The following is a 115,343-nucleotide window of genomic DNA, read 5'->3' as shown; positions in this document are numbered from 1 at the left end:
GTGGAGATGCCGTCGAGGAAGCGGACGTCCTCGTCGTTCAGATAGACGTTCACGAAGCGGCGCAGCTGGTCGCCGTCGACAATGCGCTCCCGGATTCCGTTGTGCCGGATCTCGAGGTCGGCGAAGAGCTCGGCGAGAGTGTCCCCGCTCCCCTCGACGGCCTTCGCGCCGTCGGTGTACGTACGGAGGATGGTCGGGATGCGGACCTCGATGGCCATGACGTGGGCTCCTGTCGGGAGTGTGGCGGGGGTGGCACAAGGGGCGCGCGGCTCTGGCCCCCGCGCGAGGGGGTGGTGCGGTGCAGTGCGCTCGGGCCGTGAGGCCGTGGTTCACAACCGGCCGGAACGGTCAGGACGCAGCGCGGGTCGTACACATCGCGCTGGCGAGGCGGCACAGGTCGACGTGCAGCCGCGCCACGAGCAGCAGGGCGCTCGGCGTCTTGTCGCTCACGTCATGGGGAACCATGCGGTCATCGTAACGATTCCCCGTCCGGGTTCCGGAATGTGATCTCGCATGATGGACGAACTCTGCTCAGCATGCGGTCTGTGGGAGGTGCCGCGGCCTGAAGGTCGCGCTCAGTACGCCTCTACGACCTTGACCTCTTCCTCGGTGATCTCGCCCTCGACGATGCGGAAGGAGCGGAACTGAAAGGAGCCCGCGTCGTCGGTGTCGGCCGTGGAGACCAGGACATAGTGGGCGCCCGGCTCGTTGGCGTACGAAATGTCCGTACGGGACGGGTACGCCTCGGTCGCCGTGTGCGAGTGATAGATGATCACCGGCTCTTCGTCACGGTCGTCCAGCTCCCGGTAGAGCTTCAGCAGGTCCGCCGAGTCGAACTCGTAGAACGTGGGCGAGCGGGCGGCATTCAGCATCGGGATGAAGCGCTCGGGGCGGCCGCTGCCCTCGGGGCCCGCGACCACGCCACAGGCCTCGTCGGGGTGGTCGGCGCGGGCGTGCGCCACGATCTGGTCGAACAGAGACTGGGTGAGGGTCAGCATGAGCGACAGGATAAGCAGAAGGGCCGGCCCGTACCGAAGGGTGGTACGGACCGGCCCGAATGACGGACGTCGGCGCTGGGGTCAGCGCAGCGGTCGGCGCCGGGGCCCGCGCTGCGGTGAGCGCTTGGCGAAGGCCGCGCCCTCGGGGTTGCGCTTCTTCAGGACCAGGTACGAGACGCCGAGGAGCAGCGCCCACAGCGGCGCGCAGTACAGCGAGATCCGCGCGTCCTTGTCGATGCCCATCATCACGATGACCATGCAGATGAAGAGCAGCGCGAACCAGCTGGTGTACGGGGCGCCGGGCGCCTTGAAGGTCGACTGCGGCAGCTCACCGCGGTCCGCCTTGGCCCGGTAGCGGATCTGGCTGACCAGGATCATGATCCAGGCCCACATGCCGGAGATGGTCGCGAAGGAGACGACGTAGTTGAACGCCTCGCCCGGAGCCTTGTAGTTGATCCAGACGCCGACCAGCATCAGCGCGGCGGAGAAGGTCGTGCCGATCAGCGGCAGGCCGTTCTCCGTCAGCTTGGTGAAGGCCTTCGGGCCCTGCCCGTTGAGCGCCAGGTCCCGCAGCATGCGGCCGGTGGAGTACATACCGGAGTTGCAGGAGGAGAGTGCGGCCGTCAGCACGACGAAGTTGACGATCGCGGCGCCGATGCCGAGGCCCATCTTCTCGAAGGCGGCGACGAACGGCGAGATGCCCGGCTGGAAGTGGGTCCAGGGCACCACCGACAGGATCATGATCAGCGCGCCGACGTAGAAGACGGCGATACGCCACGGCACGGTGTTGATGGCCTTGGGGAGGGTCTTCTCCGGGTCCTTGGACTCGCCGGCGGTGACGCCGACCAGTTCGACCGCGAGGAAGGCGAACATCACGAGCTGCAGGGTCATCAGCGTGCCGCCGAGACCCTTGGGGAAGAAGCCGCCGTCGGACCACAGGTGGGTGACGGACGCGGTGTCACCGGCGTCGGAGAAGCCGATCGTGAGCACACCGGCGCAGATCAGGATCATGCCGATGATGGCCGTCACCTTGACCATCGAGAACCAGAACTCCAGCTCACCGAAGAGCTTCACGGAGATGAGGTTCGCGGCGTAGAGGATGACGGTGAAGACCAGCGCGGAGAGCCATTGCGGAATGTCCCACCAGTACGTCATGTACGTGGCGGCCGCAGTGACTTCGGTGATGCCGGTGACGACCCAGAAGAGCCAGTACGTCCATCCGGTGACGAAGCCCGCGAAAGGACCGACGAATTCACGCCCGTACTCGGCGAAGGATCCCGAGACGGGGCGGTACATGAGCAGTTCGCCCAGCGCCCGCATGATGAAGAAGATGACCAGGCCCGCAATGGCGTAGGCCAGGATGAGGCTGGGGCCGGCCTTGGAGATGCCCTTGCCCGCGCCGAGGAAGAGGCCGGTGCCGATGGCCCCGCCGATCGCGATCATCTGGATCTGACGAGCACCCAGTCCGCGCTGGTAGCCCTCGTCCGCGCCTGCCGCGGACCCCGCGGCCTCATTGCCGTCGTGCTTGTCGACCTGCAGTGAGGTCATGGTGATGCGCCCTTTCTCCATGCTGGTCCGCGTCCGCTGCATCTGCCGCGCACTGCGGATCAGGTCCTGATCCCCCCGGAAATGGATGGAGTGCTACCGGCGATCAGCCGGCCCAAGCGCCCCTGGGGACATGGGTGGCGTCCCGCAGGCGGTCGTGAAGATTTATCACGTCGGCAACATTGATTCACCCAGGAGACGTGGCACACGCCACACGAAGAAGAGGACAAACGCCCCCCGGACACCGCAATCCAAGGCGCGGCGGTGACGGGATCGTTATCCGGATTTGAGTGTCCGTTGAGCGAACGCCTGATGGCGTCCGAATAGACATCTCAGGACATCAGGGATCAGGACATCAGGGTCTCGACGAGCGTCTCCTGGAGCGCGCCGAGCCAGAGATACGCCATCACCATCGGCTTGCGCGGATCGGAGTCGGGCAGCCTGTACAGCTCGCCGTTCTCGTCCTCGTCGCTGACCTCCAGGCGGGTCCCGATGGTCAGCCGCAGGTCGTTGAGCGCGCCGAGCCAGTGCAGGCAGTCATCGGCGGTCAGCTTCAGGACGACACCGCCCTCGCCGGCCGAGGCCAGTGAGTCGAGGGTGCGGACGACCGCGAGCGCGTCGTCGCGCTTGCGGGAGCGCAGGTCGTTCTCGGTGAAGCGCCTGAATTCCGAAGACGCGGCGAGCAGTTCCTCGTCCTCTACGTCGGCGCCGGGACCTGCGTACGCCTCCGGGAAAAGGCGGGCCAGCGCCGGGTCGGTCGGCGGCTCGCTCGGCCCCTCCGAGAACAGTGCGGCCAGCGGGTCCTCGCCCTCCACCGGCTCGTCGCCGGGCCCGATCAGCTCAAGCAGCTGAACGGCCAGCGAGCGCAGGATGGAGATCTCGACCTCGTCGAGCGCGACGGCGGCGCCGCCGCCGGGAATCGACTCGAAGTGCCCGGCCATCAGAAGCGGTCCTGGGACAGCGTCGCCCACAGCCCGTAACCGTGCATCGCCTGCACATCACGCTCCATCTCCTCGCGGCTGCCGCTGGAGACGATGGCGCGTCCCTTGTGATGGACGTCGAGCATCAGCTTGTGCGCCTTGTCCTTGGAGTAGCCGAAATAGGCCTGGAAGACATAGGTGACATAGCTCATCAGGTTGACCGGGTCGTTGTGGACGAGCGTCACCCACGGCACGTCGGGCTCGGGCACGGCGAAGGTCTCCTCCGCCGACTCAGGGCGTTCGATCTCTGTGGGAGCAACACTCACCTGGTCCATGCTGCCACCCAAGGGGGCTCATCGCACAAACGACCCGCACATCTCGTCACTCTGACGAGATGTGCGATAGCATCCGGCGTATGAACCCTGCGGACCTTGGGCTGCCGGTGGACGTTCCGTCGACGGCGCTCTTCACGGACCAGTACGAGCTCACGATGCTCCAGGCGGCACTGAAGTCCGGCACCGCCGACCGCCGATCCGTCTTCGAGATCTTCACCCGCAGGCTCCCCGAGGGCCGGCGGTACGGCGTCGTGGCGGGCACCGGCCGGCTGCTCGACGCCGTCGAGAACCTCCGCTTCGACGCGGGCGTGCTGGGCTTTCTGAGGGAGCGAAAGATTGTCGACGAGCCGACGCTGCGGTGGCTCGCCTCGTACCGCTTCAGCGGCGACATCTGGGGCTATCCGGAGGGCGAGGTCTACTTCCCGGGCTCGCCGATACTGCGGGTCGAGGGCACCTTCGCCGAGTGTGTGCTGCTCGAGACCGTCGCCCTGTCGATCCTCAACCACGACTCGGCGATCGCGGCCGCGGCCTCCCGGATGTCGACGGCGGCGGGCGGGCGCGGGCTGATCGAGATGGGCGCACGGCGTACGCACGAACTCGCCGCGGTCGCGTCGGCCCGCGCTGCGTACGTCGGCGGCTTCAATTCCACCTCCGACCTGGCGGCGGGTTTCCGCTACGCCATTCCGACGGTGGGCACCAGCGCGCACGCCTTCACCCTGCTGCACGACAGCGAGCGCGACGCCTTCCAGGCTCAGGTCGACTCGCTCGGGCGGGGCACGACGCTGCTGGTCGACACCTACGACGTGGCCGAGGCCGTCCGCACGGCCGTGGACATCGCCGGTCCCGGGCTCGGTGCCGTACGCATCGACTCCGGGGACCTGCTGCTGGTCGCCCACCGGGTGCGGCAGCAGCTGGACGAGCTCGGCGCGACCGGCACCAAGATCGTGGTCACCTCGGACCTGGACGAGTACGCCATCGCGTCGCTGGCCGCGGCGCCGGTGGACGCGTACGGCGTGGGAACACAGCTGGTCACCGGCAGCGGGCACCCCACCTGCTCGATGGTCTACAAGCTGGTCGCCAGGTCCGAGTCCGCCGACCCCAGGGCTCCGCTGCTGCCGGTCGCGAAGAAATCCTTGGGCGGCAAGACCTCCATCGGCGGCCGCAAGTGGGCCGCGCGCCGACTGGACGAGGACGGGGTCGCAGAGGCGGAGGTGATCTGTGTCGACACGGTGCCGTCGGACCTGGTGGACCGGCAGCTGCTGGTGGAACTGGTCAAGGGCGGCGAGGTCGTCGCCCGCGAGCCGCTGGACGCGGTGCGCGAGCGGCACATAGCGGCGCGGGCAGGGCTGCCGTTGTCGGCGATGCAGCTGTCCAGGGGCGAGCCGGTCCTGCCCACGGAGTACATATGAGTTCAGTCCGCGTGAACGGCGTCTGAAGCCCTCTCCCGCAAGGCGGCCGAAGTCTCTAGGCTCAATACATCCGTTCGCAGCCCGCAGGACTCTCCGCCGAACCCCCCATCGAAGGACACCCGCCATGCACCGCGCCTTGATCGTCGTGGACGTTCAGAACGACTTCTGTGAGGGCGGCAGCCTCGCGGTGGCGGGGGGTGCCGAAGTCGCTGCCGCCATCACGGACCTGGTGGGCCAGGCCCAGCCGGGTTACCGCCATGTCGTCGCCACCCGCGACCACCACATCGAGCCGGGCGACCACTTCTCGGAGCACCCGGACTACGTCAGGTCGTGGCCGCCCCACTGCGTCGCCGGCACGGAGGGTGTGGGCTTCCACCCGAACTTCGCACCGGCGGTCGCGTCGGGCGCGATCGACGCGGTCTTCGACAAGGGCGCGTACGCGGCTGCGTACAGCGGCTTCGAGGGCGCGGACGAGAACGGCACGACGCTGGCGGCGTGGCTGCGGGCGCGTGAGGTCTCCGAGGTCGACGTGGTCGGCATCGCGACGGACCACTGTGTACGGGCGACGGCGCTGGACGCGGCGCGGGAGGGCTTCACGACGCATGTGCTGCTCGACCTGACGGCGGGGGTCGCGGAGGAGACGACGGAGAGGGCGCTGGAGGAGTTGCGGGCGGCGGGCGTGGAGCTGTCCGGCAAGCCGGTGGTCTGACCCGGGGGCTCCGCCCCCGGACCCCCGCGCCTCAAGCTCCCCCAGACTTCGTCCGGGGGGACCCCCACGAGGCTGTTTTCGGGGCTCCGCCCCGGACCCCGCTCCTCAATCGCCGGAGAGGCTTGATCTCGCCCGGCGGAAATCAAGCCCGTCCGGCGATTGAGGACACTTCTCCTACGCCCGGAGGGCGCAGGGGAAGTACCGGGGTCTGGGGGCTGGCCCCCGGTTCGCGTCGGGTGCCCGCTGCCGGGCTGAACAACGCCCGTATCGGGTGCCACAGCTCCTCGTGGTCCTCCGGCGTCGCGCGCCACAGCAGGCCGTCCGGGTGGTGCAGCACCGCCGTGACCTCGTCCGGGGTCGGCGGTTCCGCGTTGCCCCGCAGATACACCGCCCGCAGGCCCAGATTCCGCAGCCGCGTCAGCGCCCTCGCGCGGTTCGCCGAGTGGACCAGAAAGCGGACCGGGCTGCCGTCGCCCACTGGGCTCGGCAGGCTGAGCGCGACCACCACGCTGCCGTTCGGCAGCTTGCAAAAACCTCCGCCGGGCATGCGGAACCACTCCCCCGTGAGATGGCATGTCAATAAGGACCTGGCAAGACGCACCTAAACACGATCGGCCGTCGCCCGCTAGAGGGCGACGGCCGATCATGCTCTGACCTGGTAAAACGCGAACTAATTGGTCGACGGACCAACCTTGACCGTGATCGTTTGGCCGTTCCACGGCTCGCTCACGACCGAGATCTTGGTGTTGGTGTCAGTTACCTGAACGCCCGCCGTCGGGTTCTCGGCGAACCAGTACACACCCTTGCGGTCGTCGAAGACCGGGTTGCCCGCCTGCGGCTTGATCCGGAGCCCCACATCCGCCTTGTGCAGCGTGAAGCCGTCGGTCGGCCGCAGGCTGAAGGGCGAGTCGAACGTCTGGATCTTGTTCCGCATCAGCGTGCCGTCCGCCCACTTGAGGGCCTTCGGGTGCGCGTCCACCGGCAGGACCAGGCCGCGGCCCGGGTGCTGGCTGGTGTTGTTGTCCTTCTGCGAGGTGTCCCAGAGCCAGATCAGCAGGCCGTTCTGGTACGGGTAGTGCTCGACCCAGGAGTCCTTCGGTGCCTTGAAGCCGAAGTTGTACGGGCCGACCTTCAGCGTCTTGTCGTACGAGACGTACTGACGGTTCTCGGCCAGGTAGTACTGCTCGTACTCCTTGGTGAAGGACTCACCGATGCGCGAGAAGCCCTTCGAGGTCCAGCCCGCGTCGTCGCCCTCGGCGTTGTCGGTGAACAGCGCCGTGCCGTCCGCGACCACGCTCAGCGCGTCCGCCGCGAAGCCCTTGCCGCCCGCGCCGCCGTCCGTCTGGTAGCGGAAGCGGACGTCGACCTTCTTGCCCGCGTACGCGTCCAGCGAGTACGCCAGCTTCTTGTACGCGCCCGACGCGCCGGTCAGCGCCGGCTTGTCGCCCGCGTCGCGGCTGATCGGCTTGCCGTCCGCCGTGCCGTCCACCGGCGTCCAGTTGGCGCCGCCGTCCGTCGACACCTCGGCGTACAGGTAGTCGTAGCCCTCCTCGATGTCCCACCAGCCCGAGAGCTCAAGGGACGCCTTGGACTTGCCGGTGAGGTCGACCGGACGGGACAGGGTGTTCTTGAGGTCGTCACCCATGTCGCTCCACCACTGCTTGGAGCCCTCGGAGGGCTTCACGACAGTCGTGGTGACCGGCTTCTTCGGCAGCTCGACGACGAGCGCCTGCGGGTTCTTGGTGTTGTACTCCGCCACACCCAGCCTGTGCGCGGACTTCGTCCCCGCCTTGCCCTTGGTGTAGTTGAGCCAGCCCAGCTGCAGCTTGTCCCAGGCGTTCATGTCGCCCGGCAGGTCGCCGATGGAGTCCTTGCCGGTGCCGAGCCAGGAGCCGGCCGACATCAGGGTCCAGAAGCCGGTCGAGTTCTCGCCCTTGCCCGAGGTGTCGTAGTGGTCGGGCAGACCGAGGTCGTGACCGTACTCGTGGGCGAAGACACCGAGGCCGCCGTTCTCGGGCTGCATGGTGTAGTCGCCGACCCAGATGCCGGTGGAGCCGATCTGGGTGCCGCCGGCCTTGTTGTTCGACGGGCCGGTCCTGCCGGCGTCGGTGCCGTAGGCGTACCAGCGGTGGGCCCACAGGGCGTCGCCGCCCTGGGCGCCGCCGCCGGCGGACTCGTCCTCGCCCGCGTGGACGATCTGGAAGTGGTCGATGTAGCCGTCGGTCTCGTTGAAGTTGCCGTCGTTGTCGAAGTCGTAGCGGTCCCACTGGTCGTACTTGGCCAGGTCCGCCTTGATCTGCGCGTCGGTACGGCCCTTGGCCTTCTGGTCGGCGGCCCAGGCGGTGACACCGTCCTTGACCGTGTCCCAGACGTTGGCGCAGTTGCTGTCGCCGCAGTAGTTGGAGCCGTAGCGGGCCTCGTTGTAGTCGACCTTGACCCAGTCGGAGACCTCGCCGTCGACCGAGTAACGGCCCGAGGAGGTCTTCTCGTAGTAGGTCTTCAGGGAGTGCTTCGGCTGACCGGTCTTGTCCTTGCCGGTGCCGAAGTACAGGTCCTGGAAGTGCTTCTGGTTGTAATCCGCCTGCCAGGCCGTGGAGTTGTCGGTCTTACGGTCCGGCTTGGCGATCTTGTTGTGCAGCGGTCCCGGCGTGCCGCCGTACTTCTTGACCGGTGCCTCGGGGCCCTCCGGGCCGTCCGGGTCGAACATCGTGGTGTCGTCGACCTTGTCGCCGAACTCCACCAGGATCGTGAAGATCTTGTCCGTCTTCTCCCGGCCGAGCTCGACGTACTTCTTGTCGCCGAGCTTCACGACATTGGACGCGCCGCGCTTCTGCACGGTCGCGTCGCCGGCTATGACCTGCTCCAGCGCAGCCTCGCGCTGCTGCTCCTGCTGCTTGCTGAACGGGCCCTCCAGGTCGTGCTCGACCTGGCCCTTCTGCGGCGCCGGGTCATGGCGCTCGATGCCTGCCGGGCCCGACGACGGCTGGTTGTCGGCCTGCGCACTGCTGAACGCCGAGGCCGACGCGGTTGTCGCGGCCAGAGCCACGAGCACCGCGGACGCTCTGATCGTCCGTCGCTTGGTGGTCACTTGATACTGTCCTCCCCCGCGGTCCGTCGCAACGGACCGGATGTGGGGTCGTCCGCGCGCGGTGTCGCGTCACAAGTGACGACATTCGACCGGAGTTGCCGAAGAAAAGACAGTCCTTGACTTGAGCAGACCAACTGCACTATGCGCGAGACGGGTTCCGGTATCCGGACGACGAGCCACCGAACAACGGGCGCATTGGATTGAACAGTTGGGCGAACGAATGACTCAGTGCGCCCCCCATGCACCGGCACCGTGGGTTAGGTCACGCTTACCGCCGGTTCCTCCCGGGCATCCACCGTCGTAGAGTCACTTGACCGTGCGACCGCGTTGAGAGACACCCCCTGACCATGTCCCGAGTCCCGAGGACGGATACCGTCATGCCGCGTCCGACTGCCGCACAGCTTGCCTACGGTTCGGCCACAGTCGTGTTCTCGACCCTCGCCCTGCTGCTGCTCACCCGTACCACCAACGGCATCGCTGTCGCCGCCATAGGCGTCGCATCGATGGCGCTCGGTCTGGTGGTCGCGGTCGCCCTGCCGATGGGCAGGACCGCACAGGGAACGAGGACGGCGAGGGCGGCGCACACGGTCCGTACGAACCATGCCGCCGCCTCCGGCGTTTCCGCCTCGGCCGCCTCCGCCGACGGTCTCACCACCCGGGTGCCGGCATCCCACGCACACGCGGGCGCGGAGACAAGGGTGAGCGAGCCCTCACTACGCCGCTGACACCACGACCGTCTTGCCCGCCTTGTCGTGCAGACCCTGTCTGTACGGCTTGTCGGCCAGGATCGTAACCATGATGACGAGCCACCAGATGCAGAAGCAGCAGACCAGCGCGGGCACCCAGAGCACGATGGCGCGCATCAGCGAGGAGCTGGTGTCCGGCACGCTGCCGTCGTTGAGCATGGCGACCCGGATCTTCATCAGGCGCTTGCCGACGGTCTGACCGTGCCCCTTGGTGGTCATCACGGTGTCGTAGCCGACGTACGCGACCAGGGAGACCAGCGACCAGATCCACTGCCTGCCGGTGTTCACCTGGTCGGTGATGTCGTCCCAGCTGTCGCCGTTGCCCGTCCCGACGCCCCAGCCTCCGAAGGCCAGAGAAATCAGGAAGAGCGGCACGAAGACGATCAGCGCGTCGATCACGCGGGCCAGGAACCGCCTGCCGAAGTCCGCGAGCGGCGGCATCCCGGCGAGCGGGTCCGCGCCACCGTACGCGCCTCCGTAGGGATCGCGCGGCGGGGGCTGGCCGCCACCACCGCCGTCGTACGGACCGGCGCCACCCGGTGGAGTGCCGTACGGCCCTCCCGGCGGCGGCGGCCCCCCTGGAGGCGGGGGCTCCTGAGGACCGCCCGCCGACGGCGGGGTGGGTTCCTGTGGCTTCTTGAAGGGGTCGTCCTCGGGCGGCTGGCCGGGCGGCGGATGGTTGTTGCTCATGGGGGCAGTGCACCGCGCCCCGATGGCCCCCGCAACGGCTCGCACGCCGTTCGGGGGAACGCGGTCAGCCGGTCACGAAGGTGTGCGCCGCCTTGTCGTGCCAGCACTGCCGCCACGGGCGGTCGAACAGACACCACAGCACATTGAGCACGCCGAGGGCGATCACGCCGAGCACGCTGTAGACGAGCCAGCGGCGCAGCGCGGCCCCGAAGGACGGGGGTTCGTGGGACTCGATGTCCCAGACCGTGAGTCCGCAGAGCTTCTTGCCGAGGGTGCGGCCCCACTTCGCCGTCGGCAGCGCCTCGTACAGCACACCGAGGACCAGCAGCGCGCCGAGGATGATGCCGAGGTGGCCCACGGTGGTGGAGTCGACCAGCCAGACGGTGACCGTCTCGCCCGACTGCTTCGCCGCCTCGATCTTGTCGTCGACATGGGCGCGCGCCTGGGACACGACGGGTACGGCGACGGCGCCCACGAGCGCTCCGAGCAGCAGGGCGTCGATCAGCCGGGCGGCGAGCCGCTTTCCGAGCGAGGCGGGACGGGCCGCAGCCTGGGCCTGGGCGGCCTGCAGGAACGGGTCGCTGACCGGCGGCTTCCAGGGCACCACGGGCTGCTCGGCCTCGGCGGCGGACGCGGGTCCGGGCTGGGCGAGCCGGTGGACCTGCTGCGCCCAGGATGCGGAGCCGCCGCCGGGGCCGTTGGTGACGGGCGCCTGGGCCTGCGCGGGCACCTGCGGCTGGGGCTGCGGCTGCGGCTGCACCGGCGCCTGAGGCTGCGGGCGGCGCTGGGCCGGAGCCTGGGGCTGGGACCGGGACTGGGGCTGTGCGGGCGCGGTCGGGGCCGCGGCCCCGGATGCGCCCGGGGTCATCGACCGGACGGACAACGGTCCATCGGCCTGCCCGGCGGACGCACCGCCGCCGGCGCGCAGCGCGCGGATGGCGACAGTCCCGTCGACGGGCGGCTGCGGCTGGGGGCGGCGGACGGACGGGTCGCCGGTGGGCGCTGCCGCCGTGGGGTCCGCGGTGCCCGAACTCCCGGCTGCGGGCGAGCCCTTGCCCGGGCGCAGGGCGCGGATCGCGACCGTACCGTCCGCAGGGGGCTCGCCCCCGGCGGCCGGGCCCAGCGAGCGTTGGCCGGGCAGGGCGCCGCCCGTCGGGTCCGCGGGCGCGCTCGACGAGGCGGGCAGGCGCGGGTCGGCGGGCGCGCCTCCCCGGTCTGAGGTGCGCGGGTCCTGGCCGCCGCCCCACGCGACGCGGTTGTCGCGCTCGCCGCCGAAGCCGGTCTGACGCGCGGCGTCGGCCTGCCAGGCGGTGGCCGGCTCCGGGCGTGACGGTTCGTCGTCCGGCTCCTCGTCGAAGAAGACCGGACCGGTCTCCTCCACCGACGCCGGGGCCTGGGGCTGGGGCTGGGCCGCAGGCGCGGCGTCGGCCGCGGTTGCCGCAGGGCCGGGCGCGGCAGGCATCGCCTCGCCCGTCTTGGGCGCGGGCCGGCTCGTGCCGGGAACCCAGGCGGCACCGTTCCAGTACCGGACATATCCAGGAATGGATGGATCCGGGTAGTAGCCGGGCGTGGGGCTGCCGTCGCCGGTGGCCGGGGTGGGGGCGCTCATCACCGTGGTCCCGTATCTCCTCGAGAGCCTCAATTCAAGGCTCCACATCTATCAGACCCTTGCGCATCGCCGGGCGGGTCCTGCCGTAACGACCACTTTCCAGTCACCGAGCCATCACAGAAAGTTGTTGCCGAAAGGCGCGTCATAGCCGCGCAGGAGCGCGCTCCCTCCCTGCAAGGCCCACTCACAGGGCCTCGTAGCGGAGGGAAGGGCACTGTCATGCACACCGTGGTGGAACGTGAGCTGGAGCTCCAACTGGTGCTGTCGTCCGAGCTCAGTATCCCCGTCCTGGCCCGGCTGACCTACCGCACGGACGACCCGTACGCCGTGCACATCGCCTTTCACATCGGCTCCGACAACCCCGTCAAGTGGGCCTTCGCCCGCGAGCTGCTGGTCAAGGGGGTGTTCAGGCCCTGCGGCCAGGGAGACGTCCGGATCTGGCCGACCAAGGTCGAGGACCACGGCGTGGTGCTGATGGCCCTGACCTCCCCCGACGGCAACGCGCTGCTCGAAGCGCCCGCCGCCGTGGTGTCCAGCTGGCTGGAGCGGACCCTGCGGGTGATTCCTCCGGGCTCCGAGTCCGAGCACCTCGATATCGACGACGGCCTCGCCAAGCTGCTCGCGCCCACCGCGGCCGACGATCTGTGGCTGCCGAACGCCTGGCCTTCGGACGAGTCGTCGCAGAGTGACAGCTAGGGCGTGTTTTAGAAGTAGCGCCGTCCGCCCGAAGGGCGGGCCCTGCGGCGTCTGGTGCGTGCAATCGCAAGGCGGAGGATCGTCCTCGTACTGGACGTACTTGGGCGACTCCGACAACATCGCGAGTGTGCGTGCCAGGCGTCGCGGGGTGGGGGCACCTCCCAGGCGAAGCTCTGGGGGAGGGACTTCTAAAACACGCCCTAGTCGCGGTCAGTCGGTGACGTACGTATGCGTGATGAATTCGATGGAGTGGCCGTCGGGGTCGTCGATGTACACCCCGCGGCCGCCGAAGAGATGGTTGATCTGCTGCGGCTTGTCGTGTGCGGGGTCGGCCCAGTACGGCAGTTCACGGTCGGTGATCCGGCCGAAAATCTCGTCGAACTCGTCCTCCGAGACCAGGAAGGCCAGATGCTGGGAGGTTATGCGGCCCCGCTCATCGAAATAGTCGAGAGTGACGCCGCCGTCCAGCGGCAGGCTGGCGAACGGGCCGAAGGGTTTGGGCTCCGGCTCCCCGATCAGCTCGGCGAGAAAGCGGGCGCCGGCGAACCGGTCGCGGCTGTGAACGATGGTGTGGTCAAGGCGTGCGGGCACGGCTCCTCCTCTGCGGTGTGAGGCGGTTTGACCTCTCCCTTCACGCTATGCGCAGAGCGGTGTACGGACCATCGGGCATGGGTCGTAGGGCTGCGGACTCAGAAGATTTTGCCGGGGTTGAGGATGCCGAGCGGGTCGAAGGTCTGCTTGATGCCACGCTGCATCTCCACGCCCACCGGGCCGAGTTCGCGTGCCAGCCACTCCTTCTTCAGTACGCCGACGCCGTGTTCGCCGGTGATGGTGCCGCCGAGTTCCAGGCCGAGAGCCATGATCTCGTCGAAGGACTCGCGGGCGCGCCGGGATTCGTCCGCGTCGGTGTGGTCGAAGCAGACGACGGGGTGGGTGTTGCCGTCGCCCGCGTGCGCGCAGACGCCGATGGTGAGGTCGTACTTCTCGGCGATGGCGGCCGTGCCCTCGATCATCGCGCCGAGCTTCGAGCGCGGCACGCAGACATCGTCGATCATCGTGGCCGATTTGACGGTCTCCAGGGCGGTGAGCGACAACCTCCTTGCCTGGAGGAGGAGTTCGGACTCGGCGACGGTGTCGGCCGGGACGACCTCAGTGGCGCCCGCCGCGCTGCACAGCACGCCGACGGCGGCCAGGTCGGCGGCGGGGTCCGGGGTGTCGAAGGCGGCGAGGAGGAGTGCCTCCGTGGAGTCGGGCAGGCCCATGTTCGCCATGGCGTTGACGGCGTGGACGGTCGTACGGTCCATGAGCTCGAGCAGCGAGGGGGTGTGGCCGCGCTCCATGATCGCGCAGACGGCCTCGCAGGCGGCGGCAGCGGAGTCGAACTCAGCGGCGAGCACGAGCTGAGCGGGCGGCTGCGGGCGGAGCGCGAGGACGGCTTTGACAACGATGCCGAGGCTGCCTTCGGAGCCGACGAAGAGGCGGGTCAGGTCGTAGCCGGCGACGCCCTTGGCGGTGCGGCGGCCGGTGGTCATCAGGCGGCCGTCGGCGAGGACTACATCCAGGCCGAGTACGTACTCGGCGGTTACTCCGTACTTGACGCAGCACAGGCCGCCGGACGCGGTGCCGATGTTGCCGCCGATGGTGCACATCTCCCAGCTGGAGGGGTCCGGCGGGTAGTACAGGCCGTGTTCGCCCACCGCGCGGGACAGCACGGCGTTGACGACGCCCGGCTCGACGACCGCGATCCGGTCGACCGGGCTGATCTCCATGATCCGGTCCATCTTGGTCAGGGACAGCACGATGCACCCGTCGGAGGCGTTGGCGCCGCCGGACAGGCCGGTGCGTGCGCCCTGCGGGACGACGGGGACGCGCAGCGCGGTCGCGGTGCGCATGACGTGCTGGACCTGCTCGACGGTGCGCGGCAGGACGACGACGGCGGGGGTGCCCGCCGCGCAGAAGCTCGCCATGTCGTTGGCGTACGAGACCGTGACGTCGGGGTCGGTGATCAGGGCTTCGGCAGGCAGACCGGTACGCAGCCGTTCGAGAAGATCGTCCATGGTGCAAGCCTCGCACCGGGGGGCCATCGGTGTGAACCCGTCGGCCTTCAGCCTCGCGGGGCGGGGTGTGTTCTTCGTATTGACTGCGCGCTGGCGCACAGTGAGCGCCATGAAGAGCGAACACGTGAAGAACGCCGCGATCAGCACGCTGGTCGGGGCGACGCTGGTTGTCGGGGTGATCACGCTCGCGCCCGGGTGGGGCAACGAAGGGCCGCGGCCCACGCCGGGCGCCGCCGGGCGGGCGATGGCGGCGGTGGGCGCGGGGGCGCCCGCCAGTCTGCTGGATCTGACCGCTCTGATCGAGGACCGGGAGCGGTGGGTACGGGCCCACCCGCGGGACGAGGAGTCGTGGGCGGTGCTGGGGTCGGCGTATGTGGAGCGGGGCTCCCGGCTGGCGGAGCCGGCGTACTACACGCAGGCGGAGGAGGCACTGCAGCGCTCGCTGGACGTGCTGCCGGGCGAAGAGGGGAACGTCGACGCGCTGGTGGGGCTCGCGTCGCTGGCCAACGCCCGGCACGACTTCGCCAAGGCGCGCACGCTGGGCGAGAGCGCGGCGGAGCAGAAGCCGAAGCGGTGGACGGCGTATCAGGTGCTGATCGACGCGTACAGCGGGCTCGGGGACTACAAGGCCGTGAACAAGGCGATGGACAAGCTCACGAAGCTGCACCCGGGCCCGCAGACGCTCGGCCGGATGGCCGAGGTCTACCGCGAGCGCGGCTGGCGCGAGGACGCGGCGGCGAAGGCGTACGACGCGGTGGGCAGCGCTGAGTCGCCCGCGGAGAAGGCGGTCGCGCTGCACCGGCTGGGTGACCTGGCATGGGAGCGGGGCGAGCCGGAGGAGGCGATCGAGGAGTACGACATGGCGCTGAAGCTGGCGCCGGACCACCATCCGTCGCTGGCGTCACGAGGGCGTGCGCTGGCGGCGCTGGGCCGCACGGATGAGGCTTTCCGCGACTACCAGTCGGCGCTCGACCGTGCCCAACTGCCCGAATACGCCCTGGAGGCAGGCGAGTTGTACCAATCGCTGGGGCTGGACGGGGATGCGTCGTCTCAGTACGAGAAGCTGCGGAAGAGGGCGGTGCGGGCGGGGATCGACGGGGTGAACGAGGAGCTCGTGCTCGGCCTCTACGAGGCGGACCACGGCGATCCGCAGACGGCGGTCCAACGCCTGCAGGCCGAGTGGGACCGGGGGCACCGGAGCATGTACGTGGCGGACGCGCTGGGCTGGGCGCTGTACCGCACGGGCAGGGCGACGGATGCGCTGCCCTACGCGAAGACGGCGACGGACCAGGGGCTGCGGAGCCCGCTCTTCGCGTACCACCGCGGCGAGATCGAACGCGCCCTGGACCTGCCAGGCCCGGCCCGCCGCCACCTCGGCGAGGCGCTGCGGATCAACCCGTACTTCTCGCCTCTGCTGGCCCCGGCGGCGAGGGAGGCGCTGGACGTGCTGGGGGAGCCGCCGCCGGGCGGCCCGGAGGACGTGCTGGGCTACGACCCCGAGGAGATGGAGATGGAGACGGAGGCGGGTCCGGACTCGGCATCGCCGTCGGCATCGGCATCGGCATCGGCATCGGCATCGGGTGAAGGTGCGACTTCGGCGGACCAGGAGGCGTCGCCACCCTCGGACGGCAGGCCGTCGGACGCGGCTTCGGAGAGCGAGGAGGCTTCGCCGCCCTCGGACGGCAGGCCCTCGGACGCCGCCCCGGTGACGCAGTCGTCGCCGGAGCAGAGCGTGGAGACGGCAGAGCCTTCCGCGAGCCCGACGCCGTCGCGGGAGAGCGAGTGAGGGGACCCGGCCCCAACCAGCCGGTCCGCGGCGGCGGTTTCGCACCGCGGACCGGCGTCAGCGCAGGGTGGCGTAGACGATGAGGTTGTCCACCGGGTGGCCCTGGTCGTCGAAGTCCCCGGAGCAGGTGATGAGACGCAGCGCGCGTTCGCCGGTCGCGCCGTAGACCTTCTCGGTCGGGAACGCACTCTTGCTGACCGTCTCGGTGCCGGTGACCGTGAAGTGGGCCGTCGTCCCCCGAGTCGACCGTACGGCGATGTCCGCTCCCTTGGTGATCTTCTTGAGGTCGTGGAAGACCGCCTTGCCGAAGCGGGTGTCGTTGTGGCCGATGATCACCGCGGCCCCGCGTTCGCCGGGGACGGCCCCGCCGGTGTACCAGCCCGCGGTCATGCCCTTGTCCGCCGGCGGGACCTGGACCGTGCCGTCCTTGTTGCGGCCGAGCCGCATCAGGGAACTCGCCACGCCTATCGACGGGATGGCCACCCGGGCAGGCTCGCCGGGGGCTGTGGAGGCGGACGCAGTACGTGAGGGGGCGCGGGAGGCCGAGTCGACCGCCGTCTCCACGGCGCCGGGCGAACAGCCCGCCAGCGCGATGCAGGCAAGCGCGACCAGCGCGCCGGTCCACCGCGCCCGGTGGTGCGTACGGGACATGAACTCTCCAGGGACGGGGCGGCGAAGGGGGCGGCGAACGGGGACGAACGGAGCGGCGCCGCCCGAGGGCGGCGCCGCTGCGGGAGTCAGCCGGCGCGGCGGGCGGCCGCGCGCCGGCGCACCACGACGGTGCCCGCGCCCGCGACCAGGGCGAGCGCGGCGGCCGATCCGGCGAGGGCGGCAGTGGTGCCGGACTCGTTCCCGGCAGGCTGCTCACCGGCGTTCACGCCGCCCCGGGGCGCGGCTGAGCGCCGCTCCGAGACCTGATCCGGGGCCGGTGCGGGGGTGCCCCTGTCCCCGGCGGCCACGCCGCCGCGCGGCGCGGCCGAAGGCCCGCGGTCCCGAGGGGCCGTGACGGTGTCGCCGCCCTCGGAGGGCGCCGGCGTCCGCTCGGTCGCCCGCGGCGAGGGCGTGGTGTCGGCGAAGGCCGTCGTGGACGGGACGATCAGCGCGCCGGCCACGGCGGTGGCGAGGGCGAGGGCACGCAGGGACAGACGGTGGGACATGGGACAGCTCCAATTCCAGCTCGGCCTTGGTGGTGATGGCGACAGGCTGGCGCGAAGTTATGAAGAAGCTGTCAGAACGCTGTGGTCATGGCATCAGCGTCGTCATCGCATCGGGGTCGTCACCGCATCCGGGTCATCACCGCATCCGGGCTATCACCGCGTCGAAGTCGTCATCCCATTTCCCGTCAGGGCCCCACCAGGGCCCGCGGCCGGTATCCGCAGCGTGAAGACCGAGCCCTGCCCCTCCGTGCTCTCCACGTGTGCCGTGCCGCCGTGCGCCTCCGCGAGTTTGCGGACGATCGCGAGCCCCAAACCGCTGCCGCCGGTGCGCCGGCTGCGGGATTTCTCGGCCCGCCAGAAGCGGTCGAAGACGTACGCAAGGTCCTCGGCCGGTATGCCACTGCCCGTGTCGGCGACGTCGACGACCACCTCACAACCGGCCGCTGAGCCATACGCGCGAAGGGTGACGCCGCCGCCGGGCGGGGTGTGGCGTACCGCGTTGGAGACCAGGTTGCCGACGGCCTGCCGCAGCCGGACCGGATCGGCTCTCAGCGCGGGGGCGGGGACCTGGCCCTCTGGCGGCCCCGCCGGCGCCGTCAGCGTGACGCCCGCGGTCTCGGCGAGGTTCTGGTGGGCCGCGGCGACCTGTCCGAGGAGCTCCTCGATCCGGACCGGCTCGGGGTGCAGACGCAGCGCGCCCGCGTCCGCCTGGGCCAGGTCCTGGAGGTCGCCGATGATGTGCTGCAACTGCATCGCCTCCTCCAGCAGGGAGGAGACGAAGGCGGGGTCCGGGTCGGCGAGGCCGTCCTGCGCCGCCTCCAGCCAGCCGCGGATATTGCTGAGCGGGGTGCGCAGTTCATGGGCGACGTCGCTGACCATCGCCTTGCGCTGTTCCTCCAGGCGCGCCCGGTGCGCCGACATGTCGTTGAAGGCAGCGGCCAGCCGTCCGATCTCGTTGTCCGCGGTGACCGGGACCGGGGAGGACTCCTGGCCGTCCTTCATCCGCTGGGCCGCGCCGGTGAGCGCGTGCAGCGGCCGGACGAGCCGGGTGGCGGCGAGCACGGACGCGCCCACCGTGAGGGCCAGTACGAGCGCCGCCGCGCCCGCGATCCGGGCGGTGTTGGCCGGGGACAGGTCGAAGCCGGGGACGGTCGCACTGTCGGCATCGCCGATGAACAGCAGCGCGGGCGAGGCGACATGGGAGCTGAGCTGTTCGCGGCGCGCGGCCGATACGCAGGAGGCGACGGCCCGGTCGTTGTCACTGGGGCCGCGGACGGTCGGCGCGCTCTGCGCGCTCGGCGCGGGCTTCGTCGTCCAGGACAGGTCCGGATTCAGCTGTACGTGCGCGAGTTCCTGGCGGTCCAGGCAGGCGTTCGCCAGCTGATTGAGGGCGGTGAGCGCCTTCTTCTCGGTGGCGGTCGGCGCGTCCAGGGCGTCGGTCGCGCACCTGGTGCCCTCGATGCGCCCGACTCCGTTGCCCACGATCTGGATGCGCGGACGTCCGCTGGGGCTTACGACGACGTCCGAGGCGATGCCGTACTGGCGCAGGCACTCCACGCCGCGGTCCGCGCTCTCGCGCAATCGGTCCCGCTCCGCCGCCGGCAGCCGGAACGGCCCGACGGCGCGCGGGTCGATGCGGTCCGCCGCGGCACCGGAACTCTGCTGACCCGCCGACGCGAGAGCGGTGTCCGCGGAGAGCGGGTCGACGATCGCCGAGGCCTGGGGCGGCAGCGCGGGCGGTGAGGACTGGGTGGCGGAGTCGGCGAGGAGCTGCCGCTGCGGGGTGGTCAGAGCGATCCGCCGGCCGGTCTGCCTCGCCAGGTCGCGTACGGTCCCGTCGACGCCGTCCCACCGCAGGTGGGTCGCCGCATGGCCGAGCAGGGTCTGGTAGATCCGGGCGTCGTCGGCGAGGTTCTGCCCTTGCTCCTGTTTGATCGCACCGGAGGTGGTCTGCACGGCCAGCCACGCGGTGGCGGCCACCGAGCAGGCGGCGACCAGCGCGGACACGGCGAGCAGTCGGCCGAGCAGGCTCTTGCGCAGCGGCAGCCGCTTGCCCTGCCTAAGACGAGGCACGGGTCGTGCTCCTCGCGGGATCGGTCAGTTTGTAGCCGACGCCGAAGACCGTGAGCAGGCGGGCCGGGCTCCGGGGGGCCTGCTCGATCTTCTTGCGCAGGTTCATGATGTGGACGTCGACGGTGCGGTTGCTGATGTACCGGTCGAAGCCGTGCAACTCCTCCAGCAGCCGCTGCCGGGTGAAGACCCGGTCCGGCTCGGCGGCCATCGCGGCGAGGATGCGGAACTCACCGGGCGTGCAGTCGATGTGGCCGCCGTCGACGGTCACCTCGTGCCGGTCCGGGTCGACGACGAGCGTGCCCACCGACAGGGCGGCGACGGCGGCCGGGCCCACGCCGCCGGAGAGGCGGGTGCGGCGCAGCAGCGTGCGGACCCGGGCCATCAACTCCCGTGGGCTGTACGGCTTGGTCATGTAGTCGTCCGCGCCGAGGTCCAGGCCCAGCAGCAGATCGTCCTCCGTGCTGCGGGCCGTCAGCATCAGCACCGGCAGCTCCCGGGCCTCGGCCCGCAGCACGCGCAGCACATCCAGGCCGTCGGCCCGCGGCATCATCACATCGAGGACGAGCAGGTCGGGCGCTTTGTGCCGGACGGATTCAATGGCGGCGCGGCCGTCCGGTACGAGCGTGACGGCATGGCCCTCCCGTTCCAGATAACGGCGGACCAGTTCGGCCTGCTTCTCGTCGTCCTCCGCGACCATGACGTATGCGCACACGCGGCCGATCGTAAGCAGTTCTGCGGCCCCACGGGTCAGGATCCGTGGGGCCGCAGGTACTGGCAGGCCAACCGCTACAGGTTTCCGCGCTTCTCCTGCTCACGCTCGATCGCTTCGAAGAGCGCCTTGAAGTTGCCCTTGCCGAAGCCCATCGAACCGTGCCGCTCGATCATCTCGAAGAAGACCGTCGGCCGGTCCTGCACGGGCTTGGTGAAGATCTGCAGCAGATAGCCGTCCTCGTCGCGGTCGACGAGGATCTTCAGCTCGCGCAGCGTCTCGACGGGCACGCGGGTCTCGCCCGCCCACTCGCCGAGCGTGTCGTAGTACGAGTCGGGCGTGTCCAGGAACTGAACTCCCGCCGCGCGCATGAACCGTACCGTCGCGACGATGTCGTTGGTGGCGAGCGCGATGTGCTGGACACCGGCCCCGCCGTAGAACTCCAGGTACTCGTCGATCTGCGACTTCTTCTTCGCGATCGCCGGCTCGTTGATCGGGAACTTCACCTTCAGCGTGCCGTCGGCGACGACCTTCGACATCAGTGCGGAGTACTCGGTGGCGATGTCGTCGCCCACGAACTCCTTCATGTTGGTGAAGCCCATGACCTTGTTGTAGAAGGCCACCCACTCGTTCATCCTGCCGAGTTCGACATTGCCGACGCAGTGGTCGATAGCCTGGAAGGTGCGCTTGGCGGGCGGCTCGACGATCGGGGCGGCGGCGGCGAAGCCCGGCAGGTACGGACCGTCGTAGCCGGAGCGGTCGACCAGCGTGTGCCGGGTCTTGCCGTACGTCGCGATCGCGGCCAGCACCACAGTGCCGTGCTCGTCCTTGATCTCGTACGGCTCGGTGATGCCGCGGGCGCCGTGCTCGGTGGCGTACGCGTACGCGGCCCGCGCGTCCGGCACCTCGATGGCCAGGTCGACGACGCCGTCACCGTGCTCGGCGACATGCTCGGCGAGGAAGCGGCCCCAGTCGGTGGACTGCTTGATGACGGAGGTGAAGACGAAGCGCGCGGCGCCGTTGGTCAGCACGTAACTCGCGGTCTCGCGGCTGCCGTTCTCCGGTCCGGCGTACGCGACCAGCTTCATGCCGAAGGCAGTGGAGTAGTAGTGCGCGGCCTGCTTGGCGTTGCCGACGGCGAAGACGACCGCGTCCATTCCCTTCACCGGGAAGGGGTCTGCCTTGCGCGCGGTGTCCGGGGTGTGATCGATGGTCTCAGTCATGACCGCAGACTCCCTCCGATCCACAAGGTGCGCAATAGTTTGAGTTTCCCCTGGGCAATCTGCCTAGCGTATGAGCACTATGAAGGGGCTATCTGTACAGGATGACCATTCGGGAGACATCCATGGCGATCGATCATCTGGACGGCCGGCTCATCGTTCTGCTGGCGCGCGAGCCGCGGATAGGGGTGCTCGAGGCGTCCCGCCGCCTCGGTGTGGCCCGCGGCACCGTGCAGGCCCGTCTGGACCGCCTTCAGTCAAATGGCGTCATCCGCGGTTTCGGCCCGGACGTCGATCCGGCGGCGCTCGGCTACCCCGTCACCGCCTTCGCGACGCTGGAGATCAAGCAGGGACAAGGCCCGGACGTACGCGCCCATTTGGACGGCGTCCCCGAGGTGCTGGAGCTGCACACCACCACCGGTCACGGTGACATGCTCTGCCGGCTCGTCGCCCGTTCCAACGCCGATCTTCAACGTGTGATCGACCGGGTTGTCGGTTTTGATGGCATCGTGCGGGCGTCCACGGCGATCGTCATGGAGAATCCGGTCCCCCTGCGGATCATTCCGCTGGTGGAGCAGGCTGCGGAGGACGACGAAGTCTGAGGTGAAGCGGCGTGAGCTTCTGGGACTATCTCGCGGGTCACCACCAACAGCTGCTCACCGACGCCTTCCAGCAGGCCAGCGCCGTCTTCCAGTGCATGGTCATCGCCACCCTGCTGGGCATCCTGATCGCGCTGCTCACCTACCGCAGCACCTGGGGCGGGAATCTGGCCATCACCTCCACGGCGGCCTTCCTCACCATCCCCTCCCTCGCCCTGATCGGTCTGCTGATCCCGATGGTGGGCCTGGGCGTGCCGCCCACGGTGATCGCCCTGACGCTGTACGGGCTGCTGCCCATCGTCCGTAACGCCATCGTGGGGCTGCGCGGCGTGGACCCCTCCCTGGTGGATGCCGCCAAGGGCATCGGGATGTCCCGGACCGCCCGACTGGCCGAAGCCGTGGATCGAGGCAGCGGACCTCAGCGACTGGACCCTGCGGCTGACTCCGGAGCTCACCGATGAGCTGAACGAGAAGATGCACCAACTCATCGAGAGCTACCGGGAGTTGGAAGTGGAAACCGGCACACAGGACTCCGCCCAGGTCCGCTTCCATCTGCACGCCTTCCCGCGCGCCACCGACTGAGGGGATCACCGCACATGCACTCCGACATACATCTCCAGCTGCATGCGCTGCGGGCCGCGGAACTGCGGGCCGAGGCCGCCATGTACCGCCGGCCGCGGAAGGACCTCCGTACGCAACTGGGCTGGACGCTCATCGAGTTGGGCCTGCGCCTGGTGCGACAGCAGCCGCCCGCACGGACCGCGCGCATCGCATGAGCGCGGCGGGCTCGTCGCCGGAGCGGACGTGCCTGCCGCGGGACGGTTCGCCGGGACGTGCCTGCCGCGGGACGGTTCGCCGGGACGTGCCTGCCCGGGGCCCGCCTCGCCGGCGCGGACGCCAGACGTGGGCTCCGTCAGCAGCTCGGGACCTTGCCGCCCTTCTCCAGCGCCCGAAGGGACGCCACCGCGTCCTTCAGGGCCGTGACCGGGATCAGCCGCAACCCTTTGGGGAGTTCGGCCTGCGCGTCGGAGCACTCGCCCTCGGGCACGAGGAAGACGCTCGCGCCGTCCCGCTTCGCCGCCTGGGTCTTCAGGGACACTCCGCCGACCGCGCCCACCTTGCCGTCGGCGCTGATCGTTCCCGTACCGGCGACACTGCGGCCGCCGGTGAGATCCCCGCCCGCCCCGTCCCCGTCGAGCTTGTCGACGATGCCGAGCGAGAAGAGCAGCCCGGCGCTGGGCCCGCCGACGTCGGCGAGGTGCAGGGTGACCTTCACCTTCGCCGGGTCCTTGCCGAGGTAGGAGAGCGCGGCGTGGGTGGCGAAGGCCTGCGACTGCTGCATGTCCTTGAGGTTGTGCCGGGCGACTTCCTCGTCGGACTTGCCGGCTGGATAGACGGAGTCGCGCGGGAGCACCGCACGGTCCGTCCTGAACCACGCGCCGGCCACATCCCCGAGGTCGACGTCGGCGGACGGCCCGGTCGCGACGATGGTCGTCATCAGCAGCTCACCCTTGGTTGTGCGGGTGGGCGCGCCGGTGATCGTGATGACGGGTGTGCCCTTGTCATCGCCCAGGACGTTCGCGGTCGAGCCGGGCTGCGCCACGGCGTACGGCAGCGGCGCGAGCCCGGCGACGGCGAAGAGCGCGACGACGGGGAGGGCGCAGAGGGTGATGGCGCGGGGGCGCGTGAGACTGGAGAGCACGGTGTCAATCTATCGGGCGGGGGTGCTCGCCCCACGGGGCGCCGGGCGCCCCGCGGCACTCCGGACGGACACCGCGCTCCGGCCCCGGCACTCCGGACGGACACCGGCCCCGCGTCAGCGCAGCGCGTCCGCCACCTCGCGGGCCGCGTCGACCACCCGAGGCCCCACCCTCTCCGGGACCGAGTCCGCGAGCATCACCACGCCCACGCTCCCCTCTATCCCCGTCACCCCGACCAACGCCGCGGCCGCGCCACTCGCGCCCGCCTCGAGTTCGCCGTGGGTGAGCGTGTACCCGGGCTCGTTCGACTTGCTCTGGCGGGCCGCGAGGATCGCCTTGCCCGCCGCGCCCCGGTCCAGCGGGTGCCGGAAGCCCGCCCGGTACGCGACGTGGTAGTCCGTCCAGGTCGGCTCGACGACCGCGACCGCGAGGGCCTCCGCGCCGTCGACCAGGGTGAGATGGGCCGTAGCCCCTATGTCCTCCGCGAGCGAGCGCAACGCCGGCATCGCGGCTTCCCGCACCAGCGGGTGCACCTGCCGGCCGAGGCGGAGTACGCCGAGGCCCACCCTGGCGCGGCCGCCGAGGTCGCGGCGGACGAGAGCGTGCTGCTCGAGGGTGGCGAGCAGACGGTAGACGACGGTGCGGTTGACACCGAGTTTGTTGGACAACTCGGTAACGGTCAGCCCGTGGTCCGTGTCGGCGAGCAGCTTGAGGACACGTAGTCCCCGGTCGAGCGTCTGGGAGGTCTCCGCGGTCACGTCGCCCTCTCCTTCGGAGTGAGTGACGGCGGTCCTCTCACGGAAGTTGCGACACCGGTCCCGGTGGCGACGCACCCAGAGGCCGCCGGCAGGCCATGCGCACCGGCTGCGCTCCGCGGCGGCGCTGCCACGGGGCGTGTGCAATGCGGGGACAGTAGCGACCTGGTTCGCTCAGCGGAAGACCTCGTCCAGAATCCGGGCGCGGCAGGGACTCAGGTCCGGACACCGAGGGACTTTAGGTGACAAAAAGCCCTTTAACTACCCATTGCCGCCAGAATCGTTCGATGGGTGTCCGTGGTTGGCGGTCATCTGTACGAGCGGAGCTCACCGCATCCGGGTCGCCCACTCCTGGACCTTCTTGATCCGCTCCCGGATCTGCCCGGCCGTCGCCTCCGCGCTCGGCGGCCCGCCGCACACCCGTCGCAGTTCGGTGTGGATGACCCCATGCGGCTTGCCGCTCTGGTGGACGTACGCCCCGACCATCGTGTTCAGCTGCTTGCGCAGCTCCAGCAGCTCCTTGTGGGAGACCACGGGCCGCCGCTCGGCGGGCAGCTCCAACAGGTCCGCCTCGTCGTCCGGCTTCTTGCGGCTGTGCGCGATCTGCCGTGCCTGCCGCTTCTGCAGCAGCAGTTGCACCTGATCGGGTTCGAGGAGCCCGGGGATGCCGAGGTAGTCCTGCTCCTCCTCGCTGCCGGGGTGCGCCTGCATGCCGAACTCGGCGCCGTCGTACAGCACCCGGTCGAAGACCGCGTCGGATTCGAGGGCTTCGAAGGGCAGCATGTCCTGCTCGCCCGTGTCCTCGTCCTGCTGCTTCTCCGCCTCCGCGAGCTCCCTCTCGGACTCGGCGTACGGGTCTTCGTCCCCGTCCTTCTTCGGCTTGTCGAGTACGTGGTCGCGCTCGACCTCCATCTCGCTTGCAAAGCCGAGGAGGTTGGGGATGGTCGGGAGGAAGACGGACGCGGTCTCGCCGCGGCGCCGGGACCGTACGAAACGGCCCACCGCCTGCGCGAAGAAGAGGGGCGTCGAGATGGTCGTGGCGTACACACCGACCGCGAGGCGCGGCACGTCGACGCCCTCGGAGACCATGCGGACCGCGACCATCCAGCGGTCCTCGTTCTCGCTGAACTCCTCGATCCGCTTGGAGGCGGCGGTCTCGTCGGAGAGCACGACGGTCGCCTTGGTGCCGGTGATCTCGCGGATGAGTTTGGCGTACGCACGGGCGGAGTCCTGGTCGGACGCGATGACGAGACCGCCGGCGTCCGGGATGCCTTTCCTGACCTCGGTCAGCCGTTTGTCGGCGGCGCGCAGCACGTTCGGCATCCAGTCGCCGCGCGGGTCGAGCGCGGTGCGCCAGGCCTGCGAGATGGCGTCCTTGGTCATCGGCTCGCCGAGGCGGGCGGCGATCTCGTCGCCCGCCTTGGTGCGCCAGCGCATGTTGCCGCTGTAGCTGAGGAAAATCACCGGGCGGACGACCCCGTCGCCCAGCGCATTTCCGTATCCGTACGTGTAGTCGGCGGCGGACCGTCGGATCCCGTCGTTGCCCTCCTCGTACTGGACGAAGGGGATCGGGTTGGTGTCGGACCGGAAGGGCGTACCGGTGAGCGCGAGGCGGCGGGTCGCCGGGTCGAAGGCCTCCAGGCAGGCCTCGCCCCAGGACTTGGAGTCACCGGCGTGGTGGATCTCGTCGAGGATGACGAGGGTCTTGCGCTGCTCGCAGCGATTGCGGTGCAGCATGGGCCGTACGCCGACGCCCGCGTAGGTGACGGCGACGCCGTGGTACTCCTTGCTCAGCGGCCCGGCGCTGTACTCCGGATCGAGCTTGATCCCAATCCGCGCGGCCGCGGCGGCCCACTGCTTCTTGAGGTGCTCGGTGGGCGCGACGACGGTGACCTGCTGGACGACGTGATGGTGCAGCAGCCAGGAGGCGAGGGTGAGCGCGAAGGTGGTCTTGCCGGCACCGGGGGTGGCGACGGCGAGGAAGTCGCGTGGCTGCTCCTGGAGATACCGCTCCATGGCGCCTTGCTGCCAGGCACGAAGCTTGTTGGCGGTACCCCAGGGGGCGCGCCCGGGGAAGGCGGGTGAGAGGTGGTGGGAGGCGGTAGTAGTCACGGTCTCCGGTTCACGGGCTCGGGTACACGTCGGTCGGTACGACAACCGGGCCACCCTACCGGTGGGACAGTCGCACCCCACGGCAGACGAGGCGAGGCGGGCCTCGTTGAGACCCGCCTCACAGTGCGCGTCGTTGAGACCCGCCTCACAGGGCGCGGGTCTTGGGCGCACCTCACCCTCACCCCGCCCGACCTCACCGCGTCCGCAGCCTCGTCCCCACCCACGCCCCCACCAGCGCCACCCCCGCCATCGGCAGGAACACCGCGGCGAACGCCCCCGGGTGCGAGCCCGACGCCCCCGACGCGACGTGCGCCGCCCCCACCGCTCCCCCGCCCAGCGCCGCGAACGCCGCACCACCCGCGGCCAGCAGCAGCACGTTCGACAGCCCGTCCGAGATCTGCAGTGCCGCCGAATTCGCGCCCGCCTCCTCCGGCGCCGACAGCTTCAGCAGCAGCACGCTCGTCGACGCGATCACCATCCCCATGCCGAAGCAGCCCACGCCCCACGCGACCCCCACGATCCACACCGGAACCCACGCGATGAGCACGCTCGGCGCCGTCGCGATCGCCGCCGCGACCAGCACCATCCCCAGCGCCATCAGCCGTTCCCGGTACGGCTCGACCCGCGGCCGGGACTGTACGTACGAGCCCAGCGTCCACGTCGCCCCGCCCACCGCCAGCGAAAGCCCGGCCATCGTCGGCGACAGCCCGCGCTGGGTGACCAGCATCAGCGGTACGAACGACTCCGCCGCGATGAAGGATCCGGCCGCGATGCCCCGTAGCAGTACGACGGAAGGCAGCCCCCGCACCGCCCGGTACGTCCCCCGCGGCAGCAGCCCGAGCACGGCCGGCACCAGCAGCGCCGCGCCCGCCGCCGCCGGGACCAGCGAGAGCCAGTTCAGGTCCTGCCCCGCGCGTACTGCAGCAGACCCGCGCCCAGCGAGATGCCCAGCGCCAGCCGGATCCGGCGCCCGTCGAACGGCTGCGGCGGCGCGCCGGGATCCGCGGGCCCGGACGCCATCCGCCGGATCGCCGGCAGCGCGAGCGCGAGCGGGAAGACGACCAGCGCCGGGATGCCGATGAACACCCAGCGCCAGCCGAGGTGTTCGGTGACCGTCCCGGACGCGAGCGGCCCCACGACCGACGGGATCACCCAGCTCGCGGCGAAGGCCGCCATGATCGCGGGCCGCAGCCGCTCCGAGTACGCGCGGCTGACGACCACGTACAGCGCCACGATCACCAGCCCGCCGCCGAGCCCCTGGACGGCCCGCCCGATGATGAAGAGCCACATCGTGCCCGCGGTCCCGGACATCAGCAGCCCCGCGCCGAAGGCCGAAATCCCGGTGGCGAGCGGTCGGAGCGGCCCGTCCCGGTCGGCCCACTGCCCGGAGAGCACCATCGCGAAGAGGCTGGTGGTGAAGTACGCGGAGAAGGCGAAGGCGTACAGCTCAATGCCGTGCAGCTCGCGCGCGGCGACCGGCATCGCGGTGCCGACGGCGGTCGCCTCGAAGGCGATCAGCACGACGACGGAGACGATGCCGACACTGAGCGCGCGATGCGTCCTGCCGAGGACGCCCTGGCCATCGGGCACCGCGTCTGTGTCATCGGTCGGCGGCGTGACCTCGGCGTCACGGGGTTCGAGGGCGGTCATGAGCCTCAGAGTAAGGGGCGTGACCCTGGATGGACCCTGTCTCTGGGCCGGGCCCCCCTGGTCCCTTGGTCGTACGACCGTGAACCGTGAACGCCGTATGGCAGTCGCATTGCGTCCCGAGCGGAACCCTTGAGCGGTGCCCCGGCCCCGCCTACGGTCGAGGCATTGGATGCACACGGCCGTGTGCCCGAGTGGTTGAGGGACTCGCCTGCAAAGCGAGTTACGCCGGTTCGATTCCGGTCACGGCCTCTGCGTACGTACGGCAACGGCCGCCCCCATGGCGTGGGGGCGGCCGCTGCCGTACCCGGCTCCAGCGTTCCGGGTCCGCCCGCGCCGCAGGCCCAGGGCGCCGCACACGCGCGTACTCGCCCGTCATGCACGTACTCGCCGGTTATGCGCGTGCTCCCTGAAAGTCCGTGTCCCACGTGGTGACGAGATCGTGCACACCCGGTCTGTCGCCGTCGACCGGGGTGCAGTTCACGTACTGCCTCACGGAGAGGCTCTTGGCCGTGGGCCACCAGGAGAGATTGAGCGAGTCCTCGGTCTCCGGATCCTTGAACCGCACGTTCACCCTTGCGACACCGTCCTTGCTGCCCGGCTTGTCGTAGACAACCTCCCAGCCGTCCGCGCGCATCCGCTCCCGCATCCGCCGGGCCGCGGACCTGGCGTCGGCCTCGGGGACATCCTTGATCTGCCACCGGTGCTCCATGCCGAGACCGTTCAGCTCCTCCTTGAGACTCCAGGTCGTGGTGTAACAGCCGGTGGACTGGATGTCGTTGACCTGGACTTCGCCCGCCAGGCCCAGTCCGTCGTACACACTCTGCGAACGCGCATCGAGCCGCTGCCTGGCCTCCGAGAGAGAGACCGCGGGATCCCGGTCGGAACCTGCTCCGCCCCCCAGCACCTGGCACCCACTGAGCGCCCACACGCCCAGAAGTGCCCCCACCAGCGCCAGCGCCTTGCGTCCGACCATCGCCATCATGGCTGCGACGCTACGGAGCCGGGGAATCCCGGGCGAGAGAGCTCCCACTCAACCTTCCGCGCGGGGATGCTCTTGCGTACGCCGTCCAGCCCCTGCTAGGCCGCGTTTGCTGGTTGTGATTGATGCGGGTGTGGTGTGCGGGCCGTCCGTTACCCGTCGTACCCGACCGGACCGGGCACAGGATGTCGGGTCCGGCAGGGTGCGTCCTTCCTAACGTGAGTGATCGAAAGGGAAGGAGGCCGGGGTGCTGGAGCGGCTGAACCAGGCCATGGAGCACATCGAGTGCCACCTTGATCAGCGGATCGAGGTGTCCGACCTGGCGCGGATCGTGGTGACGTCGGAGTACCACTTCCGGCGGCTGTTCTCCGCGCTGGCAGGGATTCCGCTGTCGGAGTACATCCGGCGCAGGCGGCTGACGGTCGCGGGTGCCGAGGTGCTGGCCGGACAGCGGACGCTGCTGGAGGTCGCGGTGCGTTACGGCTACACCTCGGGGGAGGCGTTCGCGCGTGCGTTCCGCGTCATGCACGGCGTCGGTCCCGGCGAGGCCAGGAGGGCCGGTGCGAGTCTGCAGTCCCAGCCACGGATGTCCTTCCGCCTCATCGTCGAAGGGAGCAGCAGCATGCGGTACAGGGTCGTGGAGAAGGAGGAGTTCCGTGTGGTCGGCAGGAAGGCGCGCGTCCCCCTCGTGCACGAGGGGGTGAACCCGGCCATCGCCGCCTTCATCCGGGACATCGGCCAGGAGACGCTGCAGCGCATCCAGAGCCTGTCCGATCAGGTGCCGGAGGGGATCGTCTCGGTGAGTGACAATCTGGACGACAGCCGCGCCGAGGGAACCGAACTCGACTACTACCACGGCGTGGTGACCCGCGCCGCCGTGCCCGAGGACATGGACGCGCTCACCGTCCCGGCCGGGACGTGGGCCGTCTTCGAGAGCTCCGGGCCGTTTCCGCAGGCGCTCCAGTACCTGTGGCGGGATGTGTTCACGCAGTGGTTCCCCTCCAATCCGTACTGGAGCCGGCCGGGGCCCGAGATCCTGCGCACCCGGCTGTCGCAGGACGCGGCACAGGCGGACGCGGAGCTGTGGATCCCCGTGGAGCGGACTGCGGTCTGAGCGGCAGCGCGCCGCGGCCCCGTGCCGCCGCGCGCTGGGCTTCGAGGCCGGCGAGCCCTTGCCGGCCGTAGGCCGGAATGACGGTGTCCGGCTGATCTCCGACGCCCTCAGTCCTAGCTCTCCGGCCAGTCGCCGTAGCGAGTGAACGTCTCGGAACCGGTCTTGCCCTTGAACCACTTGACGGTGACGGTGTCCCCGCCGCCGTACGTGAGGTCCCCGCCACGGTCCTCTTCCTTGACCGGCTTGCCACCCCGCTCACAGAGCATCGCGATCCTGTACTTCCTCTCGGGCTCTTCGACCTTCCGGATTCCCCGGCACTCGAGTCCGCCGGAAACGAAGATGACCGAGATCTTGTTCGGCTCGTCGGTGTCCGCGCTCTCCTTCAGCCCGAGAACCCCACCGCCGGAGTCCGACCTCCACATACCCGCCATGCCGGTCCCAGTGGGCTCTGTGCCGATGCCGCCGGACCCCGCCTCGCTCGGAGTTGCGCTGGACCCGGCCGTCGGCTGCTCGCTCTCGGGCACGCTTATGGACGGGCTCACGCTGACCTGTGAACTCCTCCCGGCAGAAGCCTTGTTGTCATCGTCATCGCCGCCCGACGTGGCGAACCAGACGGCACCACCGATGACTGCGACCGCCGCGACTGCCGCAGCGATGATCAAAGGGGTCTTACGGCCACCGGAGGGTGCCGGCGGAGGAGGCGGATAAGTCCCGTACGGCGAAGGCTGCTGGCCGTACGACCCGTAGGGCGTGCCGTACCGCGGATACTGGTTCGGCAGGGGCTGGTTCGGCGGCGCCTGGTTCGGCGGATACTGCGGAGTCTGAGGCGGCTGCGCCGGCGGCGGAGGCGGAACCGGTGGCACCCCGGGCCGCGCATCCTGCGGTCCTGGCTGACCGTACTGCCCCGGCCAGTCCTGAGGACCCTGATACGGCGGCTGAGTCATCGGTGCGCACCTCGTTCCGCGGGCATGCCACCCGCACGTGGGGGATGTCGTACGAACCCTGCCGGTTCAGGCGCGGGCCCGGATGAGTATGGATCACTAACTGCCCCGAGCACCCGCACTCATTCAGGTCCTCGGCAGCACCACCCAGCCATCGCCCCTGTTTCCGTACGCAATTGAGTACATCTGCCCTCACTGCCGAGCCCGCCGGGGCAGGAAGGTGACCCACAACTCCTTCCGGGAGGCAGGCAACCCGGCCAAACGTCTGTCGAGCCGCTGAGTAAGCTCCTGATGCTGTTGGGGACACCAAGGGGAATTCGCACATGGAACGAGCGCGCCTTGACGCTCCGCGCGGATCGGCTCGTACTACCTGATCACGCGCCTCGATCCAACCGGCCACGGCTCCCCTCCCGCCCCCGAGCGGCGCTTCATCGCGCGCAGCGCGGACGGCGATCGTACGGTCCTGGTGAGCGCTCCCCTTGAAGGCGTCGACCCCGCGCGCTTCCTCGTCGAGGCCGACGCGGCCCGCCGTCTGCTGGGCCCCTGGGTCTCCCCCGTCTCCGAAGTCGCGCCCCCGTCCACGGCACCCTGGTACGCCTCCCCCTACCTCCCCGCGCTGCCACTCCCCGTAGCCCTGGCCGTCCACGGCGGCCCGCTGCCCGAGCGCATGGTGCGGGCTCTGGGCGCGGCCCTGGCCGAGACGCTTGCGGGCGCACACGCCACTGGGATCACGCATGCGGGCCTGTCCCCCGCGGCCGTGCTCCTGGCCGGGGACGGCCCGCGCCTGACGTGCTTCGGCACGGTACGCGCGGCGGCCCCGGACGGCGAACAGCGCACCGGCCTCCCGGGCCTCGAGCCGGGCAGCCTTGCCCCGGAACAAGCCTCGGGCGGCCGCCCACGCCCGCCGGGCGACATCTACGCACTGGGCGCGGTCCTCGCGTACGCCTCCACCGGCCACACGGTCCCGGAACGCTCCGAACTCCCGGACTCGCTGCGGGGGTTGATTTCGGCCTGCCTGACCAGGGACCCGGCGGACCGCCCCACGGCACCCGAGGTCCTGCACGCCCTCCCGCCGTCGTCGCCCGCCCCCACCGGGACGGTGCTGGACTCCACGGCGTCACTGCTCACCCCCGGCTGGCTGCCGGGCCGGGTGGTGGCGGCGGTTGCCCGTCAGTCGGCTGAAGTACTCGCCGCGGAGCTCCGCGTCCCTCACTCCCCCAGGATCTGACGGGTGCTTTCTCCTCTGACGTACGACGACCCTGTCCAGCTGGGCGCATACCGCCTGACCGCGCGCCTAGGCAGCGGCGGCATGGGCACGGTGTATCTGGCCCGTTCCGCCGGCGGCCGTACGGTCGCGCTCAAGACGATGCATGCGGGCATCGCCGCAGACGCCGACTTCCGCTCCCGTTTCCGCCTGGAGATCGACGCGGCCCGCATCATCGGTGGCCACCACGGGGCCACGGTCGTCGACGCGGACCCGCTCGGCGAAACCCCCTGGCTGGCAACGGAGTACGTCCTCGGCCCGCCCCTAGACGACGCGGTCACCCTCTCCGGCCCGCTGCCTGAGCCGTCGGTCCGGGCGCTGGGCGCGGCCCTCGCCGGGGCTCTCGCCCAGCTACACGCTTCGGACGTCGTCCGCCGCGACCTGAAGCCCTCTAACGTCATGATCACGGCGTACGGCCCCAAGATCATCGACTTCGGCATCGCGCGAGCGGCGGGCGACGACCGCCTCACTCGCACGGGAGCGGCGGCGGGCACCCCAGCTTTCATGTCGCCCGAGCAGGCCACGGGCCAGGAACACACACCGGCGGGCGACGTCTTCGCACTGGCAGGGGTCCTGACCTACGCGGCAACGGGCCACGGTGCCTTCGGCACGGGCCAGCCGGCGGACCTGCTGTACCGCGTCCGCTACGCAGATCCTGATCTGACCGGTGTCCCCGACAACCTGGTCCCGATCCTGACCCGCTGCCTGTCCAAGGATCCCGGCCGGCGGCTCACCACGTTGGAACTCGCCGCCCAACTCCACGACGGTCAGGGTCAATTCGCCGACCACCTCCCCGACACCCTCCTCGCAGGGATCGCCCGCCGCGCCTCGGACGTCTGGCGTGTCGCGCCCAACCGCCTCCCGACTCCGCCGGACCACGCCCTCGCCGAGGGCATCCAGAACGGCAGCCCACCCGCCATGTCGCGCCGCAAACTCTTGGCCGTGGGTGGCAGTTCCGTACTCGGCCTGGCCGCAGTCGGGACAGGAGCCTGGTCATGGCTCAGGCAGGACAGCACCGATCCAAAGGCAGCACCCACCGCCCCGAGCAGTCCCAAATGGGACTTGATCTGGCAGAGGAAGACCGACTACGGAATCAGCCCTCGAATTCCGTCTGCCCCGCTCCTCCTGGACAACGTGGTCGCTGTGGCGGAGAGCGCCAGCTCCCTGCAGGCCCTGGATCCCAACACAGGCAAGACGAAGTGGTCGGACCCGGCACGACCAGAACCTCGGGCAACGATTCGTCCGCGAAGCCCAGATGGCCCAGGCTGTCACCAGCGAGGGCGTGGCCCGCGTCCTTGACGTTCAGACCGAGAGCGGGCGCCCTTGGATCGCCACCGAGTTCCTGGCCGGCCCGACCCTCGACGATGCCGTCCGCTCACACGGGCCGCTCGACGAGCCGTTGGTACGAGCCCTCGCGGCGGCGCTGGCCCACGCACTCCAGGACATCCACACCGTCGGCCTCGTCCACCGCGACCTGAAGCCCGCCAACATCGTGCTCACCGCAGCAGGTCCCCGCATCATCGACTTCGGCATCGCCCGCCCCGAGCACGGTCTCACGCTCACCACCACCGGCCAGGTCCCGGTGACACCCGGCTATGGCGCCCCCGAGCAGGTACTCGGCCAACGCGTAGGACCGCCCGCCGATGTCTTCCCTTTGGGTGCTGTACTGGTTTATGCGGCGAGTGGACAACGTGCGTATGAGGGTTCACACGTCGCTGCCGTGCAGTACGAGGTCGTCCACAGTGAGCCGGGCCTGGACCGCGTACCGCCCACGCTTCAACCGTTGATCGGTCCGTGCCTCGCCAAAGACCCCTGGTTGCGGCCTACCCCGGACCAAATAGCCCAGTTCTTCGCCCCGCCCCGAGGCTCCGAACGTGCCTGGCTGCGGGGCTCACTCGCACAGGACATCACCACGCGCGAGCGCAGCCTCCACCGGATGACCACGTTGCCAGAGTCGAGCGCACCGCGTTCCGTGTCACGACGCCGTCTGTTGACGACCCTCGCGCTCGGCGGTTCCGTGGTTGCCGCCGGCGGCGGCACGGCCGCATGGTGGAGCTGGAAGGCGGACGGTACCGGGCGGGATCTTTTCGACATCCCTCCGGCCGCGAAGACCCCGAAAGCCCACGTCCTGTCCGCGAAGAAGGGTGACTACGTCCTGGGCGAGACTCCCGATCCGCTCTGGAGCCTCACATCGGTTCTCGGCGATGACTCGCCTGCGCCCCTGCCCGTGCGCGACGTCATTATCGTCGGGTCCCCAAAAGGCGGCATCGCAGCGCGCAGCGTCGTCGACGGCAAACTCCGGTGGTCTGCGCCCGAGGCTGTGGCCGCTCTCCGATACCTGTCACTCTCCGATGAGCTGGTAGCAGCCATCGATCAGAGCGGCACCCTCCTGACCTTCGTCGCGTCGACGGGCGAGCCCAAGTGGACGGCTCCCGCAGACGCCTCCTCCATCCTCGCCGCGGACGACGAAGCGGTGTATGTAGTCACCAAGGACAGTCGTCTGCGCAGCATCGGCCGGTCCGATGCCAAGATCCGCTGGACAGTCCGGGTCGAGGCCGATCTCGGCACGAAGGCCACGTCACGTGGCATCGCAGCACATGGTCGCCTGGTCATCACCACGGCGGACGGAGACATCGTCACCGTCGACACCAGCAGCGGTCGCAAAGTATGGGACCTACGCGAACAATCCGACCACCGAGTAGGCGTTGCCACCTCTGGTCGCTCCCTGTTCGTGACCGGAAAGCGCCTCTACTCTCTCGACATCACTGATGGAAAGGAGCGCTGGGCCGCCGAGAACCCACGTCCACCGGGCGGCGTCCCGGTCTCCTGGGGCCCTCCGACCATCCATGGCACGTACCTGTACGCAGCCGTGCTCGGACTTCCTCTGCGCTTCGGCATCCGCGACGGGAGCCGGGGTGGCTGGGGGTTTGAAGGCCTGTTTGAATGCGACCCCCCCAGCCCACTTGTCGTTCAAGGCCATGGGTTCTGGACAGTTACCGTCAATAAAACAGGAGGGGGAATAAACGTCCTCGACCAGACCAACGAACTCAACCTCTCCTCCTGGGTGTTCCCCATCATCAAGAACACCGACGCCTATTGGCTCGTGGCCGACGCCAATCGCGTCTTCCTCCTGGACGGCAACTCGCTCTCCGCGCTCCCGGTCTTCTGAAGCGGCCGGCCGAGGCCTCGCCGCCGAAGAACCCTCGCACCCCTCCCTAAGGTGCAAGAGAGATCACACCGAGATAGACCGCAGGATCCGGGTCGGAACCTCCTCCGGCCCCAACACCTGGCACCCGCTGAGCGCCCACACGCCCTCTCCCGATCATCGCGTAGACCGAGTTGTCGACGACGGTCGGCGAGGCCCAGGTTTCGAGCGTGCCGTCGTAGCCCTTGTGGGGCTTGACCGCCCAGATTTCCTTGCCGTCGAAGAGGGGGCGCGAGGTCAGGTTCTTGCCGCCGATGTAGACCCGGTCGCCGTGGATGATAGGCGCGGAGACGACCTTGGCGCCGGAGGGGTCCTGCCACACCTTGCGGCCGTCCACCACTTCACGGTCCTGCTGTCCTCGACCCGCAGAGGCGCTCGCCTCGCCCGACGTCTGGCAGTGCAGCAACTGAGCGACTGCGGGAGGCCATTCGAAGCGGCCGACCAGATCGTCGCCGAGCTCGCAGCACGCCGCCCTGCATGGCCGCGTATCCGGTCGGGACTTCCGCCTCAGCCTTACTTCAGCGATTTCGAGACGGTACGTATCGAGGTCACCGACACCCGTGCAGACAGACTGCCCCGGACTCCCGAACCCTCGGAGCCCGAGGCCGAGTCGGGGCGCGGACCTGCACATGCAATGCGCGTCACACTGTTACGAGTTGGGGACTGCCACCGCCGCCTGAGGCCTGATCGGCAGCCGGTTGATCGGGCGGCCCGTTGCCGCCCGCACCGCCGACGCGACCGCCGCCGGGGAAGTGACCACCGGGGCCGCGCTCGCCGGCTTTGCTCCGAAGGGGGCCACCACGTCGCGTTCCTCGACCAGTTTGACGATGCGAATGTCCGGGGCGTCCAAGGATGTCGGGAGTGCGTAGCCCGTCAGGTCCGGGTGGCGGACCAGGCCGCGGGCCGTGCGGAGGTTTTCGGTGAGGGCCGTTCCCACGCCCTGGGTGACGCCGGCCTCGATGCGGGCGGTCAGTTGGGCCGGGTTCAGGACGCGGCCGACGTCCTGGGCCACCGCCATTTCGACCACGCGGATCGAACCCAACTCGATGTCTACGTCGACCACCGCGCGGATCGCGCAGAAGGCCAGGCCCACGAAAGCGTCGCCCTGGCCGGACTCGTCGAGGGGCTCCGTGGGGTGGGGGCGGCACTGGGCCGTTGCCCAGAGTTCCTTGCCGTCCATCGCCTCCGTCACCGTCGTCGACAGCACGCCGTCGTACGACGTGATCTTGCCGTCGGTGATCTGGAGGAGTTCGGTGGACATGCCGAACTTGTGGGCCAGGGGCTGGAGCAGTTGCGTACGGACCATCTTCGAGGCGCGTTCGACCGCGCCGCCCGAGACCCAGGTGTGGCGACCGTGGGCCGCCGGGCCCGCCGGGGGCTGGTCCGTGTCGACCGAGGCCACGTGGACCTCTTCGATGCCCAGCGTCTCCTGGACGATCTGGCGGGCCAGGGTCGAGAAGCCCTGGCCGGTCTCCACCGCCGCGCAGATCACCGTCGCGATGCCGTCGTGGACCTTGACCGTTGCCGTGGAGACTTCGTCGGCGCCTTCCGCCCCCAGCATGTGGACCATGCCCAGCGCATAGCCGACTCCGCGGCGGATGGCGCCGGGTTCGCCCGCGCCCTCCGGGCCGCCGGGGAGCAGCCAGTCGTTCTCGGGGCTGTCCTTGGGGAGGGACGGGAGCGGGAAGTCCCGTACCGAGCGGAGGAGTTCCGCGACAGGCGCGGGGCAGGTGACTGTCTGGCCCGTGGGGAGGATGTCACCGGTCGCGAGCACGTTGCGCAGCCGCAGTTCGGTGGGGTCGACACCCAACTTCGCGGACAGCTTGTCCATTTGGGCTTCGTAGGCCGCGCACACCTGCATCGCTCCCTCGCCTCGCACATGGCCCGAGGGAGGGTTGTTCGTACGGACCGCCCAGCCCTCGATGAAGGCGTGCGGGACGACGTACGGACCGCAGGCGAACGCGACCGCGGCCGCGAGCGACTCGGAGGACGCGTCGGCGTACGCGCCCGCGTCAAGCAGCAGTTGGGCCTCGACCTTGATCAGGTGGCCCTCGGTGTCCGCGTGGTGGCGGTAGCGCAGCAGCGTCGGATGGCGGTGTGCGTGGCCGAGGAAGGACTCCTCGCGGGTCGCCGTCAGCTTGACCGGGCAGCCGGTCTTCAACGCCAGTAGGCCGAGCGGGAGTTGGAAGCCGGGGTCCTCGCGGTCGCCCGTCGCGCCCGGGACGCCCGTGACCACGACCTTCACCCGGTCCGGCTCCAGGCCGAAGCACGCGGCGGCCAGGTCGCGGTCGGTGTGCGGGTCGGTGGAGGCGACGTACAGCTCCACGCCGCCGTCGGGGCGCGGGACGGCCAGGCCGGCCTCGGCGCCGATCGGGGCCGGGTCCTGGCGGCCGATGCGGTAGAGGCCCTCGACGATCACCTCGCCCGTCACATCCGGGTCGCCGTAGCGCAGCGGGATGTGGCGGATCAGATTGCCGTCGGGGTGCAGGGGCTCGGCGGCGAATGCCTTCTCGGGGTCGGTGACCGGGTCGAGCACGTCGTACTCGACGGCGATCGCCGCCGCCGCGAGGCGGGCCGTGTCGGGGTGGTCCGCGGCGACCGCCGCGATCGCCTCGCCGTGGTGGCGTACGAGTTCGGAGGCGAAGACGGGGCGGTCGGCGATCCGCCTGCCGTACGACGAATCGCCCGGAATGTCCTCATGGGTGACCACGGCTCGTACGCCGGGCATCTCCAGCGCCGCCGAGGTGTCGATCGAGCCGATACGCGCGTGCGGGTGCGGGGAGCGCAGGATCGCCGCCCACAGCAGGCCCTCGGCCCACAGATCGGAGGCGTACGGAAATGTGCCCTCGGTCTTGGCGCGGGCGTCGGCCGGCGGGAGGGACGCGCCGAGGCCGAGGGCGGGAGGCTCCGTCTGGGGGCCGTCGACCGTCCTGGGCGTCGTCGTGGTGGCCGCGTCGTTGCTCACGCCATGCCTCCGTCGTGCGGGTGGAGCTGCACACTACCCGCGCCGGGGGGCGCCTGGTGCGGAATGCGCGCTTCCTCACTCGCTTCGGCGGCGGTCGCGGTACTCGCCGCGCGCTCGGCGACCACTTCGCGTACGGCGTCGAGGACGCCTCGGTAGCCGGAGCAGCGGCAGAGGTTGCCGCAGAGCGCCTGGCGGGTCTCGAGCTCGGTGGGGGCGTGATTGCCCTCGAGCAGGTCGTGGAGGGTCATGGCCATGCCGGGGATACAGAAGCCGCACTGGACCGCGCCACAGCCCGCCAGGGCTCGCTGGACGTCCGAGGGTTCGCCGTCGGTGGCGAGGCCCTCGACCGTACGGACCTCGGAGCCGGCGGCGGTCGCCGCCGGGACCAGGCAGGAGGCGACGAGACGACCGTCGACCTGGACGTTGCACGCGCCGCACTCGCCCTGCGAGCAGCCGTCCTTGGCACCGGCGAGGCCGAGGCGCTCGCGCAGTACGTAGAGGAGGGACTCGCCGATCCAGGCGTCGGTGACGGGGCGGTCGGTGCCGTTGACGCGCAGGACGTAGGAGGTCGGCGGGTGTTCGTCGCTGCCCGTGGAGGAGGTGGGGGCGGGCGCCTCAGCAGCGGCGGCGGCCTCGTCGGGGCTCGCCACCGCCTCGGCCTCGACCGCTTCCGGCTCCGGTACGGGCCCCCGCTCCGGTACGGGCCCCGACTGCGCGGGTTCCGGCTCCTCGGCCACCGCGGCGGGCTCCGGCTCCGGAGACGGAGCCGTCGCCCAGGGCGCGGCCGCTCCGCCCGGCAGCGTCGCCGGGGGCTCCTGCCCGGTCGCCCACGGGGCCGTCGCCCCGCCCGGCAGAGTCGCGGGCGGGGTCGTCGTACCCCAGTGGGACGCCAGCGAAGACGTCGTGAACTCGCCGGACTCGTCGGGCAGATCGCCGTCCGCCACCGGAATCGTCCACTGGCCGGTCAACTCGGAGGCGGGCGCGGGCGCGACCGGCGCCCCGGCCGGCTCGGCGCCCGTGAAGGTCCACTGTCCCGTGGCATGCGGGTCGACATGCTGCTCGGTGCCCGCGGGCTCCGGCCACCGCACCGCCGGCTCCCCCGTCGCCTGCTGCGCGGCCCAGCCGCCCGTCGCCGGATCGGCCGCGGAGGCCGGGGTCAGGGGCGTGATCGTCGGCGGTACGTAGCCGTGTCCGGGCGCTTCGAGCGGCGCCGCGTCCGCGCCCTCGGACGGCAGCTGCAGAAACGCGGTGGCCTCGGCGTCGTACTCACCGCCCTGAGGCGTGGGCTGCCAGCCCCCCTGCTCCGGCGGGCGTCCCTGCGGGTTCTCCTCGTTGCTCACGACAGCGCCCTCCCCAGTGCACGTCGGGCCAGCGCGGCGACGGTCCGCCGCACATGCAGTACGGCGGGCGGCAGCACGGCCTGTTCCTCGCCCTGCGCGGCCGGGGCCGGATCCGGGATGCACGCCGCCGCGACGTACTCACCGAAGGCCGCCAGCGCCTCGCTGGCGAGGCCGCGCTCGCCGTCCCAGTCGATCAGTGACGCGATCCACCGCTCCGCCTCCAGCGGCCGCAGCGGCATCGGCGCGATCGCGCCCACCGCGCAGCGCACGCCGCGTCGCGCCGGGTCGAGGACGACGGCGACGGATGCGGTGGCGCGGCCGGGTCCGGTGCGGCCGGTGGCCTTCAGGAAGACCTGTGGGGCGTGCAGGAGGGGTACTCGTACGAAGCCGATGAGCTCGGCGGGGGCGAGCATCTCCCGGCCTGCCAGGAGGTGCGAGACGGGAATCTCGCGGCGCGTGCCGCCGGGTCCCGCGATCACCAGGTCCGCCTCCAGGGCAGCCAGCACAGGCAGGGTGTCGCCGGTCGGGGCGGCCGTGGCGATGTTGCCGCCGAGGGTGCCCGCGTTTCGGATCTGGGGCGGGCCCGCGGCGCGCGCGGACGCGGCCAGCGCGGGGATGAGGGCCGCGAAGTCGGGCCGTCCCATCCGGGCGTGGGTGAGTCCGGCGCCGAGCAGCGCGTGTCCGTCCTGGTAGCGCCAGCCGCGGATTTCGCTGATGCGGCCGAGGCCGACGAGGCCGGCCGGGCGGAGTTGACCCTTGTTGACGGCGGCCATGAGGTCCGTGCCGCCCGCGACGGGCACGGCGGCGGGCATGGCGGTCAGCGCCGCCACGGCCTCGTCGAGCGAAGCCGGCAGCGTCACCGACTGCCCCGTCTGCGGTGCGTGCGTGGTCACCCAGCTGCCCCTTCCCGGTGTCCCGGCTGTCCCGCCTGTGTTGCCGTACCGTACGTGCTCACAGCCCGGACGTGGCAACTCTGGCACATCTTCCGAGCCGACCGGCGAGAGGGTCCGCGAAGGGCAGATCCGTACCGGATATACCGGCTCGCGACGTTGGTCCGGTTTGCAACATCCTCGCCGCCACATGCGGATTGCCACTTTTCGGCGATCCTTGTGCGGCTTATTCCTTGCGGCTTTACACGGTCCCAGGGTCACGGTCGCGGGAGATACGTCTTTGAGCCGGGCTCACACGTTTGGGGGCGCACCCTCGATCGGGCGTCCGATCACACCCGGTCGCTTCTGCCACGGCAACGGGCCGCCGGGCGGCCGGTAGTCGACACCGAGCGCGTCAAGGCGCTTGTAGTGGGCGGTCATTCGCCGCTCGAAATCCGCGAAGTCGCGCTCGGCGGGGGCGGGCAGGGCGGACCAGGCGACCTCGGCGAAGGCGGCGAGCCGCGGGAAGACCTGGTAGTCGACGCGGGAACGGTCCTGCATCACCTCGGTCCAGACATTGGCCTGGGTGCCGAGGATGTGCGCGGCGGCCTCGGGCGAGAGGGCCGGGGGCACGGGCTCGAAGCGGTAGACGTCCTCGAGGGTGCGTACGTATCCGATGGGCATCGGCTCCTGGGCGCCGCCGTGCTGGCGGTGGTCCAAGTACACGTGCTGCTCGGGGCACATGACGACGTCGTGACCGGCCTCGGCGGCGGCGATGCCGCCGGCGTATCCACGCCAGGAGGAGACAGCGGCGCCGGGGGCCAGGCCGCCCTCCAGGATCTCGTCCCAGCCGATGAGGCGGCGGCCGCGGTCGGCGAGCCAGGTGTCGAAGTGGCGGATGAACCAGGACTGGAGCTCGTCCTCGTCGGCCAGGCCGAGTTCCTTGATACGCGCCTGGGCGGCCGGGGACGCCTTCCACTGGTCCTTGAGGCACTCGTCGCCGCCGACGTGGATGAACGGTGAGACGGCGGCGGGGAAAAGGCCCAGGAGCTCCTCGAAGACGCCCTCGTAGAAGCGGAGGGTGTTGTCAGTGGGGGCGAGTACGTTCGGGTTGATGCCCCAGTTGTCCCAGACGGAGAGGGTTGTTGTGTCGATGACGTCGGTGTTGCCCAGTTCCGGATACGCGGCGATGGCGGCCTGCGAGTGGCCGGGGATGTCGATCTCGGGGACGACGCTGATATGCCGCTCGGTGGCGTACGCGACGATCTCGCGGATGTCGTCCTGGGTGTAGTAGCCGCCGTGCGGCCTCTCGTCCCAGAGCTCGGAGGCGCGGTGGCCGTATTTGGTGCGTGCCCGCCACGCGCCGATGTCCGTGAGCTTGGGGTAGCGCTTGATCTCGATGCGCCAGCCCTGGTCGTCGGTGAGGTGGAAGTGGAAGACGTTGAGCTTGTGGGCGGCGAGGAGGTCCAGATAGCGCAGGACGTCGTCCTTGGGCAGGAAGTGCCGTGATACGTCGAACATCAGGCCGCGCCAGGGGAAGCGGGGTCCGTCCTCGATGACCTGGTGCGCAATGCCCCGCCAGGCTTCCGGATCGACGCAGGCCCGGCGGTACGCATCGGGGCCGAGGAGCTGACGGAGCGTCTGTGCTCCCCAGAACACCCCGGCCGCGGTGCCGCCCACGATCTCGACACCGGATGCGACCGACAGCCGGTACGCCTCGGGCTCCAGGGACGGATCGATCCGCAGCGTGATGGTGTGCGCGGCTCCCGCCACCCCCGGTGGGAGTTCGCGTCCCAGAGCGCTGCCGAGGGTCGTACGCAGCCAGCGGGCGACGCCCTCGGTGCCGGTCGCCGCCGCGAGTGCGGTACCGGTACCGAGCACGAAGGGGGTGCGGTACGGGCCCTCGACGGCGCGCGGCGCGGGGATCAGATCCGTAAGGCTCGTTGCCGTAAGGCTCATGGGCGTAAGGCTCATTGCGTCAGTCCTTCACCGCGCCGCCCAGGCCGGAGACCAGGCGTCGCTGTACGAGTACGAAGAAGACGAGCACTGGCACGGTCATCACGGTAGACGCCGCCATGATGCCGCCCCAGTCGTTCTCGTCCGGCTTGAAGAAGACCAGCAGCGCCATCGGCAGCGTCGACTGTGAGGTGTCGCTGATGATGAAGGACTTGGCGAACAGGAAGTCGTTCCACGTCGAGATGAACGAGAACACGCTCGTCGCCACGAGCCCCGGGAAGACGAGCGGGAACAGGATCTGCCACAGGAAGCGGGTCCGGCTCGCGCCGTCGATGTACGCCGCCTCTTCCAGGGCTTCCGGGACCGCCTTCACAAAGCCCCGCAGCATCCAGATCGCGAACGGCAACGAGAAGGCGATGTGCGGCAGGATCAGCGAGCCGAGGGTGTTCAGCTGGCCGAAGTCCCGCATCAGGAAGAACAGCGGGATGGTCAGCGCCTCGATCGGCACCATCTGGGCGACCAGGAACATGATCAGCAGGGTCGTCCTGAACTTGAAGCGGAACCGCGTCACCGCGGTCGCCGCCAGGAAGGCGATCAGCGCGGAAGCGATCACTACCGTGCCTGCCACGAACAGGCTGTTGAGGAAATACCGGCCGAATTCCTGCTGTTCGAAGACGCGGCGGAAGGAGTCGAGCGAGGGGGAAAGCGTCCAGGGGCGTGCCTCGGTGGACTGGATCTCGCCCGCCGGTTTGAACGCGGAGAGCACCATCCAGTACAGCGGGAAGGCCACAACGACCGCGATGACGAGTGCCGATGCCTCGGCGGCGAGCCGCCAGGGGCGGCGAATGCTGAGCAGGCTCACAGTTCTTCTCCCTGGCGTCGCAGCAGCCGCAGATACACGAGGGTGACCGCCAGCAGAATCAGCAGCATCACGACGCCGATGGCCGAGCCCAGGCTGTACTGGGAGGACGCGAAGGCCTTCTGATAGGCGTACACATTGAGCACGAGATTCTGGCCGGCGATGCCGCCGCCGTTCGTCATCACGTAAATCTGGGTGAAGACCTTGAAGTCCCAGATGATCGACTGAATGATCACGACGACGAGAATGGGGCGGAGCATCGGGGCGGTGACGGAGCGCCAGATCCGCCATTGGGACGCGCCGTCCAGTGAGGCCGCCTCCAGGATTTCCGAGGGGATCGCTTTGATGCCCGCGTACACCGTCACCATCACGAACGGGAACGAGCACCAGACGACTTCGAGGAGTACGAGCGCGAAGGCGCTGTAGCGCCCGTACGTCCAGGAGAAGTCGCCGAGGCCGAGGAGACGGTTGACCGGTCCGTAGTCCGGGTCGAAGAGGAAGACCCAAACGGTGGAGCCGGTGATGGCGGGGGTCGCCCAGGCGCCGAGGGCGGCGAGCATGAGGGCGAGGCTCGGGAGGGCGCGTACGCGCGTCAGCAGGACGGCGAGGGCGCAGCCGACGGTGAGGGTGGCGAGCACACAGGCGGCGGCGAAGACGACGGTGGCCAGCAGGACCTGCCAGAACTGGCTGTCGGCGAGGAGCGTGCGGTAGTTGCCGAGACCTTGGAAGGTGGTCGGCTCGCCGCCGCTGACCTGGGCCTGGGTGTACTCGAGGAAGGAGATCAGGCCGAGCTGGTAGATCGGGTAGACGAGGAGCCCACCGAGGACGAGGAGCGCGGGCGCGAGGTACAGCCACGGGGTCCAGGAGCCGGCGCGCCGCCGGCCGCGCCGCGCCGCGCGCCCGTCGCCGGGGGAACCCCCGGGCGCCTTCCGGGCGTTGGGCACGCGCGCGGGCCGCCTCTCGGACCGCCGGGCGGTGCCGACGACCGCGGAGCCACCGACCGACGCACCGGGCCCGCCGGAGGCCGTAACCGCCTCGCCGGGCGCGCCCGCGCCACGGGCAGCCGCCGAAGCGTCGGCCGACGGTCCCACACCACCGGCGGACACAGCAGTCCCGCCGGACGGCCCCGCCTCGGCACCGCCCGACGCGACCGCATCACCGGCAGGCGCATAAGCCTCAGCCGCCGGCGCACCGCCCGACGTGTCCGCACCGTCCGGCGACCGTGTCTCCGGCTGCGGAACCGTGGTCTCGCGCGTGCCCGGGCTGTCCGGGGCGTTCGGCCCCGGCTCCGTACCGTTTGTCATCGCACTCAGCCCGCGGCTGCGAACGCCGCGTCCATCTTCTTCGCCGCGTCACCCGACGCCGCCGCCACGTCCTTCTTGCCGCTGACGATCTCCTGGAACATCGTCGGCAGCACCAGCGACGCGTCGATCTGGCCCCAGCCCGACGAAGCCGGCACGAACTTCGCGCCCGCGCCCAGCGTCCGTACGAACGGCTCGACGAACGGCTCCTTCTTCGCGACCGCCGCCCGTACATCCGTGTACGTCGGCAGGAACCCCATCGCGTCGAAGAGCTTGCGCTGTGTCTCCTTGCCGGTGAACTGCTTCATCAGGTCCACCGCCAGCGTGCGGTGCGAACTGCTCTTCAGTACGCCGACGTTGTTGCCGCCCGCGAAGGCCGGCGCGATCGAGCCCGTCTCCCTGCCCGGCAGCGGCACCACCGCGTACCTGCCCTTCACCGCGCCCGCCTCCACCGCCTGGTGGCTGAAGTCGCCGCCGATCGCCATCGCCGCCTTGCCGGAGGCGAAGGCCGTCACCGTCGCGTTGCCGCCCATCGACGCGCACTTCGCCGCCGGGCAGTTGTCGTCGCCGAAGAGCGAGGTGTACGCCGTGATGCCCTTCTGCGCGGCCGGGCTGTTGATGGCCGCCTTGTACGAACCGCCGCTCTCCTGCGCCAGTTCGCCGCCCTGCGCCCAGATGAAGGGCATCGCGCCATAGGTGTACGCGCCGCCGACCGCGAGCCCGTACAGCTCCGGCTTCGCCTTGTGGATCTTCTTGGCGGTGGCGATCAGCTCGTCCTGGGTCTTGGGGGCCGCGATCCCCAGCTCCTTGAAGACGTCGGTGCGGTAGTACAGCGCGCGTACGCCGACGAAGAGCGGGGCGCCGTAGATCTTGCCGTCGACCGTGACCGACTGCTTGGCCGTCGGGTCGGTGTCCTTGGCCTCGTCCCAGGCGGTGAACTCCTCACCGACGTCGGCGAGTCCGCCGTCCTTGACGTAGCCGGCGGTGTCGGTGTTGCCGTACTCGATCAGATCCGGCGCGCTCTTCGGGTCGTTGAAGGCGGCCTTGATCCGCTGGGCGCGGGTCTCGACCGGTATGTACTCGACCTCGACCTCGGCACCCTTGTGCGCCTTGCGGAACGCGGCGACGGCGGCGTCGACGACCTGCTCCTTGGGCTTGTTGTTGACCTCCTGGAAGAGCCAGACGCGCAGGGTGCCGCTCTTGTCGTCCTTCTTGGCGCTGTTGTCGGAGGTCTGGGGGGCGCAGGCGGTGGCGGTGAGGCCTGCCAGCACAAGTGCCGCGGACGGGGCGGCAATTCGGGCGATGAGCTTCATGCGTGGTTCCCCTACGAGTAGGCGTTGCACTCTGCGCAACGAACGTTTCGTTCTGCACAACACGCAGGAGGCTAAGGGCACGCCAATAGCCGGACAAGAGGTCTCAACCACTCTGTGACCAGCAGACGCACCCCGTGCAACGCGAACGGCCCCCGGGGCGCGCGTGAATGCGCGTCCCGGGGGCCGTCCCCGGCGGAAGGACTACTTCTTGTCCTTGCCGCCCTTGTCCTTGTCGCCGCCGACGGACATGGACTCGTAGATCTCCTTGCACATCGGACAGACCGGGTACTTCTTGGGGTCACGCCCCGGTACCCAGACCTTCCCGCACAGTGCCACTACGGGAGTGCCGTCGAGTGCACTCGCCATGATCTTGTCCTTCTGGACGTAATGGGCGAAGCGCTCGTGGTCGCCGTCGCCGTGCGACGTCTGTGGCGTCGGCTCTACGAGGGTCCCGGTGCCTGTCCCGCGCTCGGGCTCAAGAGTGCTCATAACTGCCAAGGGTACTGAAGGCCACGCCACTCAGTTCAGCGAAGGGTCGTCCGGGTACGTCGCGAACATGGCGAGCTCGTTGCGCTGCCGTCGCAGCACCGCCCGCCACAGGCTCTCCGGCCGCGGCGACGACACATCGCCCGGCTCCGACTCGACGACGTACCACGCGCCGTCGTTCAGTTCGTCCTCCAGCTGGCCGGGGCCCCATCCGGCGTACCCCGCGAAGATCCGCAGCGATCCCAGCGCCGCGCCGAGCAGCTCCGGCGGGGCCTCCAGGTCGACCAGACCGATCGCGCCGTACACCCGCCGCCACCCGAGTGGCCCCTCGTCGCCCGGTATGACGGCGACGCCCAGCGCCGAGTCGAGGGAGACCGGGCCGCCCTGGAACACCACGCCCGGCTCGCCCGTGAGCGCGGCCCAGGACTCCAGGATGTCGCCGACGACCACCGGGGTGGGCCGGTTGAGGACAACGCCGAGCGAGCCCTCGTCGTCGTGGTCGAGCAGCAGAACCACCGCCCGGTCGAAGTTCGGGTCCGCAAGGGCGGGTGTGGCGACGAGCAGCCGCCCTGTGAGCGAGGACACCTCGGTCATGCGAGACATGATCCCGCATCTTCGCCCTCCGCGGGGAGCGGGCGGCTGAGTGTGAGCCAGCGCAGCTCAGGACGCGACCGGAGGGGGCGGCACGCGAACCCGGGGCCGTTACGCTCCGCAAGATGGCGGCGACCCAGCGTGTTGTGCCCAATTCATTACGCTCACGGAGCGCCCTTGGCCTTACGGGACAGGGGTAGACGCCCCTTACCCTTTTCACTGGCCCCCTGCCCGACATCCCCCTCGCTCCACTGGGGGACCCCCTCCGGAACGCGAGATTCATGACCGGCACAGACGATGTACTGCTTGTCCACGGCGGAACCCCGCTGGAGGGTGAGATCCGCGTCCGCGGCGCGAAGAACCTCGTGCCCAAAGCGATGGTCGCCGCTCTTCTGGGCAGCGAGCCGAGCCGACTGCGCAATGTGCCCGACATCCGTGATGTGCGCGTCGTACGCGGACTGCTGCAGCTGCACGGAGTGACGGTCCGGCCCGGTGACGAGCCGGGTGAGCTGGTACTCGACCCGTCCCACGTCGAGAGCGCGAACGTCGCGGACATCGATGCGCACGCGGGCTCTTCGCGCATCCCGATCCTCTTCTGCGGCCCGCTGCTGCACCGGCTCGGCCACGCCTTCATTCCGGGTCTGGGCGGCTGCGACATCGGCGGCCGGCCCATCGACTTCCACTTCGAGGTGCTGCGCCAGTTCGGCGCGACGATCGAGAAGCGGGCGGACGGCCAGTATCTGGAGGCCCCGCAGCGGCTGCGCGGCTGCAAGATCCGGCTGCCGTACCCGTCGGTCGGCTCGACCGAGCAGGTGCTGCTGACGGCGGTGCTGGCGGAGGGCGTCACCGAGCTGTCCAACGCGGCGGTGGAGCCGGAGATCGAGGACCTCATCTGCGTACTGCAGAAGATGGGCGCGATCATCTCCATGGACACCGACCGGACGATCCGGATCACCGGTGTCGACAAGCTCGGCGGCTACACCCACCGGGCGATCCCGGACCGCCTGGAGGCGGCGTCCTGGGCGTCGGCGGCGCTGGCGACCGAGGGCAACATCTATGTCCGCGGAGCGCAGCAGCGCTCGATGATGACGTTCCTGAACACCTACCGGAGGGTGGGTGGCGCCTTCGAGATCGACGACGAGGGCATCCGCTTCTGGCACCCGGGCGGCGCGCTGAAGGCGATCGCGCTGGAGACGGACGTGCACCCCGGTTTCCAGACCGACTGGCAGCAGCCGCTGGTGGTGGCCCTGACCCAGGCGGCGGGCCTGTCCATCGTCCACGAGACGGTGTACGAGTCGCGGCTCGGCTTCACCTCCGCGCTCAACCAGATGGGTGCGCACATCCAGCTGTACCGCGAGTGCCTGGGCGGCTCGGACTGCCGCTTCGGCCAGCGCAACTTCCTGCACTCGGCAGTCGTGTCGGGCCCGACGAAGCTCCAGGGCGCGGACCTGGTCATCCCGGACCTGCGCGGCGGCTTCTCGTACCTGATCGCGGCGCTCGCGGCGCAGGGGACGTCCCGGGTCCACGGCATCGACCTGATCAACCGCGGCTACGAGAACTTCATGGAGAAGCTCGAGAAGCTGGGCGCCAAAGTGGAGCTGCCGGGCGGCAGGCTCGTCTGACCGCGGGGGCTCCGCCCCCGGACCCCCGGGCTCATCAAGCCCCCCAGACTTCGTCCGGGGGGACCCCCAAGAGGCTTGATTACACGCGAATGGGCGGCCACCCCCGGCAGGGGTGGCCGCCCATTGGCTTGCCTAGGCGGATTACTTGCCCTTGGCGGCTTCCTTGAGCTTGGAGCCCGCGGAGACCTTCACGCTGTAGCCGGCCGGGATCTGGATCGGGTCGCCGGTCTGCGGGTTACGAGCGGTGCGAGCGGCACGGTGGGTGCGCTCGAAGGTCAGGAAGCCGGGGATCGTGACCTTCTCGTCGCCCTTGGCGACGACCTCGCCGACGGTCTCGGCGAGCGCGGCCAGCACGGCGTCGGCGTCCTTGCGGGTCACCTCGGCGCGGTCGGCCAGCGCGGCCACCAGCTCACTGCGGTTCATGTTGTTACTCCCGTGTTCTTCTTGCCTGTGAGGCGTGAGATCGAAGCCGATGCTGCCAGGGCCCTCGGACAGTCCCCGGACCCGGGTCTGCTGTCAGACCCTCGCGCCCGAATACGCATCCTGCCCCCACCAGCGGCGGGAAAGCCAATCCGGCACCCTCCGGAGTCACACGAAAAGCGCCACGGCCTCGTCGTGGTGACGTTCCGTCCACTCGGTGGAGACTCCTTGGAGCCGCGAGCCGCGGGGCTCATGGTCCGCCACCCTAGAGCGGCAGTCGCGGACCCGCGACTCGCGACGCGCCGGGCGTCACGCCGACGTGTGGCCCGTCACAGCCGCTCCGGCCGCCTTCGCGGCGTTGCGGACGGCTCCCGCGACCGCTCCGGCGACCTTGTCGTTGAAGACGGACGGGATGATGTAGTTCGGGTTGAGTTCGTCCTCGGTGACGACGTCCGCAAGCGCGGCCGCCGCCGCGAGCATCATCTCCGTGCTGACCGTCCGGGACTGCGCGTCCAGCAGGCCGCGGAAGACGCCCGGGAAGACCAGCACATTGTTGATCTGGTTGGGGAAGTCGGAGCGGCCCGTGGCCACAACTGCCGCCGTCTGGCGGGCGATTGCCGGGTCGACTTCCGGGTCGGGGTTCGCGAGCGCGAACACGATTGCGCCGTCGGCCATCGCCGCGACGTCCGCCGCCCCCAGCACGTTCGGGGCGGACACTCCGATGAATACATCCGCGCCGGCGACCGCTTCCTTGAGCGTGCCGGTGACGCCCTCGGGGTTGGTGTTGTCGGCGATCCAGCGCAGCGGCGACTCGGGCTCCGCGTCCACCAGGTCTTCGCGGACGGCGTGCACCACGCCGTGGATGTCGGCCACGACGGCGTGCTTGACACCCGCTGCGATCAGCAGTTTCAGGATGGCCGTACCGGCGGCGCCCGCGCCGGACATGACTACCCGTACGTCACCGATCGCCTTGCCGACCACACGCAGCGCGTTGGTCAGCGAGGCGAGGACGACGATCGCGGTGCCGTGCTGGTCGTCGTGGAAGACCGGGATGTCAAGCGCCTCGCGCAGCCGCGCCTCGATCTCGAAGCAGCGGGGCGCCGAGATGTCCTCGAGGTTGATGCCCGCGAAGCCGGGGGCGATCGCCTTGACGATCGCGACGATCTCGTCGGTGTCCTGGGTGTCCAGGCACAGCGGCCAGGCGTCGATGCCGGCGAACCGCTTGAAGAGGGCCGCCTTGCCCTCCATCACCGGGAGCGCGGCCATGGGGCCGATGTTGCCGAGGCCGAGTACCGCGGAGCCGTCGGTCACCACCGCAACGGAGTTGCGCTTGATGGTGAGGCGGCGGGCGTCCTCGGGGTTCTCGGCGATGGCCATGCAGACCCGGGCCACACCCGGGGTGTAGATCATCGAGAGGTCGTCACGGTTGCGGATGGGGTGCTTGGACTGCATCTCGATCTTGCCGCCGAGGTGCATCAGGAACGTACGGTCGGAGACCTTGCCGAGGACGACGCCCTCGATTTTGCGCAGTTCCTCGACGATCTCGTCGGCGTGCGTGGTGGAGCTCGCTGCGATCGTGACGTCGATCCGCAGCTTCTCGTGGCCGGAAGCGGTCACGTCCAGGCCGATCACAGAGCCGCCGGAGGACTCCACGGCCGTGGTGAGCTGGGAGACCGCGGTACCGCTCGCGGGGACCTCCAGCCGGACCGTCATCGAGTACGAGACGCTGGGCGCCGTTGCCATGACCGGGTTCCTCTGCTTTCGCTAGCTTCATTGCCATGCGGCCGCGGCTGGTGCCCGGCGACGCTTTCCGATGGTCGCACCTACCTGCGAGTAGCAGGTAATAGCGTTCGTTTTGTTTTCGGAAACTGTTTTCCACCATACGAGATGCGATCGTTCGGGCGGAAGCCACCAATGAAACAGGTCCGCGTCACCTCGCGGTGACGCGGACCTGTCTCTTGTACGAATAGGTGGCACCGACCCGCCATGCTCGCCTCGCGGCAAGTGGTCGCTCGTAGCGACGAAGGTTGGGCCCGGGGGCTTGGATCGAGCCGGTGCCACAACCAGGCTAACACTGTGCTTTTCCCTAGGGACGCCCCCGGACCCTCAACCCCGGTAAGTGATTCCCGCATCGCGGGTTGACTCTCCATCAGTCCCGCAGCAGGTCCGGCACACCGTTCGCGTCCGGCTCGTCGCGCCGGCCCGAGACCACCGTCAGCTGCTGGGTCGCCCGGGTCAGCGCCACGTACAGGACCCGCAGCCCGGCCGGGGACTCGTCCGCGATCTCCGCGGGCGAGACGACGACCGTCGCGTCGTACTCCAGGCCCTTCGCCTCGAGCGAGCCGAGCGCGACCACGCGTTCGCCGAGCCCGGCCAGCCAACGCGCCGCCTGCTCGCGCCGGTTCATCGCGACCACCACGCCGACCGTGCCGTCGACACGGTCCAGCAGGCGCTGCGCCTGGGCCCGTACGGTCTGGGCCAGATTCCCGTCCCGTACGACCGCGAAGCCCGGCTGCACGCCCGTGGAGCGGACCGCGGACGGGGACTCCATGCCGGGCATGGCGAGCGCCAGCACCTTGGCCGCGAGCTCGGCGATCTCAGCCGGGTTGCGGTAGTTGACGGTGAGCTGGAAACGGCGCCGCGGGCGGGAGCCGAGCGCCTCGTCGCGGGCCTCGGCCGCCTCGTCCGGGGACGACCAGGACGACTGCGCCGGGTCGCCGACGACCGTCCAGGTGGCGTGCCGGCCGCGGCGGCCGACCATCCGCCACTGCATGGGGGTCAGGTCCTGCGCCTCGTCCACGATGACATGCGCGTACTCGGTACGTTCCTGAGCCAGCCGCTCGGCCCGTTCGTACTGGGTCTCCTCGCGCTGCGGCATCAGCTCCTCCAGACCGGTGAGCTGGTCCAGCGGATCGAGTTCGCGTCTGCGTCTGGGGCGGGCCGGGGTGCCGAGCAGCGTCTGCAGCTCGTCGAGGAGCGCCACGTCGTGTACGGACAGGGCCTCGCGGCGCAGCGAGCGGGCGAGGCGGCGCACCTCGCCCGGGTTGAGGATCCGGCGTGCCCAGCGGCCGAGCAGCTTCTCGTCGGCCATCGCGGTGAGCACCCGGCGCGGGGTGAGCTCGGGCCACCAGGCGTCCAGGAAGCCGATGAAGGCGTCCTCGGTGGCCACGTCCTCGTCGAAGGAGGACCGCAGCTCGGCGGCGAGCTCCGGGTCGGTGTGACGGGTCGCGGCGCCCGACTTGGCGTACAGGGCGTCGAGCAGCAGCCTGCGGGCGCGCGGGCGCAGCAGATTGACCGGGGCGGTGCCGCCCAGCACCGCCTGGCGGATGCGATGGAGCTCGTCGGCCTCCAGCTCGACTCGGCGCCCGAAGGCGACGACGCGCAGCCGGTCCGGGCCGTCCCCCAGCTCCAGCGCGCCCCGGGCGGCCTTGCGGAGCACCTTCAGCATCCGCGAGGAGCCCTTGACGCGGGCCACGGCAGGTTCGTCGTACGCCGTGGCCTCCACGCCGTCCACCAGATTGCCGACCGCGCGGATCGCGACCTGCCCCTCCTCGCCCAGCGAGGGCAGCACGCCCTCGGTGTACGCGACGAGCAGCGGGGTCGGCGAGACGATCAGGATGCCGCCCGCGTACCGCCGGCGGTCCTGGTAGAGCAGATACGCCGCCCGGTGCAGGGCCACCGCGGTCTTGCCGGTGCCGGGCCCGCCCTCCACATAGGTGACGGACGCGGCGGGGGCCCGGATCACCAGATCCTGCTCCGCCTGGATGGAGGCGACGATGTCCCGCATGGTGTGGCTGCGGGCCTGCCCGAGCGCCGCCATCAGCGCGCCGTCCCCGACGACCGGGAGCTGTTCCCCATCCAGCGTGGCGATCAGCTCCGGGCGCATCAGGTCGTCCTCGACGCCGAGGACCTTGCGGCCCTTGGAGCGGATGACCCGGCGGCGTACCACCCGGCCAGGATCGACCGGGGTCGAGCGGTAGAAGGGAGCGGCGGCCGGGGCGCGCCAGTCGATGACCAGCGGCGCGTAGTCGGAGTCGAGGACTCCGATACGGCCGATGTGCAGGGTCTCCCCGATGTCGGCCGTGTTGTCCACCCGTACGGCGTCGTCCGCGGGCTCGACCGAGGTGTACGCGCCGTCCGGGCCCTTCTTGCCGTCCTTGCCGTGCAGCAGGTCGATCCGCCCGAACAGGAAGTCCTCGAACTCGTTGTTCAGCCGGTTGAGGTGCACTCCCGCCCGGAAGACCTGGGCGTCCCGCTCGGCGAGTGCTCCCGGCGTGCCGACCTGCCCGCGTTTGGCGGCATCGTGCATGAGGAACTCCGCCTCGTGGATCTTCTCCTCGAGGCGGCGGTACACCTGATTCAGATGTTCCTGCTCGATACCGATCTCGCGGTCTCGTACGGAATCGACACCGGGATCAGCGGTTTCGACAGCGGCATCCTGCGCGGCCACCGAGGCCCCCTTCTGACGTGCACTGGGCAGCCGTCAACCGTACGCGAAGGGGGCGAATCTGTCAGGCTTCGACCTCCACCAGTCGCTTGCCATCGAAGGTGCGGACCTCGAAGTGGTCGATGTCGTTCCGGTCCATCGCCGCTCCGCCGTGGATGTAGAGCGGGTTCTTGCCCAACTTGTTCGGGCTGTCCTCGATGCCGTAACCCCACTTCGGGACGGCCCAGGAGGTCACGACCTCTTCCTCGCCGCTCTTGGAGACGGCGATCAGATTGCACTTGAGCGGGCCCTTGACGTTCTTCAGTTCGAGAACGGTGTGGGTGCCCCAGCCCTTCTCCTCCAGGCCGACGGTCGCGCTGACCTTGGTGGTCGCGTCCGTGGCCTGCACCTTCTCGTTCATGTGGTTGAAGAAGGCGTCCTCGGCGGGACTGGTGGGGTGCGGATCGGTGCGCGCCTGGTTGTTGCTGCCGGTGTCGTCCGCCGTGACCACGACCGCGACGGTGGGACCACCGATGATCAGGGCCGCGGCGGCCGCGACCAGATACATGCCGCGCCGGCGCTTGGCCGCGCGCTTGGCGGCGACCTCGTCGAGCAGTCCGCCGAGCAGCTGCGGGCTGGGCGCGGTGGGCACCACGGGGACCGGTCGCGGCGGCGGGACGTCGGGCGTGAACCGCATGCCGGGCATGTTCAGCACATTCGGCTGCTGCACCGGCATCGGGGCCTCCGCCAGCATGGCCAGCATCGGCTCCATCCCGGAGAACTCCTCGAGGTGGGCGGCGCAGATGTCGCAGCCCGCCAGATGCGCCTCGAAGGCGGAGGCGTCTGCGTCGTCCAGAATGCCGAGCACATACGCGCCGACAGCATCGTGTACGGATTCCTGCTCATACATGGTCATGCCGTGACCCCCCTCTCCTCCAGAGCGAGCTTCATGGAACGGAGTGCGTAGAACACCCGGGAGCGCACCGTCCCACTGGGTATGCCGAGCGTCTCGGCCGCCTCATTGACCGTCCGCCCCTTGAAATACGTCTCGACAAGAACTTCCCTGTGGGCGGGCGTCAAATCATCGAGCGCATCTGAGAGCGTCATCAGCCACAACGCCTTGTCGATCTCGTCCTCCGCGGGCATGACCTCCAGCGGCGACGGATCGACCTCCTGCGGCCGGGCCTGCCGGCTGCGGTGACCGTCGATGACGATGCGGCGTGCGACCGTCACCAGCCAGGGTCGGACAGAGCCGGTGGCTCGGTTGAGCTGACCGGCGTTCTTCCAGGCACGGATGAGCGTCTCCTGCACCACGTCCTCGGCTCGCTGGCGGTCGCCGGCGACGAGACGGAGTACATAGGCGAGCAAAGGTCCCGCATGTTCGCGATACAGCGCGCGCATGAGCTCCTCGTCAGGTACTGAGGAGTCGTTGCGTGGCTTCTCGCTGCGATGGCGGGCCCTTTGCGGACGGTCATCGGCCACGGCGGCATCCTTGCGCACCTGAACCTCCTGGTCGAGACCCTGATTTTGGCTGACTGCCTCTCCCCCATCACTACGGGGGCCGCAGACGCATCACTCAACGTCCCGCCAAAAAAGTTTCAAGATCTTTTGAGGAAGGGTCCGAGCCGGTCTCAGGCCCTCGCCACGGCGACCCTGCGCCGGTGCCTGGCGACCCGCTCGCGGTTCCCGCACACCTCGCTGGAGCACCAGCGCCGCCGCCGTCCGCGGGAGGTGTCCAGATAGACGCGGCGGCAGTTGTCACCCTCGCACTGCCGCAGCCTCGCCCGGGCCGGCGGGTCGGTCAGCAGCTCCACGGCGTCGCGGGCGACAGCGGCGAGCAGCGCCCCGCACTCGGGCGCGGCGCTCAGTGCCCGTACGAGCGAGCCCTGCGCGTCGCGTACGGCCCGGATGCCGGGCGGCGCTCCCGCGGCGAGGGCGTTGACCCGCTCCAGCGCCGACTCGGCGCCGCGGCCTTCGATCTGAGCCCGCACCAACTGGCCCACGCAGTCCCGCAGTTCGACGAAGCGCCCCACCCACTGGCCCTCGACGGCCGCCAGCTGCGTGCCCGCGGGCACCAGACCGGCGCCGACCAGCCACCGGCCGAGCCGCCCGGGCCCGTCCAGCGGCTCACGCCCGCCGGTGGCCGCCTCCGCGGTCGCCACCAGGTCGAGGCAGATCCGCCCGGAGTCGAACCTCCAGTCGTACGCGGCCGCACCCGTCGCGCCTGCCGCCATGCGCCTGTCACCACCTCGGGTCACTTCCGGGTATCCCCACCAGAGTGCCCGTCCGGGCGTGCGGCCGGAACCCCTCCTCGCGCCCGGTCCGGCCGCACACCGCACGATCTGGTCGCGGGCGGTGTCCGGAGCGATGTCCTCGTACTGCGGGGAGGCTCGTCCGGGCGCTCCGTCAGGTTGCGTGCCAGGGGTGAACTTCCGCCGCTCTTCAGGGAGTCGGCGGGTCGTCGTGCAGGATCCGCTGGAAGAGGCGGTGGTCGCGCCAGGCGCCGTCGATGTGCAGATAGCGCGGTGCCGTGCCGATCGGCTCGAAGGAGCACTTGGCGAGGACGCGCTGGGAGGCGGCGTTGGCGATGAGGGTGCCCGCCTGGACGCGGTGCAGGCCCAAGTCCTCGCGGGCGGCACGGCAGACCTCCTCGACCGCGCGGGTGGCGAGCCCGCGGCCGGTGTACTCGGCGTCGATCCAGTAGCCGAGATTCCCGCTGCGAAACGGTCCCAGCGCGATGCCGGAGAGGGTGATCCCGCCGATGACGCGCGTGCCTTCGGTGAAGTGCCACCGCCTGGTGGCCGGATGAGGGGCGAGCCGGGCGGCCTGCCCTTCGGGGGTGTAGTACGCCTCGGGGCGGTTGGGCTCCCAGGGACGCATGTGGTCGCGATTGCGGACCAGGGCCCGGGCGACTTCCTCGGCGAGGCGGGCGGCGGCGTCCGGCCCGTCGGGCTCCAGGCGTACGGGATCAGTGCTCATCCTGCGTACCGTAGACGCCCGGACAGGCTCTTGCGCGACCGTTTTCGTACGTCACATGTCCGCGTACTTGGTGTCGGCGGCCGGGTCCAGCGCCAGCCGGTAGCCCCGCTTGACGACCGTCTGGATCAGCTTGGGCGCGCCGAGTGCCGTGCGCAGCCGGGCCATCGCCGTCTCGACGGCGTGCTCGTCGCGGCCCGCGCCCGGCAGCGTCCGCAGCAGGTCGGAGCGGGAGACGACCCAGCCGGGACGCCGGGACAGCGCGCGCAGCAGGGCCATTCCGGCGGGCGGCACGGGCCGCAAGTCGTCGTCGACCAGGACCGCGTGGCCGCGGATCTCGACGCGGCGGCCCGCGACCGGGAGTGTACGGGCCCGGGACGGCAGCTCAAGGCCGATCAGCTGCACCAGCGGGCCGAGCCGGAAGCGCTCCGGCTGCACCGTGGAAATGCCGTGGGCCTGCAGCGGCAGCGCGGTGACAGGCCCCACACAGGCGGCCAGCACATCGTGGTCGAGGGCGTGCAGCAGCTCGGGGAGGAGTCCGCGGGTTTCGGCGCGGGAGAGCAGTGAGGCGGCGGCCGGGGCGCTGGTGAAGGTGAGGGCGTCCAGGGCGCGCGCGACAGTCGCGTCGAGCATGCGGTCGAGCGGTGCGAGGTCCTGCGGCGGCATCCACCGGTAGACGGGGACGACGACGACATCGGCGCCCCCGGCCCGTAGCGACTCGACGAAACCGGGCAGCGGCTCGCCGTGCAGCTGGAGCGCGATCCGGCGGCCGGCGACGCCCTGGGTGAGCAGCCGGTCGAGCACCTCGGCCATGGATTCGGACGCCGGGGACCACTCCTCGGTCAGCCCGGCGGCGCGGACCGCGCCCTTCACCTTCGGCCCGCGGGCCAGCAGCTCCACACCGCGCAGCCGGGCCAGCAGCTCCTCGCCGTACCCCCAGCCGTCCGCGGCCTCCACCCAGCCGCGGAAGCCGATCGCGGTGGTGGCGACCACCACATCGGGCCCGTGGTCGATCAGCTCCTTGGTGGCGGCGAGCAGTTCGGCGTCGTCTGCGAGCGGGACGATACGCAGGGCTGGGGCGTGGACGACGGCGGCGCCGCGTCGGCAGAGCAGCGCGCCGAGCTCGTCGGCGCGCCGTGCCGCGGTGACGCCGACGGTGAATCCGGCGAGCGGCCCGGGCAGCTTTTGGTCGTGCATGGCTGTCGTCCCCACGTATGCGGATGGGCGGCCGAGCCTGCCAAGGCGGCGTGACAGACTCGGTTCGCCTGGATTTCCCCGGTGTTACACCTCTGCGTAACTGAGCTGCGGCTTCGCCTCCGCAACCGGTGCCGCCTCGGTGGCGGGCCGGCGAAGGTATACCGCCCAAGTGACCGTGAAACAGGCCGCGTAGAAGGCGAGGAAGGCGACGAACGCCGACGTGCCGGTGCCCGCGGTCAGGAAGGACTGGCGGAAGGCGAGGTTGATGCCGAGCCCGCCGAGCGCACCCACCGCGCCGATCAGCCCCATGGACGCGCCGGACAGCCGCCGCCCGTACGCGGCCGCCGCCTCGCCGGTCATGCCCTTTGCAACCGCCTTCGCCTGGAAAATGCCCGGGATCATCTTGTACGTGGAGCCGTTGCCGACCCCGGTCAGCACGAAGAGCGCGATGAACGCGGTGGTGAAGAGCGCCAGCGACTCCTGGACCGAGGCGAGCACGACGACCCCTGTGGCCGCCCCCATCCCGAGGAAGTTCCACAGGGTGATGCGCGCGCCGCCGTAGCGGTCGGCGAGCCGTCCGCCGACCGGCCGGATCAGCGAGCCGAGCAGCGGCCCGATGAAGGTGATGGACGCGGCCTGCAGCGGCGTACGCCCGAACTGCGTCTGGAGGACCAGACCGAAGGCGAAGCTGTAGCCGATGAACGACCCGAAGGTGCCGATGTAGAGGAAGGACATGATCCAGGTGTGCGGATCGCGCACGGCGTCCTTCGACGCCCCGGTGTCGTTCTTGACCGGGGCGAGGTTGTCCATGAAGAGCGCGGCGCAGATCGCGGAGACGGCGATGAAGGGGAGGTAGATCCCGAGCAGCACACGCGGTCCGCCGGCCGCGCCGATGACCGCGAGTCCGGCCAGCTGCACGACGGGCACCCCGATGTTGCCGCCGCCCGCGTTCAGTCCGAGCGCCCAGCCCTTCTTCCGCAGCGGGAAGAAGGAGTTGATGTTGGTCATCGACGAGGCGAAGTTCCCGCCGCCCACGCCGGTGAGCATCGCGACCAGCATGAAGGTGGTGTACGAGGTCCCGGGCTCCATCACCAGGAAGGCGGCGGCCGTCGGCAGGAGCAGCATCGACGCCGCGATGATGGTCCAGTTACGCCCGCCGAAGCGGGCGACGGCGAAGGTGTACGGGACCCGGATAAAGGCGCCGACCAGCGTCGCCATGGCCACCAGGAAGAACTTGCCGGCCGGGTCGATCCCGTACTCCGGTCCCATGAACAGGACCAGGACGGACCACAAGGTCCAGATCGAGAACCCGATGTGCTCGGAGAGGATGGAGAAGATCAGATTGCGTCGCGCAACCCGCTCCCCTTTCGCCTCCCAGAAAGCCTCGTCCTCAGGTTCCCACTGTTCGATCCATCGGCCAGCCATCACAAGCCTCCACGGGTGTCGGGTGTGAGAGAGACGCTAGGAGCGGCGCGTTTCCGCCCCGGTGGCCCGAGGTGACCGGCGCGAAACCTTGCTCTCACCCGGCGGCCGACGCGTCTGTGAGCCGCCGGGCGTCACCCATGAGCGATATGTCGTCTTCAGGCAGCCAGTGGGCGGGATCACGGTCCAGCCAGCCCTCCTCCTCGGCCAGTCGCGCGGCGGCCGCCCGCAGCGCGTCAATGCCCGGGTGCCGGAGCCCGTTGCGCCACACCAAGGAGAGCGGCGACAGCGGCACGGGATCGACGACCGGGCGCAGCACGCTGTCCGGCATAGCCGGAAAATCGACGACCGCCAGGACCGGGTTGCGGGTCTTGGCCATCACCCGCCGGAACTCCTCGGCGCCGATGGCCACGGGCGCGGGCGGCGCGATGCGAATCCCCCGCCCGGCGAAGAGGCGGCGCGCCAGATCCGTCCACTCCAGGGTCCGCGGATTGCCCGCCCCCGCGTATACGTTCTCGCCCGCGAGCGCGTCCAGCGGGATGCGCGCCAGCCCGGCGAGCGGGTGGTCGTGCGGCAGCAGGACGGCCATCGGCTCGTACCGTACGGGCTGATGGGACAGGAGCGCCCGTACGGACGGTTCGAGCCCGGCGAAGCGCCCGAAGGAGACATCGAGCCGCCCGGCGACGATCTCGGCGGCGGCGCCGGTCAGCCCGCTCTCGAAGCGGGCCATCAGCTCGCACTCGGGGGCGATCTCCCGCGCCCGCGCCAGCACTCGGCCGGATGCCATGCCCTCGCTGTTGAGATCGACGAGCAGCGGCCGGGAGGTCCCCGCGGCGGCCGCCAGCAGATCGTCCTGGGCCGCCAGCACCCGCCGGGCGTACGGCAGCAGCCGCTCGCCGTCGGCCGTGAGGGTCACCTGCCGGGTGGTCCGTACGAACAACTCGGCACCCAACTCGCGCTCCAGCCGCCGGATATCGCGGCTGAGGGCCTGCTGCGCGACATACAGGCGGGCGGCGGCACGGGTGAAGTGCAGCTCGCCGGCGACGGCGACGAAGGCGCGGAGCAGGCGGGGGTCCATGTCTCGGGGCACGCCGTTGAACTTACAACACGAGTGCGTCAATGGCGTCGGAGCAGGTGTTGGACCGCGGGCGCTCAGCGCCGCGAGGGTAGCTGGATGCCGCAATCACCCGACTCCCCGCAGGCCACTGCCGCTGACGCCTGCGGCGGGCCTGTTCCCCACCCCGCCCCTTCCCGTAACTGGGGCTCCGCCCCAGACCCCGCGCCTCAATCGCCGGCGAGGCTTGAATTTCCCGCCGGTCGGCCTGAGAACTCAGGCCGACCGGCGTCTGGGGCAGAGGCCCAGTTCGGGGACGGGCGGGGTGGGGGAAAGCCCCGCAAGGCCGGGCCCCTCGCCCCGTACCGGCAACTCTTCGCGCCCCCCGGCGCCCCCGCCTTCACCGCGGGCAACCTCCTCGCCCGCCTCCCCATGGGCATGTTCAGCGTCAGCGCCGTCATCATGATCGCCGGATCGCGCGGCTCGTACGCCCTCGCCGGGGCCGTTACCGCGACCGGGCTCGGCGTCACCGCGCTGGTCGCGCCGTGGACCGCGCGGCTCGTGGACCGGTACGGGCAGGCCCGTATCGCCGTGCCCGCCACCGCGCTCGCCGCGCTCGGCTCGCTCGCCCTCCTGCTCTGCGTGCATTACGACGCGCCCGACTGGACGCTCTTCGCCGCGTACGCCGCGACCGCCACCACCCCCAATACCGGCGGCATGTCCCGCGCCCGCTGGGCCCACATCCACCGTGGGGACCCTGCCACGCTGCACACCGCGAACTCCTTCGAGCAGGCCGCCGACGAGCTGTGCTTCATGCTCGGACCGGTGCTCGCGGCGTTCCTGTGCGCCGCGCTCTTCCCGGAGGCGGGCACGCTCACGGGAGCGGTGCTGATGCTGACCGGCGTACTGATCTTCGCGGCCCAGCGCTCCACCGAGCCGCCGGTCACGCCCCGCCCGGCCGGGACCCCGCTCCCCGCTGCGTACGACCGGGATGGCGCCGCTGCTCGCCGTCTTCCTCGCCACCGGCGCGGTCTTCGGCGCGCTGGAGGTCACCACGCTCGCGTATCTGGACAACCCGGCGGCGGGGCTGCTGCTCGCGCTGCAGGCCGCCGGGTCGTGCGTGGCGGGCCTGCTGTACGGGGCGATGCGCCCCGCCCGCAGCCTGCCCGGCCGACTGGCCGCCTGTCTCGCCGCCATGACCGCCCTGATGACCCTGCCGCTGCTCGCCGCCCGCACGGGCTCGGTGGCCCTCCTCGCCGTCGCCCTGCTGCTGGCGGGCGCGGCGACCGCGCCGACGATGGTGACCGGAATGACCCTGGTCCAGCGGCTGACCCCGCAGAACAGCCTGAACGAGGGCATGACGCTCGCCGTCACCGCGATCCTCGGCGGCATCGCGGCAGGCTCGGCGACCGCGGGCTGGACGGTGGAGCACCTGGGCGCGGCGCACGGCTACGCCGTCCCGGCATCGGCGGCGGCGCTGGCCCTGGTGGTGGCCCTTGCGGTGGCAGGCACGACAAAGGCCCGGCTGTCGTGACAGCCGGGCCTTCGCCTCACATGGGATGAGTGGAGATGGCGGGAATCGAACCCGCGTCCAACGGTGCAGAATCAGGGCTTCTCCGAGCGCAGTTCGCTGCGATTTTCTCAGCCCCGGAGATCACGCGAACAAGTCTCCGACGGGCTCAGTCACTGTTTGATTTCCCTCTACGCCCCGTGACCGGGCTTAGAGGTTTAGTTCCCTAGCTGATGCCAGGATCCGGGTCGGGAACAGCCCCGGGCTGACACCCGAAGGCCTTCGCTAGCTGCTAATTAGGCAGCGAGCGCGAAGGCGCGGGAATCGCTCTTGGAATTGGCGATTATTGGTTGCGACATATGGTTAACGAGATCATTGCCGCTTCCTCGGCTCGCTTCCCCTGCTTCGACATCCGCTGTCGAAACCGATCATCCCCATGTTGAGTTTTCAATGCATGCACCCGCTGTGAGGTGCAGGTGCCATCGTACGTGACCAACGCACGACGGTGCCACCATATTCCGCTCGGTCGGGCGTCAGGCCCGCTGCCGCCGCTTCACCGCCGAGATCGCGCGGTCCGTCTCGCGCCGGTCCTGCTTCTCCCGCAGCGTCTGCCGCTTGTCGTACTCCTTCTTGCCCTTCGCCAGCGCGATCTCGACCTTCGCCCGGCCGTCCTTGAAGTACAGCACCAGCGGCACGATCGTGTGCCCCGTCTCCTGCGACTTCGACTCGAGCTTGTGGATCTCTGCGCGGTGCATCAGCAGCTTCCGCTTGCGCCGCGCGCTGTGGTTGGTCCACGTCCCCTGGGTGTACTCCGGCACGTGCACGTTGTGCAGCCACGCTTCGTGATCGTCGATCTGGACGAAGCCGTCCACCAGCGAGGCCCGTCCCTGGCGCAGCGACTTCACCTCGGTACCTGTCAGCACGAGACCGCACTCGTAGGTGTCGATGATGTGGTAGTCGTGCCGCGCCTTCTTGTTCTGCGCGATCAGCTTGCGCCCTTTTTCCTTAGCCATAGTGCGGCCATTTTCGCACTAAGACCCGCCCCCGAGGCCACTCAATACTGTCTGGGCCCGTTCCTCGGCCCTCTCGCTCGCTGCGAGGTCCGGGGTGATGCCCCGGCCGTCCACGCTGTGCCCGGCCGGGGTGCGGTAGTGGCCGACGGTCAGCTCGGCGACCGAGCCGTCGGGCAGCTGGCTGGGCATCTGGACCGAACCCTTGCCGAAGGTGCGCGATCCGACGGTGATCGCCCGGCCCCGGTCCTGCAGCGCCCCGGTGACCAGCTCGGCGGCGCTCATCGTGCCGCCGTCGACCAGGGCGACGACGGGTCTGACGGTGTCCCCGCCGGGCGGGGCGTACAGCGCGCGCTGCTCGCCCCGTATGTCGTACGTGGCGACCAGGCCGCCGTCCAGGAATGCGGAGGCGGCGGTGACGGCCTCGGTGACCAGGCCGCCCGCGTTGCCGCGCAGATCGAGCAGAACGCCGATGCCCGCAGGGGTGCCCCGGACCGCGTCCCGCACCTGCGTGCCCGCGCCCTTGGTGAAGGAGGCAACCTTGATCATGACGGCGCCGCCCGCCAGCTGCCGGACTGTGACCGCCTCGGTGGTCAGCGTGGTGCGCAGCAGCTTCTCGGTCCAGGCCCGGCCGTCGCGCTCCAGGCCCAGCGTGACCCTTGTACGGTCGCCGCCGCGCAGCAGCGCCACGACCTCGGTGACGGGGCGCTTGTCGACCGTGAGGCCGTCGATCGTACGGAGCCGGTCGCCGGCCCTGATGCCCGCCTTGGCGGCGGGGCCGCCGGGCTGGACCCTGGCGACCTCCACCCGCCCGTCGCCCGCCCGGCGCGCCCACAGGCCCACACCGGTGTACTCACCGTCGAGGGCCTGCTCGAACTCCTCGTACTCGCTCTTGTCGTACACCGCGCCCCAGCGGTCCCCGCTGCGGCTGACGACGTCCTCGGCCGCTTCCGTACCGGACTTGCCGTCGGCCATCGCCTCGGCAGCGGCACGGGCGACGTCGTCGTGGTCGACGGTCGCGGCGGCTGAGCGGGCCGAGAGGGGCGGAGCGTTCTTGTCGCGCGGCAGCGCGTTGGTGGCGGCCGCGGTGGCGAGAACGCTCGCAAAGACCAATGTCAGGGCCGCCCCGCGGCGGATGCGGCGGGGCCGAGGGCTGAACTCCGGGCCCGGCATGGCGAACACTCTAGGACAAGCGAAAGGCGCCGTACGGCGGTTGACCGCACGGCGCCAGGGGTGCTTGTCACACCTTGAGGTACTTGCGCAATGCGATGAAAGCAGCCATGGCGGGCATCAGCAGCCCGATCGCGATCACCAGCGGGAGCTTGGTGACCACCGCGTCCCAGCCGATGAAGTTGACCAGTTGCATCTTCTCGGACAGCGCCAGACCGTGGTCGATCAGGAAATACCGGCCCACGAGCAGCATGGCGGAGGCGACCACGCCGCCCAGCAGACCGGCGAAGGCGGCCTCCATGATGAACGGCATCTGGATGTAGAAGCTGGAGGCTCCCACGAGCCGCATGATGCCGGTCTCACGCCTGCGGCTGAACGCCGAAACACGCACGGTGTTGACGATCAGCATCAGCGCAATCACCAGCATCAGCGCCATCACGAAGAGCGCGGCGACATTCATGCCGTTCATCAGGGAGAAGAGGTTCTCCAGGATGTTGCGCTGGTCCTGGACGGACTGCACACCGTCCCGGCCCGCGAAGGCGGTCGCGACGACCTTGTACTTCTCCGGGTCGTCCAGTTTGACCCGGAACGACTCCTGCATCTGGTCCGGCGTGATGGTGGACGCGATGGGAGTGTCGCCGTACTGCTCCCGGTAGTGCTTGTACGCCTCCTCGGCCGACTCGCGGTGGACGGTGTCGACCACGTCCATCTTCTTGAGATCGGCTTCGATCTGCTGCTTCTGCTGGGCGGTTACGGCGCCCTTGGCGCACTTGGGAGACGTCGCCGCGTCGTTCTTGTTGCAGAGGAAGATCGAGACGTTGACCTTGTCGTACCAGAAGTCCTTCATCGTGCTGACCTGCTCGCGCATGAGCAGCGCACCGCCGAAGAGGGCGAGTGAAAGGGCTACGGAGACGATGACGGCGAAGGTCATCGTGAGATTGCGGCGGAGACCGACGCCGATCTCCGACAGTACGAACTGGGCGCGCATGGCGAGTCTTTCAGCCTTTCAGTCGTGTCGCTCTACGGGCTCAGTGCTGGTAGCCGTAAACGCCGCGTGCCTGGTCGCGTACGAGACGGCCCTTTTCGAGCTCGATGACGCGCTTGCGCATCTGGTCGACGATGTTCTGGTCGTGAGTCGCCATGATCACCGTGGTACCGGTCCTGTTGATCCGGTCCAGCAGCTTCATGATGCCCACGGAGGTCTGCGGGTCGAGGTTGCCGGTCGGCTCGTCCGCGATCAGCAGCATGGGGCGGTTGACGAAGGCCCGCGCGATAGCGACGCGCTGCTGCTCACCGCCGGAGAGCTCACCGGGCATCCGGTCCTCCTTGCCGCCGAGGCCGACGAGGTCGAGGACCTGGGGCACGGCCTTGCGGATCTCACCGCGCGGCTTGCCGATGACCTCCTGCGCGAACGCCACGTTCTCCGCGACGGTCTTGTTGGGCAGCAGCCGGAAGTCCTGGAAGACCGTGCCCAGCTGGCGGCGCATGTGCGGCACCTTCCAGTTGGACAGCCGGGCCAGGTCCTTGCCGAGGACATGCACCAGGCCCTGGCTGGCGCGCTCCTCGCGCAGAACCAGCCGCAGGAAGGTCGACTTGCCGGAACCGGACGAGCCGACGAGGAAGACGAACTCTCCCTTGGCGATGTCGAGTGAGACGTCGCGCAGGGCGGGGCGGCTCTGCTTGGGGTAGGTCTTGGAGACGTTGTCGAATCGGATCACGGGTGCACCACGGTCGGCCGGGAGTAGGTGTGCGTGACCTTACGCGAAGCGGACTGGCGCGCGCAGTCGACGCCATGAGTTGCGCATTTTGTCCCCTCATGGAAGGGGTGCAATCCGGCGGGGCGCGCCGAAACACGCGCGAGCTGGCACAGTGGTAGGGGAACAGTGGCGTTTCCCTGAGCGTTGTCGGGAGAGAACTGTGCTTACGGTCCGCGCCTGCGGCTCCGGCGCGCGGGAGGAGGAGAGCGCATGACCTACGACCGATTGGTGTGCGCCAACTGCGCGGCTCCGGTCACAGAGGGTCGCTGCCCGGTCTGCCGGGCGAACCGCGAGCGACTGCAGCAGCAGGGCCCCTTCGGCGGGCTGAGCCCGGTGGCGCTGCTGACCCTACTGGTGGTGTTGATCGCGGCCCTGGCACTGCTGGCCGCGCACCAGACCGCATAGGACGGCTTCAGGCATACGGAAGGGCCCGGGGTGCTCTAGCACCCCGGGCCCTTCCGCGTACTGCTACGCGCTGTGTCGCTTACCGCTTGTCGCCTGTCGCTCAGGCGACGGTGCGACCGCCACTAACGAGACGCGGCAGCATACGGAAGCCGATGCCACCGGCGATCATCGTCGCGGCACCGATGAGCAGGAAGGTGGTCTCGGCGGCGCCGGTCTCCGCCAGCTCCTCCTTGGCCTTGCCCTGCTCGACCGGCTTGGAGCCGGCGCTGTCGGTGTCGGTGTTGTCGGCGCACTCGGCACCGTCGAGGTCGACGGTGCAGGTGCCGACGTCGCCGTCATCGCCGTTTCCGTTGCCGTTACCCGGGTTCGTCGGGTCCTCGGACGGGTCGTCGGTCGGCTTGCCGGTGGGCTTGTCCGTCGGCTTGCCGGTCGGCTTGCCGGTCGGCTTGTCCGTGGGCTTGTCCGTGGGGACGTCGGTCGGGACATCGGTGGGAACATCCGTGGGGACGTCCGTCGGAACATCGGTCGGGATGTCGGTGGGGACATCCGTCGGAATGTCCGTCGGGATCTCGGTCGGGTCGGCGTCGATACCGATACCGGCGTCGATGCCACTCTCGTCGGCGTTGGCCGACACCTTGAGGGGACCGACGTCGATGCCGACACCGACGGCCGAGGCGGCGCCGGCGGCGGTCAGCGACGCACCGGCAGCGATCACCGCGCCGGCGGCTATTCGCGCCACACGGATCCGCGTCTTTTTGGTCATCTGGCTGCTACCCCCAGTAGCTAATCGTCAATGGAGCAGCGCCCGGGGCGACTTCGTGGGGGTGGTTCCGCTCTTCCCCATTCACACGCGCCCCAGAGATACGCATGCCGCGCGTCAGCTTTCCCAGTTTTCGCACTAGCGTCAAGGTCGTTGCGCGTGTGATGTCCGGTATGCGTGAGCTTGCCTGACCTGCGCGGATGCAACTGTGACATAAAAAGGGAACTGCCGCCCCGGGGGCGGCAGTTCCCTTGTCGACAAAGCGTCGTTTTACTTCTCCTGCTGCTTGCGCCAGCGAATTCCGGCCTCCAGGAAGCCGTCGATCTCACCGTCAAGTACCGCCTGCGGGTTGCCCACTTCGAACTCCGTACGCAGGTCCTTGACCATCTGGTACGGGTGCAGGACGTACGAACGCATCTGGTTTCCCCAGGAGTTGCCGCCGTCGCCCTTGAGGGCGTCCATCTTGGCCTGCTCCTCCTGACGGCGGCGCTCAAGCAGCTTCGCCTGCAGGACGTTCATCGCGCTCGCCTTGTTCTGGATCTGCGAGCGCTCGTTCTGACACGAGACGACGATGCCGGTCGGGATGTGCGTCAGACGCACCGCCGAGTCCGTGGTGTTGACGCCCTGACCGCCGGGTCCTGACGCGCGGTAGACATCGACGCGCAGCTCGGCCTCGTCGATCTCGATGTGGTCCGTCTTCTCGACGACGGGGAGCACCTCGACACCCGCGAAGGACGTCTGGCGGCGGCCCTGGTTGTCGAACGGCGAGATACGCACCAGGCGGTGGGTTCCCTGCTCGACGGAGAGCGTGCCGTAGGCGTACGGCGCCTTCACCACGAAGGTGGTCGACTTGATGCCGGCCTCTTCGGCGTACGACGTTTCGTAGACCTCGGTGGAGTGGCCGTGGCGCTCGGCCCAGCGCAGATACATACGCTGCAGGCGCTCGGCGAAGTCGGAGGCGTCGACGCCGCCGGCCTCGGCGCGGATGTTGACCAGCGCCTCGCGCTCGTCGTACTCACCGGACAGGAGCGTGCGTACTTCCATCTCGTCCAGCGCCTTGCGGACGTCGGTGAGCTCGGACTCTGCCTCGGCGAGGGTGTCCGCGTCGTCCTCGGTCTCGGCGAGCTCGAAGAGCACGCTCAGGTCGTCGATCCGGTTACGGAGCGCCTCGGTCTTGCGAAGCTCGGCCTGGAGGTGCGAAAGCTTGCTGGTGATCTTCTGCGCCGCCTCCGGGTCGTCCCAGAGGGACGGGGCCGCGGCCTGCTCCTCGAGCACGGCAATATCTGCCCTCATCTTCTCGAGGTCCAGGACGGCCTCGATCGACCCCATGGTCGAGGAGAGGGACTTCAGCTCTTCGGATACATCGACGACTGCCACGCGTCCAGCGTAACGGCTGGGCGCGACACCCCGACCCCCTAGGGTTCCGCGGGTGCCGACTGCTTCGAGTCCTGCGGGGGCGCGTCCGTGCCGTCGTCGCTCGTGGCCAGCCAGCCGCCGACGCCCACCGCAGCCGCCACCGCGAGCGCCGCGACACCCAGGGTGATGCGGCGCTTGCGGACCGCGTCGGACTTGTGACGGGCCGATCCCGGGCGCCGCTGGCCGGGAGTGCGAGGGGCGCGGGCCGTGCCGCGGGCGCCGCCCGCGAGCTCGTCCGGGGCCGGGACGCGCATCGAGGTGTGGGTGTCACGGTTGGAGTCCGCGGGGGCTGCGCCGGGGACGAGGGGGACGGCGCCGCGGCGGCGGGGTTCGCCGGGGGTGGCCGGCACCACGTCCTCGTAGGGCTCCGAGGGTGGCTCGGCGTCCGGCTCGTCGACGTCGAGCGGCGGCATGCCGGCGAGGAGCGGGAGCAGGTCGTGCAGGCGGGTAGCCAGCTCGGAGGCGCGCAGACGGGAGGCGGGGGCCTTCGCCAGGCACTGGACGATGAGCTGCCACAGCTCGTCGGGAATGCCCGGGAGGGGGACCACGGTCTCGGTGACATGGCGGCGCAGGACCGCGCCGGGGTGGCCGCCGCCGAAGGGCGTGAAGCCGGCGAGGAGCTCGTACAGCACGGTGGCGAGGGCGTAGATATCGACCGCGGCCCGGGGCGGCAGGCCCTCGACGATCTCCGGGGCGATGTAGTCGGGGGTGCCGATGATGCCCGACGGGTTCGGCGGGTTCTGCGGGTTCGCGCCGGTGGGGCGCAGCGCCTTGGTGCGGCGCGGGGTGTCGATCAGCTTGGCGACGCCGAAGTCGGTGAGCAGCGCCGGGTGGGATCCTGCGGGGCCGAGCGGGCCCTCCATGTCGAGAAGGATGTTCTCGGGCTTGACGTCGCGGTGGACGACCCCGGCGGCGTGCGCGGCGGCGAGGCCGTCGGCGACGTCCGCGATGATCGCGACCGCCGCCTCGGGGGCGAGTCGGCGCTCCCGGTCGAGACGGGTGCGCAGATCGGTGCCGCGGACGAGATCCATGACGAGCGCCAGGTCGTTGCCGTCGACGACGAGGTCGCGGACTCCGACGACCCTGGGGTGCTCAAGTCCGAGCAGGGCGGTGCGCTCCTGCACGAAGCGTCCGACCAGTTCCTGGTCTGATGCCAGGTCCTCACGCAACAGCTTGATGGCGACGGGGCCTTCGGGCCCCTCGCCGAGCCACACCGTGCCGGCGCTGCCCCGCCCCAGGATCTGGTGGGCCGTGTACCGGCTGCCGATATTCCGTGCCAAGACTGCTCCCTCAGCGGCTGGCGTTGCCCGCTGTGTCCACCCGGGGGACAACCCCCGGACCCCCGGCCCGAAAAGCAGGCCAGGCACCGTGACCGACGGGGACACGCGAGGCGCACCCGAGTAACGTACGCGGGCATCCGGGGGCTGTGTGCCCCGGATGGCGCCAACCTTCACTTCTGCGGGGGAAATCACCCCATGGAAGTCGACAAAGCTACTCAGTGGCTACTGCCCGGGGGCCGAGCCGGTGCCGGGGTCCGATGAGCCCGGGTCCGAAGCGCCGAGGTCCGAGATCCAGCCCGTCACCTTCGAGATGCCGTTGCCGATCGCCTCCCAGTAGCTCGTGCCCTGCGCGACCCAGTCCTGTAGCGGGGTGAGCTCCCAGATCAGCCAGCCCGCGACGAAGAACAGGACCACGGTGAACAGGCAGCCCTTGAGGCAGCCGAGGCCCGGGATCCGCATCGGGTTGGCGCTGCGCTGCCTCGGCTGGCGCGGCACGGGCTGCTGGGGCGGCGGCTGCGGAGGCGCGTACTGCTGTTGCTGCGGCGGTGGCGGAGCGTACCGCTGCGACTGCGGGCGCTGGGGGCGCTGGGACTGTGCCTGCGGTGCGTACTGCTGCTGCTGCTGCTGGCGCTGCGGCGGCTGCTGGGGCCGCTGCTGCTGGCGCTGCGGGCGACGGCGCAGCGGGTCCTGGCTCGGGTCGAGGTACTGGACCTGCGTCTGTTCGTTGCGGTCGCGCGCCGCCTGGAGCTGGGACTGCCAGGGGTGCGGATCCTCGGGACGCGGCGGGCCCGGAGGCACGGGGGGCATGGCCGCGGTCGGGTCGGCGCCGTTCGGCGGGGTGCCCGTCTGCTGCATGACGCTGGTCGCGCCATTGGGGTCGTACGCAGGGGGGTTGTACGCACCGGCGTTGCTCGGCAGCACCTGTGTCGGGTCGGCCTCGCCCGGGAGGCCGGGCACGGGGGCCGGCGACGGGTCGGGCGCCAGCAGCGCGGCGACCCCGAGTGCGGCCTCGACCTGAGCGGAGGACGAGTGCACGCCGATACCGGCCGCGACCGTGCGCAGCCCGCGGGCGAGGTTCTCGGCGCTGGGCCGCTCGGCGGGCTCCTTGCGCAGACAACGCTCTATGACCGTCCACAGCGGCTCGGGAACGGTGGTGGGGCGGCGCGGCTCCTCGCTCAGGTGGCGGTGGAGAACTTCGAGCGCGGTGCCGCCGGCGAACGGGGGCCTGCCGGTGGCCAGTTCGTACAGCAGGATGCCCGCGCCGTAGATGTCGACGGCGGAGGTCTGCGGGCGGCCCTCGGCGGACTCGGGCGCGACGTACGCGGGCGTGCCTACGAATTCGTGCGTACGGGTCAGGCCCGGGGAGTCCGCGAGGCGCGCGATGCCGAAGTCGGTGAGCATCGGGTGCATCTGGCCGTCGGCGTCGCTCTTGAGCAGGACGTTCGCGGGCTTGAGGTCGCGGTGGACGACGCCGTCGGCGTGGCTGGCGGCGAGCGCGTCCGCGATCTGGGCGGTGAGGAGGGACGCGGCGACCGGTGTGAGGGGGCCGTTGTCCCGGAGATAACGGTGCAGGTCGGGGCCGTCGACCAGGTCCATGACGAGCGCGAGGAGATCGCCCTCGACGACGAGGTCCCGGGTGCGCACGATGTTCGGGTGGGTCAGGCGGAGCAGGACGGAGCGCTCGCGCAGGAAGCGCATCACCACGTCCGCGTCGTTCGCCAGCTCCTCCTTGAGGACCTTGATCGCGACGGTCTCGCCGGGCTGGCCCGCCACGGCCGCCTCGGCGCCCGCGGTCTCCCGCTGGCTGGCTCGCCAGACGGTGCCCGTGGCGCCGCGCCCGAGGGGCTCCTCGAGCAGGTACTTGCTGCCTACCGGCCGCACGTCATGTGCTCCCTGCTGATCGTGGTCCTTGCGTGGTCCCCGGGACGCTGTGCCCTGTCCGGGTGTCCGACCCACTTTAGTGCCGCCGGACGGGACACCGGCCTGTCGTCCGTCCAGTTGCCTGTCCCGTTGTCCGTTTGTCCGTCCCCTCGCCTGCCCAGCGGTGTTCGAAGGAAAGACGCGGGCATCGTACGGATGGTTGCCGAACGGCCGTGCCGCGCACATCACTCCCGTTTCCGGATCAGATCCCAACCAGGCATTTTTACGTCCAGAGCCGACCATTCAAGATCACTTACCGGTGGTCCCCGGGCGTGTTGTCAGTGGCAGGTGCGAGGATGCCCTCAGCACGGAGTCGTGAGGGAGGGAGCCTCGCGCTGCGTGCCGACCTGCCGGGTGGGGGCGATCACAGGGCGGCTCCCCTGCCGGGTACCCCGCGCAGAAGGGATTGCTGACGGCGATGCAGATCCGGCTGACCGTCCTCGCGCCGTGCAGCGGGCAGTCCGCGGCCGCGGGACACGCTTATGCGGGACAGTCCTCAGCGAGACAAGGCTCCGCGGGACAGGCCTCTGCGGGGCGCGCGTGCGACGTGCTGATCACCGCGCCCGCCGGGACGGCGCTGGCCGCCGTGGCCTCCGGTCTGGCGGCGGCCGTCTCCGGCCCGGACGTCTCGGGCTCGGTCGTGCTGTACGCGGGCCAGGAGAGGCTCGACGCCCAGCGCCGCACCCTGGGCGAGCCGCCGCTGGTGGACGGCGCGGTGCTCTCTCTCCAGGTCCCCCGCGATGACGAGTCGCCGGTCGAGGACGCGTCCGCCCAGCTCCATGTGGTGGCGGGCCCGGACGCGGGCGGCGTCCATCTGCTGCACGGCGGCCAGATCATGATCGGCCGCTCCGCCGACACGGACGTGCCGCTGGACGACCCGGACGTCTCGCGGCTGCACTGCGCGGTCACGGTCGCCGAGGACGGGCGCGTCACGGTCGCGGACCTCGGCTCGACGAACGGCACGACGCTGGACGGCACACCGGTGAGCGCGCGCCCGGTCCGCCTGCACGCGGGCGCGCTGCTGCGCCTGGGCGAATCGACGCTCCGCCTGGCCCCGTGCGACCGGACGCCGGGCCTGGCCACGGCTCCGGACGGCGAGGGACACCTGCGGGTGACGCGGGGCACTGGCGCGGAAGGCCCTGACGGGCCGGCGGAATCGGGCGGCGGGTCGGCTGCGCATGCCTCCGGGCCGGGCGGCTCAGCCGCTGCAGGGTCGGGGCAGGGCGGTCTCGGCCGTGAGGGGTCGGCTCCGTACGCCTCCGGCGCGGCCGGTTCAAACCCCGGCGGCCCGGCACAAGACCCTCGCCGTCCCGACGGGCCGGCTCCGTACGGCACCGGCTCCGCCGGTCCGAAGGACGGCTCCGGCCCCGAGGCGTACGCCCCCGGAGGCTCCGGCCCCGACGCGTACGCCGCCCCGTACAACACCACCCCCCGCGTGCCCACCCAGTACGACCCCGATCCCTACGTCCCGTCCGCCCCCACCAGCACCGGCCAGGGCGACGCCGGGACGCTGTACCCGAGCCACCCCGCGGGCGGACCCCAGGGCGACGCCGTGCATGCCAGGGCCGCCGACGGTCAGGACGAGGCTCCCTCCGCCGGGCCCAAGGGGCATGGCACTCCCGCGCACGGGACCCGGCTGCCCCAGGGTGTCGGGCGCAGACGTGGCATAGGTGCCTGGGCGCGGCGGCTGGCCGGTGGGCGGGAGGAGCCCGTCGCCGAGGTCGCGCCGCAGCCCGGTCCGCCCCTCAGCGCCGGGCCCGTCGTCGAAAGCTGGCCCGACCCCGCCGCCGTCCTTCTCACCGCGCTCGGCCCCGGACCGCGGCTCTGGGAGCGCGGGCCCGGGCATCCCGAGTCACTCGTCGTGCGGCTCGGCACCGCCGACCGGGCCGAGCTGCCCGCCGTGCCGGTGACCGTCGGCCTGCGGGAGGCCGGTTCACTGGGGCTCGCGGGACCGCGGGCGCGGCTGGCCGGTCTCGCCAGGTCAGTCGTGGCCCAGCTCGCCGCGCTGCACTCGCCGGTGGACCTGGAGATCGTGCTGATCAGCACGGACCGGACCCGGAGTCTGGAGGAGCGCAGGGCCGAGTGGGCCTGGCTCGGCTGGCTGCCGCATCTGCGGCCCGCCCACGGCCAGGACTGCCGGCTGCTGCTCGCGTACGACCGGGACCAGGCCACCGCCCGCAGCGCGGAGCTCACCCGCAGGCTGGACGACGGCCCGCTCGGTCCCGGCTGGCCGAGCGCCGACCGCAGGTCCCTCGCCGAGGCCGCCGCGCGGCATGAAGGGGCCCGCACCGTCGTCATCGTCGACGGCGACCCGGGCTCGGCCGTGCTGCGCGAGACGACGGCCCGCCTCGCCGGCGCAGGCTCGGCCGCCGGGATCCATCTGGTCTGTCTGGCCGAGACCCCGGCCGCCTCGCCCGCGTCCCCGGTCGCCGCGACGTACGAGACGGCGTGCGCGGCCTCGCTCGCCTTTCGCGAGTGCGGGGCGGTCGCCCTGCTGAGCGGCGATGTGGCGACCGCGCTGCGCCTGATGCGTACGGCCGACGGGCAGCCCGCCGGGCACGGCACGGTCGGCGCGGTGGACGCGGTGTCGGCGGCCTGGGCGGAGCGCTTCGGCCGCGCGCTCGCACCCCTGCGCGCCGAGGGCGGGAGCACGGGCGCTCACCCGGGCAGGGCCGTGGCGCTGCCCCGGTCCGCGCGGCTCCTCGACGAGCTGGGCCTGGCCCGCGCCACGCCCGCATCGCTGATGGCACGCTGGGCGTCCGCGGGCGACGGCACCGCCGTGCTCGGCGCGGGTCCGTACGGCCCGCTGGCCGTCGATCTGATCGAAGAGGGCCCGCATCTGCTGATCGAGGGCCCGGCCGGCAGTGGCCGTACCGAGCTGCTGCGTTCCGTCGCGGCCTCGCTGGCCGCCGCGGGCCGCCCCGACCGGCTCGGCCTGCTGCTTGTCGACGGCGCGGGCGGCGAGCGCGGCGAAGGGCTCGCCGCCTGTGCGGAACTCCCGCACGTCACCGAGCACTTGGTGGCCTCCGACCCGGTCCGGATGCGGGCCTTCGCGCAGGCGCTGGGGGCCGAGCTGAAGCGCCGGTCCGAGTTGCTCGGCAGCGTGGGCTTCGCCGAGTGGCACACGCAGCGCGAGCTGGCCAACCGGATGGTGGGCCAGCGCCCGCCGAGCGCCGCCGAGCAGCGCGGCGACCTGGACTCTTCTTCCAGCGGAACGCTCCGGCTGCGCCCCGGCGCTCGTACGAAGGCGCAGGGGCCCGCCCCGCTCCCCCGGCTCGTCGTGCTGGTGGACGACTTCGACGCGCTGGTCGCCCCGGCGCTCGGCAGCCCCGGACGCCCCGCGGCCGGTTCGGTCGTACGGGCGCTGGATGCCATTGCCCGCGACGGTGAGCGGCTCGGCGTACATCTGGTGGCGACATCCGCCCGCCCCGACCGCACCGCGGACACGGAGCTCACTCAGGGCGCGCGGCTGCGCGTCGTGCTGGACGCGCCGCCCGCCTCGCCGGGACCGGAGGACCCCGCTCCGGGTCGCGGCAGGCTCGGCCATCCGGACGGCCGGGTGACGCCGTTCCAGAGCGGCCGGGTCACGGGACGCATTCCGCGTACGGCGACCTTGCGTCCCACTGTGGTGCCGCTCGAGTGGGAGCGGATGGGCGATCCGCCGACCCGTCGTCCCGTACGTGAACTGGGCAATGGCCCAACGGACCTGGCGCTCTTGGCCAGTGCCCTGGAGCGAGCTGCACGATCGGTGGACGCGGCTCCGGTTCCGCCGCTGACTCCGGCCCGCCCCTGACCGGCGGCACGGATCCAGGCTTTGACCTGACATCACGTCACAAGGGCATCACAAAAGGCTTGTTGACGCCTGGTGCGGTATTGCGGCACCCGGATACCGGGCGTACACCTGTCGGTCACGGGACAGCGCACGGGACAGCGCACGGAAGAGACGGGGCAGTGATGCGCACAACTCTTCGTACGACTACGGGCAGGGCCGCAGTGGTGTTCGCCGCCATCGGCGCCCTCGCCATCACCGGCTGCGGCGACAACAAGGACGACACGGCGAAACCGGGCGAGAGCAAGGGCAAGGAGCCCTCAACTACCGTCCAACTGCCCAAGCTGAACGGCGAGAAGATAGAAGTTGCCGCGGTCTGGAGCGGCCCCGAGCAGGAGAACTTCACCAAGGTCCTCAAGGAGTTCGAGAAGCGGACCGGGGCCACGGTCACGTTCGTCCCCGCGCAGGACCCGATCGTCAACTTCCTCGGTACGAAGATCGCGGGTGGCAGTCCGCCCGATGTCGCGATGCTCCCCCAAGTGGGCGCGATCCAGCAGGCCGTACAGCGTAAATGGGCCAAGCCCGTCGGCGCGGAGGCCAAGGCGCAGCTGGCGAAGAACTACTCCAAGGGCTGGCAGGATCTCGGCGCCGTGGACGGCACGCAGTACGGCGTGTACTACAAGGCCGCCAACAAGTCCCTGGTCTGGTACAACAATGCCGCCTTCGAGAACGCGGGCGCGCAGGAGCCGAAGACCTGGAAGGACTTCCTGTCCACGGCCGAGACGATCTCCGCATCGGGCGTCACCCCCGTCTCGGTGGCGGGCGCGGACGGCTGGACGCTCACCGACTGGTTCGAGAACGTCTATCTCTCCCAGGCGGGCCCGGAGAAGTACGACCAGCTCGCACAGCACAAGATCAAGTGGACCGACCCGTCCGTGAAGACCGCGCTGACGACGCTCGGCGAGCTCTTCGGCAAGCCCGCCCTGATCTCGGGCGGCGCGGACGGCGCGCTGCAGACTGAGTTCCCGGCATCTGTCACCCAGACTTTCAGCGGGGGCGACCAGCCCAAGGGCGCGATGGTCTTCGAGGGCGACTTCGTGACCGTCAACATCGCGCAGACAGAAGCCAAGATCGGTACGGACGCGAAGGTGTTCCCGTTCCCGGCGGTCGGCGCGGAGCCTCCGGTGGTGACGGGCGGAGACGCGGCCGTGGCGCTGAAGGACTCCAAGGGCGCGCAGGCGCTGCTGACCTTCCTCGCCTCCCCGGACGCGGCGAAGATCTCGGCCTCGTCGGGCGGGTTCATCTCCCCGAACAAGGCCCTGGACCTCGCCGCGTACCCCAATGATGTGCAGCGCGACATCGCCAAGGCGCTGATCGAGGCGGGCGACGACTTCCGCTTCGACATGTCGGACCAGATGCCGCAGTCATTCGGTGGCACGCCCGGCAAGGGTGAGTGGAAAGCGCTGCAGGACTTCCTGAAGAATCCGAAGGACGTCGCGGGGGCCCAGCAGAAGCTGGAGTCGGACGCGGCCAAGGCGTACAAGAGCTGACGCGGGTGACAGCCGCGGCGACCGCGGGGGGCTCGGCGAGCCCGCAGCCCCCCGTCGGCAAGCGCAAGAGCGTGACAGGCACACGTAAAATCGTCGCGGCCGGCTTTCTGCTGCCCGCGCTGGTGCTGCTGGGCGCGCTCGTGGTCTACCCGATCGGGTACTCGGTCTACCGGTCCTTCTTCGACCAGGCCGGCAGCGGTTTCGCCGGGCTCGACAACTACAAGGAGATCTTCACCGAGGACTCCATCCTGACCGCGGTCAAGAACAACGCGATCTGGGTGGTGGTCGCGCCGACCGTCTCGACGGCGCTCGGTCTGATCTTCGCCGTGCTCACCGAGCGGGTCCGCTGGGGCACGGCCTTCAAGCTGATCGTCTTCATGCCGATGGCGATCTCGATGCTCGCCGCGGGCATCATCTTCCGGCTGGTGTACGAGCAGGATCCGGACCGGGGGGTCGCCAACGCGGTCTGGGTGGGCGTGCACGACACGTTCGCCGAGTCGGCCGGATTCCCCAAGGCGCATCCGCTGCCGGTGCATCCGCTCAAGGCGGGCGGCGGCGGCTCGTTCGTCACGAAGGAGCCGGTGACTGCGGGCAGGGAGGCGCTGCTGCCGCTGGTCGGCGTCGCGCCGGCGAAGATGCCGTCCGACGCGAAGTCCGCGAAGGTGGCGCGGCCGGACGACGGGAAGATCCGCGGGACCGCGTGGCTGGACTTCACCAAGGGCGGCGGCGGCAAGCCGAACGCCATCGACGCGCAGGAGCTCGGCCTCAAGGGCATCAAGGTGGAGGCGGTCAAGGACGGCAAGGTCGTCGCGTCCGCGCGGGCGGGCGCGGACGGTACGTTCACGCTGCCGGCGTCCGCGGAGGGGGCTCAACTGCGGCTGCCCGCCGACAACTTCAGGGAGCCGTACAACGGCGTCAACTGGCTCGGCCCTTCGCTCGTCACACCGGCGATCATCGGCAGTTACGTGTGGATGTGGGCGGGCTTCGCGATGGTGCTGATCGCGGCGGGCCTGGCGAGCGTGCCGCGTGAACTGCTGGAGGCGGCGCGGGTGGACGGCGCGAACGAGTGGCAGGTCTTCCGCAGGGTGACGGTCCCGCTGCTGGCGCCCGTACTCGCGGTGGTGCTGGTCACCCTGATGATCAACGTGCTGAAGATCTTCGACCTGGTCTTCATCATCGCGCCGGGCTCGGCCCAGGACGACGCGAACGTGCTTGCGCTCCAGCTGTACCGGTCGTCGTTCGGCACGGACTCGCACCTGGGGCTCGGCAGCGCGATCGCAGTCCTGCTGTTGCTGCTGGTGATCCCGGTGATGCTGTTCAACATCCGGCGCATGCGAAGGGAGGCCCGCCGATGACCACGACCGACGGTGTGGTGAAGGCGAAGCAGTCCCTCCCCGCACGGATCGCGGCGCGCACGGGCGGCGGCGTGATGCGCGTCTTCCTGGTCCTGGTGGGCCTGTTCTGGCTGATGCCGACGATCGGGCTGCTGCTGTCCTCGCTGCGGGGGCCGGCGGACATCGGCGAGAGCGGCTGGTGGAAGGTTTTCACCACGCCCGCGCAGGTCACCTTCGACAACTACTCGCGTCTGCTGGACAACGAGGCGATCACCGACTCCCTGCTGTCCAGCGTGCTGATCACCGTCCCGGCGACGCTTCTGGTGGTGGTGATCGGCTCGCTGGCCGGTTACGCCTTCGCCTGGATGGACTTCCCGGGTCGCGACTGGTGGTTCATAGCGGTGGTCGCCCTGCTGGTGGTCCCGGTCCAGGTCGCGCTGGTGCCGGTCTCCAGGCTGTTCGGCCAGATCGGCATCTTCGAGACGACGATCGGCGTGATCATCTTCCATGTGGCGTTCGGGCTCCCGTTCGCGATCTTCTTGCTGCGGAACTTCTTCGCGGAGATCCCGAGGGAACTGCTGGAGGCGGCGCGGCTGGACGGGGCGGGCGAGATCCGGCTCTTCACCCGCGTGGTGATGCCCCTGGGCGGCCCGGCGATCGCGTCGCTCGGCATCTTCCAGTTCCTGTGGGTGTGGAACGACATGCTGGTCGCGCTGATTTTCGCGGACTCGGAGAGCGCACCGATCACGGTGGCGCTGCAGCGCCAGGTGAGGCAGTTCGGCAACAACATCGACGTGCTGGCGCCGGGAGCGTTCGTCTCGATGATCATTCCGCTGGCGGTGTTCTTCGCGTTCCAGCGGCAGTTCGTGACGGGAGTGATGGCGGGAGCGGTCAAATAGCCCCAGCACCACTGACGACGGTGCCCCTGGCGAAGTCTGACCAGCGGGCCGCGGTTGCGCGGGGCGGGGTTCGCGGCGCTCCTGGGGCCCGAGGCCCGGCGGCGCGGGGTTGGTGCGCACCGGGGCGGTGGCCGGGGCGGTCGGCGTCTGACGGGGCCGCCGCCACCCGGGTGGCGCCGCGGTCGGCGGCCAGGGGCACGTCCCGGTCCGCGACGCCGCCAACCGGGGCGGCCCGCGGCGCGAAGCTGCCGCACCCAGCGGGACCGAAGACCTCCGCTGTCCGGCCCCGCCGCGCGCGAAGGGGGCCCGGGGGTCTCGCCCCCCGGTCGGGAAGGGGCGGGGTAGGGGAAAAAGCCCCGTCACGCCCGAAGCGCCGCCACCGCCGACCGCGCCAGCTCGTCCAGGTACCCCTTCGGCAACCCCGCCCGCACCACCACCAGCCGCCAGTACAGCGGCCCCACAATCACGTCCAGCGCCCGGTCGGGGTCCGTCGACTCGGGCAGTTCGCCGCGCGCCACCGCGTCCCGTACCACCACTGCCGCCACCCCTTGCTGGCTGTCCAGCAGCGCCGCCTTGATCGCGTCCGAGATTTCCGGGTGACGGGCCGCCTCCACCAGCAGGTCAGGGATGACCTGCGAGGCCACCGGGTGGCGCAGGGCGTGCGACGCCACCTCCAGGAGCGCCCGTACGTCCCCGTGCAGCGAACCCGTCGCCGGCGCCGGCAACCCCTGCGCCGCGAACGCCGAGACCAGGTCCAGCACCAGCGACAGCTTCGACTTCCACCGCCGGTAGACCGCCGTCTTGCCGACGCCCGCCCGCCGCGCGATCCCCTCGATCGACATCCGCGCGAAGCCCACCGCCGCCAGCTCCTCGAAGACGGCGGCGCGAATGGCGTCGGTCACGTCCTCCCGGAGCACTGCGGCTCCCGCCGGCGCACGACGTGGGGTTCCCGGATCCGTGGTCATGCACAGAGCATAGCGGGACGACGAGACGGTTGCGTCGCGACGTAACTCCGTCCTACTCTCCCCGTAGCGACGAAACGGGTCCGTCCCATCGTTGCCCGCCGCCCCCGCCCTGTGGAAAGCGAGCACCGTGAGCAGCCAGACCATCGCCCGGCCACAGCCGGAGCTGCACAAACCCGAGACGGCCGAGACGGACCTCACCGCGCTCGCGGTCCGCCACGGCCTCACCGTCAGCGGCGCCCGCCCCACCCTCCCCGCCTACCTCCGCCGGCTCTGGTCCCGCCGCCACTTCATCGTCGCCTTCGCCACCGCCCGGCTGACCGCCCAGTACAGCCAGGCCAAGCTCGGCCAGGTCTGGCAGGTCATGACCCCCCTGCTCAACGCGACGGTCTACTACTTCATCTTCGGCGTGCTGCTCGACACCAAGAACGGTGTCGCCGACTTCGTCCCGTTCCTCGTGACCGGCGTCTTCATCTGGACCTTCACCTCCAGCTCGATCATGGCCGGCACCCGGGCGATCTCCGGCAACATCGGCCTTGTACAGGCACTGCACTTCCCCCGCGCCAGCCTCCCCATCGCCATCGCGCTCCAGCAGCTCCAGCAGCTGCTCTTCTCACTCGCCGCGCTGGTCGGGATTCTGATCGCCGTCGGGGAGTACCCGCACGTCAGCTGGCTGCTCGCGATCCCCGCACTGCTCCTGCAGGCCGGCTTCAACACCGGCCTCTCGATGATCATGGCGCGGCTGGCCAGCCGGACCCCGGACATCGCCCAGCTGATGCCGTTCGTCCTGCGCACCTGGATGTACGTCTCCGGCGTGATGTGGTCCATCGACAAGGTGCTCAGCCACAACAAGCTGCCCCACCTCGTGATGCTCGCGCTGGAGTGCAACCCCGCCGCCGTCTACATCGACCTGGTGCGCTTCGCCCTCATCGACAGCTTCACCGCCGCCCACCTCCCCCCGCACGTATGGGCTCTCGCCCTGTTCTGGGCAGTGCTCTTCGGGGCCGGCGGATTCGTGTACTTCTGGAAGGCAGAGGAGGAGTACGGCCGTGGCTGACTCCCGCACCACCGCACGCGTCCCCACCGTCGTCGTCGACGGCGTCCACGTCACGTACAAAGTGAACGGCGCCCGCACCGGCCGGGGCAGCGCCACCACCGCCCTCAGCCGGATCATCTCCCGCAAGTCCACCCCCGGTGGGCGTGAGGTGCACGCCGTCAAGGGCGTCAGCTTCGCCGCGTACAAGGGCGAGGCCATCGGCCTGATCGGCTCCAACGGCTCGGGAAAGTCGACCCTGCTCAAGGCGATCGCGGGCCTGCTGCCGCCCTCCGAGGGCAAGGTCTTCACCCAGGGCCAGCCCTCCCTGCTCGGCGTGAACGCCGCGCTGATGGCCGACCTGACCGGCGAGCGCAATGTCATCCTCGGCGGCCTCGCGATGGGCATGACGCGCGAGCAGATCCACGCGCGCTACGACGACATCGTCGACTTCTCGGGGATCAACGACAAGGGCGACTTCATCTCGCTGCCGATGCGTACGTACTCCTCCGGCATGGGCGCCCGGCTGCGGTTCTCCATCGCCGCCGCCAAGAGCCATGACGTCCTGCTGATCGACGAGGCGCTGTCCACGGGCGACGCCCGCTTCCGGCGGCGCAGCCAGGAGCGGATCGACGAGCTGCGCGCGGAGGCGGGCACGGTCTTCCTGGTCAGTCACAGCAACGGCACGATCACCGAGACCTGCGACCGCGCCATCTGGCTGGAAGCCGGGACGCTGCGGATGGACGGCCCGGCGAAGGAAGTCGTCGCCGCGTACGAAGAGTTCACCGGCGGCAAGAAGTAGCAGGGGAGCAGCGAGACGCGGCAGGGAGCGGCAGGAAGCGGCAGGAAATCTGTCGAAATAGCTTTAAAGCGGGCTAAAGTACCGGCCGATGACGACCCATCGGATCGGCCCGCCCCCGCCCGCCTCCGGCCTTCCCCCGGCGCCAGGGACCTCAGACGCCGGCACCGCAAGCCGCCGCGGCACCCGCCCCCACCTCCGGCAAGCCGCCACCCTCGCCGCCGTCTGGGCGGCCACCCGCGTCGGCATGCTCGCCCTGCTTCTCGTCGACCGCGTCGGCGACAGCGGCGTCGCCGGTGAGGTGCACACCCTCTACCGGCGCTGGTACGAACAGCTCGCCCAGGGCGCCTTCCCCCTGAACGACGTCACCTGGCAGTACCCGCCCGGCGCCGCGCTCGTCTTCCTCTCGCCCGGCGCGCTGCCCTGGCTGACGTACTTCCAGGCCTTCGTCGCGCTCACCCTCGCCGCCGACGCCGTCATCACGCTCGCCCTTGCCCGGGCCGGTGTGCGCGGCGCCTGGCTGTGGGTGTGCGGACTGCCACTGCTGCTGCACCTTCCCTACGCGCGCTACGACGTCCAGGTCACCGCCGTCGCCGTGCTCGCGCTGCTGGCCGTGCGGAACCGGCCGCTGATCGGCGGCGCGCTCGCCGGGCTCGGCGCGATGATCAAGGTGTGGCCGCTGCTCACCGTGCTGGGCACGCCCCGGGGACGTACGACACGCGCCGCCTGGCTCTCCGCGGCCGCCTCCGCCGCCGCGCTGCTCGCCGTGCTGTCCCTCGCCTTCACACACAGCCTGGACTTTCTGCGGCAGCAGGGCGCGAGGGGTGTGCAGATCGAGTCGCTCGGCGGGACCGCGCTCCAGCTGGCGCGGAAGGCGGGCTGGCCGGGCTCGGTCAGATACCAGTACGGGGCCTTCGAGTTCGTCGGTCCCTATGTGCCGAGCGTGGCGCGGATCTCCCTGCTGCTGACCGTCGCCGCGGTGTGCTGGCTGCTGCTGTGGCGGTTCAGGGCGACGCGCTGGACGCCCGCCACGCCCTTCGACGCCGCGTTCGCAGCCGTACTGCTCTTCACCGTCACCAGCCGCGTCATCAGCCCGCAGTATCTGATCTGGCTGCTCGGCCTCGCCGCGGTCTGCCTCACCTCCCGGCACACCACCCAGCGCCCGGTCGCGCTCCTGATGCTGCCCGCTGCCGCGCTGAGCGCGCTCGCCTACCCCTTGCTGTACGACGACGTGCTGGCCGGTTCTCCACTAGGCCTGCTGCTCATGGTCGTACGGAACGGGCTGCTGCTCGCCGCGGCGCTGCTCTCCTGCCGACGGCTGTGGGCGGCCACGGCCACCCGGGCCGACTGAGCAGAACGCTCAATCGCCGGACGGGCTTGAAATCAAGCCCGTCCGGCGATTGAGGACAAACCGGCCACCGGGCGGCCCCGGTCAGCCTTCGCCGGTCACCGCGTCAGCTGTGCGTCCGCAGCAGCTGCCGCATCGTCCGCATAGCCACCGACAGGTTCGCCAGGTCGAACGTGTCCGAGCTCTGGATCTCCTCCAGCGTCGAGCGCGCCCGGCCCAGGATCGCCGAGTTCTTCTGCTCCCACGCCTTGAACCGCTCCTCCGGCGTCGAGGCGCCGTTGCCGACGGAGAGCACATCCGCGGTGAGCATGGAGTGCGCCGCGTACAGGTCCTCGCGGATGGAGGCGCGGGCCATCGACTGCCAGCGGTCGGCCCGCGGCAGCTCGATGATCCGGTCCATCAGCTGCGTGATCCGCAGCCGGTCGGCGAGGTCGTAGTACACCTCGGCGACCGCCATCGGCTCCTTCTTCGTACGGTCCGCGATCGCGACGATGTCGAGCGTCGGGAAGGCGGAAGAGAACCCGGCAACCCGCAGCGCGAGTTCCTCGGGCACGCCCGCATCGGTGAGCTCCTGCAGGATGCGCTCGTACCACTCCAGGTCAGCGCCGCGCAGCATCTTCGGCAGCTCGCCCCAGACCTGCTCCACGCGCTCGGCGAAGAAGTCGATGGTCTCGGCGAGCTCCAGCGGCTGCGGCCGGTTGCCCAGCAGCCATCGCGTACCGCGCTCGACGAGGCGGCGCGAGTGCAGCCGGATCCGGGTCTGGACGTCGGCCGCGACCTTGTTGTCGAGAGCCTCGACGGCGTCCCACACCGCGCTGAGACCGAAGATCTCCCGCGCCGCGGTCTGCGCCCGCACGATCTCCTCGACCGACGCGCCCGTCTCCTCCCGCAGCCGGTGCAGGAAGGTCGAACCACCGGTGTTCACCGTGTCGTTGACCAGCACCGTCGTCACGATCTCGCGGCGCAGCGCATGCCCGTCGACCGCCTCGGGGAACCTCTCGCGCAGCGGCCTCGGGAAGTACGCGTGCAGCAGCCGGCGCAGATACGGGTCGTCCGGCAGGGACGTCTTGATCAGCTCGTCCGCCACCGTGATCTTGGTGTAGGCGAGCAGAACGGCCAGCTCGGGCTGGCTGAGTCCCTTGCCCGCGTTCAGCAGTTCACGGATCTGCCGGTCGGTCGGCAGGAATTCAAGTCTGCGGTCGAGCCGCCCTTCGCGCTCCAGGCGCCGAATGAAGCGCTGGTGGGCGTGGAGCAGACTCGGCGCCTGGACGACGGCGTTGGCCAGGGCGACGTTCTGCGCGTAGTTGTTGCGCAGCACGAGCTTGCCGACCTCGTCGGTCATCTCGGCAAGCAGCTTGTTGCGCTGCTTGACGGTCAGATCGCCGTCCGACACAAGGCCGTTGAGCAGGATCTTGATGTTCACCTCGTGGTCGGAGGTGTCCACGCCCGCGCTGTTGTCGATGGCGTCGGTGTTGATCTTCCCGCCGTGGCGGTCGAACTCGATCCGGCCGAGCTGGGTCAGACCCAGGTTGCCGCCCTCGCCGACGACCTTGACCCGCAGGTCCTCGCCGTTGACGCGGATCGCGTCGTTGGCCTTGTCGCCGACGTCCGCGTTGGACTCGGTGGAAGCCTTGACGTACGTACCGATGCCGCCGTTCCACAGCAGGTCCACCGGGGCCTTGAAGATCGCCTTCATCAGCTCGGCGGGCGTCATCTTGGCGATGCCCGCCTTGATGCCGAGCGCCTCGCGCATCTGCGCGTTGACCGGGATCGACTTGGCGCTGCGCGGGTGGATGCCGCCGCCCTGCGACAGCAGCTCCTTGTTGTAGTCGGCCCAGGAGGAGCGGGGCAACTCGAAGAGCCGGCGGCGCTCGGCGTACGAGAGGGCCGCGTCCGGGTTCGGGTCGATGAAGATGTGCCGGTGGTCGAAGGCCGCGACCAGCCGGATGTGCTCGCTGAGCAGCATGCCGTTGCCGAACACGTCGCCGGACATGTCACCGACGCCGACGACCGTGAAGTCCTGGGTCTGGGTGTCGTGGCCGAGCTCGCGGAAGTGCCGCTTGACGGACTCCCACGCGCCGCGGGCGGTGATGCCCATGCCCTTGTGGTCGTATCCGGCGGAGCCGCCCGAGGCGAAGGCGTCACCGAGCCAGAAGTTGTACGAGAGCGCGACTTCGTTGGCGATGTCGGAGAACGTCGCGGTCCCCTTGTCGGCGGCGACGACGAGGTAGGCGTCGTCCTCGTCGTGGCGTACGACGTCGGCCGGCGGCACGACCTCGCCCGCCACCAGGTTGTCGGTGATGTCGAGCAGCGCGGAGATGAAGATCTTGTAGCAGGCGATGCCCTCGGCCAGCCAGGCGTCCCGGTCCACCGACGGGTCCGGGAGCTGCTTGGCGACGAACCCGCCCTTGGCGCCGACCGGCACGATCACGGTGTTCTTGACCATCTGCGCCTTGACCAGGCCGAGGATTTCCGTACGGAAGTCCTCACGCCGGTCGGACCAGCGCAGCCCGCCGCGCGCGACCTTGCCGAAGCGCAGGTGCACACCTTCGACGCGCGGGGAGTACACCCAGATCTCGTACGCCGGGCGGGGCGCCGGCAGATCCGGGATGGCTTGCGGGTCGAACTTCATCGACACATAGCCGTGCTGCGTGAAGCCCGCCGCCTCCTGGAAGAAATTGGTGCGCAGCGTCGCCTTGATGACGGTGAGGAAGGAGCGCAGGATCCGGTCCTCGTCCAGGCTCACGACCTGGTCGAGCGCCCCGTCGAGCTCCTCGAGCAGACCGTCGGTCAGCTCGGTGCCCGCGCGCTGGCGGTCCGGCGACATCCTCGCCTCGAAGAGGGAGACCAGCAGCCGGGTGGTGTGGACGTTGGTACGGAGGGTGTCCTCCATGTAGTCCTGGCTGAAGGTCGAACCGGCCTGGCGCAGGTACTTGGCGTACGCGCGCAGCACCATCGCCTCCCGCCAGTTCAAACCGGCACCCAGCACGAGGGAGTTGAAGCCGTCGTTCTCCGCGTCGCCGGTCCAGACGGCGGCGAAGGCGTCCTGGAAACGCTCGCGGGCGTCGTCGGCGAGGTAGTCGCCGTTGCCCGTGGCCTTCGGCATACGCAGCCCGAAGTCGTAGATCCACGCGCTCGTACGGTCCGAGCAGCGCAGCTCGTGCGGACGCTCGTCGACGACCTCGCAGCCCAGCCGCTGCAGCACCGGCAGCACGGCGGAGAGCGAGACCTGCTCGCCCATGCGGTAGATCTTGAAGCGGCGCTCGCCGGGGCCCGCGCCGACCGGCTCGTACAGGGAGAGCGAGAATTCCTGGCCGGACTGGGTCAGTTGCTCGAGGTGGACCAGGTCGGCGACGGCGGCGCGCGGCGAGTGGTCAGCCTTGTAGCCCTCGGGGAAGGCGTTGGCGTAACGGCGCAGCAGTTCGGCCGCGCGCTCCTCGCCGACCTCGGCGTTCAGCGCCTCGGCGAATCCGTCGGCCCAGGAACGGGCGGCCTCCACCAGCCGGGCCTCGATGCGCTCCTTGTCGGCGTCGGTGAGGTCGGGCAGCTCGGTGCCGACCGGGACGCGGACCACGAAGTGCAGCCGGGAAAGGATCGACTCGGTGTTCCAGGCGGTGAAGTCGACGCTGGTGCCGTTGAGTTCTTCCTTGAGGATCTCGATCAGGCGCAGCCGTACGCCGGTGGTGTACCGGTCGCGCGGCAGGTAGACCAGAGCGGAGTAGTAGCGCCCGTACTCGTCCTGGCGCAGGTAGAGCCGCAGCCGTCGGCGCTCTTGGAGGTAGAGCACGCTGGTGACGATGGAGCGCAGCTGGTCGACGGGCGTCTGGAAGAGCTCGTCGCGCGGGTAGGTCTCCAGGATCTGCAGCAGGTCGCGGCCGTCGTGGCTGTGGGGCGAGAAGCCGGCGCCCTCCAGGACCTCGGCGACCTTGCGGCGGATGACCGGGACGCGGCGGACGGACTCGGTGTACGCGGCGGAGGAGAACAGGCCGAGGAAGCGGCGCTCGCCGACGACCTCGCCCTTGGCGTTGAACTTCTTGACGCCCACATAGTCGAGGTAGCTGGGCCGGTGCACGGTCGAGCGGCTGTTGGCCTTGGTCAGTACGAGCAGCTTGTGCTCGCGGGCCTTCTTGCGGGCGTCGGCGGGCAGCCGGCTGAAGGACGGGCTGACCGGGTGGGTCTCGTCGGCGCTGTGGTGGGGGTCGGAGCGCAGAATGCCGAGGCCGGTGCCGGGCACGGCGGCCAGCGAGTCGTTCTCGGTGAGCTCGTACTCCCGGTAGCCGAGAAAGGTGAAGTGGTCGTCGGCGAGCCAGCGCAGCAGCTCGCGCGCCTCGTCGAGCTCCTGGTCGCGCAGATCGTCGGCGGTCGGCTCGCTCGGCAGCTCTTCGGCGATGCGCAGCGCGGCGTCGCGCATCTTCTCCCAGTCCTCGACGGCCTCGCGCACGTCCGACAGGACGCGCAGCAGGTCGGAGGTGATCTGCTTCAGATCGGCCCGGTCGGTCTCACGGTCGAACTCGACGTGGATCCAGGACTCGACGAGCGCGTCGTGCGGCAGCGCCCTGCCCTCGGCCTTGGCCTTGCCATTGGTCTCGCTGGGCAGCACCTCGATGAGCTTGCCCGTGACATCCCGGCGGACGATGACCTGCGGGTGGATCACTACATGGATGCCTCGGCCCTGCCGGGAGAGCTCATTGGTGACCGAGTCGACGAGGAAGGGCATGTCGTCGGTGACAACCTCGACCACGGAGTGGCTGCACGTCCAGCCGTTCTCCTCGATGGTCGGGGTGTGAACCCGCACATTGGCCGTCCCCTGCGGGCGGTTTTCGGCGAGCCGGTAGTGGGAAAGTGCCGCGCCAAAGATGTCGACCGGGTCGCGGTCGGCGAGGTCCTCGGGAGCGGTGTGCAGGTAGTAGCGCTGGAGGTACGAGAGCAGGGTGTCCTGGTCGGGACGCTCCCCTTGCTCGGCCCCAGTCGGAAGGTGCCCCCCGACCGGGCTGTTCTCAGCTACCCGGGCGGCCCGTGTGAGCAGCTCGGCCTTGGCTTCGTCCAGCTTGGTCTGCATGTCCTCTGGCTCCTGTCGCGCGCCGTTGCGTGACGTAGGTGAAAGAAAAAGCGACGCAACGCCACGACGCGGGGTATCCGGTCGGAGTCGACGCTATGCCGCGATGAGAGATGTCCGAGCCGTTATTGGCCAATTTTGGCAGCCGGGCCGGAACGAGAAGATCAACGATCGCCCGGGCGCTGTGGCGCTCCGGGCGCAGGCCGGGGGCTTCGCTGCCCCCACGGCATATAGCGCTGATCACGGGTCAAGGCTATCGCCCCGCCCCCCCGACCCGTCATGAGCCGTATGTGTACAAAAGCGGGGCCGGAAGTTTGACACTCTGGACAGCGACAAAGGCCCACTCTTGGCAAACAGCCCGCCGCGGTGCAGGTTGGCGGTGACGACACGGCGCCCCCGCGAGCGGCGCCACCGCCCTGCACCCACGGCAGGGAACCGTCGACAGCCCGACACCGGGAGCAGCCATGACAGCGAAGATCCTGATCGTCACCGGCGACGCAGCCGAGTCCCTCGAAGTCCTCTACCCGTACCAGCGACTGCGGGAGGAGGGGTACGAGGTCGACATCGCGGCCCCCGCCCGCAAGAAGCTGCAGTTCGTCGTGCACGACTTCGAGCCGGGCTTCGACACGTACACCGAGAAGCCGGGCTACACCTGGCCCGCGGACCTCGCCTTCTCGGAGGTCGACCCCGGACAGTACACAGCGCTGGTGATCCCGGGCGGCCGCGCCCCGGAGTACCTGCGCAACGACCCTGAGCTCCGCAAGATCCTGAAGTCCTTCTTCGACGCGGACAAACCGGTGGCCCAGATCTGCCACGGCCCGCTGCTGACGGCGGCGATCGGCAGCCTGGAGGGCCGCCGGGTCACCGCATACCCAGCTCTGGAACTGGACATGCAGGCAGCGGGAGCCAGCTTCCAGGACGTGGAGGCGGTGGTCGACGGCACCCTGGTCTCCTCCCGTGCCTGGCCGGACCACTCGGCCTGGATGCGGGAGTTCCTGAAGGTGCTACGAGCGAAGGCACCGGTGGCGTAGCGGAGCGATCGGACCGCTGCCCGCGTCTGAAGGCGGCGGGCCGGTAGAGGTTGGCCGGCGCCAGGCCTGGTGCGTGCGGGTTCACCCCGCGGCGGGGCGGACCGCGGCGCGCGCGTCTGAAGGCGGCGGGGGCGGTCGGGGCTGCCCCGCCCACGGAGTCCCCACGGAGTCGTGCGTGCGGGCTCACGCCACCAGGCGCAAGGCCTCCTCCACCGCCTCGGCGAGCGTGTCCACCACCGGCACGCCCACCGCCTCCAGGCTGGACCTGCTGTGCGAGCCGCCCGTGTACAGCACCGCCAGCGCACCCACGTGCGCCGCCGCCACCGCGTCGTCGACCGCGTCGCCGACCACCACCGTGCGGCCCGGCTGGACGGCCCCGTCCAGCGCCCGGAGGTGGCGCTCCATGTGGAGCGCCTTGCCGCCGCCCGACGGCCCGGTCCGCCCGTCCACGCGTATGAAGTGGCTCTCGATGCCGTACCCCCGCACGACCGGGACCAGCTGCTCGTGCCCGTACATGCTGAGCAGCGACTGGCTGCGCCCGGCCAGCTGCCACTCCCGCAGCAGCTCCTCGACGCCCTCGGTCAGCCCGCAGCCGATCCGGTGCTCGCTGTAGTGCCGGTGGAAGGCCTCGTCCATGACCTCCCACTCCGCGTCCGACGGCAGCCGGCCCATCAGCCGCTCGTAGAACCGGGGAATCGGCACGCAGTACAGCTCGCGGTAGCGCTCGAGCGTGATCGGCTCCAGGCCTATCTCCGCGAAGGCGGCGTTCGTCGCCCCGATGACCGCCTTGATGTCGTCGAGCAGTGTGCCGTTCCAGTCCCAGACCAGATGCGTGCTGTGCTTCCCCATACGAAAAACGGTACCGGCCGGGTCTGACAACGCACGGCCCGGACCGGAAACCGGGCGCTTCAGGCGGATCGGGCGCCTGCCTCAGCTGATGAGGTTCGGGATCTCCTGCACCCCGTACCAGAGCAGCTCGTGGTCCTCCGCCCCGTCCACCGTGAACTGCGCGTCGTCGTCGCCCTGGTCCGCCGCCCCCAGAGCGTCCGCCGCCGCGGACACGTCGCCGACCGCGTCGTCGCCATCGACATGGACCGCCGCCGCCTTGGCCAGCGGCACCGCGGACCCGACCCGCACCTCGCCCAGCGCGCTCGCGACGAGCACCCGGTCGGGGTCGGCGACCGCGTCCTGGTCCCGTACGTCGATGGCGACGACCACCCGGCGCCGGGCCGCGTCAGGGTCACCGGCGAGCAGCCGCAGGGACGCGGCCGCGGCGCGGTTGAGCGCGGCGTACTCGAGCTCCTCGATGTCGTCGGAGACGTACCACTCGCGCAGCCCCGGAGTGACGGCATAGGCGGTCAGCGGGCCGGGCCCCAGTTCGCCCGTCTTGTGCGCCTCTGCGAGACCGGAGAGGGTCAGGGGAACGTAGACGCGCATGGCTGGCCGCTTTCGTAGTCGGAGACGCCCTCAGGATACGTGCGAGGTCCCCCTTCGGAGTGCCGCTCCCGGCCTCGCGCACCGTCAGCGGACAAAGCCCCCGCCCCGCCCGGCGACGGCCCCCAGGACGCCACTCCTCACCCTGATAGGTGAATCTACGGCGCCGCCTCCTCGTCGGACAGCGCGCATTGCGGACGGCGCAGCCCGCCCCATAAAAGATCACCAGTGAAGTTACCGCCCGGTATCGACCGGGCCCGGCTCAACGGGGGCGATCTGCATGGACAGGACCCGGCCCGCAGGGCGGCGCGACCAGCGCCGTCCCGCCGTGGCGGCGGCAGCGGCGATGGCACGCGCACGGCGGCAGCACAAGCCGCACTACTGGTTTGCCGACCGCCTGCTCGCGGTGCTCAGCGGCCAGCGCCCGGTGCACTGGATGCTCGGACACACGATCGGGGAGGCATACGAACAGCTGGTGCGGCTCGCCCCGGGAGCCCCGCTGCGGCCGGCGGAGCGGGTGACGCCGGTCGTCCGCCACTGCGGCGAGTACCACCCGGGCCCGGGCGTGATCGAGGCCTTCGCCAGAATCGGCTCGGGAGACCGGGTCAGCGCGATGGCCTTCCGCCTCGAACAGGGCGCGGACCAGCGCTGGCGCTGCGCCGCGGTTGAGCTGGGCGGTGAACGCGTGAGCACACACGCGGCCGGCTAACGGCAGGCAGCGGGCCAGGCAGCCCCGCCCGGCCGACGGCCTCGGCGCACACCGCCGCCCTTCGGCAAGCGCGGCGCTCACTCCGCAGCCAGTCGCGCCGCCTGGATTTCCTGCACCTGCCGCGCCACCTGCAGGAAGTCCAGGATCGTGGCGAGCTGCTCCTCGTCGTAGCGGCTCAACGCCTCCGCCGCCGCGGCACCCACAGGCAGATAGACCTCCGCCTCGGCCGCGCCCGCGGCCTCCGTGGCCGTGACCAGGACCCGCCGCCGGTTGGCCGCGTCGCGCGTACGGGCGACCAGGCCGGCCCGCTCCAGGCGGTCGATGACCGTCGTCGTCGCCGCCGGACTGAGCTTCAGCGCGGTGCTCAGCTCACCGGCCGACAGCGGCCCCTTGCCCAGCACCAGGTCGAGACAGCGAAGGTCGGTGCGGTTCACCCCGAGCCGCGCGGCGGCGGCCTCGTCGAACGCGTCGAAGCTCTGCTGCAGCGACCGGAGCTGCTGGGCGACGCTCTCTATAAACACTTCTTTCGACATTCGAATCTTTCTGGTATCGTAAGTTTCGTTGGTCGTAAGGATAACATCAGGAGGGCAAAGCCATGGGTACCCAGCAGCACAAGAGCGACGGTCGCGTCGACAGTCACATCGAGGACCTCTTCCAGCGCTTCATGCAGGCCTGGACCGACGGCGACGCGGTCGCCTTCGGCGCCTGCTTCACCGAGGACTCGGACTACGTCTCGTACGACGGCACACGAGCCGTGGGGCTCGCCGAGCACCAGGCCAACCACGACAAGCTGTTCCGCGGGGTGCTCACCGGCTCCGCCCTCGTCGGCGAAATCGAGGCGATCCGCTACGTCACGCCCGACGTCGCGATCGTGTACGGCACCGCGTCCGTGCTCATGCCGTGGCGCTCCAAGCTCCCCAAGCGCCGCTTGTCGCGCCAGACGATCGTCGTCGTGAACACCGACGACGGCTGGCGGATCACCGCCATCCACAACGGCCGGGTGCGCCCCGTCACCGTCCCCGCACCCGACTCGATGCCGTCGAGGATGTCGCAGGCGATGACCCGGACCGCGCGCCGCCTCGGCCTGGGCCGCGCCACCGCCGGCCCCTGAGCACCAAGAGAACGGAAAGCGAAACGGCCGGGGCCGGACACCGCAATGGATGTCCGGCCCCGGCCTTACGACTCTCGTACAGGCGCTACTTCTTGCGGCGGCGCCCGCCGCCCTTCTGCGCCTTACGCCGCTCCGCCCGCGTCAGCCCGTCCGAATCCGATCGCGCAGGCTGCCCGTCGCTGTCGAAGTCGCCCTCGACGACGCCGCCCTCCCCGTCCACCGTGGGAGCGGAGAAGTGCAGCCGGTCGGGCCGCTGCGGGGCGTCGAGCCCCTTCGCGCGGATCTCCGGACGGGACGCGCCCGCCGGAACCGCATCCTCCTTGGCGAGCGAGGTCCGCTCCGCCGCGTCCTGCACCGGGACCTCCTCGACCTGCTGCTCGACCTGGACCTCCAGGTTGAACAGGTAGCCGACGGACTCCTCCTTGATGCCCTCCATCATGGCGGTGAACATGTCGAAGCCCTCGCGCTGGTACTCCACCAGCGGGTCCTTCTGCGCCATGGCGCGCAGGCCGATGCCCTCCTGGAGGTAGTCCATCTCGTAGAGGTGCTCGCGCCACTTGCGGTCCAGTACGGACAGCACCACGCGCCGCTCGAGTTCACGCATGATGTCCGAGCCGAGCTGCTTCTCGCGCTCGTCGTACTGCTCGTGGACGTCGTCCTTGATGGACTCGGCGATGAATTCGGCGGTGATCCCGGCCCGGTCGCCGGCCGCCTCCTCCAGCTCCTCGATGGTGGCCTTCACCGGGTAGAGCTGCTTGAACGCGCCCCACAGCCGGTCCAGGTCCCACTCCTCCGCGAAGCCCTCGACGGTCTCCGCCTGGATGTACGCGTCGATGGTGTCGTCCATGAAGTGGCGCACCTGCTCGTGCAGGTCCTCGCCCTCCAGGACGCGGCGGCGCTCGGCGTAGATGACCTCGCGCTGCCGGTTGAGGACCTCGTCGTACTTCAGGACGTTCTTACGCGTCTCGAAGTTCTGCTGCTCGACCTGGGACTGGGCCGACGCGATCGCGCGCGTGACCATCTTGTTCTCGATCGGCACGTCGTCGGGGACGTTGGCCATCGACATCACGCGCTCGACCATCTGCGCCTTGAACAGCCGCATCAGGTCGTCACCCAGGGAGAGATAGAAGCGGGACTCGCCCGGGTCGCCCTGACGGCCGGAGCGACCGCGCAGCTGGTTGTCGATACGCCGCGACTCGTGCCGCTCGGTGCCCAGGACATAGAGCCCGCCGAGGTCGGTCACCTCGTCGTGCTCGGCCCTGACGGCCTCCTCGGCGCGCTCCAGCGCGGCGGGCAGGGCCGCGGCCCACTCCTCGACATGCTCGACCGGGTCCAGGCCGCGCTGGCGCAGCTCCGCCTCGGCGAGGTCGTCGGGGTTGCCGCCGAGCTTGATGTCCGTACCACGTCCGGCCATGTTCGTCGCGACCGTGACCGCGCCCTTGCGGCCGGCCTGGGCGACGATCGTCGCCTCCCGGTCGTGCTGCTTGGCGTTGAGGACCTCGTGCTGGACGCCTCGCTTGTTGAGCTGCTGCGAGAGGTACTCGGACTTCTCGACCGAGGTGGTGCCGACCAGGATCGGCTGGCCCTTCTCGTGCTTCTCGGCGATGTCGTCGACGACGGCCGCGAACTTGGCGACCTCGGTCCGGTAGATCAGGTCGGACTGGTCCTTGCGGACCATCGGCTTGTTCGTCGGGATCGGCACGACGCCCAGCTTGTAGATCTGGTGGAACTCGGCGGCCTCGGTCATCGCCGTACCGGTCATGCCGGAGAGCTTGCCGTAGAGGCGGAAGAAGTTCTGCAGGGTGATCGTGGCGAGGGTCTGGTTCTCGTCCTTGATGTCCACCCCTTCCTTCGCCTCGATCGCCTGGTGCATGCCCTCGTTGTAGCGGCGGCCGGCGAGGATACGGCCGGTGTGCTCGTCGACGATCATGACTTCGCCGTCGATGACGACGTAGTCCTTGTCGTTCTTGAAGAGTTCCTTGGCCTTGATCGCGTTGTTCAGGTACCCGACAAGGGGGGTGTTCACCGACTCGTAGAGGTTGTCGATGCCCAGCCAGTCCTCGACCTTCGCGACACCCGACTCATGGATGGCGACGGTCCGCTTCTTCTCGTCGACCTCGTAGTCGCCGGTCTCCTCGATGCCCTTGAGCGGGTTGCCCGCCTCGCCCTTGGTCAGGCGCGTGACCAGCTTGGCGAAGTCGCCGTACCACTTGGTGGCCTGGTCGGCGGGGCCGGAGATGATCAGCGGCGTACGGGCCTCGTCGACGAGGATCGAGTCCACCTCGTCGACGACGGCGTAGTTGTGGCCGCGCTGGACGAGCTCGTCCTTGGACCAAGCCATGTTGTCGCGCAGGTAGTCGAAGCCGAACTCGTTGTTCGTGCCGTACGTAATGTCGCAGTTGTACTGTTCGCGACGTTGCGCCGGAGTCATGTTGGCGAGGATGCAGCCGACGCTCAGGCCCAGGAACTTGTGGACGCGGCCCATCATCTCGGAGTCGCGCTCGGCCAGATAGTCATTGACCGTGATCAGGTGGACGCCCTTGCCCGAGAGGGCGTTGAGGTACGCGGGCAGCGTGCCGACGAGGGTCTTGCCCTCACCGGTCTTCATCTCGGCGACGTAACCGAGGTGCAGCGCGGCGCCGCCCATCATCTGTACGTCGTAGTGACGCTGACCGAGGACGCGCTTGGCGGCCTCGCGGACGGTCGCGAACGCCTCGGGGAGCAGGTCGTCCAGACTTTCGCCGTCGGCGTAGCGCTCCTTGTATTCGTCTGTGAGCGCCCGCAACTCGGCGTCGGAGAGGTTGACGAAGTCCTCTTCGATGGAGTTGACCTGGTCCGCGATGCGGTGCAGTTTGCGCAGGATCTTGCCTTCGCCTGCACGCATGAGCTTGTTGAAGACGGACACTGAGGTTGGTCTCCTTGCCAATCGGGCCTGGCACTGGGTCGTGTTATGGACACTGGCGCGGGCACGGCAGGTGGGCCCCACCGCAACGGCCATCGTAAGCGAGGACCCCACCAGGTCGGGAGGTCCGCCGTCAGCCAGGCCTGCTGTCATCCGCAAATAGAACGCGCGGGACGCGTGGAAGGTGCCGGTGAGGTACGAAAAGTGCTCGCTTCCCTCCGCGGACCTGACAAGAATCCGGCTATGGAGCCGATCACCCTCACCACCGAGCGCCTGCTGCTGCGCACGTTCACGACCGACGATACGGAGGCGGTGTACCAGGCCTGCCAGGATCCCGACATCCAGCGGTGGACGACGGTTCCCTCGCCTTACGAGCGGCAGCACGCGGCCGACTTCACCGGGCAGATGGTGCCGGACGGCTGGCACTCCGGAACGATGTGCACCTTCGCGGTACTGCCGCGCGCGGGCGGCCCGCTGATGGCGTCGGTCGCGGTGACCCTGCGCACTTTGTCGGGCACCTGGGAGATCGGCTTCTGGACGGCCAAGGAGCACCGCGGGCGCGGCATCATGGCGGAGACCGTGGGGGCCGTGGCGCACTGGGCCTTCGCCGGGCTGGGCGCGACGCGCCTCGAGTGGCGGGCGGAGGTGGGCAACGCGGGCTCGCGGGCCGTCGCCGAGAAAGCCGGCTTCGTCGTCGAGGGGGCGCTGCGCGCGGCCCTGCTCAACAAGGACACCCTCAGGGACACCTGGGTGGGCGCTCTACTCCCGTCCGACCTGGGACTGACGAGCACCCATCCGTATCTCCCGACCCGGAGCTGACGGGAGGCGGAGATGACGGGACGGGGATGACAGGACGGGGATGACAGGGCGAGGCCTGGCCTGGCCTGCCGATGCCGGGCCTGACGATGCCGGGCCTGCCTGGCAGGGAGCCGGGCCTGGCAGGGCCTCGCGGCCGGGCCGGTTGTCCGCCCGGGCCGATTGTCAGTGCCGCCGTCTAGGGTGCCGACCATGACCCCTGTGCCGCGGCCCGCCGCCGAACTGTCCGCCGACGAAGCCCGCCGCATAGCGCTGCGCGCCCAAGGGTTCCTGGGCGCGCCCGACAGGCGGGCCGGGGTGCGGGGCGTGCTGCGGCACCTCGGCGCCGTACAGCTGGACACGATCTCGGTGCTGGCGCGCTCGCACGAGCTGATTCCGTACGCCCGGCTCGGCGCGGTCGGCCGCAGGACGGTCGAGGACGCGTACTGGACCGAGGGTCACAGCTTCGAGTACTGGTCGCACGCGGCCTGCATCCTGCCCGTCGAGGAATGGCCGCACTTCGCCTTCCGCCGCCGCGCCTACCGCGCCCGCCCGCACTGGAACCACGACCTCCCGGACGGTACGTACGACACGGTCGTCAAGCAGCTGCGCGCCGAAGGCCCGCTCACCTCGACGGAGTTGGGCGGCGCGAAGAACGGCGGGGAGTGGTGGGACTGGTCGGCCTCGAAGGTCGCCGTCGAGCGCGCGCTGATGTACGGCGAGGTGGTGTGCACCGAGCGGCGCAGCTGGAAGCGGGTGTACGACCTCGCCGAGCGGGCCATCCCCGACGACCTGCTGCACGACGAGCTGGACGACACGGAGTGCGTGCGCCGGCTCGTCCGGCTCGCGGGCGAGGCGCTCGGCGTCGGCACCCGCGCGGACATCGCGGACTACCACCGCCTCAAGGGCGAGCAGTTCGACGCGGTGGTCGCGGACTCCGGGCTGGTGCCGGTGACGGTCGAGGGCTGGTCCAAGCCCGCCTGGGCGGACCCGCAGGCGCTGGCCTCCGAGCCGCGCGGCCGGCATCGTACGACCCTGCTCTCGCCGTTCGACTCGCTCATCTGGGAACGGGCGCGCACCGAGCGGATCTTCGGCTTCACGCACCGCCTCGAGGCATACGTCCCCAAGCCCAAGCGGGTGTACGGCTACTTCGCGATGCCGCTACTGTCGGGCGGAAAGCTGCTGGGCCGCGTCGACCCGGCCCGCGAGGGCTCGACGCTGGTGGCACGCCAGGTGTCCCTGCACGGCTCGAAGTCTGTGGCACCCATGGCGCAGGCGCTGCGCGAGGCGGCGGAGTGGGTCGGCTGCGATTCCGTACGCATCGAACGGGTCGACCGCCCCGAACTCACCGCGGACCTCGTCCGGGCCGTTTCCTGACCCTTGCCCGCGGGTGACCGCTACCGGATCTCGAGGATCTTTTCCCGCATCGCGTAGACCACGGCCTCCATCCTGGAGTGCAGCTGCAGCTTCTCCAGGATGTTGCGGACGTGGTTCTTCACGGTGTTCTCGGAAATGAACAACTCCTTGGCGATGTCGCGGTTGTTCATCCCCGTGGCGACGAGCTTGAGCACCTCCAGCTCCCGTTCGGTGAGCCGGGGCGCGGGCACAAGTCTGCGCTCGTCGGTGCGCTGGATCATCGACTTGAACTCGGTGAGCAGCTTGGACGCCATGGACGGGCTGATCTGCGACTGCCCGTCCGCCACCGCGCGGATCGCCGTGGCCACCTCGTCGGTGGAGATCTCCTTGAGGAGATAACCCGTGGCGCCCGCCTTGATCGCGTCGTAGAGGTCGGCCTCCTCGTCGCTGATCGTCAACATGATGATCTTCGCGCTGGGGGCCACCTCCTTGATGGACGTACAGGCCTCGATGCCACCACGCTTGGGCATCCGCACATCCATCAGCACGATGTCGGGCAGCAGATCGGCCGCCTTGTCGACGGCCTCCGCGCCGTCGCCCGCCTCGCCGACGACCTGGATGTCCTCCTCCTGAGCAAGGACGATCTCCAGCCCGCGCCGGAACAGGGCGTGGTCGTCCACCACCAGGACCCGGATCGGCTCCTTGCGGGAGCTGCCGTGGTCCGCGTCGGCAGCGACGACTGGGGCACCGGCGTGGTCCGCGTCGTCGTCGCGAACCGGCCCGAAGCTGTCCGTCATCGTTCCTCCCCCTGAGGCCGTGGCCTGAAGATCACGTGTGGTCAGCCAACGTCAGTGCACAGCGCACCGGTTGGCTTGCGAGGCCATGCTTTCATGCCCGGACCGAAGAGCGGTGATCCAGTGGTCGCACGATGGTGCCCCTGGGGGCGCACGGGGCGCTCCAGGGGCACCACCTACCTGCTGTGGCGGCCGTCGTCAGCCGCCGAGCGCACCTCCGGCGCCGCCAGCCTCGGATCCCGCCAGCGGGTCGGTCTCCAGGTGGATGACGCCATAGTCATAGGCGTGCCGTCGGTAGACGACACTGGGCTGCTTCGTCTCGGAGTCGACGAAGAGGTAGAAGTCGTGCCCGACCAGCTCCATCTCGTAGAGCGCCTGGTCGAGCGTCATCGGTGCTGCGGTGTGGACCTTCTCGCGGACCACCAGCGGTCCCTCGCCCTGGATTTCGAGCGAACCGATCCTGGTGGTGGGAATGGATTCCGACGCCTCTTCGGCGTGCGGCCGGCCATTGGCGTTCAACTCGGCGACGCCGGGAACGACATCAGCCACTTCGGACGCCGAAATGCGGCCGTTGCCACGGCGGTTGTGGCGCTTCTCATGCTGCTTGCGCAGCCGCGCCTCCAGCTTGCCGGTAGCGAGGTCGAGTGCTGCGTACGGGTCGCCGGCCGCCGCCTCCGCCCGGATCACCGGGCCTCGGGAGTGGAGAGTGATCTCCACTCGGTCGGAACGGTCGGCCTGCCGCGGGTTGTGCTCCTTGGACACCTCGACGTCCAGGCTGATCACCTTGCCGTCGAGCTTCTGGATCTTGTCCAGCTTCAGCTTCTCGGCCACGTGCTTGCGGAACCGCTCGGGCACCTCGGTCTTGCGGCCCTTGACGACGATGTCCACGCAGAACTCCGTTCCCGGATAGCCCCGCCCGCTCGCAGGCTGCGGAGCGTCTCCCTGTTGCACCAGACTCCGGTGATCACCGGAGCCTCGGACTTGGCGACTTTCACCTCCTCCTCCCCAGTCGACAAGATCCCCACCCCACCAACTTTCGAGGCTGGTATTTCCTCGAATCTCTGACCGAAAGCCCGGAAGCACGGCAGTACATTCGGTGAGGTACGGCGATCGCCATTCCTCACAACCGAACATAGCTCGATCGGAGCGCTGTCGGCACCCGCTACCAGCGCGTACCTCCGTTCAGGGGTATTTCTCCTCTCACTACCTGCAACGTTCCGACTACTCTGTCAGTTCCGGTTCATTCGGAAAGAGAGTGGCGGGACCGCGACAACGGCTGCGCTCAGCTGCATGGGGCCGGGAAATCGCAGCCCCGCGGCCGCGCGCAGCGCCCGCGCCGCCTCGACCAGCGACGCCCCCGTCGTCATGAGATCGTCCACCAGCACCGCCCGACCGCCCTCCAGAAGCCGTCCGCCGCCGGCCGCGACCTCCAGGGCCCCCGCCAGATTCGCCACCCGTCCACGGGCCGTGAGGCCCGACTGGTCGGCCACTGCCCGCCCCTGCCGCAGCACCGGAAGCGCCCTCGCCTCCGTCCCCGTACGCCGCAGCTCGCCCGCGGCGGCCAGAGCGATCCGCCGCGCCGCGTCGTGCCCCCGCTCTCTGACCGCTCGCCGCGCCGACGGCACCGGTACGAGCAGCAGCGGCCCCGCTTCCCGGGCGGACCGCGGGAAGCCGGCTCGCACCGCCCCGGCCAGCGCGACGCCCAGGGGCCGGGCCAGCCCCAGCGCTCCCCGCTCCTTATGGGCAAGCAACACCGCGCGTACCGCATCGGCATACGGTGCGGCGGCGTGCACCACCGGCAGGCCCGCGGGCTCCGGCACAGGCCTCGCCCGGCGCGCTGCCGTGCCGTACAGCGCCTCCGCGCACTCCTCGCACAGCGGGGTACGCGGAGTGCCGCAGCCGCCGCAGTCGACCGGCAGCACCAGACCGGAGATTTCCCTCCACCAGGCCCGCATGGCAACCCACTCTGCCAACAGCTGGAGAGCTGTGCCACCCCTGTGGATAACTCTCCGTAAATGGGTCTGAGCCGGGCGTGACTACCCCGGGTAGACCGGCGACGAGCCCTTCTTCACCAGCGTCTGCCAGTTGGCGCCGACCGGGAGCCGCACGATGCCGTCGTCCTCGGAGTGCGCCACCAGCGGGCGAGTCTCGTCGTCCCACGCCGCGACCGCCTTGACCCGGTTCAGCCCCGGCAGCACGCTCACGTCCGAACTCGAGCCGTCCGTCTGCATATAGCGCACCTGCTGCACCCCGCCGGACTCCTTGCCGACCACCACGAGCCTGCTGGGACCGGCCCAGGAAACGGCCGTCACTGTCTCCATCTGCGGTGCGGCAGGCCGCAGTTCCGCGACGGACACCACTGGGCTGCCCTTGGGGCCCGGGCGCTCCACGCGTCCGATCTTCAGCGTGGTCTTCCCGTCCTTCGTCAGCAGCAGCGCGATCCGCACACCGTCCGCGGACACCTTCAGCGCCTCGATGCGCGCGCCGTCCAGCCCGGGGATGATCTTGACGTTCTGGGGCGGGCCCGCGCCGTCCGCCAGACGCCACAGGGCCGGATGGTCAGGGTCGCGGTCCGCGACCCACAGATCGCCACGCCCGTCCCAGCTGGGGGCCGAAAGGCGGTTGCGGGTGCTCTTGCCGACGCTCTTCACCACCGCGTCGCCCAGCTCGCTCTCCGCGGCTATGGACGACACGTACAGGCGGCTGTTGTCCTTCGAGACCGCCGCGGCGGTGTGCTCGTCGCGGGCCACCCCGACCATGCTCATGGGCAGCTGCCCATTGCCGAACGGCCCCGGCACGTTCTCCGGCTCGGTCATGTCCTTCGCTCCGCCCGCCAGCAGCGCCAGCCGGAACTTGTCGTCGACGAAGTACTGGTTGACCGGCCTGCCCGAGACGTGGTCCGGCGCGTGACCCTCCGCCTGACCGCTGTTGAGCACACACAGCTGCGAGCCGTTCGCACGCTGCAGCTCCACCTGCTCCACCCTGGTGGACCTCAGATCCTTCAGAGTGAACAGGATCTGCGCCGCCATCTTCATGCACTGCTGGCGGTCCACATTGGACGCCTTCTCATTGAGCGGCACCTTCAGCGCGTTACGGTCGTCGAACGCGAGCGCCTTGGTGCCCTCCTTCAGCGTCGTACCGGTCGGGAAGGGCGACTCGACCACTGGCTTCAACCAGTTCGTCGGCCCGTCCAGCAGCGTCTTGACCGACTGCGTGACGGGATCCATCCGGGTCACCGGATCCAGCCGCTGCCGGATGTAGACCGGGTCGGCCACCAGGATGGTCCGCCCGGAGGCGAAGTAGTACTTGTTCACCGAGCGGTAGTTGCGCTGGAAGTCGGATGCGCCGAGCACCAGCCCCGGCGGCAGGTTGTCGATACGCCACTGCTTGCCGTCCGGACCGTTCTGCTGCGACAGATGAATGGTCCGGCGGTAGTCGGTGGGCGTGACCGGCTGATAGGCGTGCTGAGTGTCCACCGTGGCGATCTGCTTGCCCAACAGCGGATAGTCGATACCCGGATTCTCCGCGTCGCCCGGGCTTGCCTGTCCCGCGTCCGGTGCGGCCGACAGCACCGTGGTGCCCGCCTCCGGCCGCCACTTCTGGGACGTCTCCGGCATCAGATACGTCCGCGCGGTTGCGAAATTGGCATCGTCGCTGGTCATCGCCTCCAGGAAGCCCGTGACGATCTCGTGGGGAGTGGCCCCCTTCCGCGGCGGCACCGCGTACACCCGCACTTGCGAGTCCGCGCCCTGGGACGCCTTCACGGCATGAATGTCACCGCTGTCGGGCATCGAGGCGCACCCGGCCATCAGAACACTGCCGCAGCCGAGCAGCGCCGACACGCGCAACGCGCCTCGGCGGCCGTTGCGACGGGAATCAGCGCCCACGAGTCGTGTCCTCCCGGTCCGAAGAAACCTGTGCCGCGGAGTCGTCGTGCCGCTCCTCCACCTGACGCGCAACCACCCGGGCACCGCTGCCCGGCAGCGCCGCGGGATTCACGCCCGTCGGACCCGTACGAGGCCGCACCGGAGCACGCGGCGGCCCGGGCAGGGGCAACCGGTCCGTCACCGGCTGAACGGGCACGGACGCCAGCAGGTGCCCGCTCACCTTCGGCTCTGCGGACAGGGCACGCTCCCTGTTCTGCCGCGAGTCCTCCGGCTCCAGCGGTATCGGCGAACCGCGCAGCGGCTCGTCCGCCGTACGCGGCAGGGTCAGCCGGAACTGCGAACCCCCGCCTGGCTCACCCCACGCCTGCAGCCAGCCGCCGTGCAGCCGGGCGTCCTCGACCGCGATGGACAGACCGAGCCCGGTGCCGCCGGTGGTCCTGGCACGCGCCGGATCCGCCCGCCAGAAGCGGTTGAACACCCGGGTCGCCTCCCCCGGCTTCAGTCCCACCCCGTAGTCGCGCACGGCGACCGCGACAGCCCCGCCGGCCACTGCCATCCGCACCACCACGTCCCGGCCCTCGCCGTGCTCGACGGCGTTGACGACCAGGTTCCGCAGGACACGCTCCACACGCCGGGGGTCGGCCTCCGCCACGACCGGCTGCTCGTCGCCGATCACCCGTATCCGGCTGCCCTTGCGCTCGGCCAGCGGCTCGGCGCCGCCGATCACCCGCCGTACCACCTCGCGCAGATCTATCGGCTCGGCCTCCAGCGCCGCCGCTCCCGCGTCGAAGCGGCTGATCTCGAGCAGATCGGAGAGCAGCGACTCGAAGCGGTCGAGCTGATCCCCGAGCAACTCGGCGGAACGCGCCGTCACCGGATCGAAGTCGATGCGCGCCTCATGGATGACATCGGCGGCCATCCGTACGGTCGTCAGCGGCGTACGCAGCTCGTGCGAAACGTCCGAGACGAACCGCCGCTGCATGCGGGAGAGCTCCTCCAGCTGCTGGATCTTGAGCTGGAGGTTCTGCGCCATCTTGTTGAATGCCTCGCCCAGTCTGGCGATGTCGTCCTCGCCGGTGACCTTCATCCGCTCCTGGAGGCGGCCCGCGGAGAGCCGCTCGGCGATCCCCGCGGCCATCCGTACGGGCGTGACAATCTGCCGCACCACCAGCCAGGCGATGGCTCCCAGCAGGACCACCACGAACAGTCCGGCCGTGGCGAGGGTCCCCCTGACCAGGCTGAGCGACTGCTCCTCCTGCGCCAGCGGGAAGAGGTAGTACAGCTCGTAGGGATTGCCCTCGATGTCGTTCAGCCGCGTACCGATGACCAGCCCGGGCTCCGGCTCGTGCTCATCGTTGTTGTACTTGATCCGGATGTACGTCTCGTACGTCCCGGTCCCCTGGTCGACGGCTTCCCGAAGTCCCTCGGGGATGCTCGCAAAGTCCACGCTCCCCGAGGTCCGGGGCCCGCGGCTGGAACCCGCATCCTCGGAGCCGGAACTCAGCGCCACCACGTTGAACGCGCCCTGACCACCACTGGCGAGCTGCTCCACCAGATCGGACCGCCAGGAGCTCCGGGCGGTCCTGCCGTCCGTCGTGGCGCCGTCCTGCCCGCCGGGCCCGACCGGCGCGTTCGCCCTCTCGCGCGCCACCGCGAAGCCACCGGCCGCCTGACTCTGGGCCGCCTTCCCCTTGGCGTCGAGCAGACCGTTACGCACCTGCCCAATGACTACAAGGCCGAGCAGCAGCACCACGCCGAGCGACATCAGCAGTGTGCCCGCGACCACCCTGAGCTGGATGTTCCGCCGCCACAGCCGGACGGCCGGCAGCAGCGGACGGCGCACCCAGCGCATGACGAGCCGGAGGATCGGGCCGCCGGGCGCACTGTCCTGGGGCGGCCGTCCCCCATGGAGCAGACGGCCGAATCGCGAAGGCTCACGCCCCGGTCCGGCAGCCCGCCCCGTACGGACTCCCGGCTCCCCGGGCTTCGGAGCAACACTGCCTCGGGACATGTCAGCTCGGCCCGGCCTTGTAACCGACACCACGGACGGTCACCACGATCTCCGGGCGCTCAGGGTCCTTCTCGACCTTGGAACGCAGCCGCTGAACATGCACATTGACCAGCCTCGTGTCCGCCGCGTGGCGGTAGCCCCACACCTGCTCGAGCAGCACCTCGCGGGTGAACACCTGCCAGGGCTTGCGGGCGAGCGCGACCAGCAGGTCGAACTCGAGCGGGGTGAGGGCGATCGACTGCCCGTCCCGCTTCACGGAGTGACCGGCCACATCGATGACCAGATCCCCGATCGCCAGCTGCTCCGGCGCCGGCTCCTCGGACCTCCTCAGCCGCGCCCGGATCCGGGCGACCAGCTCCTTCGGCTTGAACGGCTTGACGATGTAGTCATCGGCCCCGGACTCCAGGCCGACCACCACATCCACCGTGTCGCTCTTGGCCGTGAGCATCACGATCGGCACGCCGGACTCGGCCCTGATCAGCCTGCACACCTCGATACCGTCCCGTCCGGGCAGCATGAGATCCAGCAGTACAAGATCCGGCTTGGCCTCACGGAAAGCGGCAAGTGCCTTGTCGCCGTCCGCTACGAACGACGGCTCGAAACCTTCACCACGCAGCACAATCCCGAGCATCTCGGCCAGTGCGGTGTCGTCATCGACGACAAGGACTCGTCCCTTCATAATCGACATCATCCCATTAGCTAATCGTTACCTGGCGTGACCTGGCACACAGCTCCGCTATTCCACCCCCGGTGACCGGGGACAATGCTCCCTGCTCGGTGACTATCGCCGTCACCAGTTCCGGGGGTGTGACGTCGAACGCCGGGTTGTACGCCTGCGTTCCCAGCGGCGCCACCGGCAGCCCGCCGCTCACTCCCCCTCCGGCCGCCGCTATCTGCGGCGCGGTGACCTCCGTCACCTCCTGTCCAGGCCGTTGCTCCACCTCTATCGACGCCCCGTCCGGCGTGCTCAGGTCCACCGTCGTCGTCGGCGCGACCACGATGAACGGTACGTGGTGGTATTTCGCCAGCACCGCGAGCGGGTAGCTCCCGACCTTGTTCGCCACCGATCCGTCGGCGGCGATCCGGTCGGCCCCGATCAGTACGGCATCCACCTCCCCCGCCGCGAAGAGCGACCCCGCGGCATTGTCCGTGAGCAATGTGTACGGCATTCCGCCGCGCGCCGCCTCATAGGCGGTCAGCCGGGAACCCTGCAGCAGTGGCCTCGTCTCGTCCACCCACAGCCGCCGCAGCCGCCCCGCGCGGTGCGCCGTGAGCGCCACGGCGAACGCGGTGCCCTCACCGCCCGAGACCAGCGCCCCGGTGTTGCAGTGGGTCAGGATCCGGTGACCGCCACCCGGCAGCAGCTCGTCGAGCAGCACCAGCCCGTGCTCAGCCATCCGGGCGCTGGCCGCGGCATCCTCCCGGTGCAGCGCCTTGGCCGCGGCCAGCGCCGCCTGCCCCGCCTGCTCCGCGTCCGCCCCCTTCTCCGCCGCAGCCCGGTACGCGGCCGCCGCCTGCCGCACGCCGTATCCCAAGTTCACGGCGGTGGGCCGCGCCTGCTCCAGCAGCCCCACTGCCTCCTCCACGTCGTATCCCCGCACAGCGGCGAGGGCCACACCATAGGCGCCCGCGATGCCCAGCAGCGGCGCCCCACGAACGGCGAGCGTCTGGATCGCCCGTACCAGGGCAGGCACATCGGTGCAGACCAGCTCGACCTCCTCGACGGGCAGCCGGGTCTGGTCGAGAAGGACCAGTACGGGCCCTTCCGGTGGCTCGTCCCAGCGCAGCGCAGGAAGCACGGGCGGCTCCGCGCCGACCGGGTTTTGTACGTACTGATCAGCCATCCGCCCAGTCTGCCCGGTGAGGCACCGACAAAGAAGGTGCGAAGGAGATACAGGGGCCCGCCCACCATCGTGCCACGCGTGGCACGATGGCAGCCAACCTGCCATCCCGCTACGGGGACCGGCATCGTGAACGTGCCGACTCGCCGAGCCGGCCCCATGACCAATCCATGAGGTGGACGACCGTGAACGACACTCCGGGCTGGGCCTCGCCCGGATCTGCTCCCTCCGACGGCCAGGACGGCGGCGTGCCCCGGCCCGCCGCGGCCGGTGACGAGAGCAGCCCCGCCTCGAAGTGGTCCAAGGAGCAGCCGCCCCCGGGACAGTGGTCCGCGCCGACCGCCCCGGGTGCCAACCGCGTCCCGGCTCCACCGCCACCGCCGGCGCCCGGCTGGGGCGGCGGTCAGCCGCGCGGCGGCTGGGGCCAGCCTCCGGCCGCCAAACCCGGCGTCATCCCGCTCCGTCCGCTGGGAGTCGGCGAGATCCTCGACGGCGCGGTGTCGACCCTGCGCGCTCACTGGCGAACGGTGCTGGGCATCACGATCACCGTCTCCGTGATCACCGAGATCGGCAACATCCTCGTCGACCGCTACCTGCTCCCCGACCCGCCCGAGGTCTCCCCGGACGCGGACCCGTCGGAGGCTTTGAGGCAGTCGGTGGACTCCCTGCAGTCCAGCCTGCTCGCCATGGGCCCTGTGCTGATCATCACCCTGATCGCCACGCTCTTCACCACGGCGCTTCTCACCGTGGTGATCAGCCGCTCGGTGCTGGGCCGCCCGGTGACGCTCTCCGAGGCCTGGCACGAGGCACGGCCCCGACTCCCCCAACTGCTTGGTCTGACCGTGCTGTTGCCACTCATGAGCGCCGGCATCATGACCGTGGCGATTCTGCCCGGCCTGCTGCTGGGCACCGGTGGGGGAATCGCACTTTCCGTACTCGCAGGCCTGGGGGCCTGCGTCGTGATCCTCTGGCTGATGATCCGGTTCGCCCTTGCTTCTCCCGCGCTCATGCTGGAGCGCCAGGGCGTCATCGCATCCCTGCGCCGCTCCGCCAAACTGGTCCAGGGCGCCTGGTGGCGGACCTTCGGCATCGTGGCGCTGACGCTGCTGCTGACGCTGCTTGTGTCGATGATCATCGCTGTGCCGTTCGGTCTGATCGCGTTCGCAGTGGACGGCAGCGGGTTCGGCGACCTGTTCGCCGGGACCACCCCTGACTTCGGCTGGCCGTTCCTGATCATCACGGGAATCGGCTCGGTGATCGCGTCCTCCATCACCTACCCGATCTCCGCCGGCGTGACCGTCCTCCTCTACATCGACCAGCGCATCCGCCGCGAGGCCCTCGACATCGAACTCGCACGGGCCGCGGGCGTCGCCGGCTACGGCTCCGAGCCGCCTGGCAACGCCCCCTCCAGGAGCTGATGCGGTGTCCACCACGGGGGGCGTGACAATGGCGCGGCTGCCGATCCGCGCGAACGACGACGTACCGGTGGACACACCCCGCATCCCCGCCCGGGAGGCGGCGGAGCGGGAACTGTCCAAGCCGATGTACCACGAGAACGACCCGAGCCTGCTCCAGCGCGCGCTCAACCGCTTCTGGGACTGGATCGGCGGCATCTTCGACGCCGCGTCAGGCGCCGCCCCCGGCGGCCCGCTCGGTCTTCTCGTCGTCGCCCTGCTCGTCGTCGGCCTGATCGCCGCCCTCTGGTGGCGACTTGGCACACCCCGGCGCACCCCCGGAACCGCGGACTCCCTCTTCGACGACAGCCCCCGCAGCGCATCCGAACACCGCACCGCCGCCGAGGCCCACGCCGCCGCAGGACGCTGGAACCAAGCCGTCCAGGAACGCATGCGAGCAATCGTCCGCTCCCTGGAGGAACGAACCCTCCTCGACCCGCGCCCGGGCCGTACCGCCGACGAAGCCGCCGCCGAAGCAGGCCGCTCCCTCCCCGACCACGCCGACGGACTCCGCACCTCCGCCAGGGAGTTCGACGACGTGACATACGGCGGCCGCACAGCCGACCGGCAGGCGTATCTGCGCCTGCGTGACCTCGACCTCGAACTGGAGCGCGCCAAGCCCCGACTGAGCGGCGCGGCCCAAGGAGCAGCCGAATGACCGGGGCGACCCTCAGCTCCACCTCCATGTCCCCCACCAGCCGCCAGGTGTGGACCCGCACCCGCGGCCTGCTGCTGGCGCTCGTCATCCTCGTCGCAGCCGGGATCGCCATGGCCGCCCTGCGCTCCGGGGACCAGCACGGCCGGCTCGACCCCCGTTCCGCCGATCCTTCCGGCAGCCGGGCCGTCGCCGAACTTCTCAAGGACCGCGGCGTCTCCACCCGCGTGGTCACCACGCTCGACGAGGCCACCACCGCGGCCGGCCCCGGCACCACCCTTCTGGTCACCGCACCCGACCTTCTGACGGACCACCAGCAGGAGACCCTCCGCACCGCGACGGCCAACTCCGGCGGGCGCACCGTCGTCCTCTCCGCCGGCCCCACCTCGCTCGACGCGCTGGCTCCGGGCGTCGACAGCGAAATCCCGGCCCCCGTCTCGGCACGCACCCCTCAGTGCTCCCTCCCCGCCGCCCGCAGCGCCGGCAACGCCGACCTCGGCGGTGAGCGGTACTCCACCCAGAAGCCCGGCGCCGACAGCTGCTACCCGAGTGACGGCCTGCCCACCCTCCTCAGGATCGACGACCCCGGCAATGGCGACACCGTCCTGCTCGGCTCCCCCGACATCCTGTACAACCAGCGTCTGGACAAGCACGGCAACGCCTCCCTCGCCCTGCAACTCCTCGGCTCCCGCACCCATCTGGTCTGGTATCTCCCCTCGCTCAGCGACAGCTCCGCCGCCCAGGACAGCGCCGACGGCGACAGCACTTTCCTCGATCTCATCCCCTCCGGTTGGCTCTGGGGGACACTCCAACTCACCCTCGCCGCCGTCCTGGCAGCCATCTGGCGCGCCCGCCGGCTGGGCCCCCTCGTCACCGAACGGCTTCCCGTAGCCATCCGCGCCTCCGAGTCCACCGAGGGCCGCGCCCGCCTCTACCGCAAGGTGAACGCCCGCGACCGCGCGGCATCGGCCCTGCGCTCCGCCACCCGCACCCGCCTTGCCCCGCTCCTCGGCGTCCCCCCGGCCGACGCCCACTCCGCCGCGGCCCTGCTCCCGGCCGTCTCGGCCCATCTCCCCACCGGCGACCGGGATCTCAAGGCCCTGCTCTTCGGCCCGGTTCCGGCCAACGACATCGCTCTCGTACATCTGGCAGACCACCTCGACGCCCTCGAAAGAGAGGTACGCACTTCATGAGCGCCCCGACCCCCGAGACAGCTGAGAACTCGGACCGCGCCCGCACCTCCCTGGAGGCCCTGCGCACCGAGATCGCCAAGGCCGTGGTCGGCCAGGATCCCGCTGTCACCGGACTCGTCGTGGCCCTGCTGTGCCGCGGCCATGTCCTCCTCGAAGGAGTACCGGGCGTCGCCAAGACGCTCCTGGTCCGCACCCTCGCGGCCTCCCTCGAACTCGACACCAAGCGCGTCCAGTTCACCCCCGACCTCATGCCCAGCGATGTCACCGGCTCTCTCGTCTACGACGCGCGCACCGCCGAGTTCTCCTTCCAGCCCGGTCCCGTCTTCACCAATCTCCTTCTCGCCGACGAGATCAACCGCACTCCGCCCAAGACCCAGTCCTCGCTCCTGGAAGCAATGGAAGAGCGTCAGGTCACAGTCGACGGCACCCCCCGCCCGCTGCCGGACCCCTTCCTGGTCGCCGCGACCCAGAACCCGGTCGAGTACGAGGGCACCTACCCCCTTCCCGAAGCCCAACTGGACCGGTTCCTCCTCAAACTGACGGTCCCTCTACCGTCCCGCGAGGACGAGATCAATGTCCTGACCCGGCATGCCGAGGGCTTCAACCCCCGCGACCTCCGGGCTGCGGGCGTGCGCCCCGTCGCAGGCCCCGCCGATCTGGAAGCGGCCCGCGCTGCCGTCTCCAAGACCTCGGTCTCCGCCGAGATCGCCGGCTATGTCGTCGATATCTGCCGTGCCACGCGTGAATCCCCCTCACTCACCCTCGGTGTGTCTCCCCGAGGCGCCACAGCCTTGCTCTCCACCGCCCGCGCCTGGGCCTGGCTCACCGGCCGCGACTACGTCATCCCCGACGATGTGAAAGCCCTGGCCCTGCCCACCCTGCGCCACCGGATCCAGCTCCGGCCCGAAGCGGAGATGGAGGGAGTCACCGCCGACTCCGTCATCACCGCGATCCTCAGCCACGTCCCCGTCCCCCGCTGAGGCACCGACCCATGGCCCTCACCGGAAGAACCGCACTCCTCGCCGCTCTCGGCTCTCTCCCCGTGGGCATCCTGGCTCCGAGCTGGACCGGGATGCTCGCTGTGAATGCGCCTCTGTCACTAGCAATCTTGTGCGACTACGCCCTCGCAGCGCCAGTGCGAACGCTCCGATTCACCCGAAGCGGTGACACATCAGTTCGACTGGGTGACGCCGCCGAAGTCCAGCTGACCGTCACCAACCCCTCCAGCCGCCGCCTGCGCGCCCGCCTCCGGGACGCCTGGCCCCCGAGCAACTGGCTCACCGGCACCGAACAGGCGGCATCCCGACACAAGCTGACCGTCCCCGCAGGCGAACGCCGACGTATCACCACCGTCCTGCGCCCCACACGACGCGGCGACCGCCAAGCCGTCCGCATCACCGTCCGCTCGTACGGACCTCTGGGCCTAGCCGCCCGCCAAGGCAACCACAAGGTCCCCTGGACCGTCCGCGTCCTGCCGCCCTTCACCAGCCGCAAGCACCTGCCGTCCAGACTGGCCAGACTCCGCGAACTCGACGGCCGCACCAGCGTCCTCATCCGCGGCCAGGGCACCGAGTTCGACAGCCTCCGCGACTACGTCCCCGGCGACGACACTCGCTCCATCGACTGGCGCGCCACAGCCCGCCAGACCACCGTCGCCGTACGCACCTGGCGCCCCGAACGCGACCGCCACATCCTCGTTGTACTCGACACCGGCCGCACCTCAGCCGGCCGAGTCGGGGATATCCCGCGCCTCGACGCGGCCATGGACGCAGCACTGCTCCTTACCGCGCTGGCCTCACGCGCCGGCGACCGTGTAGACCTGCTGGCCTACGACCGCCGCATCCGCGCCCAGGTCCAGGGCCGCTCAGCGGGCGACCTCCTGCCTGCCCTGGTCAACGCTCTCGCTCCCCTCGAACCCGAACTCGTCGAAACCGACGCCCGCGGCCTCAGCGCCGCCGCGCTGAACAGTGCCCCACGTCGGTCCCTCATCGTGCTGCTCACCAGCCTCGACGCCGCACCCATCGAAGAGGGCCTGCTCCCCGTTCTCCCGCTGCTCACACAGCGCCACACGGTGCTTGTGGCATCGGTGGCCGACCCCCACATCCAGCGGATGTCCACCGCCCGAGGCACCATCGAGGATGTTTACGACGCCGCTGCCGGCACCCAGGCCCAGGCTCAGCGCCGCCGCACAGCAGAGCAGCTCCAACGCCACGGTGTCACCGTCGTCGATGCGACTCCTGACAACCTTGCGCCTGCCCTTGCAGACGCCTACCTCGCGCTAAAGGCTGCCGGCCGCCTCTGAGGGAGGCGGTGGCAATTGCTCTGGGAGGCGGTTGCATTGCCCCTTGAACGCAGAAAAGCCCCGCACCAAAATGGTGCGGGGCTTTCCCACAAAGATTGTTCGGCGGCGTCCTACTCTCCCACAGGGTCCCCCCTGCAGTACCATCGGCGCTGAAAGGCTTAGCTTCCGGGTTCGGAATGTAACCGGGCGTTTCCCTAACGCAATGACCACCGAAACTCTATGAAGATATCGATCCGGAGCCCCGGCCATGGGGGTTCGACAGTTCGTTACTTCAGAACTGACACAGTGGACGCGAGCAACTGAGGACAAGCCCTCGGCCTATTAGTACCAGTCAGCTTCACCGGTTGCCCGGCTTCCACATCTGGCCTATCAACCCAGTCGTCTACTGGGAGCCTTACCCTCTCAAGGAGGTGGGAGTCCTCATCTCGAAGCAGGCTTCCCGCTTAGATGCTTTCAGCGGTTATCCTTTCCGAACGTAGCCAACCAGCCATGCCCTTGGCAGGACAACTGGCACACCAGAGGTTCGTCCGTCCCGGTCCTCTCGTACTAGGGACAGCCCTTCTCAAGACTCCTGCGCGCGCAGCGGATAGGGACCGAACTGTCTCACGACGTTCTAAACCCAGCTCGCGTACCGCTTTAATGGGCGAACAGCCCAACCCTTGGGACCGACTCCAGCCCCAGGATGCGACGAGCCGACATCGAGGTGCCAAACCATCCCGTCGATATGGACTCTTGGGGAAGATCAGCCTGTTATCCCCGGGGTACCTTTTATCCGTTGAGCGACGGCGCTTCCACAAGCCACCGCCGGATCACTAGTCCCGACTTTCGTCCCTGCTCGACCCGTCGGTCTCACAGTCAAGCTCCCTTGTGCACTTACACTCAACACCTGATTGCCAACCAGGCTGAGGGAACCTTTGGGCGCCTCCGTTACCCTTTGGGAGGCAACCGCCCCAGTTAAACTACCCATCAGACACTGTCCCTGATCCGGATCACGGACCCAGGTTAGACATCCAGCACGACCAGAGTGGTATTTCAACGACGACTCCCCCTGAACTGGCGTCCAGAGTTCACAGTCTCCCACCTATCCTACACAAGCCGAACCGAACACCAATATCAAACTGTAGTAAAGGTCCCGGGGTCTTTCCGTCCTGCTGCGCGAAACGAGCATCTTTACTCGTAGTGCAATTTCACCGGGCCTATGGTTGAGACAGTCGAGAAGTCGTTACGCCATTCGTGCAGGTCGGAACTTACCCGACAAGGAATTTCGCTACCTTAGGATGGTTATAGTTACCACCGCCGTTTACTGGCGCTTAAGTTCTCAGCTTCGCCACACCGAAATGTGACTAACCGGTCCCCTTAACGTTCCAGCACCGGGCAGGCGTCAGTCCGTATACATCGCCTTACGGCTTCGCACGGACCTGTGTTTTTAGTAAACAGTCGCTTCTCGCTGGTCTCTGCGGCCACCCCCAGCTCAGAGTGCAAGACTCATCACCGGTGATGGCCCCCCTTCTCCCGAAGTTACGGGGGCATTTTGCCGAGTTCCTTAACCATAGTTCACCCGAACGCCTCGGTATTCTCTACCTGACCACCTGAGTCGGTTTAGGGTACGGGCCGCCATGAAACTCGCTAGAGGCTTTTCTCGACAGCATAGGATCATCCACTTCACCACAATCGGCTCGGCATCAGGTCTCAGCCTTGATGTGTGACGGATTTGCCTATCACACGGCCTACACCCTTACCCCGGGACAACCACCGCCCGGGCTGGACTACCTTCCTGCGTCACCCCATCGCTTACCTACTACCACCTTGGGCCGGCGGCTCCACCACTCCCCTTCACCCGAAGGATCCAGGGCGGCTTCACGGCCTTAGCATTAATGGGCTCGATACTGGGCGTTTCAAAGCGGGTACCGGAATATCAACCGGTTGTCCATCGACTACGCCTGTCGGCCTCGCCTTAGGTCCCGACTTACCCTGGGCAGATCAGCTTGACCCAGGAACCCTTAGTCAATCGGCGCACACGTTTCTCACGTGTGTATCGCTACTCATGCCTGCATTCTCACTCGTGTACCGTCCACCACTCGCTTACGCGGCGGCTTCACCCGGCACACGACGCTCCCCTACCCATCCCAGCGGGCGTTGGCCCTCATGCTGGAATGACACGACTTCGGCGGTACGCTTGAGCCCCGCTACATTGTCGGCGCGGAATCACTTGACCAGTGAGCTATTACGCACTCTTTCAAGGGTGGCTGCTTCTAAGCCAACCTCCTGGTTGTCTCTGCGACTCCACATCCTTTCCCACTTAGCGTACGCTTAGGGGCCTTAGTCGATGCTCTGGGCTGTTTCCCTCTCGACCATGGAGCTTATCCCCCACAGTCTCACTGCCGCGCTCTCACTTACCGGCATTCGGAGTTTGGCTAAGGTCAGTAACCCGGTAGGGCCCATCGCCTATCCAGTGCTCTACCTCCGGCAAGAAACACACGACGCTGCACCTAAATGCATTTCGGGGAGAACCAGCTATCACGGAGTTTGATTGGCCTTTCACCCCTAACCACAGGTCATCCCCCAGGTTTTCAACCCTGGTGGGTTCGGTCCTCCACGAAGTCTTACCTCCGCTTCAACCTGCCCATGGCTAGATCACTCCGCTTCGGGTCTTGAGCGCGCTACTGAACCGCCCTGTTCGGACTCGCTTTCGCTACGGCTTCCCCACACGGGTTAACCTCGCAACACACCGCAAACTCGCAGGCTCATTCTTCAAAAGGCACGCAGTCACGACGCAAGGAACAAGTTCCTTGCGCGACGCTCCCACGGCTTGTAGGCACACGGTTTCAGGTACTATTTCACTCCGCTCCCGCGGTACTTTTCACCATTCCCTCACGGTACTATCCGCTATCGGTCACCAGGGAATATTTAGGCTTAGCGGGTGGTCCCGCCAGATTCACACGGGATTTCTCGGGCCCCGTGCTACTTGGGTGTTGCACAAGCAAGCCGCTGATGTTTCAGCTACGGGGGTCTTACCCTCTACGCCGG

The 115,343-nt window shown here is 69.8% G+C and carries 93 protein-coding genes, 1 tRNA gene, 2 rRNA genes, 1 other RNA gene and 4 pseudogenes (2 of these 101 cut by a window edge); 34 read left to right on the top strand and 67 right to left on the bottom strand.

Translation table 11 applies throughout. From position 1 onward, the window contains the following. The 6 genes from QFZ67_RS24115 to clpS all read right to left on the bottom strand — a co-directional run. On the bottom strand, positions 1-218 hold the 5' portion of the coding sequence (locus QFZ67_RS24115) for a MoaD/ThiS family protein (RefSeq protein WP_307663152.1). Its footprint begins 61 nt before the window's first position; the window shows 218 of its 279 coding nt (coding positions 1-218); its start codon is at positions 216-218; its stop codon lies off the left edge, out of view. Positions 219-348: 130 nt separating this feature from the next. Next, a complete protein-coding gene (locus tag QFZ67_RS39140; RefSeq protein ID WP_373430112.1) occupies positions 349-465 on the bottom strand; it encodes a putative leader peptide in 117 nt (38 codons plus the stop codon). 110 nt (positions 466-575) lie between these two features. Beyond that, the gene (locus tag QFZ67_RS24110) at positions 576-998 is read right to left on the bottom strand and encodes a M67 family metallopeptidase (protein ID WP_307663151.1); all 423 of its coding nucleotides are present in this window, start codon (positions 996-998) and stop codon (positions 576-578) included. Between the two features lie 81 nt (positions 999-1,079). Beyond that, a complete protein-coding gene (locus QFZ67_RS24105; RefSeq protein ID WP_307663150.1) occupies positions 1,080-2,546 on the bottom strand; it encodes an amino acid permease in 1,467 nt (488 codons plus the stop codon). A gap of 344 nt (positions 2,547-2,890) precedes the next feature. After that, the gene (locus QFZ67_RS24100) at positions 2,891-3,484 is read right to left on the bottom strand and encodes a DUF2017 domain-containing protein (RefSeq protein ID WP_307663149.1); all 594 of its coding nucleotides are present in this window, start codon (positions 3,482-3,484) and stop codon (positions 2,891-2,893) included. Continuing rightward, complete coding sequence (gene clpS, locus QFZ67_RS24095; protein ID WP_307663148.1) at positions 3,484-3,798, bottom strand: ATP-dependent Clp protease adapter ClpS; 315 nt, start codon at positions 3,796-3,798, stop codon at positions 3,484-3,486. Before clpS ends, QFZ67_RS24100 begins: the two co-directional genes overlap by 1 nt. A gap of 80 nt (positions 3,799-3,878) precedes the next feature. On the opposite strand from clpS, the gene QFZ67_RS24090 reads away from it, so the two are divergent. Both QFZ67_RS24090 and QFZ67_RS24085 read left to right on the top strand, forming a co-directional pair. Further along, complete coding sequence (locus QFZ67_RS24090) at positions 3,879-5,207, top strand: nicotinate phosphoribosyltransferase (RefSeq protein WP_307663147.1); 1,329 nt, start codon at positions 3,879-3,881, stop codon at positions 5,205-5,207. Positions 5,208-5,331: 124 nt separating this feature from the next. Further along, positions 5,332-5,916: an isochorismatase family protein gene (locus QFZ67_RS24085; protein WP_307663146.1), complete on the top strand. Its 585-nt coding sequence runs from the start codon at positions 5,332-5,334 to the stop codon at positions 5,914-5,916. A 142-nt stretch (positions 5,917-6,058) separates the two neighbouring features. On the opposite strand, the gene QFZ67_RS24080 is transcribed toward QFZ67_RS24085, so the two are convergent. Both QFZ67_RS24080 and QFZ67_RS24075 read right to left on the bottom strand, forming a co-directional pair. Further along, positions 6,059-6,463 (bottom strand): hypothetical protein, encoded by a 405-nt coding sequence (locus tag QFZ67_RS24080; RefSeq protein ID WP_307663145.1) that lies wholly within the window; start codon positions 6,461-6,463, stop codon positions 6,059-6,061. Positions 6,464-6,586: 123 nt separating this feature from the next. Next, on the bottom strand, positions 6,587-9,004 hold the full coding sequence (locus tag QFZ67_RS24075; RefSeq protein ID WP_307663144.1) for an immune inhibitor A domain-containing protein: 2,418 nt from the start codon (positions 9,002-9,004) through the stop codon (positions 6,587-6,589). Between the two features lie 377 nt (positions 9,005-9,381). On the opposite strand from QFZ67_RS24075, the gene QFZ67_RS24070 reads away from it, so the two are divergent. Continuing rightward, positions 9,382-9,729 carry a hypothetical protein gene (locus tag QFZ67_RS24070; protein ID WP_307663143.1) on the top strand — a complete coding sequence of 116 codons (348 nt, stop codon included), beginning with the start codon at positions 9,382-9,384 and terminating at the stop codon, positions 9,727-9,729. On the opposite strand, the gene QFZ67_RS24065 is transcribed toward QFZ67_RS24070, so the two are convergent. Together QFZ67_RS24065 and QFZ67_RS24060 are read right to left on the bottom strand one after the other, a co-directional pair. After that, positions 9,718-10,440, bottom strand: a complete 723-nt coding sequence (locus QFZ67_RS24065; protein ID WP_307663142.1) for an RDD family protein — start codon at positions 10,438-10,440, stop codon at positions 9,718-9,720. The two genes, QFZ67_RS24070 and QFZ67_RS24065, sit on opposite strands and share 12 nt — an antisense overlap. Before the next feature lie 64 nt (positions 10,441-10,504). Further along, positions 10,505-12,049, bottom strand: coding sequence for an RDD family protein (locus tag QFZ67_RS24060; protein WP_307663141.1), 1,545 nt, complete (start codon positions 12,047-12,049; stop codon positions 10,505-10,507). 219 nt (positions 12,050-12,268) lie between these two features. Here QFZ67_RS24060 and QFZ67_RS24055 point away from each other — a divergent pair, with 219 nt between their 5' ends. Next, positions 12,269-12,745, top strand: a complete 477-nt coding sequence (locus QFZ67_RS24055; RefSeq protein WP_307663140.1) for an SsgA family sporulation/cell division regulator — start codon at positions 12,269-12,271, stop codon at positions 12,743-12,745. Between the two features lie 210 nt (positions 12,746-12,955). Here the strand turns inward: QFZ67_RS24055 and QFZ67_RS24050 are convergent, their stop codons facing one another. Together QFZ67_RS24050 and QFZ67_RS24045 are read right to left on the bottom strand one after the other, a co-directional pair. Beyond that, positions 12,956-13,336 carry a VOC family protein gene (locus QFZ67_RS24050; RefSeq protein WP_307663139.1) on the bottom strand — a complete coding sequence of 127 codons (381 nt, stop codon included), beginning with the start codon at positions 13,334-13,336 and terminating at the stop codon, positions 12,956-12,958. 98 nt (positions 13,337-13,434) lie between these two features. Beyond that, positions 13,435-14,802, bottom strand: a complete 1,368-nt coding sequence (locus QFZ67_RS24045) for an FAD-binding oxidoreductase (protein WP_307663138.1) — start codon at positions 14,800-14,802, stop codon at positions 13,435-13,437. Between the two features lie 109 nt (positions 14,803-14,911). Between QFZ67_RS24045 and QFZ67_RS24040 the strand changes: the two genes are divergently transcribed. Then, positions 14,912-16,588 carry a tetratricopeptide repeat protein gene (locus tag QFZ67_RS24040; RefSeq protein WP_307663137.1) on the top strand — a complete coding sequence of 559 codons (1,677 nt, stop codon included), beginning with the start codon at positions 14,912-14,914 and terminating at the stop codon, positions 16,586-16,588. Positions 16,589-16,645: 57 nt separating this feature from the next. Here the strand turns inward: QFZ67_RS24040 and QFZ67_RS24035 are convergent, their stop codons facing one another. From QFZ67_RS24035 to hppD, 5 genes are all read right to left on the bottom strand, one after another. Next, a complete protein-coding gene (locus QFZ67_RS24035; RefSeq protein ID WP_307663136.1) occupies positions 16,646-17,239 on the bottom strand; it encodes a class F sortase in 594 nt (197 codons plus the stop codon). 86 nt (positions 17,240-17,325) lie between these two features. Then, positions 17,326-17,745 (bottom strand): hypothetical protein, encoded by a 420-nt coding sequence (locus QFZ67_RS24030; RefSeq protein WP_307663135.1) that lies wholly within the window; start codon positions 17,743-17,745, stop codon positions 17,326-17,328. A 153-nt stretch (positions 17,746-17,898) separates the two neighbouring features. Further along, positions 17,899-19,818 (bottom strand): cell wall metabolism sensor histidine kinase WalK, encoded by a 1,920-nt coding sequence (locus tag QFZ67_RS24025; RefSeq protein ID WP_307663134.1) that lies wholly within the window; start codon positions 19,816-19,818, stop codon positions 17,899-17,901. Further along, positions 19,805-20,515: a response regulator transcription factor gene (locus QFZ67_RS24020; protein ID WP_307665947.1), complete on the bottom strand. Its 711-nt coding sequence runs from the start codon at positions 20,513-20,515 to the stop codon at positions 19,805-19,807. The genes QFZ67_RS24025 and QFZ67_RS24020 overlap by 14 nt, the downstream gene beginning before the upstream one ends. 89 nt (positions 20,516-20,604) lie before the next feature. After that, entirely contained in the window at positions 20,605-21,750 is a 1,146-nt protein-coding gene (gene hppD / locus QFZ67_RS24015; protein ID WP_307663133.1) for a 4-hydroxyphenylpyruvate dioxygenase, read from the bottom strand. Between the two features lie 122 nt (positions 21,751-21,872). On the opposite strand from hppD, the gene QFZ67_RS24010 reads away from it, so the two are divergent. The 3 genes and pseudogenes from QFZ67_RS24010 to QFZ67_RS24000 all read left to right on the top strand — a co-directional run bounded on the left by QFZ67_RS24010 (position 21,873) and on the right by QFZ67_RS24000 (position 23,122). After that, entirely contained in the window at positions 21,873-22,349 is a 477-nt protein-coding gene (locus QFZ67_RS24010) for an Lrp/AsnC family transcriptional regulator (RefSeq protein WP_307663132.1), read from the top strand. An 11-nt stretch (positions 22,350-22,360) separates the two neighbouring features. Beyond that, positions 22,361-22,735, top strand: a pseudogene (locus tag QFZ67_RS24005) (ABC transporter permease); the annotation flags it as partial. A gap of 207 nt (positions 22,736-22,942) precedes the next feature. Beyond that, entirely contained in the window at positions 22,943-23,122 is a 180-nt protein-coding gene (locus QFZ67_RS24000) for a hypothetical protein (RefSeq protein ID WP_307663131.1), read from the top strand. 137 nt (positions 23,123-23,259) lie between these two features. Here QFZ67_RS24000 and QFZ67_RS23995 read toward each other — a convergent pair whose 3' ends face one another. From QFZ67_RS23995 to QFZ67_RS23980, 4 genes and pseudogenes are all read right to left on the bottom strand, one after another. Further along, positions 23,260-24,048 (bottom strand): S16 family serine protease, encoded by a 789-nt coding sequence (locus tag QFZ67_RS23995; RefSeq protein ID WP_307663130.1) that lies wholly within the window; start codon positions 24,046-24,048, stop codon positions 23,260-23,262. 114 nt (positions 24,049-24,162) lie between these two features. Beyond that, on the bottom strand, positions 24,163-24,804 hold the full coding sequence (locus QFZ67_RS23990; protein ID WP_307663129.1) for an IclR family transcriptional regulator: 642 nt from the start codon (positions 24,802-24,804) through the stop codon (positions 24,163-24,165). A gap of 324 nt (positions 24,805-25,128) precedes the next feature. After that, positions 25,129-26,913 carry a DEAD/DEAH box helicase gene (locus tag QFZ67_RS23985; RefSeq protein ID WP_307663128.1) on the bottom strand — a complete coding sequence of 595 codons (1,785 nt, stop codon included), beginning with the start codon at positions 26,911-26,913 and terminating at the stop codon, positions 25,129-25,131. A gap of 193 nt (positions 26,914-27,106) precedes the next feature. Continuing rightward, a pseudogene (locus tag QFZ67_RS23980) lies at positions 27,107-28,563 on the bottom strand (MFS transporter). Positions 28,564-28,740: 177 nt separating this feature from the next. Between QFZ67_RS23980 and QFZ67_RS23975 the strand changes: the two are divergent. Beyond that, positions 28,741-28,812 (top strand) — tRNA-Cys (locus tag QFZ67_RS23975). A 142-nt stretch (positions 28,813-28,954) separates the two neighbouring features. Here the strand turns inward: QFZ67_RS23975 and QFZ67_RS23970 are convergent. Continuing rightward, the gene (locus QFZ67_RS23970) at positions 28,955-29,545 is read right to left on the bottom strand and encodes a hypothetical protein (RefSeq protein WP_307663127.1); all 591 of its coding nucleotides are present in this window, start codon (positions 29,543-29,545) and stop codon (positions 28,955-28,957) included. A gap of 244 nt (positions 29,546-29,789) precedes the next feature. Between QFZ67_RS23970 and QFZ67_RS23965 the strand changes: the two genes are divergently transcribed. Next, on the top strand, positions 29,790-30,656 hold the full coding sequence (locus QFZ67_RS23965) for an AraC family transcriptional regulator (protein WP_307663126.1): 867 nt from the start codon (positions 29,790-29,792) through the stop codon (positions 30,654-30,656). A 113-nt stretch (positions 30,657-30,769) separates the two neighbouring features. Here QFZ67_RS23965 and QFZ67_RS23960 read toward each other — a convergent pair whose 3' ends face one another. After that, positions 30,770-31,198 carry a hypothetical protein gene (locus QFZ67_RS23960; protein ID WP_307663125.1) on the bottom strand — a complete coding sequence of 143 codons (429 nt, stop codon included), beginning with the start codon at positions 31,196-31,198 and terminating at the stop codon, positions 30,770-30,772. Between the two features lie 865 nt (positions 31,199-32,063). On the opposite strand from QFZ67_RS23960, the gene QFZ67_RS23955 reads away from it, so the two are divergent. Genes QFZ67_RS23955 through QFZ67_RS23945 form a run of 3 tightly spaced genes read left to right on the top strand, consistent with a single transcriptional unit; the run spans position 32,064 to position 36,030 of the window. Continuing rightward, on the top strand, positions 32,064-32,825 hold the full coding sequence (locus QFZ67_RS23955; RefSeq protein WP_307663124.1) for a serine/threonine protein kinase: 762 nt from the start codon (positions 32,064-32,066) through the stop codon (positions 32,823-32,825). A 3-nt stretch (positions 32,826-32,828) separates the two neighbouring features. Continuing rightward, on the top strand, positions 32,829-34,160 hold the full coding sequence (locus QFZ67_RS23950) for a serine/threonine-protein kinase (RefSeq protein WP_307663123.1): 1,332 nt from the start codon (positions 32,829-32,831) through the stop codon (positions 34,158-34,160). Next, positions 34,117-36,030, top strand: a complete 1,914-nt coding sequence (locus QFZ67_RS23945) for a PQQ-binding-like beta-propeller repeat protein (RefSeq protein ID WP_307663122.1) — start codon at positions 34,117-34,119, stop codon at positions 36,028-36,030. Before QFZ67_RS23950 ends, QFZ67_RS23945 begins: the two co-directional genes overlap by 44 nt. 46 nt (positions 36,031-36,076) lie before the next feature. Here QFZ67_RS23945 and QFZ67_RS23940 read toward each other — a convergent pair whose 3' ends face one another. Continuing rightward, positions 36,077-36,403, bottom strand: a complete 327-nt coding sequence (locus tag QFZ67_RS23940) for a PQQ-binding-like beta-propeller repeat protein (RefSeq protein WP_307666130.1) — start codon at positions 36,401-36,403, stop codon at positions 36,077-36,079. Between QFZ67_RS23940 and QFZ67_RS23935 the strand changes: the two are divergent. Beyond that, positions 36,380-36,688 (top strand): annotated as a pseudogene (locus tag QFZ67_RS23935) (ATP-binding protein); the annotation flags it as partial. The gene QFZ67_RS23940 and the pseudogene QFZ67_RS23935 overlap by 24 nt on opposite strands. A gap of 27 nt (positions 36,689-36,715) precedes the next feature. Here the strand turns inward: QFZ67_RS23935 and QFZ67_RS23930 are convergent. The 9 genes from QFZ67_RS23930 to QFZ67_RS23890 form a co-directional block, all read right to left on the bottom strand. Then, positions 36,716-39,031, bottom strand: coding sequence for a xanthine dehydrogenase family protein molybdopterin-binding subunit (locus tag QFZ67_RS23930; RefSeq protein ID WP_307663121.1), 2,316 nt, complete (start codon positions 39,029-39,031; stop codon positions 36,716-36,718). Continuing rightward, on the bottom strand, positions 39,028-40,371 hold the full coding sequence (locus QFZ67_RS23925) for a 2Fe-2S iron-sulfur cluster-binding protein (protein ID WP_307663120.1): 1,344 nt from the start codon (positions 40,369-40,371) through the stop codon (positions 39,028-39,030). Before QFZ67_RS23925 ends, QFZ67_RS23930 begins: the two co-directional genes overlap by 4 nt. Beyond that, positions 40,368-41,264 carry a xanthine dehydrogenase family protein subunit M gene (locus QFZ67_RS23920; protein ID WP_307663119.1) on the bottom strand — a complete coding sequence of 299 codons (897 nt, stop codon included), beginning with the start codon at positions 41,262-41,264 and terminating at the stop codon, positions 40,368-40,370. The genes QFZ67_RS23925 and QFZ67_RS23920 overlap by 4 nt, the downstream gene beginning before the upstream one ends. A 288-nt stretch (positions 41,265-41,552) precedes the next feature. Next, complete coding sequence (locus tag QFZ67_RS23915; RefSeq protein ID WP_307663118.1) at positions 41,553-43,199, bottom strand: beta-N-acetylhexosaminidase; 1,647 nt, start codon at positions 43,197-43,199, stop codon at positions 41,553-41,555. A 19-nt stretch (positions 43,200-43,218) separates the two neighbouring features. Continuing rightward, positions 43,219-44,058 (bottom strand): carbohydrate ABC transporter permease, encoded by an 840-nt coding sequence (locus QFZ67_RS23910; protein WP_307663117.1) that lies wholly within the window; start codon positions 44,056-44,058, stop codon positions 43,219-43,221. Continuing rightward, entirely contained in the window at positions 44,055-44,999 is a 945-nt protein-coding gene (locus tag QFZ67_RS23905) for a carbohydrate ABC transporter permease (protein WP_307665946.1), read from the bottom strand. Before QFZ67_RS23905 ends, QFZ67_RS23910 begins: the two co-directional genes overlap by 4 nt. A gap of 365 nt (positions 45,000-45,364) precedes the next feature. Continuing rightward, positions 45,365-46,669, bottom strand: coding sequence for an extracellular solute-binding protein (locus QFZ67_RS23900; RefSeq protein WP_307663116.1), 1,305 nt, complete (start codon positions 46,667-46,669; stop codon positions 45,365-45,367). Between the two features lie 201 nt (positions 46,670-46,870). Then, on the bottom strand, positions 46,871-47,158 hold the full coding sequence (locus QFZ67_RS23895; protein ID WP_307663115.1) for a DUF3039 domain-containing protein: 288 nt from the start codon (positions 47,156-47,158) through the stop codon (positions 46,871-46,873). 30 nt (positions 47,159-47,188) lie between these two features. After that, on the bottom strand, positions 47,189-47,749 hold the full coding sequence (locus tag QFZ67_RS23890; protein ID WP_307663114.1) for a YqgE/AlgH family protein: 561 nt from the start codon (positions 47,747-47,749) through the stop codon (positions 47,189-47,191). Positions 47,750-48,027: 278 nt separating this feature from the next. Here QFZ67_RS23890 and murA point away from each other — a divergent pair, with 278 nt between their 5' ends. Continuing rightward, the gene (gene murA, locus QFZ67_RS23885) at positions 48,028-49,368 is read left to right on the top strand and encodes a UDP-N-acetylglucosamine 1-carboxyvinyltransferase (protein WP_307663113.1); all 1,341 of its coding nucleotides are present in this window, start codon (positions 48,028-48,030) and stop codon (positions 49,366-49,368) included. Between the two features lie 141 nt (positions 49,369-49,509). Here murA and QFZ67_RS23880 read toward each other — a convergent pair whose 3' ends face one another. The 10 genes from QFZ67_RS23880 to QFZ67_RS23835 form a co-directional block, all read right to left on the bottom strand. After that, complete coding sequence (locus tag QFZ67_RS23880) at positions 49,510-49,791, bottom strand: HU family DNA-binding protein (RefSeq protein ID WP_004571953.1); 282 nt, start codon at positions 49,789-49,791, stop codon at positions 49,510-49,512. A gap of 306 nt (positions 49,792-50,097) precedes the next feature. Next, positions 50,098-51,531, bottom strand: a complete 1,434-nt coding sequence (locus QFZ67_RS23875) for an NAD-dependent malic enzyme (protein ID WP_307663112.1) — start codon at positions 51,529-51,531, stop codon at positions 50,098-50,100. A gap of 406 nt (positions 51,532-51,937) precedes the next feature. After that, a complete protein-coding gene (locus QFZ67_RS23870; protein WP_307663111.1) occupies positions 51,938-54,238 on the bottom strand; it encodes a UvrD-helicase domain-containing protein in 2,301 nt (766 codons plus the stop codon). Between the two features lie 61 nt (positions 54,239-54,299). Next, positions 54,300-55,130, bottom strand: coding sequence for an anti-sigma factor (locus tag QFZ67_RS23865; protein WP_307663110.1), 831 nt, complete (start codon positions 55,128-55,130; stop codon positions 54,300-54,302). Then, the gene (locus QFZ67_RS23860; protein ID WP_307663109.1) at positions 55,127-55,714 is read right to left on the bottom strand and encodes a sigma-70 family RNA polymerase sigma factor; all 588 of its coding nucleotides are present in this window, start codon (positions 55,712-55,714) and stop codon (positions 55,127-55,129) included. The genes QFZ67_RS23865 and QFZ67_RS23860 overlap by 4 nt, the downstream gene beginning before the upstream one ends. Positions 55,715-55,845: 131 nt before the next feature. Beyond that, on the bottom strand, positions 55,846-56,448 hold the full coding sequence (locus tag QFZ67_RS23855; protein WP_307663108.1) for a CGNR zinc finger domain-containing protein: 603 nt from the start codon (positions 56,446-56,448) through the stop codon (positions 55,846-55,848). Positions 56,449-56,656: 208 nt separating this feature from the next. Then, positions 56,657-57,193 (bottom strand): GNAT family N-acetyltransferase, encoded by a 537-nt coding sequence (locus tag QFZ67_RS23850; RefSeq protein WP_307663107.1) that lies wholly within the window; start codon positions 57,191-57,193, stop codon positions 56,657-56,659. Between the two features lie 51 nt (positions 57,194-57,244). After that, a complete protein-coding gene (locus QFZ67_RS23845; RefSeq protein ID WP_307663106.1) occupies positions 57,245-58,387 on the bottom strand; it encodes a uroporphyrinogen-III synthase in 1,143 nt (380 codons plus the stop codon). A gap of 84 nt (positions 58,388-58,471) precedes the next feature. Beyond that, entirely contained in the window at positions 58,472-59,812 is a 1,341-nt protein-coding gene (locus QFZ67_RS23840; RefSeq protein WP_307663105.1) for a NarK/NasA family nitrate transporter, read from the bottom strand. Between the two features lie 94 nt (positions 59,813-59,906). Then, positions 59,907-60,887, bottom strand: coding sequence for a LysR family transcriptional regulator (locus QFZ67_RS23835; RefSeq protein ID WP_307665945.1), 981 nt, complete (start codon positions 60,885-60,887; stop codon positions 59,907-59,909). Positions 60,888-60,983: 96 nt separating this feature from the next. Here QFZ67_RS23835 and QFZ67_RS23830 point away from each other — a divergent pair. Further along, positions 60,984-62,397: pseudogene (locus QFZ67_RS23830) on the top strand (MFS transporter). A gap of 27 nt (positions 62,398-62,424) precedes the next feature. On the opposite strand, the gene ssrA reads toward QFZ67_RS23830, so the two are convergent. The 5 genes from ssrA to ftsE all read right to left on the bottom strand — a co-directional run bounded on the left by ssrA (position 62,425) and on the right by ftsE (position 66,271). Continuing rightward, positions 62,425-62,809: a transfer-messenger RNA gene (gene ssrA / locus QFZ67_RS23825) on the bottom strand. Between the two features lie 97 nt (positions 62,810-62,906). Next, positions 62,907-63,386 (bottom strand): SsrA-binding protein SmpB, encoded by a 480-nt coding sequence (gene smpB / locus QFZ67_RS23820; RefSeq protein ID WP_307663104.1) that lies wholly within the window; start codon positions 63,384-63,386, stop codon positions 62,907-62,909. A gap of 18 nt (positions 63,387-63,404) precedes the next feature. Next, positions 63,405-64,556 (bottom strand): S41 family peptidase, encoded by a 1,152-nt coding sequence (locus QFZ67_RS23815; RefSeq protein ID WP_307663103.1) that lies wholly within the window; start codon positions 64,554-64,556, stop codon positions 63,405-63,407. A 67-nt stretch (positions 64,557-64,623) separates the two neighbouring features. After that, positions 64,624-65,541, bottom strand: a complete 918-nt coding sequence (gene ftsX / locus QFZ67_RS23810; protein ID WP_307663102.1) for a permease-like cell division protein FtsX — start codon at positions 65,539-65,541, stop codon at positions 64,624-64,626. Between the two features lie 40 nt (positions 65,542-65,581). Then, on the bottom strand, positions 65,582-66,271 hold the full coding sequence (gene ftsE, locus QFZ67_RS23805; protein WP_266475950.1) for a cell division ATP-binding protein FtsE: 690 nt from the start codon (positions 66,269-66,271) through the stop codon (positions 65,582-65,584). A gap of 249 nt (positions 66,272-66,520) precedes the next feature. On the opposite strand from ftsE, the gene QFZ67_RS23800 reads away from it, so the two are divergent. After that, complete coding sequence (locus QFZ67_RS23800; RefSeq protein ID WP_307663101.1) at positions 66,521-66,715, top strand: hypothetical protein; 195 nt, start codon at positions 66,521-66,523, stop codon at positions 66,713-66,715. Positions 66,716-66,815: 100 nt separating this feature from the next. Here QFZ67_RS23800 and QFZ67_RS23795 read toward each other — a convergent pair whose 3' ends face one another. The 4 genes from QFZ67_RS23795 to QFZ67_RS23780 form a co-directional block, all read right to left on the bottom strand. Further along, complete coding sequence (locus QFZ67_RS23795; RefSeq protein ID WP_307663100.1) at positions 66,816-67,478, bottom strand: PT domain-containing protein; 663 nt, start codon at positions 67,476-67,478, stop codon at positions 66,816-66,818. Between the two features lie 267 nt (positions 67,479-67,745). Continuing rightward, positions 67,746-68,852 carry a peptide chain release factor 2 gene (prfB, locus tag QFZ67_RS23790; RefSeq protein ID WP_307663099.1) on the bottom strand — a complete coding sequence of 369 codons (1,107 nt, stop codon included), beginning with the start codon at positions 68,850-68,852 and terminating at the stop codon, positions 67,746-67,748. A gap of 38 nt (positions 68,853-68,890) precedes the next feature. Further along, on the bottom strand, positions 68,891-70,171 hold the full coding sequence (locus QFZ67_RS23785; protein WP_307663098.1) for a serine/threonine-protein kinase: 1,281 nt from the start codon (positions 70,169-70,171) through the stop codon (positions 68,891-68,893). 222 nt (positions 70,172-70,393) lie between these two features. Beyond that, positions 70,394-72,052, bottom strand: coding sequence for a serine/threonine-protein kinase (locus QFZ67_RS23780; protein WP_307663097.1), 1,659 nt, complete (start codon positions 72,050-72,052; stop codon positions 70,394-70,396). A gap of 457 nt (positions 72,053-72,509) precedes the next feature. Here QFZ67_RS23780 and QFZ67_RS23775 point away from each other — a divergent pair, with 457 nt between their 5' ends. The 4 genes from QFZ67_RS23775 to QFZ67_RS23760 all read left to right on the top strand — a co-directional run bounded on the left by QFZ67_RS23775 (position 72,510) and on the right by QFZ67_RS23760 (position 79,643). Beyond that, on the top strand, positions 72,510-75,884 hold the full coding sequence (locus QFZ67_RS23775; RefSeq protein WP_307663096.1) for an FHA domain-containing protein: 3,375 nt from the start codon (positions 72,510-72,512) through the stop codon (positions 75,882-75,884). A gap of 161 nt (positions 75,885-76,045) precedes the next feature. Next, positions 76,046-77,410 (top strand): ABC transporter substrate-binding protein, encoded by a 1,365-nt coding sequence (locus tag QFZ67_RS23770; protein WP_307663095.1) that lies wholly within the window; start codon positions 76,046-76,048, stop codon positions 77,408-77,410. Between the two features lie 5 nt (positions 77,411-77,415). Next, positions 77,416-78,765, top strand: a complete 1,350-nt coding sequence (locus QFZ67_RS23765) for a carbohydrate ABC transporter permease (RefSeq protein WP_373430102.1) — start codon at positions 77,416-77,418, stop codon at positions 78,763-78,765. Further along, positions 78,762-79,643 (top strand): carbohydrate ABC transporter permease, encoded by an 882-nt coding sequence (locus QFZ67_RS23760; protein WP_307663093.1) that lies wholly within the window; start codon positions 78,762-78,764, stop codon positions 79,641-79,643. The genes QFZ67_RS23765 and QFZ67_RS23760 overlap by 4 nt, the downstream gene beginning before the upstream one ends. Before the next feature lie 359 nt (positions 79,644-80,002). Here the strand turns inward: QFZ67_RS23760 and QFZ67_RS23755 are convergent, their stop codons facing one another. Next, complete coding sequence (locus QFZ67_RS23755; protein WP_307663092.1) at positions 80,003-80,608, bottom strand: TetR/AcrR family transcriptional regulator; 606 nt, start codon at positions 80,606-80,608, stop codon at positions 80,003-80,005. 142 nt (positions 80,609-80,750) lie between these two features. On the opposite strand from QFZ67_RS23755, the gene QFZ67_RS23750 reads away from it, so the two are divergent. The 3 genes from QFZ67_RS23750 (at position 80,751) to QFZ67_RS23740 (ending at position 83,788) form a co-directional block, all read left to right on the top strand. Then, complete coding sequence (locus QFZ67_RS23750) at positions 80,751-81,662, top strand: ABC transporter permease (protein ID WP_307665944.1); 912 nt, start codon at positions 80,751-80,753, stop codon at positions 81,660-81,662. Next, complete coding sequence (locus tag QFZ67_RS23745; protein ID WP_307663091.1) at positions 81,655-82,440, top strand: ABC transporter ATP-binding protein; 786 nt, start codon at positions 81,655-81,657, stop codon at positions 82,438-82,440. Before QFZ67_RS23750 ends, QFZ67_RS23745 begins: the two co-directional genes overlap by 8 nt. 88 nt (positions 82,441-82,528) lie before the next feature. Then, on the top strand, positions 82,529-83,788 hold the full coding sequence (locus tag QFZ67_RS23740) for a glycosyltransferase family 87 protein (protein WP_307663090.1): 1,260 nt from the start codon (positions 82,529-82,531) through the stop codon (positions 83,786-83,788). Between the two features lie 103 nt (positions 83,789-83,891). Here the strand turns inward: QFZ67_RS23740 and QFZ67_RS23735 are convergent, their stop codons facing one another. After that, the gene (locus QFZ67_RS23735) at positions 83,892-88,844 is read right to left on the bottom strand and encodes an NAD-glutamate dehydrogenase (protein ID WP_307663089.1); all 4,953 of its coding nucleotides are present in this window, start codon (positions 88,842-88,844) and stop codon (positions 83,892-83,894) included. 461 nt (positions 88,845-89,305) lie between these two features. Between QFZ67_RS23735 and QFZ67_RS23730 the strand changes: the two genes are divergently transcribed. Next, complete coding sequence (locus tag QFZ67_RS23730; RefSeq protein WP_307663088.1) at positions 89,306-89,872, top strand: DJ-1/PfpI family protein; 567 nt, start codon at positions 89,306-89,308, stop codon at positions 89,870-89,872. Positions 89,873-90,055: 183 nt separating this feature from the next. Here QFZ67_RS23730 and QFZ67_RS23725 read toward each other — a convergent pair whose 3' ends face one another. Both QFZ67_RS23725 and QFZ67_RS23720 read right to left on the bottom strand, forming a co-directional pair. Beyond that, a complete protein-coding gene (locus tag QFZ67_RS23725) occupies positions 90,056-90,721 on the bottom strand; it encodes an HAD family hydrolase (RefSeq protein ID WP_307663087.1) in 666 nt (221 codons plus the stop codon). Between the two features lie 81 nt (positions 90,722-90,802). Then, the gene (locus QFZ67_RS23720) at positions 90,803-91,309 is read right to left on the bottom strand and encodes a hypothetical protein (protein WP_307663086.1); all 507 of its coding nucleotides are present in this window, start codon (positions 91,307-91,309) and stop codon (positions 90,803-90,805) included. Between the two features lie 277 nt (positions 91,310-91,586). On the opposite strand from QFZ67_RS23720, the gene QFZ67_RS23715 reads away from it, so the two are divergent. Next, entirely contained in the window at positions 91,587-92,015 is a 429-nt protein-coding gene (locus QFZ67_RS23715; protein WP_307663085.1) for an Rv3235 family protein, read from the top strand. 77 nt (positions 92,016-92,092) lie between these two features. Here QFZ67_RS23715 and QFZ67_RS23710 read toward each other — a convergent pair whose 3' ends face one another. Then, the gene (locus QFZ67_RS23710; RefSeq protein ID WP_307663084.1) at positions 92,093-92,548 is read right to left on the bottom strand and encodes a MarR family winged helix-turn-helix transcriptional regulator; all 456 of its coding nucleotides are present in this window, start codon (positions 92,546-92,548) and stop codon (positions 92,093-92,095) included. A gap of 62 nt (positions 92,549-92,610) precedes the next feature. Between QFZ67_RS23710 and QFZ67_RS23705 the strand changes: the two genes are divergently transcribed. Beyond that, entirely contained in the window at positions 92,611-93,126 is a 516-nt protein-coding gene (locus QFZ67_RS23705; RefSeq protein WP_307663083.1) for an SgcJ/EcaC family oxidoreductase, read from the top strand. Between the two features lie 85 nt (positions 93,127-93,211). Here the strand turns inward: QFZ67_RS23705 and secA are convergent, their stop codons facing one another. Beyond that, positions 93,212-96,031: a preprotein translocase subunit SecA gene (gene secA, locus QFZ67_RS23700; RefSeq protein WP_307663082.1), complete on the bottom strand. Its 2,820-nt coding sequence runs from the start codon at positions 96,029-96,031 to the stop codon at positions 93,212-93,214. A 240-nt stretch (positions 96,032-96,271) separates the two neighbouring features. Here secA and QFZ67_RS23695 point away from each other — a divergent pair, with 240 nt between their 5' ends. Beyond that, complete coding sequence (locus QFZ67_RS23695; RefSeq protein ID WP_307663081.1) at positions 96,272-96,847, top strand: GNAT family N-acetyltransferase; 576 nt, start codon at positions 96,272-96,274, stop codon at positions 96,845-96,847. 189 nt (positions 96,848-97,036) lie between these two features. Next, positions 97,037-98,200, top strand: a complete 1,164-nt coding sequence (locus tag QFZ67_RS23690; RefSeq protein ID WP_307663080.1) for a winged helix-turn-helix domain-containing protein — start codon at positions 97,037-97,039, stop codon at positions 98,198-98,200. Between the two features lie 20 nt (positions 98,201-98,220). Here QFZ67_RS23690 and QFZ67_RS23685 read toward each other — a convergent pair whose 3' ends face one another. The 7 genes from QFZ67_RS23685 to mtnA form a co-directional block, all read right to left on the bottom strand. After that, positions 98,221-98,976 carry a response regulator transcription factor gene (locus QFZ67_RS23685; RefSeq protein WP_307663079.1) on the bottom strand — a complete coding sequence of 252 codons (756 nt, stop codon included), beginning with the start codon at positions 98,974-98,976 and terminating at the stop codon, positions 98,221-98,223. Between the two features lie 195 nt (positions 98,977-99,171). Then, positions 99,172-99,861 (bottom strand): ribosome hibernation-promoting factor, HPF/YfiA family, encoded by a 690-nt coding sequence (hpf, locus tag QFZ67_RS23680; RefSeq protein WP_307663078.1) that lies wholly within the window; start codon positions 99,859-99,861, stop codon positions 99,172-99,174. A gap of 341 nt (positions 99,862-100,202) precedes the next feature. Then, positions 100,203-100,928 (bottom strand): ComF family protein, encoded by a 726-nt coding sequence (locus QFZ67_RS23675; protein ID WP_307663077.1) that lies wholly within the window; start codon positions 100,926-100,928, stop codon positions 100,203-100,205. A gap of 81 nt (positions 100,929-101,009) precedes the next feature. Then, positions 101,010-102,860: an LpqB family beta-propeller domain-containing protein gene (locus tag QFZ67_RS23670; RefSeq protein WP_307663076.1), complete on the bottom strand. Its 1,851-nt coding sequence runs from the start codon at positions 102,858-102,860 to the stop codon at positions 101,010-101,012. Further along, complete coding sequence (mtrB, locus tag QFZ67_RS23665) at positions 102,850-104,871, bottom strand: MtrAB system histidine kinase MtrB (RefSeq protein WP_307663075.1); 2,022 nt, start codon at positions 104,869-104,871, stop codon at positions 102,850-102,852. Before mtrB ends, QFZ67_RS23670 begins: the two co-directional genes overlap by 11 nt. Before the next feature lies 1 nt (position 104,872). Continuing rightward, on the bottom strand, positions 104,873-105,562 hold the full coding sequence (gene mtrA, locus QFZ67_RS23660; protein ID WP_205375139.1) for an MtrAB system response regulator MtrA: 690 nt from the start codon (positions 105,560-105,562) through the stop codon (positions 104,873-104,875). A gap of 4 nt (positions 105,563-105,566) precedes the next feature. Continuing rightward, complete coding sequence (gene mtnA, locus QFZ67_RS23655; RefSeq protein WP_307663074.1) at positions 105,567-106,715, bottom strand: S-methyl-5-thioribose-1-phosphate isomerase; 1,149 nt, start codon at positions 106,713-106,715, stop codon at positions 105,567-105,569. 182 nt (positions 106,716-106,897) lie between these two features. Here mtnA and QFZ67_RS23650 point away from each other — a divergent pair, with 182 nt between their 5' ends. Genes QFZ67_RS23650 through QFZ67_RS23630 form a run of 5 tightly spaced genes read left to right on the top strand, consistent with a single transcriptional unit; the run spans position 106,898 to position 112,316 of the window. Beyond that, positions 106,898-108,130 carry a hypothetical protein gene (locus QFZ67_RS23650; RefSeq protein ID WP_307663073.1) on the top strand — a complete coding sequence of 411 codons (1,233 nt, stop codon included), beginning with the start codon at positions 106,898-106,900 and terminating at the stop codon, positions 108,128-108,130. 4 nt (positions 108,131-108,134) lie between these two features. Beyond that, the gene (locus QFZ67_RS23645; protein ID WP_307663072.1) at positions 108,135-108,824 is read left to right on the top strand and encodes a DUF4129 domain-containing protein; all 690 of its coding nucleotides are present in this window, start codon (positions 108,135-108,137) and stop codon (positions 108,822-108,824) included. Next, positions 108,821-110,014, top strand: a complete 1,194-nt coding sequence (locus QFZ67_RS23640; RefSeq protein ID WP_307663071.1) for a DUF4350 domain-containing protein — start codon at positions 108,821-108,823, stop codon at positions 110,012-110,014. The genes QFZ67_RS23645 and QFZ67_RS23640 overlap by 4 nt, the downstream gene beginning before the upstream one ends. Continuing rightward, positions 110,011-110,994: a MoxR family ATPase gene (locus QFZ67_RS23635; RefSeq protein ID WP_307663070.1), complete on the top strand. Its 984-nt coding sequence runs from the start codon at positions 110,011-110,013 to the stop codon at positions 110,992-110,994. Before QFZ67_RS23640 ends, QFZ67_RS23635 begins: the two co-directional genes overlap by 4 nt. A gap of 11 nt (positions 110,995-111,005) precedes the next feature. After that, the gene (locus QFZ67_RS23630) at positions 111,006-112,316 is read left to right on the top strand and encodes a DUF58 domain-containing protein (protein ID WP_307663069.1); all 1,311 of its coding nucleotides are present in this window, start codon (positions 111,006-111,008) and stop codon (positions 112,314-112,316) included. Positions 112,317-112,413: 97 nt separating this feature from the next. Here the strand turns inward: QFZ67_RS23630 and rrf are convergent. Next, positions 112,414-112,530: ribosomal RNA gene (rrf, locus tag QFZ67_RS23625) — 5S ribosomal RNA — on the bottom strand. Positions 112,531-112,617: 87 nt separating this feature from the next. After that, positions 112,618-115,343, bottom strand: a 23S ribosomal RNA gene (locus QFZ67_RS23620) (it continues 397 nt past the right edge of the window).

The organism is Streptomyces sp. V1I1 (genome assembly GCF_030817355.1).
Classification (GTDB): Bacteria; Actinomycetota; Actinomycetes; order Streptomycetales; family Streptomycetaceae; genus Streptomyces.
The sequence above is the reverse complement of the archived record's forward strand: the minus strand, read 5'-3'. Positions and strand labels throughout refer to the sequence as shown.

Bases quoted from the DNA above. Each gene is read 5' to 3' on its own strand.
- QFZ67_RS39140 (WP_373430112.1), bottom strand. From the start codon at position 465: ATGGTTCCCCATGACGTGAGCGACAAGACGCCGAGCGCCCTGCTGCTC.
- QFZ67_RS24110 (WP_307663151.1), bottom strand. From the start codon at position 998: ATGCTGACCCTCACCCAGTCTCTGTTCGACCAGATCGTGGCGCACGCC.
- QFZ67_RS24105 (WP_307663150.1), bottom strand. From the start codon at position 2,546: ATGACCTCACTGCAGGTCGACAAGCACGACGGCAATGAGGCCGCGGGG.
- QFZ67_RS24100 (WP_307663149.1), bottom strand. From the start codon at position 3,484: ATGGCCGGGCACTTCGAGTCGATTCCCGGCGGCGGCGCCGCCGTCGCG.
- clpS (WP_307663148.1), bottom strand. From the start codon at position 3,798: ATGGACCAGGTGAGTGTTGCTCCCACAGAGATCGAACGCCCTGAGTCG.
- QFZ67_RS24090 (WP_307663147.1), top strand. From the start codon at position 3,879: ATGAACCCTGCGGACCTTGGGCTGCCGGTGGACGTTCCGTCGACGGCG.
- QFZ67_RS24085 (WP_307663146.1), top strand. From the start codon at position 5,332: ATGCACCGCGCCTTGATCGTCGTGGACGTTCAGAACGACTTCTGTGAG.
- QFZ67_RS24080 (WP_307663145.1), bottom strand. From the start codon at position 6,463: ATGCCCGGCGGAGGTTTTTGCAAGCTGCCGAACGGCAGCGTGGTGGTC.
- QFZ67_RS24070 (WP_307663143.1), top strand. From the start codon at position 9,382: ATGCCGCGTCCGACTGCCGCACAGCTTGCCTACGGTTCGGCCACAGTC.
- QFZ67_RS24065 (WP_307663142.1), bottom strand. From the start codon at position 10,440: ATGAGCAACAACCATCCGCCGCCCGGCCAGCCGCCCGAGGACGACCCC.
- QFZ67_RS24060 (WP_307663141.1), bottom strand. From the start codon at position 12,049: ATGAGCGCCCCCACCCCGGCCACCGGCGACGGCAGCCCCACGCCCGGC.
- QFZ67_RS24055 (WP_307663140.1), top strand. From the start codon at position 12,269: ATGCACACCGTGGTGGAACGTGAGCTGGAGCTCCAACTGGTGCTGTCG.
- QFZ67_RS24045 (WP_307663138.1), bottom strand. From the start codon at position 14,802: ATGGACGATCTTCTCGAACGGCTGCGTACCGGTCTGCCTGCCGAAGCC.
- QFZ67_RS24040 (WP_307663137.1), top strand. From the start codon at position 14,912: ATGAAGAGCGAACACGTGAAGAACGCCGCGATCAGCACGCTGGTCGGG.
- QFZ67_RS24035 (WP_307663136.1), bottom strand. From the start codon at position 17,239: ATGTCCCGTACGCACCACCGGGCGCGGTGGACCGGCGCGCTGGTCGCG.
- QFZ67_RS24030 (WP_307663135.1), bottom strand. From the start codon at position 17,745: ATGTCCCACCGTCTGTCCCTGCGTGCCCTCGCCCTCGCCACCGCCGTG.
- QFZ67_RS24020 (WP_307665947.1), bottom strand. From the start codon at position 20,515: ATGGTCGCGGAGGACGACGAGAAGCAGGCCGAACTGGTCCGCCGTTAT.
- hppD (WP_307663133.1), bottom strand. From the start codon at position 21,750: ATGACTGAGACCATCGATCACACCCCGGACACCGCGCGCAAGGCAGAC.
- QFZ67_RS24010 (WP_307663132.1), top strand. From the start codon at position 21,873: ATGGCGATCGATCATCTGGACGGCCGGCTCATCGTTCTGCTGGCGCGC.
- QFZ67_RS24000 (WP_307663131.1), top strand. From the start codon at position 22,943: ATGCACTCCGACATACATCTCCAGCTGCATGCGCTGCGGGCCGCGGAA.
- QFZ67_RS23970 (WP_307663127.1), bottom strand. From the start codon at position 29,545: ATGATGGCGATGGTCGGACGCAAGGCGCTGGCGCTGGTGGGGGCACTT.
- QFZ67_RS23945 (WP_307663122.1), top strand. From the start codon at position 34,117: ATGGCCCAGGCTGTCACCAGCGAGGGCGTGGCCCGCGTCCTTGACGTT.
- QFZ67_RS23915 (WP_307663118.1), bottom strand. From the start codon at position 43,199: ATGAGCCTTACGGCAACGAGCCTTACGGATCTGATCCCCGCGCCGCGC.
- QFZ67_RS23900 (WP_307663116.1), bottom strand. From the start codon at position 46,669: ATGAAGCTCATCGCCCGAATTGCCGCCCCGTCCGCGGCACTTGTGCTG.
- QFZ67_RS23895 (WP_307663115.1), bottom strand. From the start codon at position 47,158: ATGAGCACTCTTGAGCCCGAGCGCGGGACAGGCACCGGGACCCTCGTA.
- QFZ67_RS23890 (WP_307663114.1), bottom strand. From the start codon at position 47,749: ATGACCGAGGTGTCCTCGCTCACAGGGCGGCTGCTCGTCGCCACACCC.
- murA (WP_307663113.1), top strand. From the start codon at position 48,028: ATGACCGGCACAGACGATGTACTGCTTGTCCACGGCGGAACCCCGCTG.
- QFZ67_RS23880 (WP_004571953.1), bottom strand. From the start codon at position 49,791: ATGAACCGCAGTGAGCTGGTGGCCGCGCTGGCCGACCGCGCCGAGGTG.
- QFZ67_RS23875 (WP_307663112.1), bottom strand. From the start codon at position 51,531: ATGGCAACGGCGCCCAGCGTCTCGTACTCGATGACGGTCCGGCTGGAG.
- QFZ67_RS23865 (WP_307663110.1), bottom strand. From the start codon at position 55,130: ATGACCATGTATGAGCAGGAATCCGTACACGATGCTGTCGGCGCGTAT.
- QFZ67_RS23855 (WP_307663108.1), bottom strand. From the start codon at position 56,448: ATGGCGGCAGGCGCGACGGGTGCGGCCGCGTACGACTGGAGGTTCGAC.
- QFZ67_RS23850 (WP_307663107.1), bottom strand. From the start codon at position 57,193: ATGAGCACTGATCCCGTACGCCTGGAGCCCGACGGGCCGGACGCCGCC.
- QFZ67_RS23845 (WP_307663106.1), bottom strand. From the start codon at position 58,387: ATGCACGACCAAAAGCTGCCCGGGCCGCTCGCCGGATTCACCGTCGGC.
- QFZ67_RS23840 (WP_307663105.1), bottom strand. From the start codon at position 59,812: ATGGCTGGCCGATGGATCGAACAGTGGGAACCTGAGGACGAGGCTTTC.
- QFZ67_RS23835 (WP_307665945.1), bottom strand. From the start codon at position 60,887: ATGGACCCCCGCCTGCTCCGCGCCTTCGTCGCCGTCGCCGGCGAGCTG.
- smpB (WP_307663104.1), bottom strand. From the start codon at position 63,386: ATGGCTAAGGAAAAAGGGCGCAAGCTGATCGCGCAGAACAAGAAGGCG.
- QFZ67_RS23815 (WP_307663103.1), bottom strand. From the start codon at position 64,556: ATGCCGGGCCCGGAGTTCAGCCCTCGGCCCCGCCGCATCCGCCGCGGG.
- ftsX (WP_307663102.1), bottom strand. From the start codon at position 65,541: ATGCGCGCCCAGTTCGTACTGTCGGAGATCGGCGTCGGTCTCCGCCGC.
- QFZ67_RS23800 (WP_307663101.1), top strand. From the start codon at position 66,521: ATGACCTACGACCGATTGGTGTGCGCCAACTGCGCGGCTCCGGTCACA.
- QFZ67_RS23795 (WP_307663100.1), bottom strand. From the start codon at position 67,478: ATGACCAAAAAGACGCGGATCCGTGTGGCGCGAATAGCCGCCGGCGCG.
- QFZ67_RS23775 (WP_307663096.1), top strand. From the start codon at position 72,510: ATGCAGATCCGGCTGACCGTCCTCGCGCCGTGCAGCGGGCAGTCCGCG.
- QFZ67_RS23770 (WP_307663095.1), top strand. From the start codon at position 76,046: ATGCGCACAACTCTTCGTACGACTACGGGCAGGGCCGCAGTGGTGTTC.
- QFZ67_RS23760 (WP_307663093.1), top strand. From the start codon at position 78,762: ATGACCACGACCGACGGTGTGGTGAAGGCGAAGCAGTCCCTCCCCGCA.
- QFZ67_RS23755 (WP_307663092.1), bottom strand. From the start codon at position 80,608: ATGACCACGGATCCGGGAACCCCACGTCGTGCGCCGGCGGGAGCCGCA.
- QFZ67_RS23740 (WP_307663090.1), top strand. From the start codon at position 82,529: ATGACGACCCATCGGATCGGCCCGCCCCCGCCCGCCTCCGGCCTTCCC.
- QFZ67_RS23735 (WP_307663089.1), bottom strand. From the start codon at position 88,844: ATGCAGACCAAGCTGGACGAAGCCAAGGCCGAGCTGCTCACACGGGCC.
- QFZ67_RS23730 (WP_307663088.1), top strand. From the start codon at position 89,306: ATGACAGCGAAGATCCTGATCGTCACCGGCGACGCAGCCGAGTCCCTC.
- QFZ67_RS23725 (WP_307663087.1), bottom strand. From the start codon at position 90,721: ATGGGGAAGCACAGCACGCATCTGGTCTGGGACTGGAACGGCACACTG.
- QFZ67_RS23720 (WP_307663086.1), bottom strand. From the start codon at position 91,309: ATGCGCGTCTACGTTCCCCTGACCCTCTCCGGTCTCGCAGAGGCGCAC.
- QFZ67_RS23715 (WP_307663085.1), top strand. From the start codon at position 91,587: ATGGACAGGACCCGGCCCGCAGGGCGGCGCGACCAGCGCCGTCCCGCC.
- QFZ67_RS23710 (WP_307663084.1), bottom strand. From the start codon at position 92,548: ATGTCGAAAGAAGTGTTTATAGAGAGCGTCGCCCAGCAGCTCCGGTCG.
- QFZ67_RS23705 (WP_307663083.1), top strand. From the start codon at position 92,611: ATGGGTACCCAGCAGCACAAGAGCGACGGTCGCGTCGACAGTCACATC.
- QFZ67_RS23695 (WP_307663081.1), top strand. From the start codon at position 96,272: ATGGAGCCGATCACCCTCACCACCGAGCGCCTGCTGCTGCGCACGTTC.
- QFZ67_RS23690 (WP_307663080.1), top strand. From the start codon at position 97,037: ATGACCCCTGTGCCGCGGCCCGCCGCCGAACTGTCCGCCGACGAAGCC.
- QFZ67_RS23685 (WP_307663079.1), bottom strand. From the start codon at position 98,976: ATGACGGACAGCTTCGGGCCGGTTCGCGACGACGACGCGGACCACGCC.
- QFZ67_RS23675 (WP_307663077.1), bottom strand. From the start codon at position 100,928: ATGCGGGCCTGGTGGAGGGAAATCTCCGGTCTGGTGCTGCCGGTCGAC.
- mtrB (WP_307663075.1), bottom strand. From the start codon at position 104,871: ATGTCCCGAGGCAGTGTTGCTCCGAAGCCCGGGGAGCCGGGAGTCCGT.
- mtrA (WP_205375139.1), bottom strand. From the start codon at position 105,562: ATGATGTCGATTATGAAGGGACGAGTCCTTGTCGTCGATGACGACACC.
- mtnA (WP_307663074.1), bottom strand. From the start codon at position 106,715: ATGGCTGATCAGTACGTACAAAACCCGGTCGGCGCGGAGCCGCCCGTG.
- QFZ67_RS23640 (WP_307663071.1), top strand. From the start codon at position 108,821: ATGACCGGGGCGACCCTCAGCTCCACCTCCATGTCCCCCACCAGCCGC.
- QFZ67_RS23635 (WP_307663070.1), top strand. From the start codon at position 110,011: ATGAGCGCCCCGACCCCCGAGACAGCTGAGAACTCGGACCGCGCCCGC.
- QFZ67_RS23630 (WP_307663069.1), top strand. From the start codon at position 111,006: ATGGCCCTCACCGGAAGAACCGCACTCCTCGCCGCTCTCGGCTCTCTC.